Here is a 113,926-nt window from a genome sequence, read left to right on the forward strand (position 1 = left end):
GTCGAGGTGCCCGGTCTTGCTGGTCGAGGTGTCCGGTCTTGCTGGTCGACGGGCCCAGTCTTGCTGGTCGAGGTGCCCGGTGTTACCGGTAGTACGGGCGCCCCATCGCAAGTAGGGGCACCTCGAAACGCAATTCCGGGCACCTCGGCGGGACTAGGGTCGGGGCATGGGCATCCCGGTGGTCCTCGACTGCGACACCGGCACCGACGACGCGGTCGCCATCATGCTCGCCGCGCTGCACCCCGACCTCGACCTGCTCGGCGTCACCACGGTCTGGGGCAACCACGACGTCCGTCACACCACGGACAACACCCTGCGGGTGCTCGGCCTGCTCGGGCGGTACGACGTGCCGGTGCACCCCGGCGCGGACCGGCCGTTCCGCCCCCGGCTGGAGCCGCTGCCGAGCGGGCGCGCGGACCTCGCGCCGGAGCTCGACCTGCCTGCGACGCACCGCCACCCCGCGAAGGAGCCGGCCGCGTCCTGGCTGGTGCGCCTTCTGCACGCCGCGGACCGCCCGGTGACCCTGGTGCTGACCGGCCCCCTGACCAACCTCGCCACCGCGGTCGCCGCGCACCCCGAGGTCGTGGACAGCGTCGACCGGCTGGTGGTCCTCGGCGGCACCCACCGCGAGCCCGGCGTCACGGCGTACGCCGAGCGGAACGTGTGGTGCGACCCCGAGGCCGCCGCGACCGTGCTCGCGGCCGGCTTCCGCCGGGTGACCATGGTCGGGATGGACGCCACGTTCTCGGCCCCGCTGACCCGCGCCGACGCGGACCGGATCGCCGCCTCCGACACCCCGGCCGCGCACGCCGCGGCGTCGTTCGTGCGCGAGCGGATCCGGTGGTACCAGCGCGACGCCGCGATGGCCGCTGCCGGGGCCGCCCCGCTGCACGACCCGCTCGCGGTGGCGTGCCTGGTCGACCCCGACGTGGTCGCTACGGTGCCGGCGTCGGTGGTGGTGGAGACCAGCGACCCCGCGACGTACGGCGCCACCGCCTACGACCTGGCCGCCGCCGCGCCGACCGTGGAGCTGGCCCTGGCCGCCGACCACGGACGGTTCCTCGACCTGCTGTGCGCGACCCTGTGACGCTCGATTTCCGCAGGTCGGCGGCCGGTTGGTAGTCTTTCCCGGTTGCCCGGAACGGGCGACATCCACGCAACGACCGCCGTGAAACGGCCGCGGATCGAGAGTGCCCGGGTGAACAGGCCCCGGCGCGCCGCGCAACGGAAGAATCGGAAGGAGCCCGCATGTCCATCGGTACTGATGCGGAGACCAAGAAGAAGATCATCGCCGAGTACGGCAAGGGTGAGGGCGACACCGGTTCGCCGGAGGTGCAGGTCGCGCTGCTCAGCCACCGGATCTCGCACCTGACCGAGCACCTCAAGCAGCACAAGCACGACCACCACAGCCGTCGTGGCCTGCTGCTGCTGGTCGGCCAGCGCCGCCGGCTGCTCAACTACCTGCAGAAGGTCGACATCGACCGCTACCGCTCGATCGTCGAGCGCCTCGGCCTGCGTCGTTGACGCACGCACCGTGACCGCGGAGCGGCCACCGACTCCGGTGGCCGCTCCCGGTGCATTTGGAGCAGGCGTCCGGTCTGACTTTCCGGCCTCCCGGCGCTAGGCTCGCCAACTGAACGACAACGCACAACACCAACACCAGGAGCGACCCGCAATCGTCTGGCCCGGTCCTCGGTAGTGGCTCTCAGAACCGGTACGCCGGCTCTGCGGGCCTCGATCGAAGACCGGCCCCTCTCCGAGACGGGCGGGAACTTCGAGTCACCGTCCTCGGTCCCGGATCCGGGCTCATGCTGAGGCGGGCGAGCGGATCGCTCCGTGAGCAGAAAGGGAAACCCTTGAACGAGGGACCCGTCATCTCCGCCGTCGAGACCGTGATCGACAACGGCAAGTTCGGCACCCGCACCGTCAAGTTCGAGACCGGGCTGCTGGCCCGGCAGGCCGCCGGTTCGGTGACCGCCTACCTCGACGACGAGACCATGCTGCTGTCGGCCACCACGGCCGGCAAGCACCCGAAGGACCACTTCGACTTCTTCCCGCTCACCATCGACGTGGAGGAGCGGATGTACGCCGCGGGCCGCATCCCCGGCTCGTTCTTCCGTCGTGAGGGCCGCCCGTCCGAGGACGCGATCCTCACCTGCCGCCTGATCGACCGCCCGCTGCGCCCGACCTTCAAGAAGGGCCTGCGCAACGAGGTCCAGGTCGTCATCACCGTCATGGCGCTCGACCCCGACACGCCGTACGACGTGCTTGCGATCAACGCCGCCTCGATGTCCACCCAGCTCTCCGGCCTGCCGTTCTCCGGCCCGGTCGGCGGCGTCCGCGTGGCCCTGATCGACGGCCAGTGGGTGGGCTTCCCGACCCACAGCCAGCTCGAGGACGCGGTCTTCGACATGGTCGTGGCCGGCCGGGTCACCGACACCGGCGACGTCGCGATCATGATGGTCGAGGCGGAGTCCACCGAGTCCACCTGGCACCTCGTCCAGTCCGGCACCCAGGCGCCGACCGAGGAGATCGTGGCTGGCGGCCTCGACGCCTCCAAGGTCTTCATCAAGCAGCTCGTCGAGGCGCAGGTGGAGCTGGCCAAGCAGGCCGCGAAGCCCGTCCAGGAGTTCCCGATCTTCCTCGACTACGAGGACGACGTGTACGCCGCCGTCGAGTCCGCCGTGCGCACCGAGACCGCCGAGGCGCTCGCGATCGCCGGCAAGCAGGAGCGCGAGGAGAGGCTCGACTCCATCAAGGAGGGCCTTCTCGAGAAGCTCGCCGACCAGTTCGAGGGCCGCGAGAAGGAGATCGGCGCCGCCTACCGCTCGCTGAACAAGCAGCTGGTCCGCGAGCGCGTGCTGCGCGACAAGATCCGCATCGACGGACGCGGCCTGGCCGACATCCGCCCGCTGCACGCCGAGGTCGGCGTGATCCCGCGGGTGCACGGCTCGGCGCTGTTCGAGCGCGGCGAGACCCAGATCCTGGGCGTCACCACCCTGAACATGCTGACCATGGAGCAGAAGCTCGACACGCTCTCCCCGGAGACGAGCCGCCGCTACCTGCACAACTACAACTTCCCGCCGTACTCCACCGGTGAGACCGGCCGGGTGGGCTCGCCCAAGCGTCGCGAGATCGGCCACGGCGCGCTGGCCGGCCGGGCGCTGATGCCGGTCCTGCCGACCCGCGAGGAGTTCCCCTACGCGATCCGCCAGGTCTCCGAGGCGATGGGCTCCAACGGCTCCACCTCGATGGGCTCGGTGTGCGCCTCGACCCTGTCGCTGCTCCAGGCCGGTGTCCCGCTGCGAGCGCCCGTCGCCGGTATCGCGATGGGCCTGATCTCCGGTGAGATCGACGGCAGGACCGAGTACGTCGCGCTGACCGACATCCTCGGCGCCGAGGACGCCTTCGGCGACATGGACTTCAAGGTCGCCGGCACCCGCGAGTTCGTCACCGCCCTCCAGCTCGACACCAAGCTGGACGGCATCCCGGCCGAGGTGCTCGCCCAAGCGCTGCAGCAGGCCCGGGACGCCCGCATGACGATCCTGGACGTGATGGCCGAGGCCATCGACACCCCGGAGGAGATGTCGGTCCACGCGCCGCGCATCATCAGCATCCGGGTCCCGGTCGACAAGATCGGCGAGGTCATCGGCCCCAAGGGCAAGGTGATCAACCAGATCCAGGACGACACCGGCGCCACGCTGTCCATCGAGGACGACGGGACCGTCTACATCGGTGCCACGAACGGCGAGGCCGCCGAGGCCGCCCGCGCCGCGGTCAACGCGATCGCCAACCCGACCATGCCGGAGGTCGGCGAGCGCTACCTCGGCACGGTCGTGAAGACGACCAACTTCGGTGCCTTCGTCTCGCTGCTCCCCGGCAAGGACGGCCTGCTGCACATCAGCAAGCTGCGCGCCCTCGCCGGCGGCAAGCGGGTCGACGCCGTCGAGGACGTCGTCTCCGTGGGCCAGAAGGTCCAGGTGCAGATCGCCGAGATCGACGACCGCGGCAAGTTGTCGCTGGTCCCCGTGGTCGAGGACGCCGAGGCCTCCGAGGACTCCTCCGAGAACTGACGTGATCCCTTCCTCGTCATCGGCAACCGGCCAGCAGGTTCCTGCTGGCCGGTTGCCGCATTCCCCCAAGGAGCGGCGCAAGGGGCGACGGCAGGCCGAGCCGCAGCGCACCGGCAGCACCCGCACGCTGCTCACCGAGCGCGACCCGGACGGTCAGGTCGTCTCGCGCGTACGCCGCACGGTCCTGCCCGGCGGCCTGCGCGTGGTCACCGAGCAGATGGCCGGCGTCCGCTCGGCCAGCGTCGGCGTCTGGGTCGGGGTCGGCTCCCGGCACGAGACCCCGGCGCTGCACGGCTGCTCGCACTTCCTCGAGCACCTGCTCTTCAAGGGCACCCGTGAGCGCACCGCGATGGACATCAGCGTGGCGCTCGACGAGGTCGGCGGTGAGTTCAACGCCTTCACCGCCAAGGAGTACACCTGCTTCCACGCGCGAGTCCTCGACGTGGACCTGCCGATGGCGGTCGACGTGCTCGGCGACATGGTGACCAGCTCGCTGATCGCCGACGTCGACGTCGAGGCCGAGCGCGACGTGATCCTCGACGAGATCGCCATGCACGACGACGACCCCGACGACGTGGTCCACAACCTCTTCGCCGAGGCGGCCTTCGGCGACACCCCACTGGGCCGTCCGATCGCCGGCACCACCGAGTCGATCAGCGCGATGACCCGTGACCAGATCGCCCGGTTCTACCGCAGCCACTACCGCCCGCACTCGATGGTCGTGGCGGTGGCCGGCAACGTCGACCACGCGGCCGTCGTACGCCAGGTCCGGAAGGCGTTCGGCCGCAACGGCTTCCTGGCGGGCACCGACGCCCCGCGCCGAGCCGTGGTGACCGACCGGGCCCGCCGCGTGCCCGGCGCCGCGGCACACACGACCCGCCCGCTCGAGCAGGTCAACCTGGTCCTCGGCGTCCGGGGGATGACCCGCACCGATCCGCGTCGGTTCGCGCTCGGCGTGCTCAACGCCGCGCTCGGCGGCGGCACCTCCTCGCGGCTGTTCCAGGAGGTCCGCGAGGTCCGCGGCCTGGCCTACTCGGTGTTCTCGTTCGCCAGCCACTACGCCGACGCCGGGGTGGTCGGCGTGTCGGTGGGCTGCCTGCCGGCCAAGCTGGACGAGGTCCTGGCGGTGGTCCGCGAGGAGCTGCGCAAGATCGCGGTCGACGGGCTCGCCGAGGACGAGCTGGCCCGGGGCAAGGGGCAGGTCCGCGGCGGTCTCGTGCTGGGCCTCGAGGACTCCGGCTCCCGCATGTCACGGATCGGCAAGGCCGAGCTCGTCCAGGACGAGCTGCTCAGCATCGACGAGGTGCTGCGCCGCGTCGACGCGGTTACCGTGGCGGACGTGCGCGAGCTCGCGCACGAGCTGTTCTCCCAGCCGCAGGTGCTGGCGATCGTCGGGCCCGACGAGGACGAGTGACGCTCAGGTCATCGTGATCGCGGCGCCGGCACAGGCGACCGCCCAGAGCACGCTGGTGAAGGTGCCGATGATGAAGCGCTCGGCGGCGCCGTCGGTCTCCGTGCGCAGCTCGGGGTAGCGGCCGAGCCCCTTGAGCGCCAGCGTCACCGCGAGCCCCTCGGGCCAGCCGCTGACCAAGGTCACGAAGACCGCGCAGCGCTCGAGGGCGCCGATCCAGGCGCCGCCCCGGAGCACCTCGCCCGCCTTGCGGACCGATCCGTTGCCGGGGGAGGCGTTGTCGACGAGACCGAAGACGGCTGAGGTCACCACCCCTCCGCCCAGGATCGCGAGCGTCCCGGCGAGGACCAGCCCGACGTTGTCGGAGTCGTCGGCATGGAGCTCGGTCAGCGCCAGCACGGCGGCGAAGCCCAGCAGCAGGCCGATCGCCGCGGCCACGAGGACCTGGCCCCGGGTGGGCAGCCGCCAGCCCAGCAGGGCGAGCGCCACCGCGGTGGCCAGCACCACCGGTGCGACGAGTTCCATCAGTCCTCCTCGAGCAGGGCGGCCAGGAGCTCGGTGGCCAGGGTGCGGGCGCGATCGGCCTCGACCAGCCCCGCTGCCCGGGCGCGCTGGGTCACCGCCGACTGGGTGATGCCCAGCCGGTCGGCCACCTGCTGGTGGGTCAAGCCGGTCGCGACCAGGTCGGCTACCTCCCAGCCCTTGGCGGTGCGTCGGTGCAGCACGCCCGCCCAGAGCCAGAGCACGGTCTCGACCTGCCGGGAACGATAGTCGGGGCCACCCACCGCGAGGTGCGCCGGAGCGTTCTTGGCCCGGGTGACCGCCTCGCGGGCGAGCACGTAGGCCTCGCCCCGGCCGGCCCGGACGTGGTCGGGGAGCGGGGTCTCGACGGCGCCGGCGCCGACGCCGACGTACCACGCGTCCTCGCGGAGCATCCCCTCGACGGTGGCGACCGCGGCGGCGGGGTCGGTGTAGAGCGCCTGCATCTCGTCGCCCGCCGTGCGCTCGAACGCCAGCAGCGCGCCCGCGGCGTACCGCTCGGCTGCCCGCTCGACGAGGTCGGGGGCGGTGCGGCTGCCCCGCTGGTCGACGGTCAGGATCAGCGCGCGCATGGCTGCCTCCCCGGATGGTCCGGAAGGTCCGGGCCTTGTCCCACCGTAGATTAGGTTATTCCCTAATGCAAGAGATCATAAGATGGAAACCTTCTGTCAGCGCTTGCCGACCAGTCCGACGACGGCGGGCTTCTTGCTCTCCACCACCGACACCCGGAAGCCGGCCTTCATCAGGGCGGCGGAGGCGTTCTCGAGGATCAGGGGTACGTCGGTCACCGGCGTCACCTCGTAGAAGAGGTAGAGCGCGCCGCCGGGGGAGATGCGCTCGTGCAGCAGCGCCACCTCGGCCTCGCAGTCGCGGACCCAGAACAGGTTCACGTTGAACGCGAACGCCCGGTCCAGCCGCTTGACCGGCACCCGCAGCGTGGCCAGGTCGATGTGCCGGACGGTCAGCCTGCCGGCCGCGATCGCGTCCGCGCAGCGCCGCTTCGTGCGGTCGACGCCCGACTCGGAGCGGTCGATCGCCAGCAGCCGGCCCTTGTCCAGCCGCTCGCAGACGAGCTCCGCGGCGTACCCGGGCCCGCACCCGATCTCGAGGATCTGGTCGCCGGGTTGCGGGTCGAGGACGTCGACCGCCCACCGGATCCGGGCCGGGATCGTCTGCGGAACCATGGGGAAAGAGTGCCATCCCCGCGCCCGTTCGTCAGTCACCCCCACGCCCCCGACGTCGCGGGCCGGTAGGTTTGAGGCCGTGACGAGCGAGCGGTTGAAGGTCGGCGTGCTGGGTGCGCGGGGCAAGGTCGGCAGCGAGATCTGCCGTGCCGTCGAGGCCGCCGACGACGTGGACCTGGTGGCGCAGATCGATGCCGGTGACGACCTCGCGACCCTGGTGGAGTCCGGGGTCGAGGCGGTCGTCGACTTCACCCACCCCGACGTGGTGATGGACAACCTGGAGTTCTGCGTGCGGCACGGCATCCACGCCGTCGTCGGCACCACCGGCTTCGACGACGAGCGGCTCGAGCGGCTGCGCGGGTGGCTCGCCGACAGCCCCGGCACCGGTGTCCTGGTCGCCCCGAACTTCTCGATCGGCGCGATCCTCATGATGCGGTTCGCCGCGGTCGCGGCGCCGTTCTACGAGTCGGTCGAGGTGGTCGAGCTGCACCACCCCGACAAGGCCGACGCGCCCTCCGGCACCGCCCGCCGTACGGCGCAGCTCATCGCCGCCGCCCGCCGCGAGGCCGGCTCCGCGCCCATGCCCGACGCCACCTCCTCCGCGCTGGACGGAGCCCGCGGTGCCGACGTCGACGGCGTCCGGGTACACGGCCTGCGGATCCGCGGCATGGTCGCCCACCAGGAGGTGGTGCTCGGCGGGCCGGGGGAGACGCTCACCATCCGCCACGACTCGATGGACCGCGCGTCGTTCGCGCCCGGTGTGCTCACCGGGCTGCGCCAGATCACCGCCCGCCCCGGGCTCACCGTCGGCCTCGAGGAGCTGCTCGACCTCGGCTGACATCGGAGATCTGCAGGTTTGCGCATTGCACGAACCTGCAGTCGGCGGTCCCTTCCCATCGATCGTCGGTCCTGACAGGTTCATGCAGGTTCCATCCCGGTTCCACGTGAGTGAGGACACCCCTTCCATGCGTTCATCTCGGGCCATCGCCGCGCTCGTCGTCGCCGCGGCCTCGACCACCGGTCTCACCCTCGGCGCCTCCGCCCGGGCGCAGTCCGCCGACCGGGCCACCGCCCTCGAGGCCCTGGCCGCCCACCCCGTCGCTGCCCGCGCCACGCCGGGTCAGGCCTTCACGAAGACCGCCACCGTCGTCGACCGCGACGGCGGCACCCACGTGCGGATGAACCGCACGTACCACGGTCTCCCGGTCGTCGGCGGCGACCTCGTGGTGCACCAGAGCGCCGGCGGCGCCCTCGACGGCGTCTCCCAGACGCTGGAGGCCCCGCTCGACCTGTCCGTGGTGCCGACGGTCGCCGGCCGGGCTGCCGCGGTGGAGGCGCTGGCCCCGAGCCCGGTCAACCGTGCGATCGACGCGCAGAAGACCTCCGGCTCGGCGGTCCTGGTCGTCGACGCGACTCGCGCCATCCCACGGCTGGCCTGGAAGGTGCTCAGCGGTGGCGTGCAGGAGGACGGCACCCCGTCGCGCCTCGCGACGTACGTCGACGCGCGCACCGGCGAGGTCCTCCGCACCGAGCAGGAGATCCAGAACGTCGACGGCTCCGGCCAGTCGCTGTACGGCGGCACCGTGCCCCTGCAGCTCACGCTCAGCGGGTCGACGTACCAGCTCAAGGACCCGACCCGCGGCAACACCTACACCACGGACCTCGGGAACAAGGAGGACCCGATCACCTGCCAGATCTTCGGCACCGGCTGCCCGACCGGCACCCTGTTCACCAGCCCGGACAACTCCTTCGGCAACGGCTCCACCAGCAGCCGCGAGTCGGCCGGCGTGGACGCCCAGTACGGCACCAACGTCACCTGGGACTACTACAAGAACGTCCACGGCCGGAACGGCATCTTCGGCAACGGCACCGGCTCGTTCAACCGCGTCCACTACGGCAACGGCTACGTGAACGCGTTCTGGGACGGCACCAAGATGACCTATGGCGACGGTGACGGCACCAACTACGGCCCGCTCACCTCCCTCGACGTGGCCGGCCACGAGATGTCGCACGGCGTCACCGAGAACACCGCCGACCTCACCTACTCCGGGGAGTCCGGCGGCCTCAACGAGTCCACCTCCGACATCTTCGGCACGATGGTGGAGTTCTACGCCGCCAACGCCAACGACCCGGGTGACTACCTGATCGGCGAGGAGTTCGACCTCGAGAACCACGAGGGCTTCCGCCGGATGGACAAGCCGAGCAGCGACGGCGCGTCCTACGACTGCTGGTCGGTGCTGGTCGGCCAGGACGACGTGCACTACTCCTCGGGCGTCGGCAACCACTTCTTCTACCTGCTGTCGGAGGGCTCGGGCGCCACGACCCTGAACGGCGTGTCCTACAACAGCCCCACCTGCAACGGCTCGACGGTGACCGGCATCGGCCGCGACGCTGCCGCGAAGATCTGGTACCGCGCGCTGACGGTCTACATGACCTCGAGCACCGACCACGCCGGGGCGCGCACCGCCACCCTCAACGCAGCCCGAGACCTCTACGGCGCCGGAAGCACGCAGTACCACACCGTCGCCGCCGCCTGGAGCGCCGTCTCCGTCGGCTGAGAGGGCGCTGGTCTCACACGTGAACTGGTGATTCGTCAGGCCAGCGCGGTGTGCAACCGCACCTGCTTGACCTGCACGGTGCCGTCACCGTGCAGGTCGAGCTCCCGGTGGGCGCCGTCAGGGGCCCAGCCGGCGCCGGTGAGGAACTCCCGGAGCGCGTCGTCGGTGCTGCTCAGCCAGGCGACCGCCCGGCTGAACCGGTCGGCGGCCAGCGTGTCGGCGCAGGCCTGGACCAGGCGCGAGCCGTGGCCCTTCCGCTGCTCGCCAGGGTCGACCCGGAACTCCCCGACCTCGCCGTCAGAGACCGGGTCGCAGTCGGGGTCGCCCGCCGGGCCGGTGACCGCGAAGCCGACCACCCGGTTGCGCTCCAGTGCCACGAGGACCCGGTTGCGGGCGTCCTGGGGCTTCGCCAGGGCGTCGCGCCAGGCGGCGGCCACGTGCTCCACGTCGAGGCCGGCCAGCGCCTCGGCCGGGAGCACGTCGGCGTACGCCTCGCGCCAGGCGCGCACCTGGACGCCCGCGATCCCGGGGGCGTCGTCGGCCCAGGCGACCCGGACGGACACGTCGGCGGAGGGCTGGCTCATGATCGCCATCCTGTCAGGCGCGGTCGTCGGCCCCGGCGGCGCCCGGCACGGCCGCGGAGACCGCCGCCGCGCTGCTCAGCGCGACCGCCCCGGCGACGCTGAGCACCAGCCCGGCCAGCACCGCGCCCGCCCAGCCGGTCCGCACCTCGTCGCCGAGCAGGGCGATCCCGACCAGCGCCGGGACGAAGGTCTGGGTGACGATCAGCGCGCCGGTGGCCGGGGCGACCGTGGTCCGGGCCAGCGCGATCGAGTAGAGCCAGAACGCCACCAGTCCGAGGGCCGGCACCGTGAGAGCGGACACCACGACCGGTCCGGACAGCTCGGCCCCGACGCCGCGCACGGCCAGCGCGGAGCCGGCGTACCCGCAGCCGGCGACGGCGCCGAGCAGCACCGGACGACGGCGTACGGCGGCGCCCGCGGCGAGGACCGCGGCCAGGACGCCGACCATGGCCAGCGCGAACGGCCAGTGCGTGACCACCTCACCGGGCTCCCCGGCGCCGAGGGCGAGCAGCACGATGCCGCCGGTCACCGCCGCGACGGCCACCCAGCGGGCGACACCGAGCGGCTCGTGCAGCCGGTGCGCCGACAGCACGGCCGTGCACGGCATCGAGAGCGAGATCGCGGCCTGCGCGAGGTAGAGCGGGAGCAGCCAGATCGCGACCGCGTGCAGCACGAACCCGCCGAGGTACGCCGCCACGACGAGCAGGAGCAACGGGTCACGCACCCCTGCGGCCACGAACGAGCCGAGCCGGTTCTCGTGGCCCGGCATGGCCCGCACGGCGCGGGCCTGGTCGACCGCGGCCCAGCCGAAGAGCAGGGCGGCCACCAGGGCGGCGACCAGCCCGACCAGCACCGCGGGGACCGCCGGCTCAGCGGTAGGTGTCGGGGAGCGACTCGCCGATCTTGCGCTGCGGCTTGGGCATGCGCAGGAAGCGCATGTTGATCGCCCGCATCACGCCGTAGAACGTGACCCCCTTGAGGGACTCGTCGGGGAACCGCTCGCGCACCGCGCGGCGCAGCCGGAACCGCAGCCAGAGGACGTCGGCGATGACCAGGAGCATCGTGGTCTGCATCAGGAAGCCCGACATGGTCACGCCCGCGCTGCCGGCGGCGCCGTACCCGAGGACCATGATCAGGATCAGCAGCGGCGCCAGCAGCTCGGAGAACCCGAGCCGGCTGTCGACGAAGTCGCGGATGAACCGCTTGACCGGACCCCGGTCGCGCGCCGGGAGGTGCTTCTCCTCGCCGGTGCGCATCGCCTCCCGCGTCTGGCGGCTCGACTGCATGCGCTGGTCACGCTGCTGCCTGGCGAGCTCCTTGCGGCTGCGCGGGACCTTGGCCCGCTCGCGCGCGGCGGCCTCGGCCTCCTTGCGGGTCGGGGTCGGGCGGCCCTTGCCGCCGGGCTTGGCGACGGCGGCGGACTCGTCGACGACGGGGGACTTGGAACGACGGAACAACACGGGCCTCACGAGCGGGGAGCGACGGGACGGATCAGGGGCCCAGCCTACCGCCCGCCCTTCCTCGCTCCGGCTTGTGTTTGGGCCTAGGGTGAAGGCAGGGAAACACCGGACACCACGTCGCTACGACGGCACGACCCGAGGGGGCCGCACCACATGGGACTCTGGCAGCGCTTTGTGATGATCTTCCGCTCGAAGGCCAACAAGGCCCTCGACCGCGCCGAGGACCCCCGCGAGACCCTCGACTACAGCTACCAGCGCCAGGTGGAGCTGCTCTCGAAGGTACGCCGCGGCGTGGCCGACGTGGCGACCAGCCGCAAGCGCGTGGAGCTGCAGATCAACCAGCTTGAGCAGCAGTCGGCCAAGCTCCAGGGCCAGGCCCAGAAGGCCATCGACATGGACCGCGAGGACCTCGCCCGCGAGGCGCTCACCCGCAAGTCCGGCCTGCAGTCCCAGGTCAACGACCTCAAGGTGCAGCACGCCCAGCTGCAGGGCGAGGAGGAGAAGCTCACCCTCGCCCAGCAGCGGCTGCAGACCAAGGTGGAGGCCTTCCGCACCAAGAAGGAGACCATCAAGGCCACCTACACCGCGGCCGAGGCGCAGACCCGCATCAACGAGGCCCTGTCCGGGATCGGTGACGAGATGGGCGACGTCGGCCAGGCCATCCAGCGGGCGGAGGACAAGACCGCCCAGATGCAGGCCCGGGCCGGCGCCATCGACGAGCTGATCGCCTCCGGCGCGCTCGACGACGTCACCTCGCCCGGTGGTGGCGACGACATCGCCCGCGAGCTCGACGCGATGAGCTCCCAGTCCGACGTCGAGGCAGAGCTGGCCCGGCTCAAGGGCGCCTCGCAGCCCGAGGCGATCGAGGCAGCGGCCGACGGCGGCGACATCCTGCGCGCCGAGCCCGAGTCCGTGGAGGCCCAGACCGGCGACGCCGAGGCCCAGAACCCCGACGGCAAGAGCTGACCATGACCGCCTGCCGGCGCCTGGCTCGGGACTGAGCCATGGCGCACTCCCGCTTCCTCAAGGACCGTGGCCTCACCGCCCGCATGACCCTGGTCATGTTCCTGCTCGGCGCCCTGTTCGTCGCGCTGGTCGTGACCCTCATGTACACGTTCCAGAACATTGCGTTCTTCATCGGGATCGCCGGCATCGGCATCGCCTTCTACCAGTGGTGGTCCTCGGACAAGGTCGCCATGCGCGCGATGCGGGCTCGCGAGGTGACCCCGGAGGAGGCCCCCGAGCTGCACGGCATGATCGACCGGCTCTGCGCGCTGGCCGACATGCCCAAGCCGCGGGTCGGGATCGCCGACAGCGACATCCCCAACGCGTTCGCGACCGGCCGGTCCCCGAACCGTTCGGTGGTCTGCGTGACCACCGGCATCCTCCAGCGGCTCGACGCCGAGGAGCTGGAGGGCGTGCTGGCGCACGAGCTGTCGCACGTGGCGCACCGCGACGTGCTGGTGATGACCGTCGCTTCGTCGGCGGGAATCATCGCGGCGATGCTCACCCGGAGCGCCCAGTTCGGCGGCCTCGGGCTCGGCCGGCGGAACAACAACAACGGCTTCCCGGCGTACCTCGTGGCGCTGGCGATCAGCCTGGTGGTCTATGCCATCAGCTTCTTCCTGACCCGGTTGCTCTCGCGCTACCGCGAGCTGTGCGCCGACCGGTCCGGCGCGTTCCTGACCCAGAAGCCAGGTGCCCTCGCCTCGGCGCTGCAGAAGATCAGCGGGCAGATGGCGGCGATACCCACCCGCGACCTGCGTGCGGCCAGCGCCATGAACGCGTTCTTCATCGCCCCGGCCGTCAAGGGCGTCGACTTCAAGACGCTGACCTCGACCCACCCGTCGCTCGAGCAGCGGCTGGAGCAGCTGGCGCGGATCGCCGCCGAGCTCGGCCGCCCGATGGACTGAGCCGTGGGCTTCTGGGACGCCCTGCGTGGTCGTGCGCCCGCGAAGGCGGCGAACCTCGACTCGCTGTTCATGATCCCGAGCGCCGCGATCACGCTGGAGACCGCGGCCGGGCTGAAGCCGACCGGTGTCGGTGCGGTGTGCTTCCGGGCCGCCGAGGGGGCGGCGTTCTCCGACACGCAGGCCGAGATCGTGGCCCTGCTCGACGCCGACGACGACGGGCCGGACGTCGAGTCGACCGTCGACGACTTCGGGTTCACCTGGCTGGTCGCCCGGCAGGACGACATGTCCGTGCTCTGCACCGACCTGCACACGGTCAACACGTCGCTGGAGGAGCAGGGCTTCGGGTCCGGCCTGCTGTGCTCGATCGTGACGTTCCAGGACAGCGCGGGACGAAAGGTGGGCCTGGTCTACCTCTACAAGCAGGGCACGTTCTATCCTTTCGCTCCGTCCGGCACCCGCCGCGACAACCTTCTCGAGCTCCAGGTCCGCGACCACCTCTCGGGTGAGCTGCCGATGGAGCCCGACCTCAACCGATGGCTGGCCGTATGGGGGGCTCCGGGACTGTGAACGCCGTCGACTCGAGAAGCCGGGTCGCCACGCTGGAGCGCTACCAGGTCCTGGACCAGCCGCCGCGTCGCGAGCTGGTCGCCCTGGTCGAGCTGGCCGCCCGGGTGTCCGGCGTGCCCATGGCCACCATCAACCTGATCACCGACGTCGAGCAGCACCAGGTGGCGACGGTGGGGTTCGACGGCGCGGTCTGCTCGTACGACGACGCGATGTGCACAGTCGTCGTCGAGGGCGGCGAGGCGGTGGCCACCGACGACGCCCGCTCCGACGACCGGTTCCGGGCGAACCCCTTCGTGACCGGCCCGCTCGGCAACGTCCGGTTCTACGCCTCCCACCCGCTGACCACGCCCGACGGTGTCACGGTCGGCACCCTGTGCGTCTTCGACGACGAACCGCGGCACCTCGGGGCCGAGGACGCCGGCATGCTCTCGACCCTGGCCGGGCGGGTCATGGACGTCCTCGAGCTCGAGCTGCGCACCCGGCAGCTCGAGACCGCGCTGGACCAGCTCCAGGAGGCGAACCACCAGCTGGAGACCTCCAACGATCGGCTGGCGGCCTTCGCCGGACAGGTCAGCCACGACCTGAAGAACCCCCTGACCGCGCTGGGCATGTCCCTGGGGCTGCTGGAGGAGGAGCTCGAGGACAGCGGCGCGCTCGACGACGCCCTGGCCCTGCTCCTCAAGCGGGCCGCGAGCGGCGCGACCCGGATGGAGACGATGATCGGGGACCTGCTCGAGTTCGCGCGGATCGGCGGGAGCCCGAACCTCCAGCCCGTCGACCTGGCGATCGTGGTCGCCGACGCGATGGCCGACCTCGACGGCGAGGTGGTCCCGGCCATGGTCACGGTGAAGAAGGACCTGCCGGTCGTGCTCGGGGACCAGACCCAGCTCCGGCTGGTCCTGCAGAACCTCCTCGGCAACGCAGTGAAGTTCGTGGTCCCGGGTGTGGGCCCCGAGATCATCGTCGCCGCCTCCGAGACCGCGGACGGGTGGCGGGTCGAGGTGGCGGACCGGGGTCGGGGCGTCGCCGAGGTGGACCGGGAGCGGGTCTTCGAGCCGCTGGCCCGGCTGGACAAGCGGGTGCCGGGCAACGGGATCGGGCTCGCGACCTGCCGGCGCATCGTCAGCGCCCATGGCGGCACCATCGGGCTCGACCCTCGCCCGGGTGGCGGCACCGTCGCCTGGTTCGAGCTGCCCGGCCGGGTCTGACCGGGACCGGGGCCCGCCCCGACCGGTTGCCGTACGCCGACCGGTCGCCGTACGCCTCGGCCGGGGAGACGGGTCAGTCGCGGTGCGACCTGCCCGGCAGCTCCAGCATCCGCTGCAGCGCCACCTGGGCGTGGTGCTCGGTGTCGGGGTCGACCCGGATCACGTTGACCTCGTGCCCGGCCACCAGCGACTCCAGCGCCCACACGAGGTGCGGCAGGTCGATCCGGTTCATGGTCGAGCAGTAGCAGACCGTCCTGTCGAGGAACGTGATCCGCTTGTCGGGGTGCTGCGCGGCCAGCCGCTTGACCAGGTTGAGCTCGGTGCCGATCGCCCAGCTGGTGCCGGCCGGGGCGGCCTCGACGGTCTTGATGATGAACTCCGTCGACCCGACCAGGTCGGCCTTCAGCACCACGTCGTGGGTGCACTCGGGGTGGACCAGGATCGTGACCCCGGGGATCGTGGCCCGCAGCTCGTCGACCACGTCGGCACGGAACCGGCCGTGCACGGAGCAGTGGCCCTTCCAGAGGATCATCCGCGCGTCGCGGAGCTCGTCGGTGGTGAGCCCGCCGTTCGGCTGCCGCGGGTCCCAGACCACGCAGTCTGCCAGGGACATCCCCATCTTGAGCACCGCCGTGTTGCGGCCGAGGTGCTGGTCGGGGAGGAACAGGACCTTGGCGTCCGGCTTCTGGTCGAACGCCCACTCCAGCGCCACCTCGGCGTTGCTGGACGTGCACACGGCGCCGCCGTTGCGGCCGCAGAACGCCTTGATGTCGGCGCTGGAGTTCATGTAGGTCACCGGCACCACCACGTCCGCGATGCCGGCGTCGGCGAGCGCGTCCCACGCGTCCTCGACCTGAGCCAGCCGGGCCATGTCGGCCATCGAGCAGCCGGCGGCGAGGTCCGGCAGGACCACCTTCTGGTGCGGCGAGGTGAGGATGTCGGCCGACTCGGCCATGAAGTGCACGCCGCAGAAGACGATGTACTCCGCCTCCGGTCGCGCGGCCGCGTCGCGGGCGAGCTTGAAGGAGTCACCGGTCACGTCGGCGAACTGGATCACCTCGTCGCGCTGGTAGTGGTGGCCGAGCACGAACAGCTTCTCGCCGAGCGCCGCCTTCGCCGCCGCCGCCCGGGCCACCAGGGTCGGGTCGGAGGCGGGAGGCAGGTCGCCAGGGCACTCGACGCCACGCTCGGCGGTCAGGTCGCGGCCCCGTCCGAGGGGAAGGAGGGGCAGGTCGACGGTTGTCATGCGCTCAATCCTAGGGACGGCCCTCAGAGCAGCGACCCGTGGTGCAGGTACGGCGCCGGCGGCTTCATCCCGCGCAGCGCGAGGTAGCCCGCGGTGTGCAGGTCCAGCCGGGCCGCCACCCCGACGTCCACGGCCCAGGGGTTCGCCGCAGTGACATGGGCGATGTCGACGTTCACCAGCGGGTCGCTGGCCGCGAGCGCCTCCCACAGCAGCGCCGCCGCCGTACGACGGTTGGTGGCGGCCAGCAGCTGAGGCGAGCCGAACGCGTCGTGGTAGACGTAGCCCGACCCGGTGTGCGCGTCGGCGACCACCAGGGCGTACTGCCGCAGCAGCACCTCGTGGTCGGACAGGTGCGCGGCGCCGCGGGTCTGCCGGTCCACGGAGTTCATCAGGTCGATGTCGCCGGCCGAGCCCTCCCGGGTCTTCTCCACCACCGGCAGCAGGGCGCGGTCGACGGTGCCGGTGAGGTACATCTGCGGGTGCATCCGGAACCCCGCGAGGAGGTAGCGGCGGACGGCGCGCGGGTCCTGCGATGCGGACAGCATCATCCGCAGGCAGCCGCGGCCGTGCTGCATCGCGGCGTCGAGCAGCTGCCGCCCGATGCCCCGGCCCTGCGCGTCCGGCAGCACGCCGTAGCTGGCCAGGATCCACATCAGCTCGCGCTCCAGCGAGGTCGCGTAGCCGACCATCCTGTCGTCGACCTCGGCCACCCAGCACCCGCCGGGATCCGTGCGCAGCAGGCTCAGCGTGCGCTCGACCCACTTCTCGGCACGGCCGGGAGGTCGCTCGACCGGGTCCGGCCAGGACCGGGGGAGGGTGCGCTGGTCGAGCTCGAGGAAGGAGGCGGCGCTGAGCCGCTCGGCGAACGGGACGTCCTCGGGGCGCATCGGCCGCACGACCACCTCGCTCACGGCCGCCATCCTGCCACGCGGTCCAGTCCGGCCAGTCCGTCCGGCCGTTCCGTTCGGCCGTCCCGTCCGGTCAGGCGGGCCGCTCCCGGCGGCGCCAGCCGGTGGGCGCGACCCCGTGGTGCCGCTTGAACGCGGTGCTGAACGTGAACGGGCTGTCGTAGCCGACCTCGCGAGCGATCCGGGCCACGGTCCAGTCCTCGCCGTCGAGCAGGTCGGCGGCGCGCGACATCCGCCAGGCCGCCAGATGGCCCATCGGGGGCTCCCCGGTCTCCGCGGTGAACCGCCGGGCCAGGGCGGCACGCGAGACCCCCGTCGCCCGTGCCAGCGCCCCGACCGTCCACGGGTCGGCCGGGCGGTCCTGCAGCAGCCGAAGCGCCTCGGCGACCACCGGGTCGCGGGTGCCGCGCAGCCACGCCGGAGCGCCGTCCTCGTCGTCTGCCCAGTGCTGCACGACCGCGACCACGAGCGCGTCGAGCAGCCGATCGAGCAGGCTGGCCTGACCGATCCCGGTGCCGTGCACCTCGTCGGCCAGCACCCGGACCAGCGGCGAGTGCCACGCGGCGGCGCGGGTCACGACGTACGGCGGCAGCGCGGCGAGCAACCGGCCGCCCACCGCCCCGGCCGTCTCGTAGGTCCCGATCAGCAAAGTGTCGGGCCCGTCGCCGTCGTTGCCCCAGCTCCGCACGCCCTGCCACATGGGCAGGTCGAGGCTGCGGCCGTCGGGGGTCTCGCAGCGCTGGCCCGGGTGGATGACGGCGTCGGGGGCACGGTCGGGCGCGTCGGCGACGAGGTACGGCGCGGGGCCCCGCACCAGCAGCAGGTCGCCGGCCTCGAGCTGCACCGGCTCGCCGCCCTCCGGCACGAACCAGGCGGTGCCGGCGGTGACCGCGACGAGCGTCAGCGGCGCCCGGTCCCGCACCTCGACCGCCCACGGCGGCGCCATGGTCACCCGCAGCAGGAACGCGTCGCGGGCACGTGGAGCGTCCAGCAGGTCGGTGAGCGGGTCCATGTGTCGAGCGTAGACGAATTCACATGGATCTGCGTCCATCACTCATGGAACGTCTCGCCGTTTGGCGGTGGAATCTCGGCATGACCCTCACCCAGACGCTCACCCTCACCGCAGCCGCCGGCGCCGGCGTCGTCGGCGGTGTCCTCTATGGCTTCTCCGCCTTCGTGATGCGCGGGCTCGACGCGAGCTCGCCGGCCACCGCGATCGCCGCGATGCAGCAGATCAACCGGTTCGCGCCCCGCGGGCCCCTGCTGGTCCCGCTGGTCGGCACCGCGCTGCTCTGCCTGCTGCTCGCGCTCCGCGCCGTCGTCGACCTCCGCGACGGCGACCGCACCGCCTGGTGGATGTTGGCGGGCGCCGCGCTGTACCTGGTCGCGTTCCTGGTCACCGCGGCGTACCACGTTCCCCGCAACGACGCCCTGATGGCCGTCGACCCGACGAGCGCGGGTGCCTCCGGTGCCTGGCGGGAGTACGCCGCCGGGTGGACCCGGATGAACCACGTCCGCACCGCCGCCGCCCTCGGGGCCGCCGCCGCGTTCGTCGGCTCGGCCGTGCGCTGAAGCCCGGGCGGTGCCCCGCCGCACAGGTGCACGCGACCGGTCGGACAGGATGGCCCCATGCGCGTGCTCGTGGCCCCGGACAAGTTCGCCGGCACCCTCACCGCGGTGCAGGCCGCCGAGGCGATCGCGACCGGCTGGCGGCGTCGGGTGCCGGACGCCGAGCTCGACCTCGCCCCGATGTCCGACGGCGGCCCTGGCTTCGTCGACGTGCTGCACGCCGGGCTCGGCGGCGACCTGCTCGGGGTCACCGTCCGCGGCCCGCTCGGCGACCCGGTGCCGGCGTCGGTGCTCCGCGTGGGAGAGGCGGCGTACGTCGAGACCGCGCAGGCCTGCGGCCGTCACCTGCTGGGCGACGGCGACGTCGAGGCTGCGTCGACGTACGGAGCGGGAGAGCTGCTGCTGGCCGCGGTCGACGCCGGCGCCACCCACATCGTGGTCGGGCTCGGGGGGAGTGGCACCAACGACGGCGGTACGGGCCTGCTCGCCGCGCTCGGAGCGACCGGCGACGCCGCCCTCGACGCCGGCCCGGCGGCCCTGTCCGGGCTGACCACGCTCGACCTCGGGCGAGCCCGCGACCGGGTCGCGGGCGTCCGGATCACCGCGGCCTCCGACGTCGACAACCCGCTGACCGGGCTGTTCGGCGCCACCAGGACCTACGGCCCGCAGAAGGGGCTGGCCGAGGACCGACTGGTGGCCGTCGACGCCGCCCTGGAGCACCTCGCCGGGCTCGCCGACCGGCGGCTGTCCCTGGAGAAGGGAGCGGGTGCCGCCGGCGGCCTCGGCTACGCACTCCTGCTGCTCGGCGCCGATCGGGTGCCCGGCATCGGCCTGGTCGCCGATGCCGTCGGGCTGCCCGGACGCGCCGCTCGGGCGGACGTCGTGGTCACCGGTGAGGGTGCCTTCGACTTCTCCAGCCGCTCCGGCAAGGTGCCGTACGGCGTCGCCGAGATCGCCGCGGCCGCCCTCCGGCCGTGCGTGGCCCTGGCTGGGCAGGTCCTGGTCGGGTCCCGCGAGATGCGCGCCCTCGGCGTGGAGTCGGCGTACTCCCTGGTCGAGCTGGTGGGGGAGGAGCGTGCGTGGGGCGACCCGGCCGGCGCCCTCGCCGACCTCGCCGAGCGGGTCGCCCGCACCTGGGGCCGCTGACGCACCGGGTGCGGCGTCGGCGCGGGGGAATAACCTCCGATGTGCGACCATTGGAACCGGTACACACCCGTTCGACGAGCACCGTGGGAGTCACAACATGACCGAGCAGGCCTTCGAGACCCGCACCGACCAGATCAACCTCAGCCCGGTCGCTGCCGCCAAGGTGAAGAGCCTCCTCGACCAGGAGGGCCGCGACGACCTGTCGCTGCGCATCTCGGTGCAGCCCGGTGGCTGCAGCGGCCTGCGCTACCAGCTCTTCTTCGACGAGCGCAGCCTCGACGGGGACGTGGTCACCGACTTCGACGGCGTGGCCGTCGTCGTCGACCGGATGAGCGTGCCCTACCTCAACGGCGCGGTCATCGACTTCGTCGACACCATCGAGAAGCAGGGCTTCACCATCGACAACCCCAACGCGACCGGCTCCTGCGCCTGCGGCGACTCGTTCCACTGAGCCGCCCGCGCACGCTGCATGGAGAAGGCCCCCGCCGTCCGGCGGGGGCCTTCTCCATGTCCCGAGATCAGTCGCCCGAGATCAATCCAGGTGAAGGTGGAGGCTGCCGGCCATCGTGGCCGCCTCCACGGACACCTCGATCGCCGGCCCCTCGGTGCGGGGAGCCGGACGCCCACGGGCAGCGTCGAGCGGGTGCACCAGCGCGAGGTTCGCGCCGACCGCCCGGCAGTCGCCGAACATCTCCCGCGGCGACGACGGGTCGTCGTACGCGAGGCGGGGGGAGACGGGTGCGCTCATGTGAGCGACGCTAGTCGTTACCGCGTGGTATCCCCAGAGCCGTCGGACCCGGGTGACGACGGGTAGGGTTCGGCAACATGTCGCTGCTCATCGCGGGCTCCATCGCCACAGATCACCTGATGTCCTTCCCGGGCAAGTTCTCCGACTCCCTGGTCGTCGACCAGCTGGACAAGCTGTCGGTGTCGTTCCTGGTCGAGGAGCTCGAAGTACGCCGCGGCGGGTGCGCCGCGAACATCTGCTTCGGCCTCGGCAACCTCGGCCTCCGCCCGATCCTGGTCGGGGCCGTGGGGGAGGACTTCGCCGAGTACCGCTCGTGGCTGGAGCGGCACAACGTCGACTGCGAGCACGTGCACGTCTCCGAGACCCGGCACACCGCGCGCTTCGTGTGCACCAACGACTCGTCGATGGCCCAGATCGCGTCGTTCTACGCCGGCGCCATGAGCGAGGCCCGCGACATCGAGCTGAAGCCGATCGTCGACGCCGTGGGGGAGCCGTCGTACGTCCTCGTCGGGCCCGACGACCCCGAAGGGATGCTGCGGCACACCGACGAGTGCCGTCAGCGCGGCTACCGCTTCGTCGCCGACCCGTCGCAGCAGCTCGCGTTCGGGGACGGCGACCTGATCCGGCAGCTCATCGACGGCGCCGAGATCCTGTTCTCCAACGAGTACGAAGCCGCGCTGATCACCCAGAAGACCGGCTGGTCCCGCGAGGAGGTGCTCTCCCGGGTCGGCACCTGGGTGGTCACCCTCGGGCCGGACGGCGTGCGCATCGACCGTGAGGGCGAGGAGTCCATCACGGTCCCGGCCGTGCCGGAGATCCGCAAGGTCGAGCCCACCGGCGTCGGCGACGCCTTCCGGGCCGGCTTCCTGGCCGCGCTCTCGTGGGACCTCGAGCCCGAGCGCGCCGCCCAGCTCGGCTGCCTTCTCGCGGTCTACGTGGTCGAGCAGGTGGGCACCCAGGAGTACACCCTCGGCCGCGCGGCCTTCGTGCGCCGCATGCGCGAGACGTACGGCGACGACGCGGTGGCGGACATCGAGCCGCACCTGCGGATGCCGCGCCCCTGAGACGCGGCGCCAGGCCGGACTCGGGCCCGGTCCGCCCGCCGGACACGACGACGGCCCCCTGACCGTTCGCTGGTCAGGGGGCCGTCGTGATGCGTCGGTCGGACGGTGATGGCTCAGCCGTCCGGATGCCTCCGGTCAGGGAATCGCCGGAGCCTTGGGGATGGCCTTGGCCGGGATGGCGGGTCCCTTGGGGATGGCCTTCGCGGGGATGGCGGGTCCCTTGGGGATGGCCTTCGCGGGGATGGCGGGTCCCTTGGGGATGGCCTTCGCGGGGATGGCGGGTCCCTTGGGGATNGTCCCTTGGGGATCGCCTTGGCCGGGATGGCGGGTCCCTTGGGGATCGCCTTGGCCGCCTCTGCAGAGGTGCCGGATCCGATGGCCAGGGCGAAGGCGACACCCGCGATCAGCGACTTGGCGTAGATGCGCATCGGGGGGGTGCTCCTCATTTCTCGGGGGGTGGAGAAAGCGTTTGCGAAATGATGAAAGCACCTGCGGACAGTCCCATGTGCACAATTCGGCAAATTGGCATCTAGCGGTCGTCAAATAGCGGGCCGATGTCCCAGACGGACAAGAAAGCGCTGCACACCACGTCCGGTCATTTCCGAACCGAGGAATTCGTGCCCGCGCATCCGGCACCAGGCCGGGATGTCGGTCGCCGCGGCCGGGTCCGTGGCCAGCACCGCGAGCACCGTCCCGTCCGCCAGGCCTCCGGAGACCCGGGCCAGCTCGATGACCGGCTGTGGGCAGCGCAGGTCGCGGCAGTCCACCTCCACGGTCTCCTCGGGCTCCCCGCGTCCCGGCTGGTCGCTCACGGCAGCGGTCCCAGCTCGGCCCGGATCCCGGCCACCACGCCCGGCAGCGCGTCGAGGAACGCCTCCACCTGGGCGACCGTGGTGGTGCGGTCCAGCGAGACGCGCACGTTCCCGTGGGTGAGCACGCCCATCGCCTCGAGCACGTGGCTGGGGGAGAGGGTCGACGCGGTGCACGCCGAGCCCGACGCGACGCCGTACCCGAGCCGGTCGAGGCCGGTCACCAGCGCCTCGCCGTCGACGTACAGGCAGGAGAAGGTGACCAGGTGGGGGAGCCGGTCGTCCGGATCACCCACCACCTCCACGTCGGCGACCTCGCCGGCCACCCGCTCGCGGATCCGGGCCACCAGCGCGTGCTGCGCCGGCGCCACCGTCGCACGCTCCTCGCTGACCGCCTGCAGCGCCGCCGCGGCGGCGAGCGCCGCCGGCACGTTCTCGAAGCCGGTCGCACGCTCGTCGGTCCGGTCGTCGACCGGGAACGGCGGCCGCCAGCGCACGCCCTTGCGGACGAGGAGCAGGCCGACGCCGGCCGGGCCGCCCCACTTGTGGGCCGAGCCGGCCGCGGTCGCCCACCCGGACGGCAGGGGGAGGTGGCCGAGGGACGCACAGGCGTCCACGAACAGGGGTAGGTCGCCCAGCCGGGCAGCGATGTCGGCGACCGGCTGCACGGTGCCGACCTCGTGGTTGGCCGACTGCACCGCGACGGCGGCGACCGGCTCCCCGACCGAGGCGACCGCGGCCTCCACCGCCTCCGGCGACACCCGCCCCAGCCGGTCGGCGGCGGCGCCGGCGACCGGGGCGCCGGTCCAGTCCGCGGCGTGCCGCACCGCTGCGTGCTCGACGTCGGAGACGACCAGCGCGGGACCCGCGCGTGAGCGACCGGCGGCGAGGCCGAGCAGGCCGAGGTGGACGGCGTGCGTGCCGCTGGGGGTGAACGTCACCTCGTCGGGCCGGACCTCCAGGCACGCGGCCACGACCTCGCGCGCGTTGTCCAGCAGCATCCGGGCGGTCCGGCCGGGTCCGTGCAGGCGTCGCGGATCGGCGTACCCGGCGTCCATGGCGGCCAGCAGCGCCTCCCGCGCGGCCGGGTGCAACGGGGTGGAGGAAGCTGCGTCGAGGTCGGTCGGACCGGCCCCGTCGGCGCGTGTCTCCGGGACCGTCCCGACCCCTTTGTCCGGGTCTTCCCCGGGGCGCTCCGAGGTGTATCTCACACGCCGAACCTACCGACCCACCTGTCGCCCACTACGGGGAAGGGTTCCGATAGTGTGCGGACTATCCGTGACGACTGAGAGAGAGGCTCGTTCGTGGGTCTGCAACTCCCCCCGCGCGTCCGTCGCGCGTCGTGGGCGACGATGGTCGCTGTCGGCCTTCTGACGCTCGGGGCCTGTTCCTCCGAGACCGAGGCCCAGTTCCACCGGTGGGCGATGCCGGCGAACTCGCCCGGCACCGAGCAGGCCGTCTTCATCGCCGACCTGTGGCAGTGGGCCTGGGTGGCCGCACTGATCACGGGTGCCGTGGTCTGGGGCCTCATCTTCTGGGTGATCTTCGCCTACCACCGTCGCAGCGATGACGAGATCCCCGTGCAGACGCGCTACAACCTGCCGCTCGAGATCTTCTACACGATCGCGCCGATCATGATGATCGTCGTGCTCTTCCACGCCACGGTCACCACCCAGAACAAGGTGCTCGACCAGGTCGACAACCCCGACCGCACCATCGAGGTCGTGGGCCAGCAGTGGTCCTGGACGTTCAACTACTCCAGCGACCGGGACGTGACCGGCGGCCAGGTCGCCTACACCGCCGGCACCGCCTCGCACATCCCGACCCTGGTCCTCCCCGTCAACGAGACGATCGAGTTCAAGCTCTCGTCGCCCGACGTCATCCACTCCTTCTGGATCCCGGGCTTCCTCATGAAGATGGACGTGATCCCGGGCCAGCACGGCGAGGACCGCAACAGCTTCCAGGTGACCCCCACCAAGGAGGGCACCTTCAAGGGCAAGTGCGCCGAGCTGTGCGGTGTCTACCACTCACGGATGCTGTTCGACGTCCAGGTGGTCAGCGCGAGCGCGTACGAGTCCTACCTGAAGGAGCTCGAGGCCAAGGGCTACGTGGCCGACGAGCCGCTGCTCGGCGGCTCCGACGCCTACACCCAGGCCGGCCTCGAGGAAGCCGAGAACGAGACCCACGGAGGCACCGAGTGACTGCCACAGCCCCGCACACCGGCCAGGCCGTGGCCGGACGCAAGCCGCTGGGCCAGCAGGTGGTGCGGATCCTCACCACCACCGACCACAAGCTGATCGGCAAGCTCTACCTCGGGACGTCGTTCGCCTGGTTCATGATCGGCGGCCTCATGGCCATGCTGATCCGCTCCGAGCTCGCGTTCCCCGGCCAGCAGGTCGTGTCCGACGAGCTCTACAACCAGCTGTTCACCATGCACGGCACGATCATGCTGCTGCTGTTCGCGACGCCGCTGTTCTTCGGCTTCGGCAACGTGATCATGCCGCTGCAGATCGGGTCGCCCGACGTCGCGTTCCCGCGCCTCAACATGTTCAGCTACTGGCTGTTCCTCTGGGGCGGCCTGATCGCCGCCTCCGGCTTCCTCACCCCCGAGGGCGCCGCCGACTTCGGCTGGTTCGCCTACACCCCGCTGTCCAACTCGGTCCGCTCGCCCGGCATCGGCGGCGACCTGTGGATCATGGGCCTCTGGATGGCCGGTCTGGGCACGATCCTGGGTGCGGTCAACTTCATCACCACGATCATCTGCATGCGTGCGCCCGGCATGACCATGTTCCGGATGCCGATCTTCGTGTGGAACACCCTGATCACCAGCCTGCTGGTGCTGATCGCGTTCCCGATCCTCGCCGGCGCGCTGCTCTCGCTCGAGGCCGATCGCATGCTCGGGGCCCATGTCTTCGACGCCGAGCACGGAGGAGCGATCCTCTGGCAACACCTGTTCTGGTTCTTCGGCCACCCCGAGGTCTACATCATCGCGCTGCCGTTCTTCGGCATCGTGACCGAGATCCTCCCGGTGTTCAGCCGCAAGCCGATCTTCGGGTACGTCGGCCTGGTCGGCGCGACGCTCGGCATCGCGATCCTGTCGGTCGCGGTGTGGGCGCACCACATGTTCGTCACGGGTGCGGTCAACCTGCCGTTCTTCTCCGGCATGACCTTCCTCATCGCCGTACCAACAGGGGTGAAGTTCTTCAACTGGATCGGCACGATGTGGGGCGGATCCCTATCCTTCGACACCCCCATGCTCTGGTCGCTGGGCTTCCTCACGACCTTCCTGTTCGGTGGCCTGACCGGCATCATCCTGGCCAGCCCGCCGCTGGACTTCCACGTGTCCGACTCCTACTTCGTGGTGGCGCACTTCCACTACGTCGTGTTCGGCACCGTCGTGTTCGCCATGTTCGCGGGCTTCTACTTCTGGTGGCCCAAGATGACCGGCCGGATGCTCGACGAGCGCCTCGGCAAGCTGCACTTCTGGCTGCTGTTCGTCGGCTTCCACACCACGTTCCTGGTCCAGCACTGGCTGGGCGTCGAGGGCATGCCGCGGCGCTACGCCGACTACCTGCCCGGCGACGGCTTCACCACGCTCAACCAGGTCTCGACCGTGGGTGCCTTCCTGCTCGGCGCGTCGACGCTGCCGTTCCTCTACAACGTCTACATCTCGCGGAAGGCGCCCCTGGTCGAGGTCGACGACCCGTGGGGCTGGGGCCGCTCGCTCGAGTGGGCCACCAGCTGCCCGCCGCCGCGGCACAACTTCCACTCGATCCCGCGGATCCGGTCGGAGTCCCCGGCGTTCGACCTGCACCACCCGGAGATCGCCGCGCTCGAGCTCGCGCACAACGACGCCGAGCGTGAGGGCCGCGTCGCCGACGCCCCGACCGTCGAGGGTCGCGAGGAGATGTTGCGCGACGGCGGCACCACGATGACCGAGACCAGGCCCGACACCGGCACGGACAGCGACGAGAGGGACACCGACCGATGAAGGCCGAGACCTGGATCTTCGTCACCACGACGATCTTCTTCGTGCTGGTCACCCCGGCGTACTGGCTGATCACCGGTGACTGGACGGGCACCTCCGCGCTCACCATGGCGGCGCTGCTGGTGGCGATGGTGTCCCTCTACCTCGGGTTCCACGCGGCCCGGATGGACCCGCGCCCCGAGGACCGCAAGGACGGCGAGATCGCCGACGGCGCGGGCGAGCTGGGTTTCTTCCCGCCGTACTCCTGGTGGCCGATGTGGTGCGGCCTGGCCCTCGGCGTCTGCGTGCTGGGCGTCGTCATGGGCTGGTGGCTGTTCATCATCGGCTGCTTCCTCGGCGTGCTGGCCCTGCAGGGCTGGATCTTCGAGTACTACCGGGGCGAGCACGCGCACTGAAGCGCGCACGCTCCAGACCTGCGTCGGACCTGCCTCTGACCTGCACGGACGCCGTACGCGCGGCGCCGGTGGCCCGCGACGCGTGAGGACCACCACGTGTCGGCGATGTGGCCGTGGGCGTCGCAGCAGGTACCGTGGAGGGGAACGCCTGCTCTGACGTCCTTCTGGGAGATCGCCCTCATGTCACCACACCGCACGGGACTCCTGCGCGCCGTGACCGCGACCACCGCCCTGCTCGTGCTCGGGGCGGGACTGGCCGCGTGCTCCTCCGACGACCCGTCCGAGCAGGCCCGGGGAGGCACCGGCCAGGCGACCGCCTCGCAGGCCGCGCAGGAGGACCCGGTCGAGATCACCTCGAACGTCGACGGCAAGCAGGCCGTGCCGGTCGACACGCACCTCCGGCTCACCGCGCACAACGGCACCCTGCAGAAGGTCCGCGTGCTGTCCCGCAAGGGCGTCGAGCTGCCGGGCGGCATCACCCCCGACGACACCGGCTGGGAGGCCGACGGGCGCCTCGAGCCGGGCACGACGTACGTCGTCAAGGGCGTCACGAAGTCGCCCTCCGGCACCACCGGCCGCACCAGGACGTCGTTCCAGACCGAGGACCTGCCGCTGGACCGGCAGACCTACGCCTCGGTGGCTCCGCTGGACGGCGAGACCGTCGGCGTGGGCATGCCGGTGATCGTGACCTTCGACGTGCCGGTGACCGACAAGACGTCGATCGAGAAGCACATGACGGTCACCAGCTCCTCGAAGCAGCCGGGTGCCTGGCACTGGCTGAGCGACACCGAGGTGCACTGGCGGCCCAAGCAGTACTGGAAGGCCGGCACCGACGTCACCGTCGACGTGGACGTCAACAGCGTGCCCGCGGGCAACGGCGTCTACGGCCAGGAGTCGCGCACCGTGAAGTTCCACGTCGGTGACGCGGTCGTCAGCAAGGTCAACGCGCAGACCCACCAGATGCAGACCTTCATCAACGGCAAGCTCGCGAAGACCACGCCGATCACCACCGGCAAGGCGGGCTTCACCACCCGCAGCGGCGTCAAGGTGATCATCGAGAAGTTCCGCAGCAAGCGGATGCGCTCGGAGACCGTCGGCATCAGCGACCGCAACAGCGAGGACTACTACGACCTCGACGACGTCGAGTACGCCATGCGGGTCACCTACAGCGGCGAGTTCCTGCACGCCGCCCCCTGGTCGGTCGCCTCGCAGGGTCACGACAACGTCTCGCACGGCTGCACCGGCATGAGCACCGCGGACGCCCGCTGGATCTACAACATCTCCAAGCGCGGCGACGTCGTCGAGTACACCGGCACCGACCGCCCGATGACCCTCACCAACGGGTACGGCGACTGGAACGAGTCGTTCGCGACCTGGAAGCAGGGCTCCGCCCTCTCCTGACCGGGGACGTCTGCAGGATTCCCCGGTTGACCGGGGAATCCTGCACATGACAGGCAGAACTTCGGCCGACAAGCGCAGGAGCTGCCTGTCCAGTCCGCCGGAATCCCCGGGTACCCGGGGAATCCTGCACCTACCGGGGCAATCCGCACCCCGGATCTGCGGGTTTGCCCCGGGGAGTGGGGTGTACCCCGGCGCTTCGCACGGCGTGGTCGCTCAGGGGTCTCGAGACGACCAGAACGTGCGACAGGCGCGACCCGGGGCTGGCGCGCGCCCCCGCGCGCACGGATGGGCGGTCAGCGGGGCAGCTGGTCCTCGATGTACGCCGGGCGGGCGACGTAGCGACCGAGGGCGATCTGGGGGACGCACAGCGCCATCAGCAGGAGCAGGGACGCGGTCCAGCCGTCGGTGGCCTCGTGCAGGACGCCGACGGCGAACGGGCCGGCGGCGGCGAGCAGGTAGCCCAGTGACTGGGTGAACCCGGAGAGCGCCGCAGTGCCGGCGGGGGTGCGGGAGCGCAGCCCGATCAGAACGAGGATCAGCGGGAACGTGCAGGCGCCGATCCCGACCAGGATGGCGGCGGGGACGGCGAGCGCCTGCGGGGCGACGAGGAGGGCGGCGTACCCGATCGGGTAGCAGACCATGACCACGGTCAGCAGCAGCCGCTGGTCGTCGCGGCGGGCGGCCGCAGCGGGCAGCCACAGCGAGAGCGGGATGCTCACGCCGGCGACCAGCCCGACCAGCAGGCCGGCGGTGGTGGGGGAGAAGCCGTTGTCGCGCCACAGGGTCGCGAACCAGCCGAACACGGCGTACGCCTGCAGCGACTGCAGGCCGAAGAAGACCGCCATCGCGATGCCGAGGCGGGTCCGCCCCACGTCGCGCAGGCGTACGGCGCCTCCGGTGCGGGGCGTGTGCTGGTCGTGGGCCACCAGGCGCAGCCAGGGGAGTGCGGCCACCAGCGCAAGCGCGGCCCAGGTGCCCAGGCCCCAACGCCAGCCGTCGGAGCCGCCGGCGGCCTCGGAGATCGGCACCGTGAGCGTGAGGGCCGAGGTCAGTCCGATCGCCAGCGCGGTCGTGTAGAGGGCGGTCACCTGCCCGACCCGGTCGGGGAAGTGCAGCTTGACCAGCGAGGGGAGCAGCACGTTCGCGGTCGCCATGCCGGCCAGGGCCAGCATCGACAGCGCCAGGAACGGCAGCGAGGAGTCCACCAACGCGCGGCCCCCGAGGCCGACAACGACGCACAGCAGCGCGCCCAGGGTGACCCGGTGGACGCCGACGACCGTCGCCAGCCAGGGCGCCAGCGCCCCGAAGAGGGCGAACGCGAGGACCGGGAGCGAGGTCAGCAGGCCCGCGGTGGCCGGGGCCATGTGCAGCCCGTCCCGGACCTCGTCGAGCACCGGCCCGACGCTGACCGCGGCCGGGCGCAGGTTGAACGACAGCAAAATGAGCCCGGCCAGGACGCCCCATCGGGCGCCCCGGCCGAGCTTCGACTGGTGCGGAGCGGGGCTGCTCAGTGGTTGCGCAGCTCTTCGCCGTCGACCGGGTGACGGCCGTCGAACTGGTGGCCGTCCGCGGAGTGGCCCTCCATGGCGTGCTCCAGCTCGTGGACCTCGTCGGCGTGGTGGTGCGCGTCCTCGATCTCGGCCGCGGTCGGCTTCTGCACGTTGTTCTCGAACATGCCCCGGGACAGGCGGGCACGGATCCGGGCGATCCGGGAGCCGTCCCGCGAGACACCGTTGGCGTCGGCGTCCGCGCCGGCGTCGTACACCTGGTCACGCTGGCGGGCGGTGAGGGTGTACGCCGAGGCCTCGCTGACCGGCAGGTGCCGCTCGGTGTAGCCGCCCTCGGGGGAGCGCATGATGATGCCGGTCTCGTAGCCGTGCAGGAGGCGCGCCTCGTCGGACCGCTGGAGCGAGATGCACCAGCGACGGGTCAGGATGAAGACCAGCACCGGGACCACGAACACGGCCACCCGCATGAAGTAGGTGATGTGGTTGAGGTTCAGGTGGAAGATCACCGCGAGGATGTCGTTGCCACCAGCCGCCCAGAGCAGGCCGTAGATGCTCATCATGGCCGCCAGGAACGCGGTGCGCGTCGGGGCATTGCGCGGACGCTGGAGCAGGTGATGCTCCCGCTTGTCCCCGGTCACCCAAGCCTCCAGGAACGGCCAGGACAGGACGATCATGAGCAGCACGATCGGCATCAGCTGGCCCGGGATGAAGACGTTCCACGACAGGGTGTGGCCCCACAGGTGCGTCTCGATGCCCGGCATGATGCGCAGCAGGCCCTCGGCGATGCCCATGTACCAGTCGGGCTGGGAGCCTGCGGTGACCTTGGACGGGTCGTAGGGGCCGTACTTCCACACCGGGTTGATCGACAGCAGGCCACCCATGAGGGCGGTGACGCCGAACACGATGAAGAAGAAGCCACCGGCCTTGGCGGCGTACACGGGGAGCATCGGGTAGCCCACGACGTTCTTCTCGGTGCGACCGGGGCCGGGCCACTGGGTGTGCTTGTGGAAGACGAGCAGCAGCATGTGCGCACCGATCAGCGCCAGCAGCAGGCCGGGGATCAGCAGCACGTGGACGATGTAGAGCCGCGGGATGATGTCGTCGCCCGGGAACTCGCCGCCGAACATGAAGAACGACATGTACGTGCCGAGCACCGGGGTTGCCTTCACCAGGCCGTCCGCGATGCGGAGGCCGGTGCCGGAGAGCAGGTCGTCGGGGAGGGAGTAGCCGGCGAAGCCCTCGAGGATGCCGAGCAGGATGAGCAGGCCGCCGATCACCCAGTTGAGCTCGCGGGGCTTGCGGAACGCGCCGGTCAGGAAGACGCGCATCATGTGCACGAGCATCGCGGCGATGAACAGCATGGCTGACCAGTGGTGCATCTGGCGCATGAGGAGGCCGCCGCGCACGTCGAACGAGATGTCCAGGGTCGAGGCGTAGGCCTCGGACATCGGTACGCCGCGCAGCTGGTCGTAGGAGCCCATGTACTCGACCTCGGCCATGGACGGCTTGAACCACAGGCTCAGGAAGACGCCGGTGAGCAGCAGGACCACGAAGCTCCACAGCGCGATCTCGCCGAGCATGAACGACCAGTGGTCGGGGAAGACCTTGCGCAGGTTCTTCTTCGCCAGCGTGGCCAGGCCCAGGCGTTCGTCGGCCCAGTTGGCGACCTTGCCGGCGGGGTTCCCCTTCTTGGCCGCGGCAGGCTCGCCGGCGTTGGTGTCGGCGACGGACGACGTCAGGTTCTCGGAACTCATTCGGAGTCACGCTCCCAGTAGCTCGGGCCCACGGGTTCGTTGAAGTCGCTCTGGGCCACGAGGTATCCCTCATCATCCACCGTGATCGGCAGCTGGGGAAGCGGTCGGGCGGCCGGCCCGAAGACCACACGCCCGCCGTCGGCGAGGTCGAAGGTGGACTGGTGGCACGGGCAGAGCAGGTGGTGGGTCTGCTGCTCCCACAGGGAGATCGGGCAGCCCACGTGGGTGCAGATCTTGGAGTAGACGAGGATGCCGGCGACCGACCAGTTCTCGGGACTGCGCCTCGAGAACGTGATCTCGTCGGGCTGCATCCGCACCGCGATCACGGCGGACTTGGTCTTCTCGATCTGGAGCGCGGCGCCCTCGAGGTAGGTGACGCCCTCGCGGTGCTCGGGCACGTGCACCAGGCCCTCGGGCTCGCCGTTGACCAGCTGGCCGATCTCGAGGTCGTCGGCCTTGATCGGGAGCCCGGTCACGTCGTTGACGACCCTGGTGCCCGACCTCCAGAAGGTGGTCTCGAGCGTGCGCTTGCGGACCGACTTGGTCGCCACGGGACCGAGGTCGGCCAGGGCCACGACCGCGGGGATGCCGAGCAGCGCCACCGAGCCGAGCAGGGTGTTGCGGACCAGCGGGCGTCGACCGATGCCGGACTCCTCGAGGCCCTGGGACAGCGCCGCCAGGGTGGCCTCACGGTCCTCCTGGGAGGAGGTGGCGGGGTGGCGGTACTCGACGATCTCGACGTCGGCCATCAGCTTGCGGGCCCACTGGATCACGCCGATGCCGATCAGCAGCAGGGCGAAGCCCAGGGACAGGCCCAGCGCCACGTTCGACGCGCCGAGCCCGCCGATGGTGTCGGGGTCGTCCTTGATGTCGAGCGCGAAGTAGGCGACGACGAACAGGATGGTGCAGATCATCGACAGGCCGAAGAAGGTCGCGACCTGGCGCTCGGCGCGCTTCTCGGCCTTCTTGTCGACGTCGGTTGGCCGCGGCGTGTGCGGCTCGATCCCGGGGTTCGGGAGGGGCTCCTCGGCCGCCATGGCGGCCCTCTCGTCCGCCGGGACCTCCGGCAGGTTGTCGTCGTGGCTCACGCTTCGGTCCCCTCGGTGGGAGCAGTCTTCTTCTTCGAACGGACGGTGTGGGAGGCGATCCAGAAGGCGAAGCCCACCAGGCTGCCGATCCCGACCAGCCACGCGAACATGCCTTCGCTGACCGGGCCCAGCCCGCCCATGCCGAAGCCGCCGTACTCGGGGGTGTCCTCGGTGGACTTGAGGTAGGCGATGATCGCGGCCTTGTCCTCGGGGTGGAGGACGTCGTTGGAGAAGACCGGCATCTGCTGCGGTCCGGTCAGCATCGCCTCGAAGATGTGCCGCTTCTCGACGCCCTTGAGGCTGGGCGCGAACTTGCCGTTGGGCATGGCTCCGCCGGAGCCGTCGAAGTTGTGGCAGGCCGTGCAGTTCGTGAGGAACAGCTGGCCACCCTTGGTGATCGCCTCGCGCTGCTCCTCCTCCGAGAGACCCTCGAGGGAGTACTCGGACTCGTCCGGGATCGCCGGGCCCGGGCCGAGCGAAGCGACGTACGCCGCCAGCGCCTGGATCTCCTCGTCCGTGTAGACCTTCTTCTTCGCCAGCGCCTGCTGGCCGGGCTGCTGCATCGGCATGCGGCCGGTGCCGACCTGGAAGTCGACCGCGGCGGCGCCGACGCCCACCAGCGAGGGGCCGTACTGGCCCTTGGAGCTCTTGACGCCCTCGCCGTTCTGGCCGTGGCAGAAGGCGCAGCCGACCAGGAAGAGCTCACGGCCCTGCTGGATCAGCTCCTCGTCGCTCTTGCCCGCCTTGGTGGCACTCGCCGGCGAGAACGCGGCGTAGACGGTGCCCGTCAGGATCAGGCCGAGCAGCAGGACCAGCAGGCCGGCGAGCGGTCCGCGACGGTGGCGCGAGAGCCGTCCGGCGGAGCGGTTCAGGAGACGCACGAATTCAGTCCTCGATCTCGTTCTTATCGGATCAGATAGATGGTCGCGAAGAGCCCGATCCACACCACGTCGACGAAGTGCCAGTAGTAGGACACGACGATGGCGCTGACCGCCTGCTCGTGGGTGAAGCGACGGGCCATGAACGTGCGGCCGAGCACGAACAGGAAGGCGATCAGGCCGCCGGTCACGTGGAGGCCGTGGAAGCCGGTGGTGAGGTAGAAGACGGTGCCGTAGGCGTTGGCGGGGATGGTCAGGCCCTCGTGGACCAGCTCGACGTACTCGATCGCCTGGCCGGCGATGAAGACCGAGCCCATCACGTAGGTGAGCACGAACCACTCGCGCAGGCCCCAGCCGGGCACGTTGAAGACCGAGCCGGTGCGGCCGACCTGGCCGCGCTCGGCGGCGAACACGCCGAGCTGGCAGGTGACCGAGGACAGCACCAGGATCGTGGTGTTGACCGATGCGAACTTGATGTTGAGGAGCTGTGTCTCGGCCGCCCACAGGTCCTGGCTCTGGGCCCGGATGGTGAAGTAGCAGGCGAACAGCGCCGCGAAGAACATCAGCTCGCTCGCGAGCCAGATGATCGTGCCCACGCTGACCATGCTGGGACGGTCGTGATGCCCGTGAAGACGGGAAGCCGGAATCGCTGTTGCTGTCGCCACGGGCCCCATCATGTCAGTTGGTTCGCCCGAGGGCACCCCGACCCCCGGCTGAGTCGCGTCATAAAGTTCACACCGTGGACTTCCCCCGCGTGCTGGCCGCTTCGGACGCCGTCCAGGACCTCCCGCGCTTCACCTGGGGGCGGGTGTGGACCGACTGGTCGCTGGACCCGTTCCTGTTCGTGGTGACCGTCTGGGTGGCCGGCCTGTACGTCGTCGGCGTGCTCGTGCTGCGCAACCGCGGCGTGCACTGGCCGGTGGGTCGCACCCTGGCGTTCCTGGTGGCCGGGATGGGTGGTTTTCTCTTCGCCACCGCCTCCGGCCTCTCGACGTACGACACGACGCTGATCAGCGTGCACATGGTCCAGCACATGATCCTGTCGATGTGGGTGCCGGTGTTCCTGGCGCTCGGCGCCCCGGTCACGCTGGCACTGCGCACGCTGCCCCGGAAACCGCGCGGCGTGCTCCTGGCGGTGCTGCACTCGCGGGTGGCGAAGGTGCTCAGCTTCCCGCCGCTGACGTTCGCGCTCTACGTCATCTCGCCGTGGGCGCTCTACTTCTCCGGGTGGTACGACGCGTCGCTGGACTCGGCGTACGTCCACGAGATGATGCATGTCCACCTGGTGCTGGTCGGCTGCCTCTTCTTCTGGCCGATCGTGGGCATCGACCCGGTGCCGGGGCGGGTGTCCTACCCGTTCCGGATGGCCCTGGTGTTCCTGAGCCTGCCGTTCCACGCGTTCCTCGGGGTCACGATCATGAGCCAGGACTCGCTGATCGGTGGCGACCACTACCGGGCGCTGCGCGAGGGACCGATGGGGGCGTGGCTGCCGGACGCGGCCGCCGACCAGAACCTCGCCGGCGGCATCCTGTGGGCCACCGGCGACCTGGTCGGGCTGCTCTTCTTCGGGGTGCTGTTCGCCCAGTGGGTGCGCGCGTCGATGCGGGAGGCGGCGCGCGAGGACCGGCGCCTGGACCTGCTCGAGCAGCGCTCGAACGGTGGTTGAGGAGGTCGTCCTGCGACCGTCTCGAAACCACCGCGGCCGCGGCCGATAGGATCGCCGCGTGACCGACACCACGCCGCTCCGCGTCCTCGTCTACAGCGACGACGTGAACACCCGCCAGCAGGTGATCCTCGCCCTGGGCCGCCGGCCGCACCCGGACCTGCCCGAGCTGCAGTACGTCGAGGTGGCCACCGAGCCGGTCGTCCTCCAGCAGATGGACGCCGGCGGCATCGCGCTGGCGATCCTCGACGGCGAGGCCGTTCCCGCCGGCGGGATGGGGATCGCCAAGCAGCTCAAGGACGAGATCTACGAGTGCCCGCCGGTGCTGGTGCTGACCGGCCGCCCCCAGGACGCCTGGCTGGCCACCTGGTCGCGTGCCGAGGCCGCCGTACCCCACCCGCTCGACCCGGTGCAGCTCGCCGAGGCCGTGATCGGGCTGCTCCGCTCGCGCGTCCCGGCCTGAGATGTCGCACACCTGGCCCGACGTCCTCTCCACGCTGGTCGCCGGCGCCGACCTGACGGGGGAGCAGGCCGCCTGGGCGATGGGCCAGATCCTCGGCGGCGACGCCACCCCGTCGCAGGTGGCGGGCTTCGCGGTCGCGCTGCGGGCCAAGGGCGAGACGGTCACCGAGCTGGCCGGGCTGATCGAGGCGATGTACGCGCAGGCCGCACCCCTCTCCGTCCCCGGCCGCACCCTCGACGTGGTCGGCACCGGCGGTGACCGCTCCATGTCGGTCAACATCTCGAGCATGGCCGCCATCGTGGCCGCGGGCGCCGGTGCCACCGTGGTCAAGCACGGCAACCGGTCGGCGTCCTCCGCCGCCGGGTCCGCGGACGTGCTCGAGGCGCTCGGCGTACGCCTCGACCTCGAGCCGGCGCAGGTCGCCGAGGTGGCCGGCAAGGCCGGGATCACCTTCTGCTTCGCGCCGCGCTTCCACCCGGCGCTGCGGCACGCGGCGGTGACCCGTCGCGAGCTCGGCATCGGCACGACGTTCAACCTGCTGGGCCCGCTGGCCAACCCGGCGAAGCCCGCCGCCCAGGCGATCGGCTGCGCCGACGCCCGGATGGCTCCGGTGCTGGCCGGTGTCTTCGCCGCCCGCGGCGTCGACGCCCTGGTGTTCCGTGGCGACGACGGTCTCGACGAGCTGACCACGACCACCACCTCGACCGTGTGGTCGGTCCACGACGGCGCCACCGAGCAGACCACGCTCGACCCCGGCGCCCTCGGGATCGCCCCGGCCACCGCCGACGACCTGCGCGGCGGCGACGTCCAGCACAACGCGGACGTCGTACGCCGGCTGCTCGACGGCGAGCCGGGCCCGGTCCGCGACGCGGTCGTCCTCAACGCCGGCGCCGCGCTCGCCGTCCACGCCGGGGGAGTGCGCGACGTCGAGGCGGCCGTCGCCGACGGCATCACGCGGGCCTCCGCCGCGATCGAGTCCGGCGCCGCCAAGGACGCGCTCACCCGCTGGGTGGCCGCCTGCGCGGCGGTCTGACCCTCCGGGCTCAGCGCGACGCGCCGACCGCCTCCTCGTGGGCGGCGGGCGCGAGTGTCTCCGGCCCCGACCGCCAGCGCTCCCACGCCGAGCACAGCGCCAGCACGGCGACCGCGCACCCGGCCCCGACCAGCACGTCGACCACGTAGTGCTCCCCGAGGTAGACCAGGGCGAACGACATCAGCACCGGGTAGGCGAGCGCGGCCCAGCGCCAGGCCGAGCGGAGCCGCTGGATCGCGTAGATCGCGACCAGGAACGCCACCCCCGCGTGCAGCGACGGCATCGCCGCCACCGCGTTGCCGGCCCAGCTGTGGGGGTCCTCCACCCCCGACGGCCGGGGGCCGATCCAGCCCCGCGCCGTCAGCCGCTGCACGTCGTGGGGCAGGGCGCCGTCGAGCGAGGCCATCCACGGGGGCGCCATCGGGTAGGTGACGTACCCGACGAGCGCCACGAAGCAGAGGCCGAAGTAGCGCCGCATCCACCCCAGCCACGCGGTGCGGTTGCGGACCCACAGCACGACGGCGAGGGTCATGCCGACGAAGAAGTGGGAGAACCAGACGGCCCAGAGCAGGTGGTCGTACCACTGTGGCGGGCCGGTGGGGTTGCACGGGTCGCCGCACATCCAGTCCTGGAGGCGTGAGCTCGGGATGTCCCCGCCCCCGAGCAGCCTGTCGGCGACCACCGGCTCGTGCACGTGGATCGTCGTCCCGAGGTTGTCGGCCAGCTGGCGGCTGTAGGTGTAGAGAACGAGCAGTGCGAGCGGGACCGACCAGTCGCGGAGGAACTCGAGGTGCCGCCGCGGGTGTTCGGCGATGTTCCAGCACACCGACGCCAGCCACAGCCACAGCAGCACCTTGAGGTAGCCGTTCTGCGGCCCGTCGACGACCGAGACCGCGGCGAAGACCAGGGCCAGGACGCAGAAGGCGACCACGCGCGGTGCCCATGCCCCCGACCAGGTGCCGCTGGACCAGCGCGTCCGTGCGGTCACCTCGCCGGTCGCCATGCGGCGATTCTAGGGAATGCGACCGACAGGTCAGAGCTCCAGCACGTACGCGTCGCCGGTCCGGCTGAATCCGACCCGGTCGTAGTACGCGCCGACCATCCGAGGGGAGGTCTCGACCCGACGGAAGCCCCGGTCGCGCAGCAGGTGGCTGCGGCGCCACACGAACTCGCCGGGGGAGAAGTCCCGGAATCGCGGAGTCACGTAGTCAAGCCGGACCCGGGCGGTCTCGCCGTCGGGCTCGATGACCACCACGCCGACGGTCTCGTCGCCCTTCTGCACGACGTACGCCGCGTCCCCGGGGCGGGCGCCGAGCCCGGCCGCGTCGAAGTCCGGCTGGAACGTCGCGATGTCGGCCGCGTTGCGGCGCAGGACGTAGTTCAGGTAGGCGTCGTCCGGGCGCACCTCGAGCACTTCGAAGGCGGCCTCGTCGTGGCGGTCGCGGAGCAGCTTCACCAGGAACCACACGTTGATGGCGCTGAGCACCGCGTTCATCGCGACCATCGGCCAGATGCCGAGGATCGCGTTGAACACGATGAGGATCAGGCAGGCCAGCAGGTTCAGCGCACGGAAGCGCAGCACCCGCGCCTGCATGAGGGAGAAGACGAGCAGGGCGCTGCCGCCCCAGCCCAGAGCGTCGAGCCAGGTCACGCGCGGAGACTACCGGCTCCTCGCGCGACCTGGCCGAGCGTGGGCTACTTGACCCGCACCTTCCACGTCTTCGCGACGACCAGGTTGCCCTTCGCGTCCTTGATCGCACCCGAGACCTTCATCGTGTAGGTCTTCCCGCGCTTGAGGTAGCTCGACGGGTTCAGCGTGGCCCTCTGCTTCGACGAGCTGTAGGTCACCCTGGCCCGCACCTTGGTCCTGCCGAGGTAGAGCCGCACCGTCGTGCCGCTGACGCCCCGCACCGGCTCGCTGAACGTGGCGGTCAGGTTCTGCCCCCGCGTCATCGAGGTCCGCGGCGAGTACGCCGACACGAAGGGACGCGTGCCGTCGACGGTGAACTGACGCCACGAGCTCACGCCGAGGACGTTCTTGTTGGAGTCCTTGGCGGTCACGCGCCAGCTGTAGGTGGAGTCGCGCAGCGCAAGGTTCGGCGCGTACGCGGTAGCCGCCGTGGTCACGGTGGTGGTCGACGTGCCCCGGCGGTACTCGAGCGTGTACGACGACGCGCCCGGGACATCGGTCCAGCTGAACAGCGGTCCGTTCGAGGGCTGGAACGAGTCGTCGGCCGGCGCCAGCAGGGACGGGCTCGCGCCTTGTGACAGGAACGACCGCGGGGACGACCACTGGGCGAGGTTCCCACTGGGGTCGACGCGACGCACGCGCCACCAGTACGCCTTGGCAGACGGCGGGATCGGCAGGTTCCACGAGTACGCGGTCTGCTTCACGCCGGTCACCAGGAACAGGCGGTTGACACTCGAGAAGTTCTTGTCGTCGTTCTTGGCGACCTCGATCTGGTAGCTGCCGGCGAACGCCTGGGGCTCCCACTCGAAGGCACGGCTTCCCGCGCCGACCGAGCCGTTGACGGGCGACCGGAGGGTCACCGCCGGGCTGGCCTTCACGAACGTGCGGACGTCGGACCACGAGAGGCCGTTGCCCTCCGCGTCGATCGCCTGCACCCGCCAGTAGAGCTGGCCTTCGGGGTACATCTTCGTGAAGGCCGTGTACGTCGTCTGGTCCACGAGGATGTCGTCGAGGTTCTGACTCGCGGTCATGCTGAACGTCGGCGTCTTGCTGACCTGGATGCGGTACTGCATCGCCGCCTGCGGGCTCTTCTCCCCGGTGGCCGACCAGGTGGTGGACTGGTTGGTGTCGAAGTAGTCGTCCCAGCTGAAGGTGATCTCCGCGGAGCTCACCTCGGGAACGCTGGTCGGCGCCGGCTGGGTCGGCACGCCGGGGGACTTCGAGGCCACACCGGGCGAACGCTTCCGGAACTTGTTCGTCGCCTTGCCCACCTGGGAGACCGGGCTGGCCGCGCAGGTCTGGATCGATCGGCACGGACGGACGAACCAGTAGTACGCGTCACCCGCCTGGCTCTCGGGAAGGGCTGCGCGGAGGGAGCTGAGCGTGGGCGCCCAGCGGGTGTTCGTCGTCGCCGGTACCGCGCTGAGGGGCTCGACGAGGTTCGTGAAGTTCGCGTCCTCGGAGACGTAGAGCATGTAGAGCGACGCACCCGGGACCGGGCTCCAGTCGAACACCGGCGTCGTCGGTGCGTCCGAGCAGATGTCCGGCGTCTGCCCGATCCGGGCGCTACAGGTCGTGCCGGAGTCCAAGGTCAGACCGTCGATCGCCAAGCGTGTGTTCTGGGCGCTGGCGATCGGTGAGATGGTCATCGTCGCAAGGGGTGACACACCGATGATCTCGTTGGCGGCGCTGTAGGCCTGGACCCGCCAGTCGTAGGAGCCGGGCGCGAGGAACCACGACCAGGTGTCCGTGACGTGCGGGAAGTACAGCTTCTTCTCGAGCGCATCGCCGCCCACCGGGCTGAACCGGGTGCCGGTGCCAGCGGGTCCGGCGAAGAGCATGTAGTACTCGGCGCCCGGCATCGGCTCCCAGGACAGGTCAGGCGGCAGGGCGTAGGCGCCGTCGACCGCTCGCCCGGAGAGCGGTGTGAGGGCGGGCTGGCCCGACGCGGGAGGCGTGCCGCCGAGGTTGAAGGTGTTCTCGAACGACAGGGTCATGGGGTTCTTCCGGGCGTCCAGACCCGTCAGGAACCAGTGGAACGGGCCCTTCGCCGGGTCCATCTTGGCGTTCACCGGGGTGTAGCTGGTGGCACTGGTCGTCGCCTTGTTGACGACTACCGTGCCGAACCGGTCGAGGATCCGGACCTCATAGCTCACCGCTCCCTGGATCTGGTCCCAACTGAGGGTCGGGTAAGCCACTGTGGCGCCGTTGATCGGGCTGAACGTGAGGCCGGCGGCCGAGTTGTAGCGGAACGACTGCGTCTCGGAGAACAGGCCGAGGATCCAGGCCGGAGTGCCGGACTGCGGCCGATCGACCGGACGGACCCGCCAGTACGTGATACCGCCGGGCATCGGCAGGCAGTCCTCGTCCTGCCGGAACGAGAAGAAGGCACTCCCGCTCTCGGGCACGACACCGGCGTACGGCGTGTACGTGGTGCCGGCGACCATGCAGGTCTCGTAGGTGTCCGGCGAGAAGTTCGCGTCCGAACCGACCTGGAGCTCGTACTGGCTGGCGTGCTGGACCGGCGACCACTGGAAGTAGGGATCACCCGTGATGGTCTCGAGCCCCGGGTCGGCCGGGTACAGCGCCTGCGGCGTGTCCGGCCACACCCGACTGAAGTTCGCCCGAACCTGTGACCAGTCGGTCGGGTTGCCGCTGAGGTCGATCGCGCGCACCTGCCAGAAGTACTGGTTGTTCTTGTAGGTCACCGGCGGGGAGTAGCGGGTGCCGTAGATCTTGGTGCGGGTCTCGACGATGTTGGTGAAGTCGTCGTTGGTCGCCACCCGCAGCTCGTAGTACTGAGCCCCGGGGACCGGATTCCAGTCGAGGACGACGTCCTCGATCTCGTTGTCGGGGCTGTCGTCGGGGCTGACGATGCCGACCTGGTCCAGGGGCATGACCGTGAACGTCGCCTCGTCCGACCAGGAGGACTCGACGCCGGTTCCCTTTTTCGCCTTCACCCGCCAGTGGTACGTGGTCCCGGTGCTCAGTGCCGCCTCGAGGGGGTCCTTGACCACGACGGAGGTGGTCTGGGTCTTGTACTCGAAGGAGCCGATCCAGTCGCCCTCCTTGTCGACCTGGACGGTGTACTCGGTCGCCCCCTGGATGCCGTCCCAGGTGAGGAGCGGCGGGTCCTGCGGCTGCTCCAGGGTGTCGCCGGCCACGGGGGAGATCGGCGTCGGAGCGGCGAAGCCGCTGATGGTGAAGCTGGTGCTCGACCAGGAGGAGGCGGCCCCCGACGACGAGAACGCACGGACCCGGAGGTACTGGTCTCCGGTGCCGAGCAGCGTTGTCGGGACGGCACGGGTGTTCACGGTCGTCACCGAGTAGCCCGGCGACGCGAAGCTGTCGTCGTTGTCGACCTGGACCTCGAACTTCACCGCCCCACTGGGACGGCTCCACGACAGGGTCGGTGTGTTGGACGACACCTCGCCGCCGGGCGACAGGTTGGAGGGTGCCGCCTGGGCGGCACCCGCGGGCACGGTCACGGCGACGGTGGCGAGTACCAGCCCGATCAGGGCCGAGCCACCTCCGAGACGACGGGACAGGTTGCTGAACACCGGCGTTCCCCCTTGTTGGACAGCGAGCAACGGAGCCACGCTAGGGACGAATTGGCGACCATGCCTGTCCAACCGGACAAAGTAGTCCGAACGGGCTAGGCAGGTCGGACCGATCGGCCCGCACGAGACTCAGCGCACGACGGTCATGGACACCTTCGACGACTTCGGCAGCAGCCACGACGAGCCGGCGTAGGTCACCTTGAGCGTGTGCTTCCCGAGCGACCGTGCGGGCACGCTGGTCTTCAGCACGCCCCGGTTGGCGGGCTTGAGCGTCAGGGTGCGGACCAGGCGGCGCCCGTCGTACACCCGCACGGTGCCGGTGGGCGCCGGGAAGCCGGCAGCCCGCACGGTCACCTTGATCGGGGCGGAACGGCGGAGCCGTACCTTCTGCGTGCGCGGCCCGACCGTGACCGTCGACGCCACCCTGGCCACCGTTGCCTGCGCGGACGTCGCGATGCCTGGTGTGTGGCCGGTGCGGGTCGCCGTGACCCGGACCGAGATCCGCTGGCCGGCGTCCTTGGGCACCAGGCCGTACGCCGACGACGTGGCCCCGGCGATGACGACGCCGTTGCGCAGCCACGCGTAGGCGTATCCCGGTGTGCGGGACCAGGTTCCGGGGTCGGCGGTCAGGACCGAGCCCACGCGGAGCACGCCGGTGACGGCGGGAGCTCGTGTCGCGACAGGAGCGTCCCCGACCACCGCGGTGACCGGGTTGCTCAGCACCGTGCCCGGCTGCCGTCCGGCGACGCGGCCGGTCACCCGAACGGTCAGCTCGGCGCCGAGGTCGGCAGGGAGCACGGTGTGCGTGCGCGCGGTCTCGCCGGCGATCGGTGAGCCGTCGCGCAGCCACTGGAAGGTCTCGGAGACCCCGGTCATGCTCCAGGACACGGTCGGCAGCGTGAGGACCGTGCCGACCTTGCGGTCGCCGGACGGGGTGGGGCGCGCGGCGGCGACCGGTGCGTCACCGAGCAACCCGGTGACCGGGGCGCTCGTCACGGTGGCCGGTGCGCGGCCCGGGGCCGTTCCGGCGTACCGCACGCTCAGCTGGTGGCCGACGTCGGCGGCCGTCACCGCGTACGAGGCGCCGGTACCGCCCGCGACCGCACTGCCGTCGCGCAGCCACTGGGCGGACGTGGACACCCCGCTGATGCTCCAGGTCGGGGGAGTCGCGGTGAGCGTCGTGCCCGCCTTGCCGCTGCCGCTGACCGAGGGGGCCACGGTCGCCGTCGGGGCGTCGCCGGTCACACCGGAGATGCCGTTGCTCACGCTGACGCCGTCGGCGTGGCCGGGCTGGGTGCCGGTCACCCGCAGGGTGATGAGCGCGCCGAGGTCCGCCGCCACCACGGTATAGGTGGCGCCCTCCGCGCCGGAGATGGCGGATCCGTTCCGCAGCCACTGGCGCGTCGAGGTCACGCCGGTGGACGGGTTCCAGGTCGGGAGGGTTGAGGTGAGCGTGCTGCCCACCTTGCCGGTGCCGCTGATCGTGGCGGGCGTGCTGGCGGTCGGCGCCAACGCAGGGCTGGCCTTGATGGCGTTGCTGGTCGTGACGGTCGGCTCGAAGCCGCTCGCGGTGCCGGTGACCCGCAGCGAGAGCTGCTGGCCGAGGTCGGCCGCGGTGACCGAGTAGGACCGGGTCGTGGCTCCGGGGATGGCGGTCGCGCCGCGCAGCCACTGGTAGGTGTGGGTCACCCCCGCCACGTTCCAGGTCGGGTCGACAGAGACGAGGGTGGTGTCGTAGGTACCGGACCCCGAGATGACGGGGGCCGTGGTCGCGGCCGGGTTGGCGGCGACGCTCACCGGGCGCCAGTCGCTGGTGCCGAGCACCGCTCCTTCGACGTCGATGGCCGAGACCCGCCACTGGTAGTCACCAGCGAGGAGCGTCGACGTGACCGCGAACGCCTGGGCAGGGGTGGTGACGCTGGTGGAGCTCGTGGATCCGGCCTTGCGGTACTCGAGCTTGTACTTCACCGCCTCGTCCACGGCTGACCAGCGGAAGAGTCCCGCCTTCGGAGCCATGAGGCTCGCGCTGGTCGGTGCCAGCTGCTGGGGAGCGTCACCGAGCGAGTAGAACGAGGCAGGAGCGGACCACGGGCCGGCATTGCCGAGCGGGTCGATGCGCCGCACGCGCCACACGTACGGTGTCGGCGAGGCGGGGAGGACCTTCGCCGCGGTCACGCCGGTGGTGAAGGCGGGCTGCACCGTCGACTTCGTCGCGACGACGAGGTTCCCGGACGAGAAGTTGGCGTCCCCGTCCTTGGCAACCTGGATCTCGTACTTCCCGGCGAAGGGCTGGGCCTCCCAGCGGAACGGCACGCTGCCCGGGTAGGACTCCGCCGCTGACGAGCTCACCGGTGAGGTCAACGTCGGCCGTTCGCTGCGCTTCACCACGGTCCGGGTCTCGGACCAGCCGAGCGCGTTGCCCGCCCCGTCTATCGGCTGGACCCGCCAGTAGAGCGGTCCCTCGGGGTAGAGCCGGTCTGCGGCGGTGTACGTCGGCTGGTCGACGAGGACCGGGGAGGTGTCGAGCGGGCTGGCGAACGTCGGCTGGTCGTCGATCTGGAACTGGTAGCGCATGCCGGATTGAGGGCTGGTCTCCCCGGTGGCGTCGTAGTGCGTGGCCTGGTTGCGGTCGAAGTAGTCCTGCCAGGTGAAGGTGATCTCGGTTCCTGTCGCGTCGTCGGCCTCGGTGGTCGGGTCGTCGGTGGCGGGCGAGATCAGCTGCAGCCTCGGCGAGACCTTCTTGAACGCGTGCCTGGCCGGGTCGATCGACGAACGCGGGTCCGGGCCGCACAGCGTCGTGCTCTTGCACGGCTGGACGAACCAGTAGTACGCGGTCTGCGCTGTGCTGTCCTGGAGGGCCGGCCACGGATAGCGGAACGTGGGCACCCACCGGGTGTTCGTCGTGAAGGGCGGCGTGTCGTCCAGGGAACCGGTGGTGAAGTTCCCGTCCCGGGAGATGTGGATCCGGTACAACGAGGCGCCGGGGACCGGGTCCCAGTCGAGCACGGGCGTGCCCGGCACACCCGTGCACATCTGGTCGGGGCCGTCGGCCAGCGTCAGGGCGCACGCGTTGCCTGCGTCAAGCGCTGACCCCGTCAGCGCCAGCCGTTCACCCTGGGTGGCGGTGAGCGGCTTGATGCGGAAGGTTCCGACCCGGCCGAGGTCGTAGCCGTCGGCGATCTGCACGCCCGTGTCGGTGTGCGCGGTGACGTACCAGTCGTACTCTCCCGGCGCGAGGAACGTCGGCGAGAAGTCGGTGACCGCGGGGTAGGGCAGCTTCGAGCCGAGCACGGTGTCGGACGTGGCCTCCAGCCAGGTGCCGCTGGCGTTGTCCCGGACGTGCAGCCGGTAGTGGTCGGCGCCCGCCAGTGGCTGCCAGCTCAGCGCGGGTGCCCGCAGCGTCGCCGGGTCGGTGTCGATCCCGGTGATGGGCGCGAGGGCATCACCGGTCGCGGTCACGGTGCCGGAGACCTGGAACCGTCGGGAGATCGTGGTGGTGAGACGCCCATCGGCATCCAGCGCCGTGATCCGCCAGGTGAACGGACCGTCCTCCGGCTGGAGGGCCTTGACCCCGAACGGCGTGATCGAGGTGGCGTGCGTCTTCCTGGAGAACACCTGGGACCCGGTGTTCTTCAGCAGCGAGACGTCGTACTCCTCGGTGTGCGGGACCGGCTGCCACGACAACGTCGGAACGTCCACCGTCTGGTCCTGGGAGGGGGTGAGGCCCGTGATCCACTGCTCGTCCTTGTAGACGAAGGACTGACGCGCCGAGAAGATGCCGGGCACACCGACGTTGTCGAACGGCCGGTCCATCGGCCGGACCTTCCAGTAGAAGACCGTTCCCTCGGACCACGGCATGCACAGGTCGCCCAGCTCGCCCGGGGTGTACGTCGTGCCGACCACCGGGCACACCTTGGTCTGCGGGGCGGGATAGGTGAAGTTCGGGTCCGTGCTCAGCCAGAGCTCGTAGTTCGAGGCATGACGGACGGGGGTCCACTCGAAGTACAGGTCGTCACCCACGAACTGCGGGTCGGTGCCGGCCGGATGGACCGGCACGGGCGTGTCCTCCCACACCCGGTCGAAGTGGTAGAAGTTCTCCTCGCTGAGCTCGACCCACTCGGTGGGGTGGCCGCTCAGGTCGACGGCGCGGACCCGCCAGTAGTACTGGTCGTTGGCGAACGTCGTCTTCGGGGAGAACCGCGTGCCGTAGATCTTGGCCGGGACCTGCGAGCTGTCCGGGCTGCTGAAGTCGAAGTCGTCGTCGACCTCGAGCTCGTAGTAGCGGGCGCCGTCCACTGGGTCCCAGTCGAGGACCACGTCGGTGATGTCCTGGTCCGCGGCCGGTCCGGTGATGTCCGGGATGTCGATCGGCGCGATGCGGTACTCGAATGGCGGCGAGTAGTCGGTGACGACTCCGTCGGGCAGGGTCGCCTTGACCCGCCACCAGTAGTCGACCTCCGGAGCCTGGTTGACGGGGACGACGAACGAGCTGGCCTTGGTCGTGTAGGAGGAGGGCGAGACGAACTCGGTCTCCGTGTCCACCTCCACGGTGTAGCTGGCCGCACCGGGCACCGGCTCCCAACGCAGCAGCGGCGGATCGGCTGGCTGGGACAGCTGTGCGCCGTCCGCAGGCGCCATCGGCACTGGAGCGTCGACGGGGGTCACGTCCATCGTCGCGTTCGACCAGGCGCTGAAGATGCCGGAGGCGTCCTTGGCGCGCACCCGCCAGCTCAAGGAACCGGGCGGGAGCACCTTGGTGGCGACGGAGAACGCATTCACCGTGGACGACTGCCACTCGGGGCTCGTGAAGTCCGCGCTGTTGTCGACCTGGACCTCGTAGCCGACCGCACCTTCGACGCGCTCCCAGGTGAGCTCCGGGAACGGGGTCGTGGCTCCGGTGGGTCCGACGATCACCGGTTCGGTGACTGTCGCGTGCGCCGGGCCGGTCAGGGCCAGGCCGCTGGCCACGACGGCCCCGACGACCGATCCACGAACGACGTTCCTGCGGGTCGACGACAACACCACGAGATCCCCCTGGTCCAGACAATGCAGACAGGCGGAACCTAGGGGCCACCTGGAGAGTGGGTGACTCCATTGCGGCAACATGGCCCGATCGGGCCATCAGGTAGGACCGACCGGCTACGCGCTCAGTCCAGGCCGAGGGAGAACGCCGACTCGAGGTCGTGCTGGGAGTAGGCGCGGAACGCGATGTGGGTCTCGGTCGAGGTGACCCCGGGGACCTTGTTGAGCCGGTCGGCGACGACGTTGGCGACGTCCTCGTGGTTGGTGACGCGCACCATCGCGATCAGGTCGATCTGGCCGGTGACCGAGTAGACCTCGCTCACGCCGTCCAGCGCCGCGATCTGCTCGGCGACCTCGGGGATGCGGTCGACGTCGGCCTTGACGAACACGATGGCGGTGATCACGGACCACAGGTTAGCGGCACGACCTCCTGGATGACCCGCTCGAGCTGGCGCTCGTGGTCGGCGAGCGGCCAGACGTAGAGCGTGTCGACCCCGGCGTCGGCGTACGACGTCAGGAGGGCGGCGCACTCCTCGGCCGGGCCGACCATGACCCGACCGGCCAGGTCCGACTCGGATCGGCCGAGCATCGCGGCCAGTCGACCCAGCTGCTCGGCGCGCACCCGCTCGTCGTCGGTCACGTAGGTCCACATCGTCGCGACCGAGCAGGCCAGCCCGTGCTCACGACGGCCGGCCGCGACCACCTCCGGGGAGGTGTTGTACGCCGACGCGAGCCAGCCGTCGCCCAGCCGGGCGGCGCGCCGGAGCCCGGCCGCAGATCCCCAGCTGCCGATCCAGATCGGCGGGCCCTCGGGCCGCGACCGGGGCTCGAGCGCCGGCACGTCCGGGCCGCCCCGCAGGTGCCCGCGCAGCTCCACGACGGAGGCGTCGAACCGCGGCCAGCGCTCCTCGAAGGGGACGCCGGCCAAGGCGTAGTCCTCCGGCGAGGATCCGGGCCCCACGCCCAGCACCACCCGACCGCCGGACAGGAGGTCGAGGGCCGCGGCCGCCTTGGCGAGGGCGGCCGGGCCGCGCACGACCGGCAGCGCGACGGTGGTGGCGAGGGTGAGGTCGCCGCTCGCCTCGACCACGCTCGCCAGCGCCACGATCCCGTCCAGCCACGGACGGCGGAAGACCAGGTGGTCGTTCGCGCTCAGCGCCCGGAACCCGAGCTCCCGCGCGGTCCGGGCGTACGACGTGAGGCCGCCCGGGTCCCACCCGCGGCCGTCGAGGTCGACCTGCGGCAGGTGCGCGCCGTACTCCATCTGCCGACGGTACTCGCGAGAGGCGTTAGCGGGCCGGCTGGTGGACCGGCGCCAGACTACGGCGGTCGTCGAAGGGGACCAGGCTGAGCCGGGACTGGTTCACAGCGTCGTGCAGGGCCAGGTGGCGGCTGGCGCCGCCGACCGGGCAGGTCCACTCTCCCTCGATGTCGACCAGCCGGACACCCTCGGACTCCAGCCAGCGGAGCACCTTCTCGGTCTCCTCCGCCGTGGCCGCCGGCACCGGGCCGGGGGAGGGCACCACGGACTCGGCGGAGGCACGCAGGGTCTCGACATAGGTATGCGCGTTGGTGCCCGCGGGGATCACCCCGGCGGCGGCCAGCCGGCCGAAGCGGACCACGTGCACCGCCCACCTGCCGTCGTCCTCGCGGCGGGCGGCGACCACCTCGGGGCAGCGGGTCAGCGCGGTGAGGCGCTGGGTCCGCGCCGCGGCCCTGATGAACGCCGAGAGCCGGTCGCGGTGCACGCCGGCCTCCTCGAACCGCTCGTCACCGGCCAGCCCGCCCATCCGCCGGTTGATCGTGTCGACCACCTCGTCGGGGTTGCGCAGGATGGCGTCGCGCAGCTGCCGCACCACCGCGGCGTACGTCGTGGGGTCGGCGCTGCCGTCGCAGGGGGAGAGGCACCGCCCCATCTCGGCGAGCACGCAGGGCGACCGGCTGGGCTCGCGGGCCAGCCGGTCGGAGCACTGGCGCACCGGGAAGGTGTCGTGCAGCGCGTGCAGGCAGCGCTCGGCGGACTTCTTGGACGAGAACGGGCCGAGGTAGTCGGCGTCGTCGTCGAGAACCCTTCGCACCAGCGAGAGCCGCGGCCACGGCTCACGGGTGAGCTTGATGAAGTGGACCCGCTCCGGGAACCGGGAGCGGCGGTTGTACTTCGGCTTGTGCTCGGCGATCAGCCGCAGCTCGCGCACCTGCGCCTCGAGCGGGGTCGCGCACTCGATGCCGAGCACGGACTCCGCCAGCCGCACCATCTCGCCCATCCGGGAGCGGGTCTCGGAGGCGGTGAAGTAGCTGCGGACGCGGGTGCGCAGGTCGCGCGAGGTGCCGACGTAGAGCACCCGGGACCGGTCGTCGCGGAAGAGGTAGACACCGGGGGCGTGGGGGAGCCGCTCGGCGAGGTGGCGCTTGCGCCGCTGGGCGGAGCTGACCCGGGCCGAGAAGGTGCCGAGCTCCTCCAGCGTCTGCACGCCGAGGCCGCCGAGCCGCTCCATCAGCCCGTGCAGCACGTCGACGGTGGCGCGGGCATCGGACAGCGCGCGGTGGTTGGGGGTGGTGCCGGAGTTGAACAGCCGGGCCAGTGACGACAGCTTGCAGTTGGGCGCGTCGTCCCGGGTCACCACCCGTCGGGCCAGCTTGGCGGTGTCGACCACCTCGAACGCCGGCCACGGCCGCCCCTGCTTCGCCGCGAAGTGCTGGAGGAAGCCGACGTCGAACGGCGCGTTGTGGGCGACCAGCACGCAGCCCTGCGCGAACTCGAGGAACGCCGGGAGCGCGGAGTCGATCGACGGCGCGTCGGCGACCATCGTGTTGGTGATGCCGGTGAGCACCGCGATGAAGGCCGGGATCTCGGCGTGCGGGTTGACCAGGGTCTGGAACTCGCCGAGGACCTCGCCGCCGCGCACCTTCACCGCACCGATCTCGGTGATCATCGACCCGCCCTCGGCGGAGCCGCCGGTGGTCTCGAGGTCGACGACGCAGAAGGTGATGTCGCGCAGCGGGCGCCCCAGCTCGTCGAAACTGCGTTGCGCCTCCCATCGGGAGGGCGCACCCTGAACCGCACTGCTCACGTCGACGACGCTAGATGTGGGCACCGACATTTTCCGGGTACGCCGCGCGCATACGCTGGTCTCGACCCCGCCCGAGCGAGCAAGGAGCCCGACCCGTGACCGTCCCGATCCCCGACGCGACCACCCGCTGGCGCTGCGCCGGATGCGGCAATCTGACCCGGTTCGACGTGGCCCGCACGCGCCGGACCCAGGAGTACTGGCACTTCGACCTCGCCGGCGAGCACGCCGTCGAGGAGACCGAGGTGAAGGCCGAGTCGGTCGAGTCCGTCACGTGCCGCTGGTGCGGCCGCTCCGACGCGATCGAGCTGGTCGACCGCAACGAGGCGGCGGTCGACCCCACTGCCGACCCCACTGGCGACCCCGCTGGCGACCCCGCTGCCCACGGGGCGGGCTGAGCCCGGAGGCGACGGTGTCCGGGGCGCGCGACGAGGAGGTGGCCGGCCGGGAGCTCCCCGGGCCGGTCCGCACGCGCGCGCTCTCCCTCGCCGCCGACGCGCTGCCGCTGCTGGGTGAGCTCCCTGCGCCACTGCGCAAGGTCGCCGGCTTCGCGCCCCAGCGGCGGGCGCGTCTGGGCGGCTCGCAGATCGCGGCCGCGCTCGAGACCGACGACGACTTCCGCCGACGGGTCGCCGACCAGGTGGCCGCCGCCGAGCCCGCGCTCGCCACGGCGCTCGCCGAGGGCGTGGTGCCGGCCGCGGCCGACCCGGTCGAGGTGGCCGCGCTGGCCTGGCTGGCGCGGCCCGAGGGCTGGGAGACCGCCTTCGACGACGCCGTACGCCGGGTGTCCGAGGCGGCCGCCCCCCGCGACGCCGCGGAGCTCGAGCGAGCCCGGGCCCGGGTCGAGGTGGCCGAGCGCGCGCTGCGCGACGCCCGGCAGGACCACAAGACGCAGCTCGAGGAGCTGAAGTCCGAGAACACCACGCTGCGCCGCAAGCTGGGGGAGGAGCGGGCCGCCCGCCGCACCGCCGGCGACTCGCTGAGCGACGAGCTCGTCGCTGAGCAGGAGGCCCGCCAGAAGGCCGAGACCGCCCTGGCCGCAGCCGAGGCCGACGTACGCCGGCTCCGGGGGCAGGTCGAGGAGCTGCGGGCGGCAGCGGCGTCCGTGCGCCGGGAGCAGCGCTCCGACCGCGACGACGCGACGCTGCGCACCCGGATGCTGCTGGACACCCTGATCGAGGCCGGCCAGGGGCTGCGTCGCGAGCTCGGCCTGCCCGCGACGCCAGGCACGCCCGCCGACCGGATCGAGGCGGCGATCAGCGAGGCCGCCGGCTCGCCCGGAGCCGCGAAGCCCGGGCCGGCCGACGCCGTGCTGCTGGAGCGCTACCTCGGGATGCCACGGGCCCGGCTGATCGTCGACGGCTACAACGTCAGCAAGACCGCCTGGCCCGACGCGACCCTGGAGACGCAGCGCACCCGGCTGCTGACCGCGCTCGCGCAGCTGGTGTCGCGCACCGGGGCCGAGACCACGGTGGTCTTCGACGCCGCCTCGTCACTGACCCGTCCGCCGGTCGCGCCGCCCCGCGGCGTGAAGGTGCTGTTCAGCCCGCAGGGCGTGATCGCCGACGACGTGATCCGGGAGCTGGTCGCGGTCGAGCCGGCCGGCCGGGTGGTGGTCGTGGTGACCTCCGACGCCGAGGTGGTGCGCGACGTCGGCAAGGCGGGGGCCAGGCCGATCTCCTCGTCGGCCTTGCTGACGGTGCTCGGGACCTGACCGGCGCGTCCGCCGAACCTGCCGACACGCCGTACGCCGCGCCACCCGGGCCGGCCTGTCGGTGGTCCCTGCCATGGTGCGCGACGTGCCGGTGATTCCCCCTCCGGCCCGACGAGACGAGGTGCTGGATGAGTGTGCGGATCGACTGCGACACCTGCGTGGTGCGCGGGCTGGCGTGCCACGACTGCGTGGTGACCGTGCTGCTCGGGCCGCCGCCCGAGATGGCGTTCGACGAGGAGGAGTGCCGGGCGCTCGACGTGCTCGCCGACTCCGGCCTGGTGCCACCGCTGCGGATGGTCACCCCGGTGACCGGCCCGGACATCGAGTCGGCCTGAGCCGACTGGACCACCCGGGACCGGGCGTGTGGCACGTGTGACGGAAGTGACGAAACTCGCCGATCTGGGCTGCACTCGTGGCAGGAAACACCTCGAGACATGGGGATGGTGGCTTGGAGAGGTGGACAAGTGGGCACTACAGTCCTCGTTTCAGGTGCCCGTACCAGTTGATCAGACCGGATCGACTCGGGCACCGCGCCGAGTTCGGAACCGTGGACGGGGAAGTCCGTCGGAACTGGAGCCGGGGAACCACCAAACCCCTGGGGTGAATCACACGCAAGGCGGTCTCGGGACCGAGGAGCGTGCGTAGGGCTGCTGCGCCCGAACCCGTCAGCTAACCCGGTAGGCGTCCAGAAACAGAGGGAGACCTCCGCTCGTGCTCCACGGCCGGAAGCGACTCGTGACCGGGCTGCTCGGAATCGCTGCCATCGTCAGCGTCAGCCTCGTCCCCACCACCCCCACCTACGCGGACCCCGACATCGACGAGGTCAAGGCACGCGTCGACACGCTCTACCACCAGGCCGAGCAGGCCCAGGAGCGCTACAACGACGCCAAGCTGGCGCTCGACGACCTCGAGGCCGACCTGGCGACCCTCAAGAAGGACGAGAAGGCGCAGCAGGCCCGCGTCGAGAAGATGTCGGGCGCCGTGACCGAGGGGATGGCCGCGCAGTACGAGGGCCAGAGCATCTCGACCACCGGCCAGCTCGTCCTCGCCGACGACCCGGACCAGTTCCTCTCCGAGCTGACCACGCTGGACAGCTTCAACGACGCGCAGGCCGAGGCCGTCGCTGACTTCTCCCGCGAGGCCGACAAGCTCGACGCCCGTCGCGCGGCCACCAAGGCCAGCGCCACCGAGCTCGCCGCGACCGAGAAGACCCTCCTCAAGGAGAAGAAGAAGGTCGACGCGAAGCTCGCCGAGGCCAAGGACGTGCTCGGCAAGCTCGAGGAGAAGGAGCGGGAGCGCCTCGACAGCGCGAGCCGCAGCGACACGCGCCTGCCCAACGTCCCGGTCTCCGGGCGGGCCTCCGCCGCGGTCAACTACGCGCTCGCCCAGGTCGGCGACGCCTACGTCTACGGCGCCGCCGGTCCGGACGCCTTCGACTGCTCCGGCCTGACCATGATGGCCTGGGCCCAGGCCGGCGTCAGCCTGCCGCACTCCTCGAGCGCGCAGCAGGGCTCCGGCACCCCGGTCTCCTCGGGGAACCTGCAGCCCGGCGACCTGGTGTTCTACTACCAGCCCGTCAGCCACGTCGGCATCTACATCGGCGGCGGCCGCATCGTCCACGCCGCGAACCCGAGCACCGGCGTGACCGTGGCCGGCGTGTTCTCCATGCCGTACTCCGGCGCGGTCCGGCCCGGCTGACCGAGGGCACCCTGAACGAACGCACGTCGCGCAGGGCCGGTCACCCACGATGGTGGGTGGCCGGCCTTTCGCTCGTCCTCGTCGCCGCGCTGGCCGCGGTCTGGCTGGTCCAGCGCGGGGGCGAGGGGGACACCCCGACCGTCGCGCTCAGCCGGCCCCGGCCCGACCTCGCGACGGAAACGCTGGATCGGCTGACCGACGCCGTGGCGGAGGGGAGGACCGATCCGTCCGGGCTGGTCGACGTGGACGACCCGGCCACCGAGGACTGGATGACCGGCGTGCTCGGCAACGTCGGGCCGCTGCGGGTCGCCGACTTCTCCGCGCGGTACGTCGACGACGACCCCAGCCTCACCGCCACGCTCCCGCGGGGCCAGTGGGCGGCCGCCGTCGACATGTCCTGGCGGTACGCCGGCTTCGACCGGCACCCGGCCCACGGCGAGGTGACGATGGTCTTCACCGTCCGCGACGGCCAGGCGGTGCTCGTGTCCGCCGGCGGCGGCGAGCGCCGTACCCCGCTGTGGCTCACCGGGCCGCTCGAGGTGCGCCGAGACGCCGACTCGCTGGTGGCGGCCGCGACCCCGGGCGGGGTGGCGGCGTACGCCCGATACGCGCGGAACGCGGTCCGGGTCGTGCACCGGGTGCTCCCGCGCTGGCCCGGCCGGCTGGTCGTCGAGGTGCCCAGGGACGCCGGCGCGCTCGACGAGCTGCTCGCCGCCCACCCGGGGGAGTACGCCAACATCGCAGCCGTGACCACCACCGTGGACGGGTCGACCTCGGACACCTCGCCGGTCCACGTGTTCGTCAACCCGGTGGTCTTCGCCGGGCTCCGGCCACGGGGCGCCCAGGTGGTGATGAGCCACGAGGCCACCCACGTCGCCACCGAGGCAGCCACGTCACGGACCCCGCTGTGGCTGCTCGAGGGGTTCGCGGACTACGTTGCGCTACGTGACGTGCCGATCCCGCTCTCGGTCAGTGCCGGGCAGATCACCCGTCAGGTACGCCGCGACGGCGCACCGAAGCAGCTGCCCGGCAGCGCCGAGTTCGACACGAGGACCACACACCTGGGCGCGGCGTACGAGTCGGCCTGGCTGGCCTGCCGCCTGCTGGCCGAGGTCGGGGGAGAGGGAAGCCTGGTGAGCCTCTACCGGCGCGTCTCCGGCGGGCAGCCCCTCGAGGCGCCGCTGCGGGCGATCTACGGCTTCGGGACCGCCGAGCTGACCCGGCGCTGGCGCGCGGACCTCGAGGCGCTCGGGTGAGGCTCCCCGGCCCACCGCAGGCCCGGCTGGCCTGGGTGGTGACGCTGGTCGGCGCCGTCGGCTTCGGCGTGGTCGCGGCGCTGCTGGTGCCGTGGCAGCCCGTCCCGGGGGGCATGCCCGACCCGGTCCCGGCCCGCGAGGTGTTCACCGCCGCCCAGATCGCCCGGGCGGAGGACTTCGCGCGCCTGGCCCGGGCGCTGAGCTGGACCGCGCTGGTGATCTCCCTGCTGGTCGCGGCGCTGCTGGGCTTCACGCCCCGTGGCGCCCGGCTCCTGGACCTCGCTCCGGGCGCCGTACGCCGTCGCTGGCCGCTGGCGGTCGTCTTCCTGGTCGCCGTCGTGCTGCTCATCGGGCGCCTGGCCACGCTGGTCCCGGGGGTGCTGCTGCAGCGGCAGCGGCTGGCCAACGACCTCAGCAACCAGGCGTGGGGCGACTGGGCCCTCGACCAGCTCCGGGGGTACGGCGTCGCGGTGGTCGCCACCTCGATCGCACTGCTGGTCCTGGTCGGCTGCGCCCGGCGCTGGCCCCGATGGTGGCCGGTCATCGCGGCCGGGTTGTCGGCCCTGCTGGTGCTGGCCGGGTCGTTCCTCTACCCGCTGCTGGTCGAGCCGGTGTTCAACAACTTCCACCGGATGCCCGACGGGCAGCTGCGCACCGAGATCCTCCGCCTCGCCGACCAGGAGGGGGTGACGGTCGACGACGTGCTGGTGGCCGACGCCTCCCGCCGTACCACCACGCTGAACGCGTACGTCTCGGGGTTCGGCAGCACCCGCCGCGTGGTCGTCTACGACACGCTCCTGGACTCCCAGCCCGAGGGGGAGGTGCTCTCGGTGGTGGCGCACGAGCTGGCCCACGCCCGGCACGACGACGTCGTGGTGGGCACGGTGCTCGGTGCCTTCGGGGCGGTGGTCGGCGTCGGCGTGCTCGGCGTGCTCCTGGCCTCACCGGGGCTCCGGCGACGGGCCGGGGTGACCGGCCTGGGCGACCCGCGGTCGGTGGCGCTGGTGCTCGCCCTGCTGGCGGTGGGAACGCTGCTCTCGAGCCCCGTGCAGAACGGGATCAGCCGGCGGATCGAGACCCGCGCCGACGTGGATGCCCTGGAGACGACTCAGGACCCGGAGAGCTTCATCGCTCTGCAACGGGCCCTGGCTCTGCGTTCGCTGGCGGATCCGAGTCCACCCGCGTGGTCGCAGTTCTGGTTCGGCAGCCATCCGACTGCGCTGGAACGGATCGCCGTGGCGCGGTCCCTTCCGATCAGGTAAGGCGGCTCAGCACCCGCCGAACATCTGGTTGCAGCTGTCCTGGAAGCTGGCCGACAACGTGTTACCGAAGATGCCGACGGTGATGACGATCGCCAGAAAGATCATGGCAAGCATCAAGGCGTACTCGACGGCGGTCGCTCCGCTCTCCTCACGTCGCCCGTTGATGTTGTGGTCCACGATGACTTCCTTTTCTGTGGCGGTAACGGTGCGGCCGGGACCAACGCATGGTCCCGGCCGCCTCGACAGGAACGGACTGGATTACCGCTCCTGTCCTGACTCGTAGGAGATCACTGCAGCGCGGTCGTGACACCCTGGAAGAGCGTGTCGAGCTGGTCGCCCAGCAGGCCGACGGTCACGATGATCGCGACGGCGATCAGGGCCACCATGAGGCCGTACTCGACCGCGGTCGCGCCCTTCTCGTCGCGCTTGCCCTCGAGCATGATCTTCAGGAACTCAATCATTTCAATACCTCCGTTTTGCCCCCGTGCCGGGGAAGTGTCTGTCGTGCACATCCAGGTGCGATGTGCACCTGACGACAAGTCTGCGGGATGGACAGTGACACTCGCTATCGGGTGATCAGGTCGACCGCGTTAGCCCGTTGTGACTACCCCGGGGAGCGTCAGTGGGGCTGTACCGCCGAGAGCATGCCTAGCCTCATCGCGGTGACCAGCGCCTGGGCCCGGTTGGTGGCGCCGAGCTTCTGGTAGATCCGGGCGATGTGGGTCTTCGCCGTCGACTCGCTCATGTAGAGCTTGCCCGCGATCGCACCGGTGCCCAGACCGTCCGCAAGCAGCTCGAGGACCTCCTGCTCACGCTCCGACAGCCGTGGGCGGTCGTCGGAGGCGCGCCGAAGCATCGCGGCTGCCAGGCCGGTGCACATGAACGTGCGTGGCGAGACATGGGCGTGCCGAGCGGCGCCGACCACGTCTCCCGAGGGCGCGTCCTTGCCGACGAACGCCGAGGCGCCGGCCTCCATGGCGGTGAAGATCTGCTCGTCGCCCGAGTGCATGGTCAGCATCACCAGGCCTGTGGTCTCGCTCTGCTGCCGGACCGCTCGGATGATGTCGAAGCCGGTCCCGTCCGGGAGCTGGAGGTCGGTCACCACGACGTCCGGACGGTGCTCCTCCCAGGCCGCGAGCGCCTGCACGACGCTGCCGGCCTGGGCGACGATCTCCATGACCGGCTCCCGCTCGAACGCCCGGGCCAGGCCGTGACGGATCAGCTCGTGGTCGTCGACGAGCATGACCCGAATGATGGTCGTGTTGTCGGTGCCGGTCATGTACGGCTTCCTTCCAGGGAGGTGGCGGAGGTCGAGGAGGGGATGTGAGGGGCAGAGAGTGCTCCGCCCTCCAAGGGGCCGAGTGTCACCATGACGAGGGTCCCGGGGTTGGAGTCGCCGACCTCGATGTCGGCTCCGATGCGCCGTGCCCGCTCGCGCATGATGCGCAGTCCGTGCGAGTCGTCGCGACTCGGGCGGAGACCGACGCCGTCGTCCTGGACCGTCACCCGGGCCTGAGGGGCTCGTACTGTGCAGGTCACCCGGATCCAGCTGCCATGCGCATGCTTCACGGAGTTGTTCATCGCTTCCTGCGCGATCCGCAGCAGCTCGCTCTCGACCTCGGGCCGGAGCCGGCTGCGACTCTCATCGCGCAGGACCTCGACCACGATGCCGGTGCGGGCCTCGATGTGCCGGGCCAGGTCGGTGATGCTCTCGCCGAGGCCGCGACCGTTCTCGTTGCGCAGCGAGAAGACCGACCGGCGCAGCTCGGTGACCACCGAGCTCAGCTCCGTCCGGAGCTCGCGCAGCCTGGTCGCTTGGGCGGGCGACTCGGCCGAAGCAAGGGCGTCGTCGATGAGGTAGCCGAACGACGCGAGGTCCTGGGCCACACCGTCATGCATCTCGCGGGCCAACCGCTGTCGCTCTTCGGTGGTCGCGGACTGGCGCACCGCTGCGAAGACCAGCGCGGTGTCGAGCTTGAGAGATTCGGTGGCGAGGCTCTGGACGAGCGATCGCGCGGTCTCGTCCACGCGGAGGGCGCCGGGGTCGACGCCGGGCGCGAGTCCGGCCGTGAGAACCGCCACGATGCCGGCATCGGTCATGAGAGGCAGGGCTACGGCGTGCCGCTCAACCACCGGCTCCCCTGTCGAGAAGACCTGGTCGACGAGCGTCTCTCGGTCCGCCAGCTCCGGCGCTGACCCGTCGCCCCCGATGCCGGTGACGGTCCCATCCGGGTGTCTGCCGTGCAGCATTGCTCCGGAGAGCGGGATCTCCTCGCGGGCCAGGTCGACGATGTGGTTCGCAATGCTGACGGGGTCCAGACCGCCGATGAGTCCATCGGAGAGCTGGAGCAGCTGGGTCAGCAGGGCCCGGGCGTCTCGGTACGACGAGCGCGTGGAGTCGCCGAGCTCGAGCCTCGCGGATCGAACTACGGCTCCGATGAGGCCGAACCCGAGTCCGGCCATGAGCCACGTGAAGAGCAGCGCCAGGAGGTCGGGGGCCAGCCGGACGGCCGGGTCGGCACTTACGACGACGAGAAGCACCAGGCACTCGAGTCCGAGCACCCGCGCCAAACCCCTTGCGCCTTGGTAGGTGCCTGCGATGAACGGAGGAATGACGAGAGCCGGGATCAGGACTCCCGTCGACTCCAAGGACATCCCGACCAGGAGAGACACGAGCCCGGCCTCCACGAGGACTGCCGGCCCCGGTTGTATTCGCGGGAGTCCACCGGCAAAGGTCGCGCCCGTCCAGACGGCCGCCATCAGGATCGCGCTCAAGATCGTGGGGTAGTCGCGGGTGAACGCGATCAGCGGAGCGAGCACGATCAGCGCGAACAGCCGGGCCCCTGCCGTGATGGTCAGGAGAGAGTTGGCTGGTGCCCTGAGGGTCATCTGCTCTTGAACGTCTGGACGATGTCGATTGCGGCCGGACCCAGCACGACGACGAACAGGCACGGGAGGATGAAGAGGACCACAGGCACCATGATCTTGACAGGCACCTGTGCGGCCTTCTCCTCCGCCCGCTGACGACGCTTCACCCGGATCTCCGCTGACTGGACGCGCAGGACCTGACCGATCGGGATGCCGAACGAGTCGGCCTGGACCATGGCGCCGACGAACGACTTCAGATCCTGCAGCGACGTCCGGTCTGCCAGTGCGCGGAGCGCCTCACCTCGTCCGCGTCCGATCTGCATCTCCTGGAGCACGCGACTGAACTCGTCGGCGAGAGGCCCCTCGGTGTTCTTCGCGACCTGCTGGACCGCGGCGTCGAACCCCAACCCGGCCTCGACCGAGATGGTGAGGAGATCGATGGCGTCGGCCATCGCCTTCTGCATGTCGGACTCGCGTTTCGTCGCGATGTTGTAGAGCCAGATGTTCGGAAGGTAGAAGCCGAGCGCAGTCGCTCCGACGATGACCAGGATGGCGATCGGCAGGGACAGGTCCAGGCTGACGAAGCTGAGGAAGGTTGCGAGGCCGAGGAACGCAAAGAGGCCCAGCATCTTGCCCGAGGCCACGCGGTCGACGGTCCAACCCGGCGGGTTGCCGGCGCGATCGAGCTGGGCCCGGATGCGCTCCTCCTGGTCCGCACCCGAGATCCGTCGTCCCAGCTTCTGGAACCGCTGAAGCAGCGGGTCGAGAACCCGCTCGGCGAACGGTTGGTCGATCTCCGCCGTCAGCTCGGGAGAAGCCCCACCCAGGGACTCGATCATGTCGAGCGATCGCTGGACGCCCTGGTTGTGGCTGGACATCGATCCGAACGCTGCGAAGGTCAGGAAGAGCGCCCCGAAGAGCAGCAAGCACCCGAAGAGGAGAACCATCACTTACACCTCGACCTTCACGATGCGGCTCATCAGGAACCCGGCCATTCCGAGAAGCACCGCGGCTCCAGCGAGCAGGACGAATCCCATTCCGGTGGTGAAGAGTGGTGCGATGTACTCGTACCGCGTCATCAGGAGGAACACGGCGATGCCGGGCGGCAGTGCCGCAAGTATGTATGCCGAGAGTCGACCTTCGGCCGCCAGTGATCGGATCTGCCGTCGCAGGTAGTCACGCTCCCGGAGAGTGCCGGCCACGGTCGTGAGCAGCTCGGCCAGGTTGCCGCCGACCTGACGCTGGATGCGGATCGCCATGACCACCCAGGCGAAGTCGGCACTCTCGAGCCGCTGGGCGATCCCCTCGAGGGCGTCGTCGATGCTGACACCCAGCCGGGTCTCGACGAGAACTCGCTTGAACTCCCCGGAGACGGGCTCCTGTCCCTCGCGCACCACGGTGTCGATGGACTGGGCGAGCGACATGCCCGCGGACAGGCTGCCGGCAATGAGCTGGAGGGTGTCGGACAGCTGGGAGTTGAAGGCCTTGAGCCGCCGCTTGCGCTTGCGAGCCAGCCAGAGCTTGGGCAGGAGCCAGCCGACGGCGGCTCCGGCCAGCAGCAGCAGGAAGTTCCCGCCGCCGAGAAGCATCCCCACGAGGCCACCGACCACGGTCACGGCGCTGTGGATGAGGAGCCACTCCGCCGGCTTCAGGGCCGAGCCCGCGGCTTCCAGCCGCTGGTTGATCTTCTGCTCCAGGCCCGTGTTGCGCTTGAGGACCTTGGCAGCGGCGTCCTTGGCCTGGTCGAGGGCCTGCGGAGCCTCCGAACGGTGCGTCGCTGAACCGTCGCCGCCCCCGGCAGCACCGTAGGCGAGGATCCGCTGCTCAGCGGTGGATGCGCTCCGCTTGGGCACGAGGAGAGCCGTGACGAGGACGAGGAGTCCCAGGCCCATGGCCAGCAGCCCGCCGAACATCATCGGGCGAGTGATCGTGAGAGCTGCGCCGTCGCTGCTCGAGGCAACCGTGGCGCCCGCTCCGTCGTCCGGGTTGCGGATCACGGCATAGCTGCTCGCGGTCGTCGGCCGGCCGTCGACCGTGGCTGCCACCGTGACTGTTGCTTCGTTTCCTGTCACCTCACTGGGCAGGGTCGCCGTGACGAGCACCTGGCGTGCCAGTGCGTCAGCCTCGGCCGCGAAGGCCGACTCGAGGGCGTCGGCGTCGGCGGCGATGACGGAGCCGCTTCCTGCGTCGGACATGGCGCGCAGCGGCGCGAGAGAGGAACCCGACTGGTCGAGTGCGACCACGTCCACGGCTACGTCCGCATCCTTGATGGCGGCAGTCACATCCGATTCCGGGGTCTTGCTGGTGTCCCTGCCGTCCGAGAGGACGAGGATCCGCCGCTGTCCCTCGGTGCCCGCCTGCGCAACCGCTTCGATGACGCCGTCGTTCAGACGGGTCTGCGAGGCCAGCTCCAGCCCGTCCACCACTTCTTGAGCGGCGTCACGGTCGGTGGTCGGCGCCAGCACGGTCTCCACCTCGCGGTCGAAGGTGACGATGCCGACGTAGACGTCCTTGGGCGCGGACGCGAGGAAGGTCGTGGCGGCAGCACGGGCGGCGTCGATGCGCCCGTTCTTGGACATGCTGTCGCTCGTGTCGAAGGCGATGACCGTGGTTCGCCGCACGTTGTTCGAGGTGGTGCCGGCCCTCTCGGCAGACGAGTCCAGCACTGCGTCACCGATCGACACCGTGATGTCGGAGGGGTCGACGTCGGCATCGGCCGGCACCGACACCAGGACCTGGATCGTGTTGTCGTCACCGGGCTCGACGTGGCCGATCGAGAGCCCAGTACCGTCGTCGGCGTACGCCGACTGCCCGCCGTACGAGAGCACGGCGAGCGCGGCGACGAGGGCGATGGCGATCCGACGCATCAGATGGAGTCCATCGCGAACAGCATCGGGTCGACGGTCACGTTGGCGTGGGCCATCTTCTCGAGGAACTTCGGTCGCAGTCCGGTGGACTTGAGGCGGCCCCGGGCGCGGCCCTCGTCGTCGAACCCGGCGGCGTGGTCGTAGACGAACACGTCCTGGAGGGTGATCACGTCGCCCTCCATCCGCTCCACCTCGGTCACGTGCGTGATGTGGCGGGACCCGTCCTTGAAGCGGGTCTGGTGGACGATCAGGTCGACCGCGGAGGCCACCTGCTCGCGGATCGCCCGCATCGGGAGATCCATGCCGGCCATCAGCACCATGGTCTCGAGACGGGCCAGGGTGTCGCGCGGGCCGTTCGAGTGGAGGGTGCAGATGGAGCCGTCGTGACCGGTGTTCATCGCCTGCAACATGTCGAGCGCGGAGGCGTCGCGGACCTCGCCGACGATGATGCGGTCGGGGCGCATGCGCAGGCAGTTCTTGACCAGGTCACGGATGGTCACCGCGCCCTTGCCCTCGATGTTGGCCGGGCGGGACTCGAGCCTGACCACGTGCTCCTGCTTGAGCTGGAGCTCCGCAGCGTCCTCGATGGTCACGATCCGCTCGTCGCCGGGGATGAACGACGACAGCACGTTGAGCGTGGTCGTCTTGCCGGCGCCGGTGGACCCGGAGACGATGATGTTGAGCCGCCCCCGGACGCAGGCGTCGAGGAAGTCGCTGGTGCGCTGCGACATGGACCCGAAGCCGACCAGGTCGGCGGCGGTGAGCGGGTCGGCCGCGAACTTGCGGATGGTCAGGGCAGAGCCGTCCAGCGCCAGCGGCGGGATCACCGCGTTGACGCGGGAGCCGTCGGGCAGGCGGGCGTCCACCATCGGGCTGGACTCGTCCACACGGCGGCCGATGCGGGACACGATCTTGTCGATGGTCCGACGCAGGTGTGGCTCGTCGCTGAAGAACGCCTCGACCTGCGTGAGCTTCCCCCGGCGCTCCAGGTAGATCTGCCGGGGACCGTTGACCATGACCTCGGTGACGTCGGGGTCGCGCAGGAACGGCTCGATCGGCCCGTAGCCGAGGATGTCGTCGGTGATCTCGAGCGTGACCTGCTGGCGGTCCGCGCTCGAGAGGGGCCGCTCCTGGGAGCTGATGACCTCCTTGAGCACCTGGCGCACACGGGCGGCGAGGTCCTCCTGGTCCAGGTTGGCGTCGTACAGCTGCGGCCCGAGCTGCTTGAGCAGCTCGGCGTGCACGGTCGCCTTGAGGTCCTCGAGCCGCGACTGCGCCTGAGTGGCAGCCAGCGCCCGCCGCCTGCCGACGGACTCGTCGGCGGTGGCCGTCGATGCCGGAGCAGCCGCAGCTGCACGCTTGCCGGCCGGGTGGTCCCCGTTGAGGGCCTCGGGCGTTGCCTCGCCGGCGGCGTGGGACCCGTTGTGCCCTGGCGCTGCTGGAGCGACGGCGGGTTCGACGTGGGAGGTGACGGCGCTCGTTCCGTTGCCGTTGGCTCCCTCGTTCGCGTGGGAGCCACCGCCGTTCTCGGACGGGTCCGGGTTGGCTCGCGCCAGTCGGTCGCGCAGGCTGCTCATGCGCGGTTCACCTCCTCAGTCGGAGACGGCGTCCCCGGTTGCGGCTGTCGTCCTCGGTCGGCTCGACCAGCTCTGCCAGATGCGAGTCGCCCACCTCGGACGACAGGCGCTGCGCCAGCTCCTTGAAGGCTCGGCTGGCAGCGTGGTTGGGCTGGCTGACGATGATCGGCGTGCCGGCGTTCGTCGCAGCCGCGATGTCGGTGGACGTCGGGATCGGGACGCTCACCGGCATCGACAGGATCTGCTCGACCTTGGCGTCGTCGAGCCCGACCGCGTCGTCGGCCCGGTTGAGCACCAGGTGACGGTGGTCGACGGCGATGTTGAGCAGGTCGAGCGTCTCGAGGGCGACCTTGACGTTCTTCAGCGTCGGGACGTCCAGGGTCGCGAGGATGATGCACTCGTCGGTCTCGTCGAGCGCCTGGAGGGTCAGCTCGTCGAAGCTGGGGCAGGTGTCGACGACCACGTAGTCGAACTCCTGTCCCAATGTCCGGAGCACTCGCGCGATGAGGGTGGCCGAGACCCGGTCCCGGGCGTCCGGCCCGGCCGGCGCCGCCAGGATCATCAGGGAGTCCTCGTGGCGTGTCAGCAGGCCCTCGACCATCGAGTAGTCGAGCAGGTCCTCGGCGCCGATCATCTCCTCGATGGTGTGCGCCGGGAACAGCTGCATCGTGATCGCGACGTCGCCGAACGCGAGGTCGAGGTCGACCAGGCAGACCTTGCGTGATCCGCCGTCGCCGAGGGCGAGGGCGAGGTTGACAGCCGTCGTGGTCTTGCCGACCCCACCCTTGGGGGAGAAGACCGTGACCACGTGCCCGGTCTTGCCGGTGCCCGACCCACCGTGCAGCGCCAGCCACAGCTGGTGGGCGCGCTGGACCGCATCGCGGATGCCCTCCTCGTCCTCGAGGCGCACGACGTCCCGGCAGCCGGCCTGCATCGCCCGGTAGAGCACGTCGGTGTCGAAGCCGTCGCGGACCAGGATCACGCTGGTGGAGGGCCGCGTGTAGCGCAGACCCTCGGAGATCGTGATGGCTTCATCGAGCGACACGTTCGGGCCGATCACGACGGCGTACTCGTCCGTTCGGTGGGCTAGCCACGAGTCCAGCTTGTCGGCGCTGTTGATGCCGTGGCTCCCTGCGGGGAGGAAGGGCGCAAGCGCCTCGATGCTCCCGGGGTCAGGCTCGATGATGACGGGCATGGGTGTCCCTCACTGGAAGAGGTTCTGCTCGAGGGTCGGCGGCGACTTCTTCACCGTCGTCTTGTTGGTGAGCAGGCCCACCGAGAGCTCGCCGTTGGCCACGGCGTAGAAGACCTTCTGAGCGTCAGCGGAGTTCACCGCCAGCGTCATGAGCGTCTGGGGCACCTCCTCGGTCGTCTGCTCGCCGTCCTTCGTCGTCTTGGTCGACGTGATGGTCGAGGTGTCACCGATGCCGATGACCTTGACCCGCTCGAGCAGCAGCTGAGCGAGGGGCACCTGGTCGGCGACCCGGTTCAGCGTCACGTACACCGCGACGTCGGAGCCGGGCGTGACGAAGCCGGACACCCGGCCCGGGTCGGTGAGGTTGACGGAGATCGCCATCATGTCCTCGGGGATCGCGAGCGCTGTGGACGCGACCGCCTGGTCGCCCCAGTTGCTCGTCGTGACCTGCTCCCCTGTGAAGATGGTCTGGGTGGCGACCCGGCCGGAGAGCCCGCTCAGGTCGGTCTGATACCCCTCGATCAGCGAGCTCTTGGCCACAGGCTGGAGCTCGAACTTTCCGGCCGTGACGGCGTCGTTGAACTTCTCACCCGCCTCGACCTGCTTGACCGCCGTCAGCACCTTCACGGTGTCGTACTCGTCGGCGGCACGACCGTCGGCGTTCTGTGCGTACAGGAACACCATGAGGGTGCCCAGGGCAGCAATCAGCGCGGCGACGGGGAGAAGGAACTTGCGGCGACCCATGGCACCTACTTATGGCCGGACAGGCGGTCCCCGGGCAGCGCCGAGGGTCGTACCTGTTGGAGAGAGATGGTTGCGAAGAGAACCCTGCCGGAGATTGTCACTCGGAACTCACTGTTTCCCACAGATGACCGGTTCTTACTAGTCATGCTGCAGAAAATTGGCCACCACCAGTGCCCGTTCGGACTATCAGGATCGGCCGATCGGCCGGAACCGGGGCAATTCGGACACGGAATGCCCGGAACGGGTGCGCGGGCGCGCCGGTCGGTCTAGCGCGTGTAGAGCGCGGCCACCTCGTCGCGGAACTCGCGCATGACGACCGACCGCTTGAGCTTGAGGCTCGGCGTGAGCTGTCCGCCCTCCTCGGTCCAGTCGTCGGGGAGGATCACGAACTTCCGGATCGCCTCGGCCTGGGACACCGCCTTGTTGGCGTCCTCGACCGCGGTCTCGATCGCCGCTCGGAGGTCGGCGTCGTCGACGTGGTCGGCCACGCTGCCGCTCTTGCCGTGCTCGGCGGCCCAGGCGGGGAAGGACTCGGGATCGATCGTGACCAGCGCCGCGATGAACGGCTGGCCGTCGCCGACCACCATGCACTGGCTCACCAGCAGGTGGGCGCGCAGCCGGTCCTCGAGCACGGCGGGAGCGACGTTCTTGCCGCCGGCGGTCACGAGGATCTCCTTCTTGCGTCCGGTGATCCGCACGAACCCCTCGTCGTCGACCTCGCCCACGTCGCCGGTGTGGAACCAGCCGTCGCGGTCCAGCGCCTCGCCAGTGGCCGTCTCGTTGCCCCTGTAGCCGGCGAACACCTGGCCGCCGCGGACCAGCAGCTCGCCGTCGTCGGCGATCCGGACGGCGGTGCCGGGCAACGGACGTCCGACTGTGCCGACCTTGTTCGCGTCGGGGAGGTTCACGGTCACCGCGGCCGTGGTCTCGGTGAGGCCGTAGCCCTCGAGGACGGTCAGCCCGATCCCGCGGTAGAAGTGGCCGAGCCGCTCGCCGAGCGGGGCGCCGCCGGAGACGGCGTACGTGCAGCGCCCGCCGAGCGTGGCGCGCAGCTTCGCGTACACGAGCCGGTCGAACAGGGCGTGCTCCGCACGGACCCGCAGCGGGACCTTGCCGGTGTCCTTGCCACGGCTCCAGGCGATCGCGGCGTCGGCGGCGCGGTCGAAGATCCGGCCCTTGCCGTCGGCGGCGGCGCGCTGTGATGCGGTGTTGAAGACCTTCTCGAACACCCGCGGCACGGCCAGGATGAAGGTCGGCCGGAACGCGCCGAGGTCGGCGACGAGGTTCTTGATGTCGGCCGAGTGCCCGAGGCGGACCCGCGCCTTGATCGCCCCGATCTGGATGATCCGCGCGAACACGTGCGCCAGCGGCAGGAACAGCAGCGTCGACGGCTCCTCGCCGCCCTCGGTGGAGAACAGCTCGTCGAGCTCGGGCACCGCCACCCCCAGCTCGAACATGAAGTTGGCATGGGTGAGCATGCAGCCCTTGGGCCGGCCGGTGGTGCCCGAGGTGTAGATCAGCGTGGCGAGGTCGAGCGGCGTGGTGGTGGTGCGGCGCTTCTCGAGGTCGTCGTCCGGCACGTCGGCACCCAGCCGGGTGAGCACGTCGATGGCGCCGTCGTCGATGGTCCACACGTGGTGGAGGTCGGGGAGGTCGCCGCGCAGGCCGCTGACCCGGGCCAGGTGGTCGGCGCCCTCGGCGACCACGGCCCTGGCGCCGGAGTCCGAGAGGATCCAGCCGATCTGCTCGGCCGACGAGGTCTCGTAGACGGGGACGGTCACCGCCCCGGCGAACCAGATCGCGTAGTCGATCAGGGTCCACTCGTAGCGGGTCTTGGAGATCAGGGCCACGCGGTCGCCGGGCTCGACGCCGGCCGCCACGAGGCCCTTCGCGACGGCGACCACCTCCTCGCGGAACCGCTCGGCGGTCACGTCCACCCAGCCGTCGCGGGTGTTGCGGCTGAACACGACCGCATCGGGGTGGTCCGTGGCATTGCGGACGACGTCGTCGGTGAGGTTGCCGGTGGCGGGGATCTCCACCGACAGGGGGGTCGAGAACTCGCGCACGCGTTGCTCCTTGCTACGAACCGGTTCACCAGCAGGCTACCGGCGCCGGACGGCGGTCCGGTATCCGGTACGCTCGCTGCTCTCGGGCGCCCGGGCTCCGGTGCCCGATCGGCACGCTGCACGGACCAAAGCCGCACGGACCACTCCAGGGGACACGATGGCCGAACAGACCACCTCGTCGATCGTCGTCGACGCCGAGCCGTCGGCCGTGATGGCGGTGATCGGTGACTTCCCGGCGTACCCCCAGTGGGCCAAGGGCGTGAAGACCGCCGACGTGCGCAGGACCAATCCCGACGGTTCCGCGGACCAGGTGTTCTTCGAGCTCGACGTGTCGCCGATCAAGGACGAGTACACCCTCGTCTACGACTGGGACGGTGACCGCCAGGTCACCTGGAAGCTGGTCGAGGGCAAGATGCTGCGCGCCCTGGACGGCGCCTATGTCCTGCGCGACCTGGGCAACGGCGCGACCGAGGTGACCTACCGACTCTCCCTCGACGTCTCGATCCCGCTGATCGGCATGCTCAAGCGCAAGGGCGAGAAGATCCTGATCGACACCGCGCTCAAGGGGCTCAAGAAGCGCGTCGAGTCGCTCGCCTGACGGGGTCCTGGCCCGAGACCGTGCGCATCATCCTGTTCACCGGCAAGGGCGGCGTCGGCAAGTCCACCGTCGCCGCCAGTACGTCGGCGCTCGCGGCGTCCCGTGGTCAGCGGACGCTGGTCCTCTCCACGGACGCGGCCCACTCGCTCGCCGACGCGTTCGGCGCCCGCGTCGGGTCCGAGCCCACCGAGGTGGCGCCCCGGCTCTTCGTCCAGCAGGTCGACGCCCAGCAGCGCTTCGAGCAGTCGTGGGCGGACATCCAGCGCTACCTCCTCTCGGTCCTCGACGTCGCCGGCGTGGACCCGGTCGCGGCCGAGGAGCTGACCGTGATCCCTGGTGCCGAGGAGGTGCTGGCCCTGCTCGAGCTGCGGCTGCACGCGCTCTCCGGTGACTGGGACCTGGTGGTCGTCGACTGTGCCCCGACCGCCGAGACGCTGCGGCTGCTGGCCCTCCCGGAGGCGCTCGGGTGGTACATGCAGCGCGTGTTCCCGGTCGAGCGGCGGGTGGTCAAGGCGCTCAAGCCGGTGCTGACCAGGGCGGCCGGGGTGCCGATGCCCGGCGACTCCGTGTTCGACGCGATCCAGCGGCTGCACGACGAGCTGGACGAGGTGCGCGACCTGCTGGCGGGCCCCGACTCCAGCGTCCGGCTGGTGCTGACGCCCGAGAGCGTCGTGCTGGCCGAGGCCCGGCGCTCCTTCACGACCCTGTCCCTGTTCGGCTACCGCGTCGACGGGGTCGTCGCCAACCGCGTGTTCCCCGAGGCGGAGGGCGACAGCTGGCGCGCCGGCTGGGTGGCGGCGCAGTCGCATGTCCTCGAGGAGGTCGAGCAGTCGTTCCCGGGCCTGCCGCTGTGGCGCTCGGTCTACCGCGCGGGTGAGCCGGTGGGGGTCGACGCGCTGCGGCAGCTCGCCACCGAGGTCTATGACGGCACCGACCCCTTGGCCGCGCCGGCCGGCGACGGGCCGCTGCGGATCACCCGCAACAGCGCGGGCGCGGTGCTGCGGCTGGACCTTCCGTTCGTCACTCGGGGTGAGGTGGATCTCGCCAGGCACGGCGACGAGCTGGTGGTGACCGTGGGGTCGTATCGTCGGCTGCTGTCCCTGCCGCCGGGCCTGGCCCGGCACCGGGTGACCGGGGCCCGGGTGGACGAGGGGGCCCTGCAGGTGCGGTTCGAGGAGAGGAACGGATGAGCGAGACCGGTGGCGGCGGGGACGGGCGGCCGCAGGACCCCGTGGGATCGGTGACAGAGGAGGCCGCCAAGTTGCTCGGCGCTCTGTCGGGATGGGCCCGCACCCACGGCAGCGAGGCCGGGCAGAACCTCGGGCACGGCCTGGCCGACGCGTTCCACGAGCTGGACCAGCACATCGCGACCGGGAGCCCCGAGTGCCGCTACTGTCCGGTGTGCCGGGTGGTGCACGTCGTACGCGAGGGCAGCCCGGAGGTGCGCGCCCACCTGGCGCTCGCCGGGGCCAACCTGATGCAGGCCGCGGCGGCGCTGATGGCGGCGGCCGTGCCGGAGGAGAAGCGCCGGCAGGGTGGCGTCGAGCGCATCGACCTCGACGACGCGGGTGACGACACGGACTGGGACGGGGACGACGAGTGGCCGGAGGGCGAATGACCCACACCATCGGTGTCGACGTCGGTGGCACGAAGATCGCCGCCGGTGTCGTGGACCAGGACGGCCGGGTGGTCGCGAAGACCAAGGTCACCTCGCCGGCCAAGGACCCGGCGGCCATCGAGACCAGCATCGAGAAGATGGTGGCCGAGCTCCGCGAGAAGCACGAGGTGGCAGCGGTCGGTGTGTCTGCCGCAGGCTTCGTGGACGCCGCCCGCGCCAAGGTCTACTTCGCGCCCAACATCGCCTGGCGCGACGTCGCGCTCAAGGAGGACCTCGAGGAGCGGGTCGGGCTCCCGGTGGTCGTCGAGAACGACGGCAACGCGGCTGCCTGGGGCGAGTTCACGTTCGGGGCCGCCCAGGAGCTCTCCGACGACCTCCTGCTGGTGACCATCGGCACCGGCGTCGGCGGCGGCGTCGTGATGGACGGGCAGCTCTACCGCGGAACCTTCGGCATCGCCGGCGAGGTCGGACACATCCGGATCGAGCGCGAGGGTCGGCTGTGTGGCTGCGGGCTGCACGGTTGCCTCGAGCAGTACGCCAGCGGCTCCGCCCTGGTGGCCGACACCCACGACGCCGTACGCCGCGGAGCCGAGGGCGCCGGGCCGCTGCTGGAGCAGGCCGGGGGAGACGTGGAGCGGATCACCGGCCCGATGATCACGCTCGCCGCGCAGGCCGGCGACCCATTCGCCCAGGAGCGCCTCGCGGTGCTCGGCGGCTGGCTGGGTGAGGGCGTGGCCACGCTGGTCGCCGTGCTCGACCCCGGCGTGGTCGTCATTGGCGGCGGCGTGAGCGAGGCCGGCGACCTGCTGCTCGACCCGGTGCGGCGTTCCCTGGAGGCCCATCTCACCGGCGCCGGGCACCGTCCGGTGCCCGAGGTCCGCGCCGCCACCCTGGGCAACGACGCGGGCATGATCGGGGCGGCGCACCTCGCGCTGCCCTGAGCCCGTTGACGACGGTCAGTCGATCATGCGGACGATGCGAGGCCCCACGCCGAAGTAGGTGGTGAGTGCACCGCCCGTGCGGCTGGGCAGGGCGTTCGAGTTGAAGAAGATCACCTTCATCGTCTTGATCTGGTTCTGCTCGATCACGATGCCATTGCCGGGCGAGTTCCCGACCGGGGCGGTGGCCGTGTTCGAACCCTTGACCGACGACGACGCGACGTCCTCGTCGGTCAGGAACGCCGGGCGGAAGTCGATGATGGAGTACTTGTTGCTGCCGCCATTTGCCGGCTGGACATGAAGGACCGGCACGAAGAAGAACCGCGGGGAGTCGTAGATCGACTCGTCGAGCACCGCGTCCCCGCTGTAGTTCTTGTCCGCGACGGTGGCCAGGGAGGCCCCGTCGGTGAGGAAGCAGCTGAGCACGTCGTTGTTGATCGAGTAGTTCGTGTTCTGGATCCGGGCAGTGGCGTTGGACGACGAGCCCCCGGGCCCACAGCCGGGTGTGGTGCTCTCGGTCGTCAGGCGTCCCGGCGTGCTCCCGACCCCGGTGATCATTCCCGCGGTGGCAGCGAGTGCCGGCAGCCCGGTGTCGGTGTCCACACAGTTGGTGCCGGGCTTCAACCCGGGGTTGGGCAGCCCGCTGGTCACGGCACCGTTGACACCGTTGGAGCAGGTGCCGCTGGATGTCCACGATGAGTGGACAGTCAGCGTCATCGGCTCCTGCAGGTTGGTGGCCATGTTCATCGCGAGCTGGTCGTTCTGGGAGCTCACGTCGGTCCGTGGGAACTTGAGCGTGCCGAAGTTTCCGTCGTTAGACCCCGCATCGCACTCGAGGACCGGCTCGCCGACGCGCAGGGGGATCGACTGGTTCTTGTCTGACCACAGACCGGTGCTCGAGGTGGCGGTGTCCCGGTTCCAGACCCGGATGTACCAGACCTGCTCGCTGGTCGCCACGGACTGGGGGACGACGAATCTGATCGTGTGTGCGCTGTTCCCGCTCGTCGTGTAGTTCACCATGGGAGACAGCGTGTGCGTCGAACCGGTGTCGTCGATGAAGCTCGCGGCCTCGACGGGCGCGGCCCCCGAGGCTGGGAAGAAGCCGACCTTGGTGGTGCGAGTCCACGCCTTGCCCGTGAGCATGATCGTGGCGCCAGTCGTGTTCAACGGGATCTGCGCAGTGTCCGACCCCGTGAGCTCGGTGCCGTTCACTTCCGAGTTGTTCGCGAGCGGCGGGACGGCCACCGGACTGACCTGACCGTTGGCCGGGTCGGTGATCGTCTGTCGACCGTAGTCACAGGGTGTGACGGCGTAGACGGGGAGCGCCCCCAAGGGGGAGAACACCGCCACCGTGGCACGACCCTGGACGTCGGTGTTCTCGTTCTCGCAGGGGCCGTCGTCGCCCACGCTGAAGATGCAGGCGAATCCGTTCTCGACCCGCTCCAGGGGCGTGATGACCTGCAGCCCTCCATTTGCCCACCTGACCTCTCCGTCGGTCAGGTCGCCGTTCGTCAGCTGGGTGTTGCTCGTCACGCAGGCTGTCACCGTGTCCGAGACGCAGGCCCCGTTCCGGTTGAGCGGTTGGTTCTCGTTCATCGAGAGCCGGACCGCGTCGAGCACCACGCTCGGGATGGTGCCGCTGGTCTGCCCGGTCAGCTGGCCGCCGGCCGACAATGCTGCAAAGTCAGCCTGTCCCTGGACGTCGGACTTCCTGGCCATGGCGTTGCCCAGGTCGACAGCGAAAGCTGACAAGCCGATCAGTACGACCGCCAGGAAGGCGAAGAGGATCGAGTACGCCCCGCGCTCGTCGCGCCGCTTCGATGCCATCTCAGGGCGCCAGACATGCGTCGTCGGCGGCGTCGGACTGCTCGTCCACCTCCATGTGGGCGGTGTACGCGCGGGTGACGGTCGCCGGCACACCGGGGATCAGGCTCAGGAGCTCGGCGTCGGACGTGACCGTGACGGTGATGTTGTCGCCGACCGAGAGACCTGAGGGGGCCGTGCTGAGGCCGACGCTGCCGGTCATCTGCGGCGCGAAGTCCGTGGCGAGGTCGTCTTGGCCACCCCAGCAGTCGCCCACCACGACCCGCCGGGCCACCTCGCGGGCAGCCGTGTTCGTCGACTCGGCGGTGAAGAAGTACCAGCCGAACTGGATGATGCCCATGACGATGGCCGCGAAGATCGGGAAGATCAGTGCGAACTCGATGACGGCAGAGCCGTCCTCGTCCCTGTGCCGTCTACGCATCCTGAGCCCCTCCTCCGCAGAGGTATCCGTCCCCCGTTGCTTGCCACGAATGGCGAGACGAGTCTAGGTATCGGCGAGCGCCAATAAACCCCTCCGGACAAGAATCATCCGATTGGTGAGCGGTGGTAGTCATATAGGGTCATCGGTCACCCGTGTACCCCGATGCGCCAGAATGTGGCGCGTGGGTGAACAGGTCTGGATCGGTGTGGACGTCGGCGGCACCAAGGTGCTGGCCGGTGTCGTCGACGACGAGGGGCGGGTGCGCCGCACGGCCCTCCGCCGTACTCCGGGCCGCCGCGTCGACGTACGCATGGTCGAGGACGCGCTGACCGAAGCCGTCGAGGAGGCGGCAGGAGACGCCGAGGTGCTCGGCGTCGGTGTCGCCGCGGCGGGATTCGTCGACGCCGACGGTGAGCGGGTGATGTTCGCGCCGCACCTGCCCTGGGAGGACTCGCCACTGCGCGAGGTGCTGGCTGACCGCTGGGGCGTGCCTGTGGTCCTCGAGAACGATGCGACCGCAGCTACGCACGCTGAGGCGACGTACGGCGCGGCTCGCGGCGCTCGGGACGTCGTCGTCGTCACGCTTGGGACGGGGATCGGAGGCGGCCTGCTGCTCGACGGTTGTTTGCACCGAGGTCGCAACGGCATGGCTGGCGAGTTCGGCCACATGCAGGTCGTGCCCGGCGGGCTGGCCTGCGAGTGCGGCGGCTATGGATGCTGGGAGCAGTACTCGTCGGGCAGCGCACTGGTGCGCTTCGTCCGTGAGCGCCTCGGGATCCGGCCCACGGTCCTGGAGGACATGTGCCAGGGGAACCCGGCGCTGCTCACCGGCCCGATGGTGACCGACGCCGCGGGTGACGGCGACCTCCTGGCACACGAGGCGTTCCAGCACGTGGGTGACTGGTTGGGCGTCGGCGTCGCGAACCTGGTCGCCGCGTTCGACCCTGACTGTGTGGTTATCGGCGGCGGGGTCTCGGCGGCGGGTGACCGGCTGCTGGACCCGGCCCGCACCGCCCTCGAGCGCACGCTGGTCGGGGCCGCGAGGAGGGAGATCCCGCCCGTGCTGCCGGCAACCCTCGGCCCCGGGGCCGGGCTGGTCGGCGCCGCCGACCTCGCGCGTCAGACCCGGCGGTAGTCCGGCACCAGCTCCACGGCGAGCTGCTCGAGGAACAGGCCGACGTCGGTGACGATACCGCGCGCCTGCGAGGAGCCGCGGTCGGCCAGCTTGGTGACGGTGGCGGGGTTGATGTCCACGCAGACCAGCGGGATGGAGGCGGGGAGGATGTTGCCGGTGGCGACCGAGTGCAGCATGGTCGCCACCATCAGGCAGAAGCCGACGTCCGACAGTGCGCGGCGCATCGCGCGCTGGCCGTCGATCACGTCGGTGTAGACGTCCGGGAGCGGGCCGTCGTCGCGGACCGAGCCCACGAGCACGAACTCCTTGTCATGGGTCACCAGTGCGTGCATGATCCCGCCGGTCAGCACGCCGTTCTCCACGGCTGCGCGGATCGAGCCCTCCTTGCGGATCGTGTTCAGCGCACGGATGTGGTGCTCGTGGCCGTGCTCGACGCCTCGGCCCATGGCGAGGTCGACGCCGAGCGAGGTGCCGTACAGCGCGGACTCGATGTCGTGGGTGGCCAGCGCGTTGCCGGCGAAGAGGATGTCGACGAAGCCGGCGTGCACCAGCGCCATCATCGCGGGAGCCGCGCCGGTGTGGACGACGCCGGGGCCACCGACCCACAAGACCTTCTTGCCGGCGGTCTTCGCCTCCCGCATCCCGTCGGCGACCTGGCGCACCAGCACCGCCTGCGGCTTCTCCGACGACACGTCGGACTCCATGAAGCCGAAGCCGCCCTCGGGGCGGTCGTCGACCGGCGTGGTGACCTTGACGCCCGACGCTCCGCACACGACGTTCATGCCGGCCTGGACGTCGGCCATCGGCAGCGTGTAGACCCGGGTGCCGTCGACGATCAGGCCGCAGTCCATCTCGGGGTTCTCCACCTCGATCCAGCGGCCGCCGAGGCGGACCCGGGTGGGGAGGTTGGTGGTGGAGTAGAAGCCGTCGGGGAACACGCCGTCCATCTCGGCCTCGGCGTACTCCGCCTCGCCGGGGTCGACCATGTTGACGCCGCGGGTCTGCAGCCGCATCAGCAGCCGTTGGAGGTCCTCGTCGTCGTCCGCGGTCACGGTGATCGTCGCGGTGGACATGTCCGCGGCCTCGTGGCCGACGTCGATGTGGTCGATGACCCAGTCGGCGCCGTACTCGCGGATGTCGTCGAGGACGCGCGACAGGATGCCGCTGTCCATCAGGTGGCCGGTGATCTCGACGTTCTCGCTCACAGTCACGGTCGGCAGCCTAGCCACTTCCCGGTGCCGTGCGCGGGCGGGTCCGGTCAGACGACGGCGCCGTCGTCACCGGGGTCGCGGGGGTCCTTCGACATGGTCGAGACCAGGTAGACGAACCCCCCGATGAACCCGCCGACGAGGATCGCGCTCACCCACCCCGGGAGGTAGATCCCGAACACCAGCGCGACCAGCAGCACGATGGGTGCGCCGAACAGACCGACCCAGGCCAGCGCCCGCCGCGGCTCGGGGCGGGGGACCGGCGGCGGGGGCGGCGGGACGTAACGACCCTCGTCCTCCCACGGGAACGGGGAGTACGACGCGTCCTCGCCCTGCGCGCCGTCTCCCGGTCGCTCGGGGTCGCCCGGTAGCCGCTCGGCCGACGGCTCGTCGATCCGGTGCTCCTCGACGTGCTCGTCGAGGCGGGGGAGGTCGTCGACCGACGGCTGCTCGCCGTAGTTGGCGACGATCTGCCGCCAGGCCTCGTCCTCGTCACGCTTGCTCACCCTGCGAGCCTACGTCGCGACGTACCCCTCCCGTCGAGGTGGTTCGCGCCCCGCCTTCGAGTCCCTGCTGGGGAGTTCCGCTGTCCGTCCGGATAGTCCCAAACGTTCGAGGGTCCGACACGCCGACGGCGACCCCTCAAACGTTTGGGACTATCCGGAGAGGGGGCCGGTCACTCGGGGTGCTGGGCGTGGGTGGTGGCGTGCACGAACGCGACGGACTCCTCGAAGATCGTCGGGGCGTCGTTGTCGAGGGTCGCCACGTGGTAGCTGTCGGGGAGCACCTTCTCGATCACGTCGATCGAGGACACGGACTCGAGCACCGCGCGGTGCGAGCCGGGATCGGCGACGTGGTCCTCGCTGGAGCAGAGGATCAGCAGCGGCTGGGTCACCTGCGGGAGCAGCGGCTGGAGCGCGCGGTAGAAGTCCAGCAGCGAGGCCGAGGCGTCGAGCGGGAGCCGGTCGTAGCCGAGCTCGGTCTGGCCGGGCTTCTTGATGTCGTCGACGATCCCGGGGAACGACTTCGTGACCCGGCGCAGCACCGGCAGCAGGTGCCGGCGCCAGTCGCGGTTGTCGACGGAGACGTTCACGCTGATCACGCCGGCGACGTCGGGTCCTCGCTTGGCGGCCAGCATCAGCGCCAGCGCGGCCCCCATGGAGAGGCCGCCGACGACCACGCGGTGGTTGTCGACCAGCAGCCGGTCCAGCCCGCGCTCGGCCTCGTCGTACCACTCCCGCCAGGTGGTGCGGTTCAGGTCCTGCCAGCGGGTGCCGTGACCCGGCAGCAGCGGGACGTCGACGGCGTACCCACGCGTGGCGAGGAACTCGGCCCACGGCCGGATCGAGGCCGGGGAGCCGGTGAACCCGTGCAGGAGCAGGACTCCGACGGGACGCTCGGACTGGGTGAGCTCGGGGTGGGCCGCGGCGGACCACGCCGCGGTCGGTGACGATGTCGGCACGTGAGAATGATGGCACCGCCCCACCCCCCGTGCGGGTGACCACACGGGGTGGTTTTGGGGCTAGTGTTCACTCGGCGGGTCGGCGATCGGGGGCCGACCGGGAGACAGCGTGAGGAGGCCGCCGGTGTTCTACTGGTTCCTGAAGTGGATCGCCATCGGTCCGTTGCTGCGGCTCATCTTCCGACCCCAGGCGTATGGCGTGGAGAACGTCCCCGACGAGGGCCCGGTGATCCTCGCCAGCAACCACCTGTCGTACGCCGACTGGCTGTTCATGCCGCTCACGCTGAGCCGCCGGGTCAGCTTCGTGGCGAAGGCGGAGTACTTCACCACACCCGGCCTCAAGGGCTGGATCCAGAAGCACTTCTTCCGCGGGTCCGGGCAGATCCCGATCGACCGCTCTGGCGCCAGCGCCGCCGAGGGTGCGCTCACCTCGGCCAAGGGGATCCTGTCGAAGGGCGAGATCTTCGGGATCTACCCCGAGGGCACCCGCTCCCACGACGGCAAGCTCTACCGCGGCAAGACCGGCGTCGCCCGGCTGGCGCTCGAGACCGGCGTCCCGGTGATCCCGGTGGCGGTGGTCGGCACCGACGTGGTGGCCCCGCCCGGCAAGACCTTCGGCTCGTTCACCCGCCCGATCGTGCGCTTCGGCAAGCCGCTCGACTTCAGCCGTTACGAGGGCCTCGAGAACGACCGCTACATCCTGCGCTCGATCACCGACGAGATCATGTACGAGATCATGAACCTCTCCGGCCAGGAGTACGTCGACATGTACGCCACCCGCGCCAAGGAGGAGTCCAAGCGGCTCGAGCGCGAGGCCGCGGCCGAGGACGCGAGCGAGAAGAAGAAGGCGTCCTGACGGCGCTCGACGGGCGCCCGTGGTGGCGCGAGGCCGCCGGGGTGGCCGTCCAGGACGGCATGTTCCGAGCGGTCGCGGTGCTCCGGGTGCTGCTCCTCGCGAACGCCGTCGCGCTCAACGTCTACCGCCGCGACAACTTCGTCCACCCGACCGCGGGCCTCGTGCTGGTGCTGGTCATGGTCGCGTGGACCTTCGTCGCGAACTGGGCGTACGCCGACCGGCGGAGGCGGCGGCCCCCGCTGCTGGTGGCGGACCTGCTGGTCGCGGTGGCCCTGATCGCCGCGACCCCCTGGGTGAAGGGCGCCGGCTTCAACGCGACCCTGCCCGGCTACTGGGTGATGGGTGCCCTCCTCGCGTGGGCCATCCACTGGCGCCTGGTCGGCGGCACGGTCGCCGCCTGCGCCCTGGTCGCAGCGGACCTGCTGTCCCGGCAGGAGATGAACCAGACCAACTACGGCAACGTGTTCCTGCTGCTGCTCGGCGGGGTCGTGGTCGGCTACCTCGTCGACCTGCTCCAGCGGATGGCGGTGGCCCGCGACGTCGCCGAGCGCGAGGCCGCGGTCGCCGGCGAGCGGGCCCGGCTGGCCCGGGCGGTCCACGACGGGGTGCTGCAGGTGCTCGCGCTCGTGCAGCGTCGGGGCGGCGAGCCCGGCGGCGACGCCGAGCTCGGCCGGCTCGCCGGTGAGCAGGAGCAGGCGCTGCGCGCGCTGATCCGGCAGCAGGACGCGCTGCAGGTGCCGACCGACGAGGACGGCGAGGTCGACCTCGGGCCGGTGCTCGAGGCGCTCGGGCTGCTCCGGTCGCCGCGGGTGAGTGTGGCCACCCCGGGGACGCCGGTCCCGCTGCCGGCGCAGTCCGCCGGCGAGGTCGAGGCCGTGGTCCGCGCCTGCCTGCACAACGTCGAGGTCCACGTCGGCGACGACGCCCCGGCGTGGGTGCTGCTGGAGGACCTGGGCGACCGGGTGGTGGTGAGCGTCCGCGACGAGGGGCCGGGCATCGCGGACGGCCGGCTCGCCGCTGCGGAGGCCGAGGGACGGTTGGGGGTCAGCGGCTCGATCCGCGGCCGGGTCGCCGACCTGGGCGGCACCGCGGAGCTGATCACCGGGGCCTTCGGGACCGAGTGGGAGCTCACCTTCCCCCGGGACCCAGAGCGGTAGTCCTAGGCTCGGCCGCGTGACCATCCACGACACCCACCCGTTCCTCGACCCCGAGTCCGAGCGCGACCCGGTGCGTCGGTTCCGGGGCCGGCTCGGGGGAGCGGTGTCCCTCTGGACCACCGGGACCGGTCGCGAGCGGGCCGGGCTCACGGTCTCGTCGCTGATGGTGGCCGGCGGCGAGCCGGCGCGGGTGCTGGCGCTGGTGGACCCCGACTCCGACCTCGCCGACGCCCTGCCCACCACCGGCCGAGCCGTCGTACAGCTGCTCCGCTGGGGGCACCGCGCCCTGGCCGACGCCTTCGCCGGCACCGCGCCCGCGCCCGGTGGCGCGTTCGCCCAGGCGGCCTGGGAGGAGACCTCCTGGGGTCCCCGGCTGGCCGACGCCGCCACCTGGGCCGGGGTGGCCCTCGAGTCGACGACCGAGGTCGGGTGGTCGCTGCTGCTGACCGCGACCGTCGAGCACGTCGAGATCGGCTCCGAGGACGACGCGCTGGTGCACCGGCGGGGGCGCTACGTGCGGCCCTGAGCGGCCTTCTCTGACTAGGGTGACCGTCATGAGCGACGGGGACGCGCAGCAGCCGGTGCGGGTGATGGTGGTCGACGACCACCCGATGTGGCGGGACGCGGTGGAGCGCGACCTCGCCGCGGCTGGTTTCGACGTGGTCGCGGTCGCGGCCAACGGCACCGAGGCGCTGGCCCGGTTCCCCGCCGCGCGGCCCGGCGTGGTCGTGCTGGACCTGCAGATCCCGGCGCCGAACGGCGTCGAGGTGACCGCGGAGGTGGTCCGTCTGGACCCCTCGGCCCGGGTGCTGATCCTCTCGGCCAGCGGCGAGCAGGACGACGTGCTCGACGCGGTGAAGGCCGGCGCCACCGGGTACCTGGTGAAGTCGGCGTCCAGCGCCGAGCTCCTCGACGCCGTACGCCGTGTGTCCCGCGGCGACACCGTGTTCACCCCCGGCCTGGCCGGCCTGGTGCTGGGCGAGTTCCGCCGCATGCTCGACGCCCCGCCGTCCGACGACGGCTCCTCGCGCCTCACCGAGCGCGAGACCGAGGTGCTGCGCCTGGTCGCGAAGGGCCTGTCCTACAAGCAGATCGCCGAGCGGCTGGTGCTCTCGCACCGCACCGTCCAGAACCACGTCCAGAACACCCTGCGCAAGCTGCAGCTGCACAACCGCGTCCAGCTGACCCGCTACGCGATCGAGCAGGGCCTCGACGACGAGGACGAGTGACCGCCTTCCGCGCGGCCAGCCCCGCCGATGCGGTGGCCCTGCGCGACCTCGAGCGGGACGCGGGCCTGGCGGCGCTGGGCCACATCTTCCCGCCGGACCGGTACCCGTACCCGGAGACGGCCGTGCTGGCGCGCTGGGCGCTGGTGCTGGACGACCCGGACGTGCGGGTGGAGGTCGTCGAGGGCGAGGCGGGGCTCGACTGCGTCGTGGCGTGGGACGTCGGCAGCGTGCGCCACCTCGCGGTGCGGCCGGACGCGTGGGGGAGCGGGCTGGCGCGGCAGGCGATGAACCGGGCGCTCGCCGGGATCGCGGCCGGTGGTCTCGGCCGGGCGGTGCTCTGGTGCCTGGCGGACAACGGACGGGCACGCGGGTTCTACGAGCACCTGGGTTGGCGGACCACCGGGCGCGAGCAGGAGGCGGGGTGGCCGCCGTACCCGACCGAGGTGGAGTACGCCGCCCCGACCGGCGCGGCTGTGTAGATTCGCAGCGTGACCGACCCGCTGCTCGAGGCCGCAGACCGGCTCTACGGCCTCACGCTGCCGGAGTTCACCCCGGCCCGGGACGCGCTGGTCAAGGAGCACAAGGCCGACAAGGAGCTCGCGGCCCGGCTGAAGGTACTCAAGAAGCCCTCGCTCGCGGCGTACGTCGTCAACCTGCTCGTACGACGTGACGCCGCGCAGGTCGGCCAGGTGCTGGTGGTCGGCGAGGCGTTGCGGCAGGCACAGGAGAACCTCGACGGCGCGGAGCTGCGCAACCTGACCCGGCAGCGGCGACAGCTCACCGCCGCGGTCACCCAGCAGGCCCGGTCGCTCGCCGGCGAGCACGGCCAGCGGGTCACCCAGGCGGTGGCCGACCAGGTCGAGGCGACTCTGACGGCCGCGATGCTCGACCCCGGGGCCGCGGCAGCGGTCCGCACCGGGCTGCTGGTCAACGCGATCACCAGCACCGGGGTCGGCGAGACCGACCCCGCGGCGTACGTCGCCGTGCCCGACGCCGCGGGCTTCACCCCGACCGAGCTGGCCGAGCCGGCACCGCCCCCGCCGCCGGAGCTGCACGTCGTACCCGATCCGGACGCCGAGGCCAAGAAGGTGGCCGCCGCGCAGGAGAAGGTGGAGGCGGCGCAGGCCAAGGTCGACGAGGCCACCGAGGCGCTGGCCGCGGCGGACGCGGAGGTCGCCGAGCTCGAGGCGCGCAGCCTGCAGCTCCAGGCGGAGATCGACGAACTGCGGCGCCGGGTCGAGGAGCTGGCGTCCGACCAGGACGAGGTGGACGACGAGCTCGGCGACGCGCGCGAGGTCGCATCGTCGGCGCGGCAGGACGTGGCCTCCGCCGACGCCGCCCGGCAGCGGGCCGAGGCCGCGCTCGCCAAGCTCCAGTCGTGACGGGTCGTCCGCCCCAGGAGGGGCCCTGACACCCCGTCAGGCGGACGACCCTCAGGCCCAGCCCTTGGACCGCTCCACGGCGTCGGTCCACTTCGTGTGCAGCGCGTCGGCCCGGCTCCGGTCGCCGGCCGGCTCGAACCGCCGGTCCAGCTGCCAGGTCTCGCGCAGCTCGTCTGTCGACGACCACACGCCGGTGCCGAGCCCGGCGAGGAACGCGGCGCCGAGGGCGGTGGTCTCGACGATCCGCGGCCGCTCCACCGGTACGCCGACCTGGTCGGCCTGGATCTGGCACAGCAGGTCGTTGGCCGCGGCGCCGCCGTCGACCCGCAGGGACGCCAGCTCCGGCATGGTCTCGAGGACGTCGCGCACCTCGAACGCGATCGCCTCCAAAGTCGCCCGCACGATGTGGGCGCGGGTGGTGCCGCGGGTGATCCCGATGATCAGGCCGCGCGCGTGCGGGTCCCAGTGCGGGGCGCCGAGCCCGGTGAGCGCGGGCACGAACATCACGCCCTCGCTGTCGTCCACGGTCGAGGCGATCGCGTCGGTCTCGGCCGCCGACCCGACGATCTGGATCCCGTCGCGCAGCCACTGCACGGCCGCGCCGGTCACGAAGATCGCGCCCTCCAGGGCGTGGGTGAGCACGCCGTCGGGGGAGCGCCAGGCCGCCGTGGTGAGCAGCCCGGCGTCGCTGCGTACCAGCTCGGTGCCGGTGTTGGTGAGGATGAACGACCCGGTGCCGTAGGTGCACTTGGAGTCGCCCTCGTCGAAGCAGGTCTGCCCGAACAGCGCGGACTGCTGGTCGCCGGCGATGCCCGCGATCGGCAGCTCCAGCCCGAGGAACACCTTCGGGTCCGTGGTCGCGACCTCGCCCCAGTTGGGCACCAGGTCGGGCAGCGCGTCGCGGGGTACGCCGAACAGGCCGCACAGCTCGTCGGACCAGTCGCCGGTGGTGAGGTCGAAGAGCAGGGTCCGGCTGGCGTTGGAGACGTCGGTGACGTGCCAGGTGCCGCGGGTCAGGCGGGCGATGAGGTAGGAGTCGACCGTCCCGACGGCGTACCGCCCGGACTCGACCAGGGCCCACGTGTTCGGCTCGTGCTCGGCCAGCCAGGCCAGCTTGGTGCCGGAGAAGTACGGGTCCAGCCGCAGCCCGGTCAGCTCCGTGACCCGGTCCTCGTGGCCGTCGTCCTTGAGGCGTGTGCAGATGTCGGCGGTACGGCGGTCCTGCCACACGATGGCCCGCCGCGGCGACCCGAGGGTCTCCCGGTCCCAGAGCACGATCGTCTCGCGCTGGTTGGTGATCCCGACCGCGGTGACGTCGTCGCCGGCGTAGGTCTTGAGCGCGGCGCGGACCGCCTCGAGCGTCGCCTGCCAGATCTCCTCCGGCGCGTGCTCGACCCACCCGGGCTGCGGGAAGTGCTGGGCGAACTCCTGGTAGCCGCGGGCCGCGATCGCGCCGTCGGTCGTGACCACGACCGCGGTGACGCCGGTGGTGCCGGCGTCGATCGCGAGCACGCTCACGCGTCGTCCTCCGGGGTCTCGTCACCGGTCGAGGACTCGCCGCGCACGATCGCCAGGATCCGCCGGTCGATCCACTCGAGCCCGGGGTCCACGCGCATCTCGTAGTTCTCGGTGCCGACCCAGGCATGGAAGTCGCGGTGGCCCTGCGCGGTGGCGAACTCGTCGAGCTCCCGCTCCAGCGCCGCGTCCACCGGCACCTTCTCCTCCTCGGTGGAGGCGGTGAGGTAGAGCTCGTTGAGGTCCAGCAGCCGGGCCAGCTCGGTGACCGGGTCCGCGTGGTCGTCGACCCGCAGGTCGACCGCGATGTCGTCGAGGCCGCCGTACCCGGCGGCGTCGCGGACCACCAGCATCGCCGCCGACTGGCGACCGCGCCGGTCGCCGCCTGCCTCGTCGCCGGCGCGGAGGGAGGCCAGCAGTCGCTCCGCGAACGGTGTCTCGGGATCGGCGCCGGTCCACGCCTCCTCGATCGCCTCCACGACCTCCTCGCCGGCGAGGATGTTCCCCTGGATGGCATAGCCGTCGCCGGTGCGGCTGCCGGCCCAGTCGAGGCACGCGTGGCCGGTGTGGCTCGCGGCCCCGCCGTCCTTGTCGACCACCCCGACCTGTCGGTGGTCGCGGCCCTCGTCCTGCTCGATGAGCGTCTGCACCACCTCGGAGGCGGTGCCGCCGTCGTCGAGATGGGCCAGCGCGAGCCCCTTCCAGGCCACGTTGGCCTCGGCCTGGGTGGCCACCGCCCCCACCCCGGCGACCGCGGCCGGCACTGCCGACCCCACCGCCAGAAACTTCGAGGCGACCGCCACCCCCCAGGTCTCGCCGTCGTCCGACCGGGCCACGATGGAGAACGTCATGGGCCGAGGCTAGCGGCCCTCCGCCGAGTCGGATATCCGCCGGCGCGGCCATCTCGATCGCCTCCGCGGCGTCGATCCCGGCCGGCTCGGTCGTCGGCGGCATCGTCGACCGGGTCGGCGCCCAGCGGGTGCTGCAGGTCGCGAACCTCGCGCAGGGCGTCGGCTTCGCGGCGTACCTCGTCGTCGACAGCTTCACCGGCGTGCTGCTGTCGACGGTGCTCGTCAGCGTCGGCCGGACGGCGTTCTGGGGCTCGTTCGGCGCCACCGTCGCCGTGATCTCGCGACCGGGGGAGCGGGGGCTGTGGTTCGGGTTCCTGGGCGCCCTGCGCAACGTCGGCTTCGCGCTCGGCGGCCTGGTGTCCGGGCTCGCGATCAGCATCGGCACGGAGACGGCGTACGCCGCGATCGTGGTCGCCAACGCCGTGTCCTACGCGCTCGCCTACCTGCTGCTGCGGGCGGTGCCCAACACGGTCGTCCACTCGACGTACGACGCGGGGGAGCGGCGGGAGGGCTGGGGCGTGGTTCTCCGCGACCGCCGCTACGGACTGCTGGTGCTCACCCAGGCCGCGTTCTCGATGTCGATGATGGCGCTGAACTTCGCGATGCCGATCTACGCCACCGAGACGCTCGGGCTGCCCGGCTGGGTGGCCGGCGCGCTGTTCACGATCAACACGGTGATGGTCGGGTGCGGGCAGGGACTGCTCGTGCGGTCGCTGACCGGCCGGGTCCGCAACCGGGTGCTGCTGGTCGCGAACCTCGCCTTCGCCGCGTCGTACGTCGTGCTGCTGGGCGCCACCCGGGCCTCGGTCGTGGCGGCCACGCTGCTGGTCCTCGGCGGGGTCGCGATCTACAGCCCTGGCGAGATGCTCGGCGGGCCGGTGCTCGCCGACACGGGCGCCTCCTCACCAGACCTGGTCTGACGGCGGCGAGACGCCTCTGGCCGCGAGGTCGACTGCTGGCTAGAGTCGATGGCTCCGCCGTTGAACGATCCAAGGAGGGCTCATGCGCGTCGGCGTACTCACTGGTGGGGGCGACTGTCCCGGGCTGAACGCGGTGATCCGTGCCGTGGTCCGCAAGGGCGTGAAGACGCACGGGTTCGAGTTCGTCGGCTACCGCGACGGCTGGAAGGGCCCGCTCGAGGGCATCACCATGGAGCTCGGCATCGAGCAGTGCCGCGGCATCCTGCCCCGCGGCGGCACCATCCTGGGCTCTTCCCGCACGAACCCGTTCAAGATCGACGGCGGCGTGGAGCGGATCCAGGAGAACCTCGCGAAGGACGGCGTCGACGCGCTGGTCGCGATCGGCGGCGAGGACACCCTCGGCGTGGCCACGAAGCTCGCCGACCTCGGCGTCGACGTGGTCGGGGTGCCCAAGACCATCGACAACGACCTCTCCGGCACCGACTTCACCTTCGGCTTCGACACCGCCGTCAACATCGCGACCGAGGCCATCGACCGGCTGCACACCACCGCCGAGTCCCACCACCGGGTGCTCGTCGTCGAGGTGATGGGCCGGCACGCCGGCTGGATCGCGCTGCACTCCGGGCTGGCCGGCGGCGCGAACATCGTGCTGATCCCGGAGCAGCCCTTCGACATCGAGGAGGTCTGCTCGCTGGTGGAGAGCCGGTTCGAGTCGAGGTACTCCCCGATCCTGGTGGTCTCCGAGGGCGCGATCCCCAAGGAGGGCGGCGACATGACGCTGGTCTCCCAGGAGCTCGACGCGTTCGGGCACGTCCGCCTCGGCGGCATCGGCGACCGGATCGCCAAGGAGATCGAGGACCGCACCGGCAAGGAGGCCCGGGCCGTGGTGCTCGGCCACATCCAGCGCGGCGGCACCCCGACCGCCTTCGACCGCTGGCTGGCCACCAGGTTCGGCCTGGCCGCCATCGACGCGGTGGCCACCAAGAACTTCGGCACGATGATGGCGCTGCGCGGCACGAAGATCGAGCAGGTGCCGCTGATCGAGGGCACCGGCGAGCTCAAGCTGGTCAGCCCGGAGGAGTACGCCGAAGCGCAGGTCTTCTTCGGGTAGGGGACACTCCCCGCCCCACGACCGACCGGACCGGCCGTGTAGCCGCACGCGGGAACGGGTAAGGACACAGTGGTCTGGACGGCCGTCCGGCCAGGGTCGAGCAGAGGAGCCCCGCGATGTCCCAGACCGCCGAGACCGTCACGGCAGCAGAACCGGAGCCGACCGAGCTGAAGCGGGTGATGGGGCCGGGGCTCCTGCTCCTGTTCATCGTCGGCGACATCCTCGGTGCCGGCATCTACGCGGTCACCGGCCAGATGGCCGGGATCGTCGGTGGGCTGGTCTGGCTGCCCTTCCTGCTGGCCTTCGTGGTCGCGGCGCTCACCGCGATGTCCTACCTCGAGCTGGTCACGAAGTACCCGCAGTGCGCCGGAGCCGCGCTCTACACCCACAAGGCGTTCGGCATCCACTTCGTGACGTTCCTGATCGCCTTCGCGGTGATCTGCTCGGGCATCACCTCGGCGTCGACGTCGGCGACCGTGCTCGCCCAGAACTTCACCGGCGGTCTCGAGATCAACGGCTGGATCGACGCCACCCCGAGCGCGGGCGTGATCACCGCCATCGCGATGGGCTTCATGGTGCTGCTCGCGCTGATCAACCTGCGCGGCGTCGGCGAGAGCGTGAAGTTCAACGTGGTGCTCACCATCGTCGAGCTGGCCGCGCTGACGATAGTGATCGGGGTCGGCTTCTACGCGATGACCCAGGGCAAGGGCGACGCGGGCGAGCTGACCACCTTCCACGACTACCAGGACAAGGGGATGTTCCTCGCGGTCACCGCCGCCACCTCGATCGCCTTCTTCGCCATGGTCGGCTTCGAGGACTCGGTGAACATGGTCGAGGAGACCAAGGACCCGGAGCGGATCTTCCCCCGCACCATGCTGACCGGGCTCGGGATAGCGGTGATCCTCTACATGCTGGTGGCCGTGTCGGTGGTGACCGTGCTGACCTCCGACGAGCTCAAGGGCATCGCCGACTCCGAGGGCGCGGCCCTGCTCGAGGTGGTGTCCAAGGGCGCTCCGGACTTCCCGATCGACAAGGTCTTCCCGTTCCTGGCCGTGTTCGCGGTGGCGAACACCGCCCTGATCAACATGCTGATGGCCAGCCGGCTGCTCTACGGCATGGCCAAGCAGGACGTCTTGCCGCGGGCCCTCGGCCGGGTGCTGCCGTCCCGCCGCACGCCGTGGGCCGGGATCGCGTTCTCGACGCTGATCGCGCTCGGCCTCATCTACTTCGTGGCCAACGACCCGGAGAGCAACGTGGTGCTCAACCTGAGCAACGTCACCGCGTTCCTCCTGCTCTGCGTGTTCGCGGTGGTCAACGTGGCGTGCATGATCCTGCGACGCGACCCCGTCAGCGACCGCTCGTTCAGGTCGCCGGGCCCGATCCCGCTGGTCGCCGCGGCGCTCTGCCTCTACCTCGCCGGCCCGTGGGTCGACCGCGACGCGGTGGTCTACGAGATCGCCGGATGGCTGATGCTGCTCGGCGTGGTGCTCTGGGCGATCACCTTCGTCGCCAACCGGGTCAGCGGCACGGGCGACAGCGACTTCGAGGACGTCTCCCGGCTCGGGGACTGAGGCCCCGTCCCACGGCCGGCCGGCGAATCGCCGGCCGGTCCGGCTCACCCGTACGATTGAGCGGTGATTCCCGACCTCGCCGCCCTCCACGCGCGCGGAGCCGCGCAGCAGCCGTCGTACCCCGACGCTGGTGCCGTCGATGCCGCGGTGGCCCGGCTGCGCACCGCCCCGCCGCTCGTGTTCGCGGGGGAGTGCGACGAGCTGAAGGCCAAGATCGCCGCCGTCTCGCGCGGTGAGGCGTTCCTCCTCCAGGGCGGCGACTGCGCCGAGACCTTCGCCGGCGTGACCGCCGACAACGTCCGCAACAAGCTGCGGGTGCTGCTGCAGATGGCGGTCGTGCTGACGTACGCCGCGTCCGTCCCGGTGGTCAAGGTCGGCCGGCTGGCCGGGCAGTACGCCAAGCCCCGCTCGTCGGACACCGAGACCCGCGACGGCGTGACCCTGCCGGCGTACCGCGGCGACGCCGTCAACGGCTTCGAGTTCACCCCCGAGGCGCGTGCCCACGACCCGCAGCGGCTGGTCGACGTCTACAACTCCTCGGCGGCCACGCTCAACCTGGTCCGGGCGTTCGTGACCGGTGGCTACGCCGACCTGCGCCAGGTGCACGCGTGGAACACCGACTTCGTGCGCGAGTCCCCGGTGGGTCAGCGCTACGAGCAGATGGCCTCCGAGATCGAGCGGGCGCTCACGTTCATGAAGGCGATCGGCGCCGACCCCGACGAGTTCCACCGGGTCGACTTCCACTCCAGCCACGAGGCTCTGGTGCTGGAGTACGAGCACGCGATGACCCGCATCGACTCGCGGACCCAGACGCCGTACGACGTGTCCGGGCACTTCGTCTGGATCGGCGAGCGCACCCGCCAGCTCGACGGCGCTCACGTGGAGCTGCTCAGCCACATCAAGAACCCGATCGGCGTGAAGCTCGGCCCCAGCACGACCCCCGACGACGCCCTGGAGCTGGCCGGGCGGCTCAACCCCGACAACGAGCCGGGCCGGCTGACCTTCATCACCCGCTTCGGCGCCGGCCGGATCCGCGACGGCCTGCCGCACCTGGTGGAGAAGGTGACCGCGGCCGGGCTCAACGTGGCCTGGGTGTGCGACCCGATGCACGGCAACACCTTCGAGGCGTCCTCCGGCTACAAGACCCGCCGCTTCGACGACGTGATCGACGAGGTGCAGGGCTTCTTCGACGTGCACCGCGCGCTCGGCACCTGGCCGGGCGGCGTCCACGTCGAGCTGACCGGCGACGACGTCACCGAGTGCGTCGGCGGCGGCGAGGAGCTCGCCGAGATGGACCTCGGGCACCGCTACGAGTCGGTCTGCGACCCGCGCCTGAACCGCGTGCAGAGCCTGGAGCTGGCGTTCCTCGTCGCCGAGATGCTCAGGAAGGCCTGAGGCCGGCCGTCCTCCACCACCGGTCCCCGGTGGTCGAGGAGCGAGCGCCAGCGAGCGTCTCGAAACCACTGCGCCGGAGTCGGCCGTCCTCCACCCCGATCCCCGGCTGACAGGATGGGCCGGTGACCTCCGTGATCGACCTGCGCAGCGACACCCTCACCCGACCGACGCCCGCGATGCGGCGGGCGATGGCGGAGGCCGAGGTCGGCGACGACGTGTACGGCGAGGACCCGACCGTCCGCGCGCTCGAGGAGCGGCTGGCCGCGCTGTTCGGCAAGGAGGCGGCGCTGTTCACGCCGACCGGGTCGATGGCCAACGTGCTCGCGGTCCGCACCCTGGTCGGGCCGGGGCAGGAGGTCCTCTGCGAGGCCCGCGCCCACATCGCGCGGGCCGAGCTCGGCGCCCACGCGGCGTACACGGGGCTCACCATGCGCACCTGGCGCGACCCGCGTGGCGGCGTCGACCTGCCGGTGGTGCGCGAGATGTTCGCGCCGGACATGGGGCCGTTCTTCGTGCCCACGACCGCGATCTCCGTCGAGAACACCCACAACTTCGCCGGGGGAGCAGTGACCCCGCTGGCCCACCTGCAGGCGCTCAAGGAGTACGCCGGGTCGGTCGGCGCCGGCGTCCACCTCGACGGCGCCCGTATCTGGAACGCGCACGTCGCGACCGGCGTACCGCTGGCGGACTGGGGTGCCTGCGCCGACGTGCTCGCGGTCTGCCTCTCGAAGGGGCTCGGGGCACCCGTCGGGTCCGCGGTCGTCGGGACCGCCGATGCCGTCGCGGAGTCGCGGATCTGGCGGAAGCGCATGGGCGGCGGCATGCGCCAGGTCGGCATCCTCGCCGCCGCCGGACTGCACGCCCTCGAGCACCACGTCGACCGGTTGGCCGACGACCACGCGCACGCCCGGCTGCTCGCCGAGGCGGCCGGCGGCGACCCCGACACCGTGGACACCAACATCGTGGTGGTCGAGCGCGAGGACGCCGCGGCGTACGTCGCCGCAGCGCGTGAGCAGGGCGTCCTCATCGCCCCGGTCGGCCCGACCACGGTCCGGTTGGTCACCCACCTTGACGTCGACCGGGCCGGCGCCGAGCGGGCCGCAGCGGTGCTCGCGAGGCTCTGACAGAGGACAGCCCCGCTCCGGTGTCATCACCTGACACCGGAGCGGGGCCGTCACCCGCGACTACGGCTGCTGGTCGCCCTGCTGCGGGGGCTGCTGCCGCCAACCGCCCTGCTGCCCGCCCTGGGGCTGCTGGCCGTACTGCTGCCCGTGCTGGCCGCCGTACTGCTGACCGCCCTGCTGGGGCTGCTGCCACTGCTGGCCGGGCTGCTGCTGTCCGTACCCCTGCTGGGGCTGCTGCCACGGCTGGTCGTAGCCCTGGTGCTGTCCGTAGCCCTGGTGCTGTCCGTAGCCCTGCTGCTGGCCGGGCTGCTGCTGTCCGTACCCCTGCTGGGGCGGCTCCCACTGCTGGTCGCCCCACTGCGGCTGGCCCGGCTGGGCGTGCTTGTTGGTCTGGAACGCCGCCGCCCGGGACCTGATCGCGGACAGGTCGAGGTTGCCGGTCACCACCAGGTAGACCGCGGCCACCACGACGGAGAGCAGCAGGAAGAGCAGCGTGGTCTGGAAGCCGGCGACGCCGACCCAGGTGGAGGAGTCGAAGGTGTCGTCGCCGAGCTCGACGTTCGTGTCGACGTGCACGTTCGCCAGGCGGACCAGGAGCGGCACCACGACGACGAGGCTGGCCAGGTAGATCCCGACGTTGCGGAGCACCTCGGACTTGTCCTGCGAACGGCGCACGACCATCCGGGTGGCGAGCACGGCCAGGCCGATCGCCACGACCGGGGCGATCCAGAACAGCGCGCCGTTGTCGTCGGCGAAGTCCCAGAGCCGGTCGAAGCTGCTGCTGTCGTTGTCGTCGCCCGTGGTCTTGTCGCCGATCTTCGACAGCGAGCCCAGGCCGAGCATGAAGACACCCATCGAGGGCAGCGCGGCGAGCGCGCGGACGATCTCGCCGAACCCGCGAGCATCCTTCTCGCCGACGACCTGGCAGACCAGGAACAGCAGTCCGGCGCCGACCAGGCCGACCACGAGAGCGGCCAGGCCCCACAGAGGGGCGGACGCCCAGCGCTGGACGGTGACCAGCTTCGCGTGCATCCACTCCGAGCGCACGAAGCAGGACAGCACGAGCACCAGCGTCAGCAGCAGGAACGGCAGGAAGATCGCGCCGGCGATCGACAGCCTGGTCGGGCCGTCCATGATGATCAGCTGGAACGAGTCGCCGACCGGGTCGTCGCCCGTCACGTCGGCGTACCCCGTGATCTCGGGGGTGGCGATGCGCACCACGATCGCGACCAGGGTCACCAGCACGCTGAGGACGAGGCCGGCCCGGACCGCGTCGAGCAGCGCCGGGACCACCTCGCTGTAGCGGGCTGTGGTGCGGCGGAAGAGGTGGGTGCCGACCCCGAGCGCCAGGAAGGTCGCGAGGAGGGGGTACTGGCCGAGGTCCAGCGTCGCCTCGTCGGTGCCGAACGCGTCGGCCAGGTCGAGGATGCTGTTCGGGCCGAATGCGTTGGCGGCCTGGACGAGCCCGGACCACAGGGCGCTCACCACGTCGAGGTCCTCGGCGCCGACGACGGCGACGACCAGGCCCACCACGAGCGCGGTGACGAAGGCGCCGCCCGCGGCCACCGCGGCACCGGCCCAGTTGCCGACCAGCAACCGCTTGAGGTCGGGGCCGGACCTGGCCGGCGCGGCGTACGGGCCCTGCTGCCAGCCCTGCGGCGGGTGGCCGCCGGCGTACTGCTGCTGGCCCTGCCACTGCTGACCCTGCCACTGCGGGGCGTGCGGGTCGTACGGCAGCTGCCCGTACCCCTGCTGCCCGTACCCCTGCTGCCCGTACCCCTGCTGCCCGTACCCCTGCTGCCCGTACCCCTGCTGCCCGTACCCCTGCTGCCCGTACCCCTGCTGCCCGTACCCCTGCTGCCCGTACCCCTGCTGCCCGTACCCCTGCTGCCCGTACCCCTGCTGCCCGTACCCCTGCTGCCCGTACCCCTGCTGCCCGTACCCCTGCTGCCCGTACCCCTGCTGCCCGTACCCCTGCTGCCCGTACCCCTGCTGCCCGTACCCCTGCTGCCCGTACCCCTGCTGCCCGTACCCCTGCTGCCCGTACCCCTGCTGCCCGTACCCCTGCTGCCCGTACCCCTGCTGCCCGTACCCCTGCTGCCCGTACCCCTGCTGCCCGTACCCCTGCTGCCCGTACCCCTGCTGCCCGTACCCCTGCTGCCCGTACCCCTGCTGCCCGTACCCCTGCTGCCCGTACCCCTGCTGCCCGTACCCCTGCTGCCCGTACCCCTGCTGCCCGTACCCCTGCTGCCCGTACCCCTGCTGCCCGTACCCCTGCTGCCCGTACCCCTGCTGCCCGTACCCCTGCTGCCCGTACCCCTGCTGCCCGTACCCCTGCTGCCCGTACCCCTGCTGCCCGTACCCCTGCTGCCCGTACCCCTGCTGCCCGTACCCCTGCTGCCCGTACCCCTGCTGCCCGTACCCCTGCTGCCCGTACCCCTGCTGCCACTGGCCGTGCTGGGGCTGGCCGTGCTGGGGCTGCTGGGCGTACTGCTGCTGGGCCGGCTCCTGCGGCTGCTGCCAGCCCTGCTGGGCCTGGCCGTGGCCGGCCGGCCGCTGCCACTGCTGGCCCGGGTCGACGGCCGGGAGCTGCGCGGTCGGGTCGGGTTCGCCGGACGCCCGTTGACCGCCTGTCGGCTCCCCGGGAGCCTGCTGCTCGGAAGCCGGCGCCTGGCGACGGTGGCTCGCGATCTGCGTGGGTGCGTCACCCTCGCGCTGGGGCTGAGCCGCCGGCGCGAGCGAGGCTCCGCACGCTCCGCAGTACGGCTGGCCCACGGATGTCTGCGCACCGCACTGCGGGCACTGGCTCATGACGAGACTCCGATCTGGTTGCGTCGTCGGGCCGCGGCGCGACGACGGACATCGTGCTGAGTGGGTGGCCGCGCGCGGCCCCGCGTGGGCGTTACCCGCGCCGGAGCCGGGTCAAACCTGCGGTCAGGAGTCGCCCCGCAGCAGCACGTCGCTGATCGCTGTCACGTTCTTGCGCAGGCGTCCGGCACCCGGCTCGGAGACCTCGTTGATCCGCAGCTGGATGCTGCGCGTGCGGACCTTGTCGACCACGATGGTCTGCAGGACCGGCTCAGTGCGCATGCGCTGCACGATCGACGTACCGTCGTCGAAGACCCACTCCACCTGGAGGATCTTGCGGTTGAAGCGGTACCAGTCGACGGTGCGGCCGCCGGTGGAGTCCTTCTTGGCGTAGCCGTTGACCATCCCGACCTCGCTGATCACCGACTCGCGAGGGAGCGTGAACGTGATGGTCGCTCCGCTGGCGTCGCCCGGCATGCGGTACGCCGTGGCGAGGTCGTCGTCGAGCATGTTCTCCGGCGGGTAGGCCACCCGGTTGCCGTTGAGGTCGGTCCCCGGCGCCAGCGGCTTCGGGCCCTGCACGGTCGACTCCGGTGCGAGGTCGTCCGGGCTGCCGATGGGCTGCTCGGGTGTCGTCGGGTCCTTCTTCGGGGAGCCCGTGCCGTCCGGCCCGGACGAGGTGCGGTCACCGCTCGCGTTCTGCGGCTCGTCGTCGCCACCACCGAGCAGCCACACGCTGAGGGCGACGACCACGACGAGGGCGAGCACGGCGAGCACGGCGGCGAGGGGTACGGCGCGACGCGGGCCACCCTCGCGGTGCGGCGTCGGGTCGGCGGGCGGGCCCGGCGGCACCGGGGTGACCTGACGGGTGGCGTCCACCTCGTCGGCGAAGAGCGGGTAGCGGCTGGCCTCGCCGGTCTGAGCGGTCGGCGGGGTGACCGGGGCCCGCGGAACCTGGCGCGTGGGGGAGGCGGCGGCCGGGCGCGGGCTGCCCGCGGGGCGCTCGGCGGTGTCCTGGACCGGGTCGTGCGGGGCGGTGTCCCGGCCGTCCGGGGTCGTCTCAGCGCCCGTCGGTGCTCCGCAGTGGGTGCAGAACCGGCCGACGACGAGCTGCTGTCCGCAGTTGGTGCAGAAGTTCATCGGTCTCCTCGGGGTGCCGCGCGGGCCAGCGTATGCGAGCCTTCGGCCCTGCGGGAAACCGCCGAACCGGTCAGCCCCGCTGCGCGAGGACGCCGGCCGGCGCCCGACCGACCACCTCGGGGAGGCGCCGTACGGCCTGGGCCAGCTCGCGGAGCTCGGCCCCGAGGAGCGCCTGCGGGCCGTCGCAGAGCGCGGTCTCGGGGTCCGGGTGGACGTCGACGATGACGCCGTCGGCACCGACCGCGATCGCCGCGCGGGAGAGCGGGACGACCAGATCCTTGCGGCCCGAGGCGTGCGACGGGTCCACGATCACCGGCAGGTGGCTGGCCGCCTGGACGACCGGCACGGCGGAGATGTCGAGGGTGTTGCGGGTGGCCGGCTCGAAGGTGCGGATCCCGCGCTCGCAGAGGACGACGTCGAGGTTGCCGCGCTGGGCGATGTACTCCGCGGCCATCAGCCACTCCTCGATGGTCGCGGTCATCCCGCGCTTGAGGAGCACCGGCTTGCCCGCCTCGCCGACCGCCTGGAGCAGCCCGAAGTTGGCCATGTTGCGGGTGCCGACCTGGAGCATGTCCACGTGCTCGGCGACCATGGGTACGTCGCGCGGGTCGACCACCTCGGTGACCACCGGCAGCCCGGTGGCCTCGCGGATCCCGGCCAGGATCTCGAGGCCGGCCAGGCCCAGCCCCTGGAAGGCGTACGGCGAGGTGCGCGGCTTGAAGGCGCCGCCGCGGATGATCGTGGCTCCCGCGGACTGGGCCATGCGCGACGCCTCGGCGGTCTGCTCCTTCGACTCCACCGCGCACGGCCCGGCGATGAACGTGAACGTGTCCGGCCCGATGGGCACCTGGTGCCCGGCCGGGCCGACCCAGACCGTGGACCGGTCCGGGTGGTGCTGCCGGCTGACCAGCTTGTAGGGGTCGGAGATCCGGTGCACGTCCGCGACCCCGGCCAGGGTGCGCAGGTTGAGGTGGTGGAAGGAGTCGATGTCGCCGACCAGGCCGATGATCGTGCGGACCACGCCCTTGCTGACGAACGCCTCACCACCGACGCTCTCGACCCGCTCGACGACGTGCGCGATCTGCTCGTCGGTGGCATCCGGCGACATGACCACGACCATGGGCTGCTCCCTGCTGTTCCTCCTCCGCCCGGCCCACTCGTCTTCCTCGACGCGGCGGCCGGCGGCCCGGCAGGTCCCACGCTAGTGGGGTCGCTCACACCGCCTGCCGACCGCCCACATCCCGAACCCGCCGAGGTGCCCGGAATTGCTGGCCGAGGTGCCCCGTCTTGCGGTGGCCACCGCAAGACGGGGCACCTCGGAGCGCAAGACGGGGCACCTCGGCGTCAGACGGCGATATGGGTGACCTCGGCCTCGATCCGGCGGCGGGGGAGCAGCTCGACGATGAGCATGGCGGAGAGGACCAGGAGGCCGCCGACGACCAGGCGGAGGGTGAGCTCCTCACCGCCGGCGAGCACCGCGAAGAACGCCGCGAAGACCGGCTCCATGCTCATGATGATCGCGCTGCGGGTCGGGGTCAGGTGCGCCTGCGCCCAGGTCTGGAAGGCCATCGCGAGCGCGCCCGCGAACACGGCCATGTACACCACGCTGAGCCAGTCGCGGCCGGTCTCCGGCAGCACGATCCCGCCGGGGGCGGCGCCGACCAGGCAGATCACCGAGATCACCGCCAGCTGCACGACCGACATCCCCATCGCCTCGTGCGGGCGCGACCAGGCCCCGAGTCCGACGATGTGCAGCGCGTAGATCACCGCCGCGACCAGGGTCAGCGTCTCGCCGTACCCGAAGGCCAGCCCGCCGGGCTGCAGGGTCAGCAGCCCGACGCCGGCCATCGCGAGCGCCACCGCGAACCAGGTCACCGACCCGATCCGGTTGCCCAGCAGCAGGGCGGCCAGCAGCGGCGTGCACACGACGTACAGGCCGGTGATGAAGCCGGAGACCGAGGCCGCGGTGTGCGCGAGACCGATCGTCTGCAGCACCTGGGCGACGGCGTAGAGCGCGCCGAGCACGGCCGCCTGCCGGCGCGACTCGGGCGACAGCGAGCGCAGCGCGCGGGGAAAGATCAGGAACAGGGCGACCGTCGCGATCGGGAACCGGATGGCGAGGAAGTCGATCGCCGGGATCCGGTCGGAGAGGTCCTTGATCAGGAAGAACGTCGACCCCCACGTCGCGGTGGTCACCAGCAGTGCGAGCGTCGCCAGCCGCCCGGCGGTCACCTGCCTCACGGATGGGCCTCCTCGCGCAGCCGCTTGAGCAGCGGGATCCCGGCGTCGCCGACGTCGCGGGACCCCGGCGTCTCGAGCACGAACGGCACGCGGTCGGTGGCCGGGTGTGCCAGTAGCTCGCGGAACGCGTTCGTGCCGATGTGTCCATCGCCGAGCTTCTGGTGCCGGTCCTTGAACGCACCGCGGACGTCCATCGAGTCGTTGGCGTGCACCAGCCGTAGCCGACCGGGGCCGCCGATCGCCACGATCCGGTCCAGGGTCGCGGCCGGGCCGCCGGGCTCGTCCAGCGGCGCGCCCGCGGCGAACACGTGGCAGGTGTCGAGGCAGATGCCGGCCTTGGGATGGTGGTCCAGCGCGTCGAGGTACGGCGCCAAGTCGTCGACGCCGGCGCACAGCGAGCGCCCCTGGCCCGCGGTCGGCTCCAGCAGCAGCCACGGGGCGGCGTCGTCCGCGACCGCGTCGAGCAGCGGCAGCAGCCCCTCGCGCACCTGCCGCATCGCGGCGGCATACCGCTCCTCGGAACCGCTCGCGTCGACGTACGACCCGGTGTGCACGACCACGCCCTCCGCGCCGATCTCGGCGGCCCGGCGGAGGTTGTGGGCGATCGACGCCACGGACTTCTCGTACGTCGCGCGCGTCGGGCTCCCGAGGTTCACGAGGTACGGCGCGTGGACGAACACCCGCAGGCCGGCCTCGGCGCAGGCCTCCCGGAAGCGCGCGTCCGCCCGCGGGTCGCCGGCCGAGAGCGCCCAGCCCCGCGGGTTGCCCACGAACACCTGGAACGCCTCGCAGCCGAGCTCGCGGGCCGCGCCGAGCGCCCCCGTCACCAGTCCCTTGCCGACCGGGACGTGGGTGCCGACCGGGTTGCGGCGCGCGGCAGCGACGGGAGAGGTGGGGGACACCAGCAGAGGCTATCCGTGGTGAGTCGGCACAAGCTGTGCCGGGTCGGCAGTCAGACGACGGTGATGACGACGGTGCTGCCGGCGGGCGCCTTGTCCCCGCTGCCGGGCGACTGCTGCAGCACCCAGCCGAGGCCGATGTAGTCGGCGTGGTGGCGCACCTCGACCTCGAACCCCGCGTCCTCGAGCTCGGTGGTCGCGGACTCGACGCCCTGGCCCCGGACCAGGGGCACGTCGACCAGCTCGGGTCCCTTGGAGACCGTCAGCTTCACCTCGTCGCCCTTGAAGACGGTGCCGGTGCTGGGCACCTGGGCGATCACGTCGCCCTCGTCGACGGAGTCGCTGAAGTCCTCGCTGCGGGTGACCACGAGCCCCTGCTTCTCGAGCGCCGCCTGCGCCTTGTCGGCCTCCTTGCCGGTCCAGTCGGTGACCTTGATCGGCTTCGGGCCCCGGCTCAGCAGGATGTCGACGGTCGCGCCCGGCTTGACGGAGGTGCCGGGCTCGGGATTGGTGGTGATCACCCGGCCCTCGGGGACCTTCTCGCTGTACGTCGGGATCGAGCGGCCGAACTCCAGGTGGGTGTCCTGGATCGCCTGCTGCGCCTCGTCCTCGGTCTTGCCGCGGAGCTTGGGCACGTCGTACCGCTCGAGACCGAGCGAGACCACGCCGGTGACCGTGCCGCCGTCGAGCACCCGGTCACCCGGGTCGGGGTCGGTGCTGATGATCCGGCCGGCGGGGACGGTCTCGGAGTACGCCTCGTCGCCCACCTCGAAGCCGAGCCCGGCCCTCTCCAGCCGGGTCTCGGCCTGGGCCGAGGTGAGCCCGAGCACGCCGGGCGTGGAGGTGTAGCGGGCGAAGCCGAAGTACCACGCGCCGACGCCGGCGCCGACGGCCAGGAGCAGCGCCACGAGCAGCATCACCAGGCCGCGTCGGGACCGGCGCGGCGGCTCGTCCCAAGCGGCGTACGACGCAGGCTCGGTCGGGGCCGGCGGTCGCGGCGCCCGGACCAGGCCGGGGTCGATCGTGCTCGTGTCGTCGATGCGGTGCCCAGCGGTCACCGGTGTCGCGCCCGCCGGGGCAGCCGCCGCCGGGCGGATCGGGTCGGTGTCCTCGGGCGGGTCGACCTCACGGAGCCGCTCGGCGACCTCCTCGGCGTCGTAGGCCTCCTCGACGTCGGGATCCATCGTCACCACCGCCAGCGGCGGGGCGAGGTCGGAGACCAGCTCGGGGTCCTCGACGACGCCCTCGTCGAGCGCCTGCTTCACCCGGTGCACCTGGTGCAGCAGCACCCGGGCGTCGGCGGGGCGGTGGCTGCGGTCGCGGGCGGTGGCGCGGGCCACCAGCGCGTCGACGTACGCCGGGAGGCCGGGGACCAGCGTCGACGGGGCGGGGACGTCCTCGTGCACGTGCTTGTAGGCGACCTGGATCGGTGACTCGCCCTCGTGCGGCTTGCGGCCGGTGAGCAGCTCGTAGAGCACCACGCCGGCGGCGTAGACGTCGGCGCGCGCGTCGGCGCGGCCGTCGACGACGAGCTCGGGCGCGAGGTAGGAGACGGTGCCGATGAGGATCCCGCCGGTCGCGGTGTGCTGGGTGTCGGCGCTGACCGCCTTCGCCAGCCCGAAGTCGGCGACCTTGACCCTGCCGTCGCCGGAGATGAGGACGTTCTCCGGCTTGATGTCGCGGTGGATCAGCCCGGCCCGGTGCGCGGCGGCGAGCGCCGAGAGCACCGGCTCGACCAGCGCCAGCGCCTTGCCGGGCGGCATCGGGGACTCCTTGCGGATCACGTCGCGCAGGGTGTGGCCAGGGACGTACTCCATCGCGAGGTAGACGGTGCCGTCCTCCTCGCCCTGGTCGAAGACGCCGACCACGTTCGGGTGGGAGAGCCGCGCGGCGTGCCGGGCCTCGCGCACGAAGCGGGCCGCGAACTCCTCGTCGTCGCCCATGCCGGGGTGCATGACCTTGATCGCGACGGTGCGGTCGAGCCTGACGTCGATGGCCTCGTAGACCGAGGCCATCCCGCCCCGGGCGATGCGCGGGCCGATCCGGTAGCGACGGTCGAGCAGGCGACCCACCATGGGGTCGCTCAGGTCACGCTCGACTGTTCGCTCCACTGCCTGGTCCTCCGTGCGCGGTCGGATGGGGAAGGATCCGCCGCGGTCCATGGTACGGACGCCCGCGGCGGCGCCCCGCATCGTCGGCGGTGCGGCGTGGCGCACCTCACCGCGCGTTCGGGCAGGTCAGGCCGTGGATCGGACCTCCGGGGAGCCTCAGGCCGGCGGCAGCCCGCGCTCGAGCCGGTGCTGGATGGCCCGGACGTTGCGGACGTAGCGCTTCGTGTCGTCGTACAGGCCGTGCTCGCGGACCGCGCCGAGGCCCTGGTAGTACGCCGCGACCTGGTGCCGGGTGCTGCGGGTCAGGTCGTCGAGCACGTCGAGCAGGAGCACCCCGGCGAGCACGTTGTCCCGCGTGTTGCGCAGCTTGAGCGGCCGGCCGGCGTACAGCGACATCCAGGTGCCGGTGGTCGGCAGCACCTGCATGGCGCCGATGGCGTGGGCGTGCGAGACGTGGTGCATCTGCCAGCCGGCCTCCTGCCACGAGACGGCGAGGGCGAGCTGCGGGTCGACACCGTGCCGACGGGCGGTGGCGACGATGGTCCGGCGGACCGTGGCCCGGCTCGGGTTGCCGTGGTGACGGCGTGGGGTGGCGTGCTTCCGGTGCGCCTTCCGGTGCGGCTTCTCGTGGACGGCCCTGCGCTTGGCCCGGTGGGCCTTGCGGTGCTGCCGGTCCTTGCGCACCGCGGAGCGCACGACGGGGATCGCGATGCGCTCGCCGACCCGGAGCGTGGCCGACGGGCCGAGGTGGTTGTGGGAGATCAGCTCGGCGGTCCAGGCGTGGAAGCGGACGGCCAGGCCGGTGGCCGTGTCGCCCGGCTTCACGACGTACGACGTGAGCTTGCGGCCGGCGGGGAGCGGGCGGTCGTCGGCGCCCGCGGTGGGCGGGGTGACCGTGGTCAGGCCGGTGAGGAGGAGCCCGCCGGCGGCGACGCTGCCGAGGGCGGCGCGGAGACCGGTCCGGGGACGTCGGGGGGAGCGGGATCGGGAGGGCGGGGAAGTCATGACGAGGGGTCCCTTCGTCGGACCGCCGGACGCCCGGGATCCCGTGCAGGCCCCGTGGGTGGCGTTCCGGCAGTCGTCCGACGGTAACGCGAGTGACGGAAGTGACTCAAGTGACGATGAGCGAAACCGGTTTCCCGGGCTGCGGCCACGGGTGGGAGAGTGACCGCATGAGTGAGGCAGCAGACGGGCGGGACCTGGCCGCCCTGGTCGACGAGTGGCTCGACTGGTCCGAGGTCGCCGAGCGGCTCGGGGTGAGCGTCAACAAGGTCCGCACGATGATCCGCGAGCACCACCTCGCCGCGGCGGTCCCCGCCGGCCGACGCGGCCAGCAGGTGCCGGCCGCGATGATCCAGGACGGGCAGGTGGTCAAGGGGCTGCCCGGACTGCTCACGATCTTCCACGACGCCGGGTGGGACGACCGCGAGGCGATCGAGTGGATCTTCACCGACGCCGACCTCCCCGGTCGCCCGATCGACGCGTTGCGCGAGAACCGAGGTTCCGAGGTGAAGCGGCGGGCCCAGGCGCTGGCGTTCTGAGCGTTGCTCTGGGCGGCGTTCAGGGCGGCCTTCTGGGGCGGCGTTCTGGGCCGCTTCGGGGCGGACCGCGCCGGAACGTCTCGGCCGAACGGTGGCCGATCGACAGTTTGGTCCGGCTGAGGGGTCGTCAGCGGGCGCTCGGACGCGTTACTAATGGAACCCAGACCACAACCGTCGTTCGAGAGGAACTGCCGATGAGCGGACTTGCCGCCGTCCTGGCCGGACGGCATGCTCCCGGTGTCTACCGGTGGCACGCCCACCTCGACGAGGCCGACGTACGTCGCGCCGTCGAGCACGCGGGCTGGACCTACGGTCACCTGGACGGGTGGCAGGTGGAGGACAAGGCGGAGTTCCTGTCTGCGGTCGGGAAGGCATTGAGCTTCCCCGACAGCTACGGGCAGAACTTCGACGCCCTCTCCGACTGCCTGGCCGATCTCGGCCCGGCAGCGTTGTTGTGGGACGGGTGGTCCTGCTTCGACCGCGCCGACGAGAGTGCGTTCCAGACCGCCGTCGACGTGCTCGAGAGCCATGCGATGGACGAGCGCACCGCGCCGTTCGTCGTGCTCCTGCGCGGTGACGGCCCCGACGTCGAGGGCCTCGAGTCCCTCGACTGACGCTCTCCCCGCCCGCCTCCCGGGTCGTTGAGTCGCGCTTCCCTGCTTGTTGAGTTGCGCTTCGCTGGCAGTTGAATCGCGTCACGCCGCCTTGCGGGGCTGTCTCTGGCGCACCGGTCGACCCACGCTCGCGCCATCCGCAACCCAACGCTCAGCTGGGCGCGACTGAACCCGCAGCGCAGCGCGATTCAACAACTAGCGCGGCGCGACTGAACCCGCAGCGCGGCGCGACTCAACAACCAGCGAGGCGCGACTCAACGGGTCAGAGCACGCGGGCGGTGGCGGCGGAGGCCAGGGCGCGCAGGGCGTGGCGGGCGTCGTCGCGCACGGCGGACCTGTCCAGCGCCACCAGGGCCAGCCGGGCCAGCTCGTCGATGACGCCTTCGACCTGGGCGTCGGCACCGGAGCCGCGGATCACCGCACGCAGCTCCTCGACCTGGTCGGGGGAGAGGTCGGTGCCCAGCGAGCGCTGCAGCAGAGCGGCCTGCTCCTCGGGGACGGCGTCCAGCGCGAGGGCGACCAGCACGGTGCGCTTGCCCTCCGCCAGGTCGTCGCCGGCCGGCTTGCCCGTGACGTCCGGATCGCCGAAGACCCCGAGCTGGTCGTCGCGGAGCTGGAACGCCTCGCCGAGGGGCAACCCGAACGCCGACAGCTCCTCGAGCACCCCGTTGTGCGCCCCGGCGAGCGAGGCGCCGACGTGCAGGGGCCGCTCGATCGAGTACTTCGCCGACTTGTAGCGCAGCACGGTCATCGCGGTCTCGACGTCCGCCCGGCCCCGGGCCTGCACGGACACGTCGAGGAACTGCCCGGCCACCACCTCGGAGCGGCACAGGTCGAAGACGTCGAGCGCCGGACCGACCCGGTCCCAGCCGAAGCCGCAGCGACGCAACAGCTCGTCGGCCCAGGTGAGCAGCAGGTCCCCGAGCAGGATCGCGGCCGCGGCGCCGTACTGCGTCGGGCTGCCGCGCCAGCCTGCCTCCCGGTGCGCCGCCTCGAACGCGCGGTGCGTCGCCGGCCGCCCGCGGCGGGTGTCGGAGGCGTCCATGTAGTCGTCGTGGACCAGCGCGCTCGCGTGCAGCAGCTCCAGGGCCGCGCAGGCGCGCAGCAGCGCGGTCTCCTCCTCGGGCCCGACGGGCGCGACCGCGCGGAAGCCCCAGTAGCAGAACGCCGCGCGGAACCGCTTGCCGCCGGACACGGACCGGTGCGCCTCCGCGACCAGGGCCGCGGCATCCGGGCCGAGCGGGGTCAGTCGCAGCGCCTGCTCGTCGACGAAGTCGTCGAGCACGCGCTGGATCCGCTCGCGGAAGAGCGCGCTGTCGAACGGCTCGTCGATGGTCTCCGAAGTCACGAGGCGAGCGTAGTCACCCGTGGTCCCTCCCCAGACACCACGTGGAATGCCGGACGCCGCCGGGGAACGGCCACCTATCCTGTTGCGCATGGCGCACACGACCCAGCGCGGCATCGGCCGCCTCATCCGGGAGGGCGAGCGCTCGTTCTCGTTCGAGTTCTTCCCGCCCAAGGACGACGCCGGCGAAGCCCAGCTGTGGCAGGCGATCCGTGATCTCGAGCCGTACCACCCGACGTTCGTCTCGGTGACGTACGGCGCCGGCGGCACGACCCGCGACACCACGGTCGAGATCACCGGCCGGATCGCGCGTGAGACCTCCATGGTCCCGATGGCGCACCTGACCTGCGTCGGCCACACCCGGGCCGAGCTCGAGGCCATCCTCGACGCCTACGAGGGCGCCGGGGTCGCCAACGTGCTCGCGCTGCGGGGCGACCCCCGCGAGGGACCGCGCGCCGCGTGGGTGCCGACCGAGGGCGGCCTCACCTACGCCCGTGAGCTGGTCGAGCTCGCCGCCGGCCGGTTCTCCGTCGGCGTCGCCGCGCACCCGGGTGGACACCCGGCCGCCGAGTCGCTGCAGCGCGACGTCGAGGTGCTGCGCGAGAAGCAGGCCGCGGGCGCCGAGTTCGCGATCACCGACATGGTGTTCCGGGCCGAGGACTACTTCTCGCTGGTGGAGCGGGCGACCGCGGTCGGCGTCGACATCCCGATCCTCCCGGGCATCATGCCGATCCTGAACCTCGGCCAGGTCAAGCGCATGGCCGAGCTCTCCGGGCACCCGGTGCCGGCGGAGGTGGTCGCCCGCCTCGAGCAGTACGACGGCGACCCGGCCGCGGTGCGTGCCGAGGGCATCGCGATGGCCGCCGAGCTCTGTGACGCGCTGCTCGACGGCGGTGCGCCGGGGCTGCACTTCTACACGCTCAACCGCTCCAAGGCGACCCGCGAGATCTTCGCGGCGCTGCGGATCACGGTCTGAGGAACCCGACCCAGGTCGCGGGCTCGTCGGGTTGGGCGAGTTCCGCCCGACGCGGTTGTCGTAGCCCTACAGTGCGGACATGTCCGGGCCTCTTCTCCTCCCCGCCGTCCCGGAGCCCGGCCATGGACGGCCCGGGGTTCGGCGGTGGCTTCGCCGCGCTGTTCGTGCTGGTGCTGCTGGTCGGCATCGGGTCCGCCGTCTGGCGGGCCACGACGGCGCGCCGCATCGCCCGGCGGGCCGGGCTCGACGAGCGTGACGCCGCCACGATGGCGGTGGCGACCGACGACGGCCTCGAGGCGACGTACCTCGCCGCCAGCCTGCGCGCCCGGCCGCCGCAGCCCGTCGAGCCGCGGCCGACCGCGTCCAGCGCTGACCGGCTGCGCGAGCTGCAGCGGCTGCTCGACGAGGACCTGGTGACGCAGGAGGAGTACGACGAGCGGCGCCGCGCGATCATCGACGGGATCTGACCGGCTGTGCCCGGCCTCCACGACCGCCTCCGTGCCGACCTGAGTGCCGCCCTCCGTCACCGCGACCGCGACGCGGTCCGCGTCCTGCGCACGGTCCTTGCGGCGGTCGCGAACGCCGAGGCGCAGCCGTACTCCGACGAGACGCCGACCCGCCTGCGCGCGGACGGCCCGATCGCGGGCTCCACGGGCGGGCTGGGTGCGGCAGAGGTGGCCCGACGGGACCTCGACCCCGACACCATCCTGGCGATCGTGGCAGGGGAGCGGGACGAGCGTCTGGCCGCCGCGGACGACCTCGCGGGCCGAGGGGCCTACGACGCGGCCGGAGCGCTGCTGGCGGAGGCGACCCTCCTCGAGCGCTACCTCGGCTGACCAGTCCTCGGAGATTCGCACGTGCTGGCTGCTCCCGGGCCCGTTCCCCGACGACGGCGTGCGACACGCCGGGCATCGGGCGAGCGTGCGGATCCGGTCGTGGATCGTCCGGAACGGGTCCTAGGGTTCCCGGCATGGCAATCGCACGATTCCCGAGCCTGGTCATCGACTGTCCCGACCCGGCCGCCCTCGCGACCTTCTACGGCTCGATGCTCGACTGGAAGGTCGACATCTCCGACGGCTGGGCCGAGGTCCGCGCCGACTACGGCCAGTGCATCTGCTTCCAGCAGGTCGCCGACTACACCGCCCCGGCGTGGCCCGGCCAGGCGCTGCCCCAGCAGATGCACCTCGACGTGGTCGTCGACGACCTGGACGCCGCCGAGGAGGCGGTGGTCCGCCTCGGCGGGACGAAGCACGACCACCAGCCGGGCACGAGGTTCCGGGTCTTCCTCGACCCGGCCGGGCACCCGTTCTGCCTCTGCGTGGACTGAACCCGGCGCGGGCTCAGGCGCCCGACATCACGTGCCCGTCGACCCAGGTCTCGAGCGTCGGCACGAGCAGCAGGACCAGGACCCCGGTCGCGCCCACGACGTGGATCAGGACGTTGAACCCGGGCGTGGTCTCGCCCGCCCGGTCCGCTGCGATCCAGTACGGCACGAGCACCGCGATCCCGGCGACTGCGGAACCGACGGCGACCGCCTCCCACCACGAGGCCTGCCGGAACAGGCCCCAAGTGGCGACCGTGAAGCCAGCCAGGACGATCCAGCTCCCGATGGCCGACACCGTCCAGAGGGCGCCCTTCGTCGAGACGTCCTTGCCGGCGAACATCGGGGTCAACCAGAGGTACGTCGTCCCGAACAGGAACAGCGCCACCCCGCCGAGGTTCCGGATGGTGAACATGACCGCCTCCTCACGGGTTGCTCCACCTCCAGCCTCCCGGGACGCCCGTCCCGGGGGCAGGGCCGAGGGTCGGGCGCCGTACCGGCCGATGGTCCCGGGAGGCCAGCGGTCAGGAGAAGGACGGCGGTCAGGAGAAGGACAGCAGGCCGTTGATCAGGCGGGCCCCGACGTAGCCCACCAGGAGGCCGATCAGGACGGCGACCGCGAGCTTCGAGGTGCCGCGGAGCCAGCGGTTCTCAATCCCCTCGAACAGCCGGTCGAACCAGCCGGTGCTCCTGGGCTTCTTTCCCTCGGACGCCATGCCTCCCCCTCGTGCCTCCTCCGATTCTTGCCGCCCGCGGGCGCCAAGACCAGCGCCGGCCTCAGGCTCCCGGGAAGCCGTTCAGCAGGAGGAAGAGCAGCGCCACCCCGACGAGCGCGGCCGCGAGGCCGAGCAGGACGCCGATCCCGACCGCCCGGCGTGGTGTCGAGCCGGTCCCGGTGAGCTCCGGGAGCGCGAAACCGACCAGCGCACCCACCCCCGCCATCAGCACGAGCTGGGCGGGGAGGACGAGGTTCTCGGTGGTCGGTCCGTCGAGGGCGTAGGCCACCGCGGGGAGGCTGACGATGCCGGTGGCCAGCAGGACGACCACGGCGATGCCGCGCTGCAGCCAGGCAGGGGGCCGAGCGCCGGTCATGCACGCCTCCTCGGTGGTCGACCGCCGACGACGGAGTCGACGTCGCAGCGAAAACTACCGCCGGATCACCCGTTCCGGGTGGGTGGAGCGCCGCGACGCGCGCCGTACGCTCCGCGCATGCTCATCCTGGCGCTGATCCTGTTCGGCATGCTGGTCGGCGGGGCCGCCCAGCTGATCCTGGGGCGAGAGGACGGCAAGGTGAACTGGGGCCTGGCCCTGTCCGCCGGACTCATCGGGTCCTTCGTCGGCGGACTCCTCTTCAGCCTGCTCGCCGGCGACGGGATCGCCCTGCGGCCGAGCGGCATCATCGGGTCGCTCATCGGCGCGATCCTGGTGACGTGGGGATGGCGACGCTGGTCGAGCAGGACCGCGACCAGCGGGTGACCGGGACGCGGGCCCTCAGGCGGGCCCGACCTCCTGGGCGACCAGAGCGGCCGACAGGCCGACGAACGGGAGGCCCGAGCCCGGGGTGGCGTGAGCTCCGCAGGCGTAGACGTTGGGCAGCGGCGTGCGTGGCCCCAGTCGCCGGGTGAGGGTGTTCCGGCCCTGCCAGAGCACGCCGAGCGGGGAGCCGTTCCAGTGCTCGACCTGGTCGCGGGGGGAGCGGTCGACACGGACCTCGACCTGGCGGCGTACGTCGACCCCGCGGCGCGCCAGCGCGGTCACCACGTCCTCGGCGAGCAGGCCCCGGCCGAGCAGGGTCCAGGCATGGCCGCCGTCCGGGGCGCGGCCGCCGGTGCGCAGCACCAGGGTCGGGTCGCCGTGGAAGACGGTCTCGGGCGGCAGGTCGGGCACGTCGCCCGCGAGGCCGAGGTGGCACACGACCGGTGGGATCGCAGGCGTCGTACGGCGGACGTACGGCGACAGGGCCGGCAGCAGGCGGGGGTCGACCGCGCACACCACCAGGTCGGCGTCGACGTCACCGGCGGACGTGCGGACCGCGACGGCGCGCCCGTCGCGGAGCACCAGGTCGGTGACCGCGGTGCCCGTCGACACCGCCACCCTCCGCGTGGCCAGCCGCTCGGTGAGCGCCCCGGACAGCCGGGCCATCCCGCCGGGGACGGTCCAGGCGCCGAAGTTCTGCTCGAGGTACGCCGTGGTGCCCAGCCAGGCCGGCACGTCGCGGGCGGCGTGCCCGTCGAGCGTGAACGGGTGCGTCGCGACCTGGCGCAGCCGATCGTCGCCGAGTCCCTTCCTCACCCGCCTCGCCAGGGACTCGCGGGTGAAGAGCGTCGCGGTGACCGCCTTGTCGGTGAGGCCGGGTCGCCACGGCCGCTCGAGGTAGTGCCGGCGGACCGTGTCCCACTCGTCGGCGAAGCCGGACACGTAGGCGCACCACTGCTCGCCGAGTCCCTCGCCGAGCACGTCGACCGCGGCCAGCTGGGCGGCACGTGACCCGCCGGGCAGGTCGATCGCGGTGCCGTCCGCGAACCGGTGGCCCCGCACGACCTCCTGCGGGACCAGCTCGAGCTCCCGCTCCAGGGGACGGCCGGACTTGCGGAAGAGGTCGCGCAGCACGGCCGGCAGCAGGGTCCAGGTCGGGCCGGCGTCCCAGGCGAAGCCGTCCCGCTCTACGCTCGACACCGCGCCGCCGAGGGTGTCGAGCCGCTCCAGCAGCCGCACGTCGTGGCCGAGCTTGGCCAGCCGTGCCGCGGCGGCCAGCCCGCCGAACCCGCCGCCGACCACCACCACCCGCGCCATGCGCGGAACCCTAGGTCACCCGGTCCTCAGTGGCGCACCGAGGGCGCGGGGGAGACCGGCCCGAAGCCCGCGTCGTACTCCACGTCGAGGAAGGCGTACAGCGCCGCGTTGAGCGGGGCCAGCCGCTCGCCCGGGTGCAGGGCTGCGCACGGGTCGACCTTGGCGAAGAACCCGGTCGGGGTGTCACCGATCGCCAGCACGTTGCCGGTCTCCTCGTCGGTGCGGGTGAATCGCTGCCCGTCCCAGGCCAGGGGGTAGCTGTCGGTGACGTGCAGGCTGCGGCCCTCGGAGACCGCGACCGGGCGGCCGGTGCGGACCCGGTCCATCACCGGCAGCGCGGTCTCGAGCTCCGCGACCGTGACCCCGGGATCCCGGCCGGCGATGAGGTTCGCCTGGACGAGGGTGAAGAGGTCGCGGTCGACAGCGGCGGCCACGGACGCGAGCCCCGCCGAGATCCGGGCGTTGAGCTCGGTGGGCCGGAACCCGTCGGCGGTGAGCACGCCGTCGATGCCGAACGCACCGGCATAGCCGTACGCCGCCCGCAGGTGCTCGCCCACGCGGCGTACGGCGTCCCGCATCGCCGCACGGTCTACCTCCGGCGGGTCCCAGTACGACGACAGCCCGCCGTAGGTGAACGCCCGCTCGCCCGCGTTGCGCAGGATCGCGATCTCGACCGGCCGGAACGCCGCCGTGCCGTCGGGCAGGACCATCCCATGGACCGAGCAGGGCACGCCCTCGAGGAAGGGCAGCACCCGGACCCGGTCGCAGTGGGCGGCGAAGAAGTCGTACGCCGCCGCGCGTTCGGCCGCCGTGGCCACCCAGCGGACGTAGTTGCCGCCGCCGTTGAAGCCCTCGCGGGTGTCGCCGGACCACACCACGTCGCCGCCCAGCTCGTCGCTTGCCTCGTCGAGGGCCGCCAGGTCGGCGGGGACCACTCGGCTCGGAGCGTGCTCCACCTCCGCTGCGCACCAGATCTCCTCGGCGAGGAGCTTGTCCTCGACCGCCTCGAACCGGGCCGGCCGTCCGCCGGTGACCGGACGACCCAGGACCGGCTCGTCGGTGCTGATGAACGGCGTCGTGCACCAGACGCCGCGCCGCTCCGGGTCGAACGCCTCGATCCGCTCGACCACCGACATCGGCAGCGCGCGCAGGAGCCGGTCGTGGTCGCGGAGCTCCTCGGTCACGGTGGCCCGGGCGGGTGCCTCCACGGAGACCCACTCCTCGTCCGGGACCGGTCCGGCGCCGCGGGTGGTGGCCAGGATCAGCACGGCGCTGGCGTCCGCCTCCCGCACCATGCGTGCGGCCGAGGCGAAGCCGGCCAGCACGCCGGGTCCGATCAGCACCGGCCGCCCGGCGTACAGCCCGCCGAGGTGCGCGCGGAGCTCGCGGCGGTCCGTCTCGTGGGACAGGTCCATGAGGAGACGCTACGGCCCGCGCGGCTACGCCTGCATCCGCGTTGCCGACAGGTCCGGCCGGGCCCCGATGGCCCTACAGTGAGCCCATGACGGTGCGCGTCGTCTTCGCCGACGACAACTACCTCGTCCGCGAGGGGGTCGCGGGCCTGCTGACCGAGACCGCCGAGATCGACCTGCTCGAGACGGTGGCCGACCCCGAGGCGCTGCACCGCGCCGTCGCGCTGCACAAGCCGGACGCCGTGCTCACCGACATCCGGATGCCGCCGACCTTCACCACCGAGGGGATCGACGCCGCCAAGCGGATCCGCGTGGACTTCCCGGACACGGGCGTGGTGGTGCTCTCGCAGTACGTCGAGGAGGAGTACGCCTTCGACCTCCTCTCCGAGGGCGTCGAGGGGCTGGGGTACCTGCTCAAGGAGCGGGTCACCCAGGTCGACGACCTGGTCCGGGCCCTGCACGACGTCGCCCGCGGTGGGTCGGCGCTGGACCCCAAGGTGGTCGAGGGGTTGTTGGCCCGGAAGAACAAGGAGAGCAGCTCCGCCCTGCACGGGCTGACCGAGCGCGAGCTCGAGGTGCTCCGCGAGCTGGCCACCGGCCGCAGCAACGCGGCCACGGCGAAGGCGCTGTACATGAGCGAGCGGGCGGTGGAGAAGCACGTCGGCTCGGTGTTCCAGAAGCTCGGGCTGGTCAGCGAGTCCGACACGAACCGGCGCGTGATGGCGGTCCTCGCCTACCTCGACGCGACCGGTGGTGCGGCGGCCCGGTGAGCGGGCAGCACCCCCCAGCCGTGTGGACAGCACCACTGTCCGGGAGCCCCCGGGCAAGGGACGATGACGGTCGAGGAGGTGTGCCGTGAACGAGGTGCGCGTGCTGATCGTCGACGACCAGGAGCCCTTCCGTCGGGCCATGGCTGCCGTCGTCGACGCGACCGACGGCTTCGTTGTCGTCGGCTCCGCGACCACCGGCGAGGAGTCCCTGACCGCGGTGGCCGAGCTCGCCCCCGACCTGGTGCTGATGGACGTCAACCTGCCCGGCATCGACGGCATCGAGGCGACCCGTCGGCTCGGGGCCGGCCGGGGCGGACCCGTGGTGGTCCTGCTCTCGACGTACGACGAGGACCAGGTCGACGCGGCCGGGTGCGGCGCGACGTCGTACATCCCGAAGGCGGCGTTCGGCCCGGACCGGCTAGCCGACGCCTGGGCGGACGCCCTCGGCACCCGCACCGCCGACCAGGGCTGACTCCGGCCCGGCGTCGCCGCCCCGCCCCGCGTCCCCGACCGGGACGGTCAGCACCAGCAGCTGCGCCCCGACCGAGAGCGAGCCGCCGACCGCCTCCACCCGGTCGGTGACCGCCTGCAGGTCGATGTCCGCGAGCGGCCCGGTGATCCGGAGGACCAGGTCGTCGCCCGCGTCGGCCAGGTCGACCGCCACCGGTCCGGCGCCGCCGTGCACCGCCTCGGCGCAGCAGAAGTAGACCGCCGCCTCGACCCGGGGCGGGTGCCGCCGGCCGCCGGCGCCGTCCACGTTGAACTCGGTGGCGTTCGCGGAGCGGGCCAGGAGCGAGCGCAGTGCCGGCTCCAGCCCGGATCGCGCCAGCTGGGACGGGAACACGCCGCGGGTGAGCTCCCGCAGCTGCTCCAGCGCCTCGTTGGTCCCGTCCACGAGCCGGTCCAGCCCCGGGTCGGCGCCGTCCGCGACCGCCTGCCGGGCCCGGCCGATCTCCGCCGGCAGTGCCACCAGGAAGGGCAGCACGTCCCGGGCGATCGCCGCCTCGAGCGTCCGGCGGGCGGCGTCGTCGGCCTCGATCAGTCGCAGCCGCGAGCCGGCCAGGTCGCGGGTGGTCCCGGCCAGCTCGGTCACCCGGTCCGCGAGCGCGCTGGCCAGGGAGGTGTTCCGGAACGCGACCGCGGTCTGGTCGGCCAGGGCGCCCAGCAGCCGGAGGTCCGAGGGCCGGAGGCTGCGGCCGCGGGGGAGTGCGACCGCGATCCGGCCCAGCTCGCGCCCCTCGGTGCGGACCGGGACCACGTGGTCCGGTTCCTCCTCGTGGTCCTGCCCCCACCAGCCCCAGGTGCCGGTGGCCGGTGCGCTGCCGGGCACGTCGAGGGTGGCCCGCGCGCCCCGGGCGGAGACGGCCCGCGCGGCGGCCTCGGCGACCGCGGGCAGCAGGTCGTCGGGATCGGGCGCCTCCGAGAGCCGTCGGCTGAAGTCCGCGAGCGCCTCGTAGGGCTGCGCCCGGTCGCCGTACGCCGCGCGGTCGGCCAGCCGGACCACGCTGCGCCGCAGCGGCTGGAACGCGAGCGCCACCAGCGCGGTCGCCAGCAGGGAGAGCCAGAACCCACCGGTCCGTCCCTCGACCTGGAGCCCGGTGACCACGACCAGGGTGGTGTAGCCGACGGCCGCGAACGCCGTCCCGACCACGACGACCACCGTGCGGTTGATGATCACGTCGAGGTCGTAGAGCCGGTAGCGCAGCACCGCGACCGCGAACAGGATCGGCATCAGGAAGAACGCGACGTACAGCGGCACCCCCGTGTACCACGTCTGGTGGCCCCCGTTGAGCGCCTGCCCGACGAACAGGTTGACCAGCCCGGCCGCGGCGAGGGCGGCGGACAGGGCGATCAGCCGCAGCTGCTGCCGCTCCTCGCCGGCACTGCCGCGCAGCCGGCGGACCATCGACACCAGGGAGAGCACGACGCCGATGCTGATCAGCATGAAGCCGATGCTGGCCACGACCACCCGTACCGGCCCGACCCGGTCGTCGGCGTTGACCAGGTCGAAGTCGGTGGGGTTCACGGTCAGCAGCGTGCCCAGGCAGAGCACCGCACCGACCCCCGGCACCAGCGCGACGTGCCGCCAGCGGCGGGAGAGGAACCGGCCGTCCGGGGAGAGGAGGTACATGAAGGCGAGCAGGGCGATCGAGATCTGCCCACCGACCAGCTGGGAGACCCAGGCCGAGGCGCTGCCGAGCGCGTGCGAGCCGGGCCCGTCCTCCTCGAGGACCCAGTAGGCCCAGGCCTCGGTGAGCACGGAGACCGAGGTGAGGAAGCCGATCGCCGCGAGCAGCCAGCCGATCGGGTGCCGCTCGTAGCGGGAGACGATCAACGCACCCATGAGGGAGGAGCCGAGGCAGGCTCCGTGGACGAACGGGAACCCGTGGATGGCGACGCCGGTCTCCGAGAGCAGCGGGACGGCCTGGGCGGCCACCACGACGTCGATCCCGACCAGCACGGCCGCGACGACGGCACCGGCCCACGCGATGCGCACCAGCACGTCAGCCACCACCCTCGGCGGCGACCAGGGACCGGGCCGGGATGACCGCGCGCACCCGGGCCCCGCCGCCCGGCACCGCCTCGAACGCCAGGCTCCCGCCCACCGAGTCCACCCGGTCCCGCATGTTCGCCAGCCCGGAGCCGGCGGTGACCGAGGCGGGGTCGAAGCCGGACCCGTCGTCCTCGACGGTCACCACGAGCGACTCGGGACCGCCGTCGACCTCCACCCGGACCAGGGAGGGGCCGGCGTGCTTGGCGGCGTTCTGGATCGCCTCCAGGCAGCAGAAGTACGCCGCCGCCTCGACGCCGGGCGGGTACCTCCCGGCGCCACGCTCCACGACCTCGACCGGACCGCCGCCGGCGACGGCCCGCAACGCCGCCGCCACCCCGCGCTCCTCGAGCAGCGGCGGGTAGATCCCCCGGGAGAGCTGCACCAGCGTCGCGACCGCGTCCGCCGCGGCGTCCTCCTGCGCGGCCAGCAGGGGCTCCGCCCGCTCCGGCGCGGTCGCGGCCAGGCTCGCGGACAGCCGCAGGTTCACTGCCAGGGCGACGAGGTGCTGCTGGGCGCCGTCGTGGATGTCCCGCTCCAGGCGCCGTCGGGCCGCGTCCTGCGCGTCGACCAGCCGCTCCCGGGAGACCCGGAGCTCGGCCTCGCGGGCCGAGAGGTCCGCCAGCCGCTGCTCGAGCGCCGCGCGGAGCCGGGCCCCGCGCAGCACCAGCCCGGCCTGGCTGGCCAGGCCCGTGAAGAGCCGCATCTCGACGGGGGTGAGCGGGATGCCCGGCCGCTCGCGGAGGACCAGCTCGCCGAGCTGCTCGTCGCCGTGGCGCACCGCGAGGCGCCGGACCGGCGCCGTGGGGTCCGAGCCCTCTTGACCGGCAGCATCGGTCGCGTCGGGAGGCCAGGTCGCAGCGGGCACGGAGCGGTCGCCCACGACCACCCGGACCTGGGCCCAGGCGGCGCCGGTGCCGTCGGCGAGGAGCCGCGCCATCCGCAGCGTCAGGTCCTCGGCCGGGCGGCTGTCCGCGACCACGCCCGCGAACCGGCGCAGTGCGTCGTAGGGCTGGAGCCGATTGCCGGCCACCACCCATGACGCGAACCGCTGGACCCGGGTCAGCACCGGGTCGAACCCCAGCGCCACCACGGCGGTCGCCAGCACCGACAGACCGACGTTCGGCGTCTGCGTGTCCCCGAGCAGCAGCCCGCCGCCGACCACCACGACCACGTAGGCCAGCACCACGAAGCCGACCAGCCCGGCGCACACGAGGGCGAACCAGATCCGCTCGCGTCGGGTGCGGCGCACCGCCGGGAGCAACCTCATCCCAGCAGTGTGCTCGCACCCGGGCCCGCCCGGGGAGGGTGCTGACCCCACCCCGGGGGTGGGGCTGCCCGTA

Annotated in this window: 108 protein-coding genes and 1 riboswitch; of the genes, 52 read left to right on the top strand and 56 right to left on the bottom strand. The window is 71.6% G+C overall.

Going from position 1 to position 113,926, the window contains the following annotated elements:
• Positions 1-166: 166 nt before the first annotated feature.
• From EKO23_RS11465 to EKO23_RS11480, 4 genes are all read left to right on the top strand, one after another.
• Positions 167-1,087, top strand: a complete 921-nt coding sequence (locus tag EKO23_RS11465; protein ID WP_134717351.1) for a nucleoside hydrolase — start codon at positions 167-169, stop codon at positions 1,085-1,087.
• 161 nt (positions 1,088-1,248) lie between these two features.
• Positions 1,249-1,524 (top strand): 30S ribosomal protein S15, encoded by a 276-nt coding sequence (gene rpsO, locus EKO23_RS11470; RefSeq protein WP_134717353.1) that lies wholly within the window; start codon positions 1,249-1,251, stop codon positions 1,522-1,524.
• A 332-nt stretch (positions 1,525-1,856) separates the two neighbouring features.
• Positions 1,857-4,073: a polyribonucleotide nucleotidyltransferase gene (locus EKO23_RS11475; protein WP_246051036.1), complete on the top strand. Its 2,217-nt coding sequence runs from the start codon at positions 1,857-1,859 to the stop codon at positions 4,071-4,073.
• A 52-nt stretch (positions 4,074-4,125) separates the two neighbouring features.
• The gene (locus tag EKO23_RS11480) at positions 4,126-5,487 is read left to right on the top strand and encodes a M16 family metallopeptidase (protein WP_134717357.1); all 1,362 of its coding nucleotides are present in this window, start codon (positions 4,126-4,128) and stop codon (positions 5,485-5,487) included.
• 3 nt (positions 5,488-5,490) lie between these two features.
• Here the strand turns inward: EKO23_RS11480 and EKO23_RS11485 are convergent, their stop codons facing one another.
• The 3 genes from EKO23_RS11485 to EKO23_RS11495 all read right to left on the bottom strand — a co-directional run bounded on the left by EKO23_RS11485 (position 5,491) and on the right by EKO23_RS11495 (position 7,208).
• Positions 5,491-6,009, bottom strand: a complete 519-nt coding sequence (locus EKO23_RS11485; RefSeq protein WP_134717359.1) for a hypothetical protein — start codon at positions 6,007-6,009, stop codon at positions 5,491-5,493.
• Positions 6,009-6,596, bottom strand: coding sequence for a transposase (locus EKO23_RS11490; RefSeq protein WP_134717361.1), 588 nt, complete (start codon positions 6,594-6,596; stop codon positions 6,009-6,011). Before EKO23_RS11490 ends, EKO23_RS11485 begins: the two co-directional genes overlap by 1 nt.
• Before the next feature lie 96 nt (positions 6,597-6,692).
• Positions 6,693-7,208 (bottom strand): class I SAM-dependent methyltransferase, encoded by a 516-nt coding sequence (locus EKO23_RS11495; RefSeq protein WP_134717362.1) that lies wholly within the window; start codon positions 7,206-7,208, stop codon positions 6,693-6,695.
• Positions 7,209-7,302: 94 nt separating this feature from the next.
• Between EKO23_RS11495 and dapB the strand changes: the two genes are divergently transcribed.
• Together dapB and EKO23_RS11505 are read left to right on the top strand one after the other, a co-directional pair.
• Positions 7,303-8,046 (top strand): 4-hydroxy-tetrahydrodipicolinate reductase, encoded by a 744-nt coding sequence (dapB, locus tag EKO23_RS11500; protein ID WP_246051049.1) that lies wholly within the window; start codon positions 7,303-7,305, stop codon positions 8,044-8,046.
• A 127-nt stretch (positions 8,047-8,173) separates the two neighbouring features.
• Positions 8,174-9,766: a M4 family metallopeptidase gene (locus EKO23_RS11505; protein ID WP_134717366.1), complete on the top strand. Its 1,593-nt coding sequence runs from the start codon at positions 8,174-8,176 to the stop codon at positions 9,764-9,766.
• A 35-nt stretch (positions 9,767-9,801) separates the two neighbouring features.
• Here the strand turns inward: EKO23_RS11505 and EKO23_RS11510 are convergent, their stop codons facing one another.
• From EKO23_RS11510 to EKO23_RS11520, 3 genes are read right to left on the bottom strand one after another with little or no spacing between them, the layout of a single operon-like run.
• A complete protein-coding gene (locus EKO23_RS11510) occupies positions 9,802-10,350 on the bottom strand; it encodes a GNAT family N-acetyltransferase (RefSeq protein ID WP_134717368.1) in 549 nt (182 codons plus the stop codon).
• A gap of 13 nt (positions 10,351-10,363) precedes the next feature.
• Positions 10,364-11,203, bottom strand: coding sequence for a hypothetical protein (locus EKO23_RS11515; RefSeq protein WP_134717370.1), 840 nt, complete (start codon positions 11,201-11,203; stop codon positions 10,364-10,366).
• A 16-nt stretch (positions 11,204-11,219) separates the two neighbouring features.
• The gene (locus tag EKO23_RS11520; protein ID WP_246051037.1) at positions 11,220-11,810 is read right to left on the bottom strand and encodes a DUF3043 domain-containing protein; all 591 of its coding nucleotides are present in this window, start codon (positions 11,808-11,810) and stop codon (positions 11,220-11,222) included.
• A 153-nt stretch (positions 11,811-11,963) separates the two neighbouring features.
• Between EKO23_RS11520 and EKO23_RS11525 the strand changes: the two genes are divergently transcribed.
• From EKO23_RS11525 to EKO23_RS11540, 4 genes are read left to right on the top strand one after another with little or no spacing between them, the layout of a single operon-like run.
• The gene (locus EKO23_RS11525; protein ID WP_134717372.1) at positions 11,964-12,776 is read left to right on the top strand and encodes a PspA/IM30 family protein; all 813 of its coding nucleotides are present in this window, start codon (positions 11,964-11,966) and stop codon (positions 12,774-12,776) included.
• 38 nt (positions 12,777-12,814) lie between these two features.
• Positions 12,815-13,723 (top strand): zinc metalloprotease HtpX, encoded by a 909-nt coding sequence (gene htpX, locus EKO23_RS11530; protein ID WP_134717374.1) that lies wholly within the window; start codon positions 12,815-12,817, stop codon positions 13,721-13,723.
• A gap of 3 nt (positions 13,724-13,726) precedes the next feature.
• A complete protein-coding gene (pspAB, locus tag EKO23_RS11535; protein WP_134717376.1) occupies positions 13,727-14,290 on the top strand; it encodes a PspA-associated protein PspAB in 564 nt (187 codons plus the stop codon).
• Entirely contained in the window at positions 14,287-15,498 is a 1,212-nt protein-coding gene (locus EKO23_RS11540) for a sensor histidine kinase (RefSeq protein ID WP_217702584.1), read from the top strand. The genes pspAB and EKO23_RS11540 overlap by 4 nt, the downstream gene beginning before the upstream one ends.
• 73 nt (positions 15,499-15,571) lie before the next feature.
• Here EKO23_RS11540 and nadA read toward each other — a convergent pair whose 3' ends face one another.
• The 3 genes from nadA to EKO23_RS11555 all read right to left on the bottom strand — a co-directional run bounded on the left by nadA (position 15,572) and on the right by EKO23_RS11555 (position 18,664).
• The gene (gene nadA / locus EKO23_RS11545; protein WP_134717380.1) at positions 15,572-16,744 is read right to left on the bottom strand and encodes a quinolinate synthase NadA; all 1,173 of its coding nucleotides are present in this window, start codon (positions 16,742-16,744) and stop codon (positions 15,572-15,574) included.
• Positions 16,745-16,767: 23 nt separating this feature from the next.
• A complete protein-coding gene (locus tag EKO23_RS11550; RefSeq protein ID WP_217702585.1) occupies positions 16,768-17,655 on the bottom strand; it encodes a GNAT family N-acetyltransferase in 888 nt (295 codons plus the stop codon).
• Between the two features lie 70 nt (positions 17,656-17,725).
• Positions 17,726-18,664, bottom strand: coding sequence for an AraC family transcriptional regulator (locus EKO23_RS11555; protein ID WP_134717382.1), 939 nt, complete (start codon positions 18,662-18,664; stop codon positions 17,726-17,728).
• An 80-nt stretch (positions 18,665-18,744) separates the two neighbouring features.
• Here EKO23_RS11555 and EKO23_RS11560 point away from each other — a divergent pair, with 80 nt between their 5' ends.
• The 3 genes from EKO23_RS11560 (at position 18,745) to erpA (ending at position 20,818) form a co-directional block, all read left to right on the top strand.
• On the top strand, positions 18,745-19,224 hold the full coding sequence (locus EKO23_RS11560) for an anthrone oxygenase family protein (protein ID WP_134717384.1): 480 nt from the start codon (positions 18,745-18,747) through the stop codon (positions 19,222-19,224).
• A gap of 57 nt (positions 19,225-19,281) precedes the next feature.
• Positions 19,282-20,367: a glycerate kinase family protein gene (locus tag EKO23_RS11565; protein WP_134717386.1), complete on the top strand. Its 1,086-nt coding sequence runs from the start codon at positions 19,282-19,284 to the stop codon at positions 20,365-20,367.
• Between the two features lie 97 nt (positions 20,368-20,464).
• The gene (gene erpA, locus EKO23_RS11570; RefSeq protein ID WP_134717388.1) at positions 20,465-20,818 is read left to right on the top strand and encodes an iron-sulfur cluster insertion protein ErpA; all 354 of its coding nucleotides are present in this window, start codon (positions 20,465-20,467) and stop codon (positions 20,816-20,818) included.
• Between the two features lie 81 nt (positions 20,819-20,899).
• Here erpA and EKO23_RS11575 read toward each other — a convergent pair whose 3' ends face one another.
• Entirely contained in the window at positions 20,900-21,115 is a 216-nt protein-coding gene (locus tag EKO23_RS11575; RefSeq protein ID WP_134717389.1) for a hypothetical protein, read from the bottom strand.
• A gap of 77 nt (positions 21,116-21,192) precedes the next feature.
• Here EKO23_RS11575 and EKO23_RS11580 point away from each other — a divergent pair, with 77 nt between their 5' ends.
• Complete coding sequence (locus tag EKO23_RS11580; RefSeq protein ID WP_134717391.1) at positions 21,193-22,179, top strand: carbohydrate kinase family protein; 987 nt, start codon at positions 21,193-21,195, stop codon at positions 22,177-22,179.
• Positions 22,180-22,718: 539 nt separating this feature from the next.
• Here the strand turns inward: EKO23_RS11580 and EKO23_RS11585 are convergent.
• Together EKO23_RS11585 and EKO23_RS11590 are read right to left on the bottom strand one after the other, a co-directional pair.
• Entirely contained in the window at positions 22,719-22,991 is a 273-nt protein-coding gene (locus EKO23_RS11585) for a sulfurtransferase TusA family protein (protein WP_134717393.1), read from the bottom strand.
• A complete protein-coding gene (locus EKO23_RS11590; RefSeq protein ID WP_134717395.1) occupies positions 22,988-24,199 on the bottom strand; it encodes a cysteine desulfurase family protein in 1,212 nt (403 codons plus the stop codon). The genes EKO23_RS11585 and EKO23_RS11590 overlap by 4 nt, the downstream gene beginning before the upstream one ends.
• A 93-nt stretch (positions 24,200-24,292) precedes the next feature.
• On the opposite strand from EKO23_RS11590, the gene ctaC reads away from it, so the two are divergent.
• From ctaC to EKO23_RS11610, 4 genes are all read left to right on the top strand, one after another.
• Positions 24,293-25,189, top strand: coding sequence for an aa3-type cytochrome oxidase subunit II (ctaC, locus tag EKO23_RS11595; protein WP_246051038.1), 897 nt, complete (start codon positions 24,293-24,295; stop codon positions 25,187-25,189).
• Positions 25,186-26,979 carry an aa3-type cytochrome oxidase subunit I gene (gene ctaD / locus EKO23_RS11600; protein ID WP_134717397.1) on the top strand — a complete coding sequence of 598 codons (1,794 nt, stop codon included), beginning with the start codon at positions 25,186-25,188 and terminating at the stop codon, positions 26,977-26,979. The genes ctaC and ctaD overlap by 4 nt, the downstream gene beginning before the upstream one ends.
• Complete coding sequence (locus tag EKO23_RS11605) at positions 26,976-27,371, top strand: cytochrome c oxidase subunit 4 (protein ID WP_134717399.1); 396 nt, start codon at positions 26,976-26,978, stop codon at positions 27,369-27,371. Before ctaD ends, EKO23_RS11605 begins: the two co-directional genes overlap by 4 nt.
• Before the next feature lie 213 nt (positions 27,372-27,584).
• Positions 27,585-28,772 (top strand): L,D-transpeptidase, encoded by a 1,188-nt coding sequence (locus EKO23_RS11610; protein WP_246051039.1) that lies wholly within the window; start codon positions 27,585-27,587, stop codon positions 28,770-28,772.
• A 293-nt stretch (positions 28,773-29,065) separates the two neighbouring features.
• On the opposite strand, the gene EKO23_RS11615 is transcribed toward EKO23_RS11610, so the two are convergent.
• The 5 genes from EKO23_RS11615 to ctaE all read right to left on the bottom strand — a co-directional run bounded on the left by EKO23_RS11615 (position 29,066) and on the right by ctaE (position 34,677).
• A complete protein-coding gene (locus EKO23_RS11615) occupies positions 29,066-30,211 on the bottom strand; it encodes an MFS transporter (protein WP_246051040.1) in 1,146 nt (381 codons plus the stop codon).
• Between the two features lie 68 nt (positions 30,212-30,279).
• A complete protein-coding gene (gene qcrB / locus EKO23_RS11620; RefSeq protein ID WP_134717403.1) occupies positions 30,280-32,034 on the bottom strand; it encodes a cytochrome bc1 complex cytochrome b subunit in 1,755 nt (584 codons plus the stop codon).
• A complete protein-coding gene (qcrA, locus tag EKO23_RS11625) occupies positions 32,031-33,122 on the bottom strand; it encodes a cytochrome bc1 complex Rieske iron-sulfur subunit (protein WP_425464394.1) in 1,092 nt (363 codons plus the stop codon). Before qcrA ends, qcrB begins: the two co-directional genes overlap by 4 nt.
• Positions 33,119-34,003 carry a cytochrome bc1 complex diheme cytochrome c subunit gene (gene qcrC / locus EKO23_RS11630; RefSeq protein ID WP_134717405.1) on the bottom strand — a complete coding sequence of 295 codons (885 nt, stop codon included), beginning with the start codon at positions 34,001-34,003 and terminating at the stop codon, positions 33,119-33,121. Before qcrC ends, qcrA begins: the two co-directional genes overlap by 4 nt.
• Positions 34,004-34,026: 23 nt before the next feature.
• Positions 34,027-34,677, bottom strand: a complete 651-nt coding sequence (ctaE, locus tag EKO23_RS11635; protein ID WP_484213838.1) for an aa3-type cytochrome oxidase subunit III — start codon at positions 34,675-34,677, stop codon at positions 34,027-34,029.
• Between the two features lie 62 nt (positions 34,678-34,739).
• Here ctaE and EKO23_RS11640 point away from each other — a divergent pair, with 62 nt between their 5' ends.
• From EKO23_RS11640 to trpD, 3 genes are read left to right on the top strand one after another with little or no spacing between them, the layout of a single operon-like run.
• Positions 34,740-35,666, top strand: a complete 927-nt coding sequence (locus EKO23_RS11640) for a cytochrome c oxidase assembly protein (protein WP_134717407.1) — start codon at positions 34,740-34,742, stop codon at positions 35,664-35,666.
• Between the two features lie 58 nt (positions 35,667-35,724).
• Complete coding sequence (locus tag EKO23_RS11645) at positions 35,725-36,126, top strand: Rv3143 family two-component system response regulator (RefSeq protein ID WP_134717409.1); 402 nt, start codon at positions 35,725-35,727, stop codon at positions 36,124-36,126.
• Between the two features lies 1 nt (position 36,127).
• Complete coding sequence (gene trpD, locus EKO23_RS11650; RefSeq protein WP_134717411.1) at positions 36,128-37,159, top strand: anthranilate phosphoribosyltransferase; 1,032 nt, start codon at positions 36,128-36,130, stop codon at positions 37,157-37,159.
• A gap of 10 nt (positions 37,160-37,169) precedes the next feature.
• Here trpD and EKO23_RS11655 read toward each other — a convergent pair whose 3' ends face one another.
• The 7 genes from EKO23_RS11655 to EKO23_RS11685 all read right to left on the bottom strand — a co-directional run bounded on the left by EKO23_RS11655 (position 37,170) and on the right by EKO23_RS11685 (position 50,532).
• Complete coding sequence (locus EKO23_RS11655) at positions 37,170-38,162, bottom strand: phosphatase PAP2 family protein (protein ID WP_134717413.1); 993 nt, start codon at positions 38,160-38,162, stop codon at positions 37,170-37,172.
• Positions 38,163-38,192: 30 nt separating this feature from the next.
• Positions 38,193-38,810, bottom strand: a complete 618-nt coding sequence (locus tag EKO23_RS11660) for a hypothetical protein (RefSeq protein ID WP_134717415.1) — start codon at positions 38,808-38,810, stop codon at positions 38,193-38,195.
• A gap of 44 nt (positions 38,811-38,854) precedes the next feature.
• Entirely contained in the window at positions 38,855-42,409 is a 3,555-nt protein-coding gene (locus EKO23_RS11665; RefSeq protein WP_134717417.1) for an Ig-like domain-containing domain, read from the bottom strand.
• Between the two features lie 129 nt (positions 42,410-42,538).
• Positions 42,539-47,431: an Ig-like domain repeat protein gene (locus EKO23_RS11670; protein WP_134717419.1), complete on the bottom strand. Its 4,893-nt coding sequence runs from the start codon at positions 47,429-47,431 to the stop codon at positions 42,539-42,541.
• 125 nt (positions 47,432-47,556) lie between these two features.
• The gene (locus EKO23_RS11675; RefSeq protein WP_134717421.1) at positions 47,557-47,835 is read right to left on the bottom strand and encodes an Lrp/AsnC family transcriptional regulator; all 279 of its coding nucleotides are present in this window, start codon (positions 47,833-47,835) and stop codon (positions 47,557-47,559) included.
• The gene (locus EKO23_RS11680; protein ID WP_134717423.1) at positions 47,832-48,695 is read right to left on the bottom strand and encodes an LLM class flavin-dependent oxidoreductase; all 864 of its coding nucleotides are present in this window, start codon (positions 48,693-48,695) and stop codon (positions 47,832-47,834) included. Before EKO23_RS11680 ends, EKO23_RS11675 begins: the two co-directional genes overlap by 4 nt.
• A 25-nt stretch (positions 48,696-48,720) precedes the next feature.
• A complete protein-coding gene (locus EKO23_RS11685; RefSeq protein WP_134717425.1) occupies positions 48,721-50,532 on the bottom strand; it encodes a DEDD exonuclease domain-containing protein in 1,812 nt (603 codons plus the stop codon).
• Positions 50,533-50,597: 65 nt separating this feature from the next.
• On the opposite strand from EKO23_RS11685, the gene EKO23_RS11690 reads away from it, so the two are divergent.
• The 6 genes from EKO23_RS11690 to EKO23_RS11715 all read left to right on the top strand — a co-directional run bounded on the left by EKO23_RS11690 (position 50,598) and on the right by EKO23_RS11715 (position 56,429).
• Positions 50,598-50,897, top strand: coding sequence for a hypothetical protein (locus EKO23_RS11690; protein ID WP_217702586.1), 300 nt, complete (start codon positions 50,598-50,600; stop codon positions 50,895-50,897).
• A 14-nt stretch (positions 50,898-50,911) separates the two neighbouring features.
• Positions 50,912-52,213, top strand: coding sequence for an NYN domain-containing protein (locus EKO23_RS11695; protein WP_134717427.1), 1,302 nt, complete (start codon positions 50,912-50,914; stop codon positions 52,211-52,213).
• 128 nt (positions 52,214-52,341) lie between these two features.
• Positions 52,342-52,548: a hypothetical protein gene (locus EKO23_RS11700; RefSeq protein ID WP_134717429.1), complete on the top strand. Its 207-nt coding sequence runs from the start codon at positions 52,342-52,344 to the stop codon at positions 52,546-52,548.
• A 186-nt stretch (positions 52,549-52,734) separates the two neighbouring features.
• A riboswitch (cyclic di-AMP (ydaO/yuaA leader) is annotated at positions 52,735-52,913 on the top strand.
• Between the two features lie 35 nt (positions 52,914-52,948).
• Positions 52,949-53,911 (top strand): C40 family peptidase, encoded by a 963-nt coding sequence (locus tag EKO23_RS11705; protein ID WP_246051043.1) that lies wholly within the window; start codon positions 52,949-52,951, stop codon positions 53,909-53,911.
• A gap of 56 nt (positions 53,912-53,967) precedes the next feature.
• Entirely contained in the window at positions 53,968-55,167 is a 1,200-nt protein-coding gene (locus EKO23_RS11710; RefSeq protein ID WP_134717433.1) for a hypothetical protein, read from the top strand.
• The gene (locus EKO23_RS11715; RefSeq protein WP_134717435.1) at positions 55,164-56,429 is read left to right on the top strand and encodes a M48 family metallopeptidase; all 1,266 of its coding nucleotides are present in this window, start codon (positions 55,164-55,166) and stop codon (positions 56,427-56,429) included. Before EKO23_RS11710 ends, EKO23_RS11715 begins: the two co-directional genes overlap by 4 nt.
• Positions 56,430-56,435: 6 nt before the next feature.
• On the opposite strand, the gene EKO23_RS11720 is transcribed toward EKO23_RS11715, so the two are convergent.
• The 10 genes from EKO23_RS11720 to EKO23_RS11765 all read right to left on the bottom strand — a co-directional run bounded on the left by EKO23_RS11720 (position 56,436) and on the right by EKO23_RS11765 (position 67,746).
• Positions 56,436-56,606 (bottom strand): Flp family type IVb pilin, encoded by a 171-nt coding sequence (locus EKO23_RS11720; RefSeq protein ID WP_134717436.1) that lies wholly within the window; start codon positions 56,604-56,606, stop codon positions 56,436-56,438.
• A gap of 110 nt (positions 56,607-56,716) precedes the next feature.
• Positions 56,717-56,890 (bottom strand): Flp family type IVb pilin, encoded by a 174-nt coding sequence (locus EKO23_RS11725; protein ID WP_134717438.1) that lies wholly within the window; start codon positions 56,888-56,890, stop codon positions 56,717-56,719.
• A gap of 158 nt (positions 56,891-57,048) precedes the next feature.
• Positions 57,049-57,708 carry a response regulator transcription factor gene (locus EKO23_RS11730; RefSeq protein ID WP_134717440.1) on the bottom strand — a complete coding sequence of 220 codons (660 nt, stop codon included), beginning with the start codon at positions 57,706-57,708 and terminating at the stop codon, positions 57,049-57,051.
• Entirely contained in the window at positions 57,705-59,318 is a 1,614-nt protein-coding gene (locus EKO23_RS11735) for a sensor histidine kinase (protein ID WP_134717442.1), read from the bottom strand. Before EKO23_RS11735 ends, EKO23_RS11730 begins: the two co-directional genes overlap by 4 nt.
• Positions 59,315-60,244, bottom strand: coding sequence for a type II secretion system F family protein (locus EKO23_RS11740; RefSeq protein ID WP_134717444.1), 930 nt, complete (start codon positions 60,242-60,244; stop codon positions 59,315-59,317). Before EKO23_RS11740 ends, EKO23_RS11735 begins: the two co-directional genes overlap by 4 nt.
• Positions 60,245-60,247: 3 nt before the next feature.
• The gene (locus EKO23_RS11745) at positions 60,248-62,164 is read right to left on the bottom strand and encodes a type II secretion system F family protein (protein ID WP_134717446.1); all 1,917 of its coding nucleotides are present in this window, start codon (positions 62,162-62,164) and stop codon (positions 60,248-60,250) included.
• Positions 62,164-63,741, bottom strand: a complete 1,578-nt coding sequence (locus EKO23_RS11750; RefSeq protein WP_134717449.1) for a TadA family conjugal transfer-associated ATPase — start codon at positions 63,739-63,741, stop codon at positions 62,164-62,166. Before EKO23_RS11750 ends, EKO23_RS11745 begins: the two co-directional genes overlap by 1 nt.
• Positions 63,742-63,748: 7 nt before the next feature.
• Entirely contained in the window at positions 63,749-64,936 is a 1,188-nt protein-coding gene (locus EKO23_RS11755) for a CpaE/TadZ family protein (RefSeq protein ID WP_134717451.1), read from the bottom strand.
• Positions 64,937-64,945: 9 nt separating this feature from the next.
• The gene (gene cpaB / locus EKO23_RS11760; RefSeq protein WP_134717453.1) at positions 64,946-65,680 is read right to left on the bottom strand and encodes a Flp pilus assembly protein CpaB; all 735 of its coding nucleotides are present in this window, start codon (positions 65,678-65,680) and stop codon (positions 64,946-64,948) included.
• Positions 65,681-65,946: 266 nt separating this feature from the next.
• On the bottom strand, positions 65,947-67,746 hold the full coding sequence (locus EKO23_RS11765) for an AMP-dependent synthetase/ligase (protein WP_134717455.1): 1,800 nt from the start codon (positions 67,744-67,746) through the stop codon (positions 65,947-65,949).
• Between the two features lie 157 nt (positions 67,747-67,903).
• Here EKO23_RS11765 and EKO23_RS11770 point away from each other — a divergent pair, with 157 nt between their 5' ends.
• The 4 genes from EKO23_RS11770 to EKO23_RS11785 are packed head-to-tail and all read left to right on the top strand — an operon-like array spanning position 67,904 to position 70,903.
• Positions 67,904-68,344, top strand: coding sequence for an SRPBCC family protein (locus EKO23_RS11770; protein ID WP_134717457.1), 441 nt, complete (start codon positions 67,904-67,906; stop codon positions 68,342-68,344).
• Positions 68,345-68,364: 20 nt separating this feature from the next.
• Positions 68,365-69,534 carry an ArsA family ATPase gene (locus EKO23_RS11775; RefSeq protein ID WP_134717458.1) on the top strand — a complete coding sequence of 390 codons (1,170 nt, stop codon included), beginning with the start codon at positions 68,365-68,367 and terminating at the stop codon, positions 69,532-69,534.
• The gene (locus EKO23_RS11780) at positions 69,531-69,962 is read left to right on the top strand and encodes a hypothetical protein (protein ID WP_134717460.1); all 432 of its coding nucleotides are present in this window, start codon (positions 69,531-69,533) and stop codon (positions 69,960-69,962) included. Before EKO23_RS11775 ends, EKO23_RS11780 begins: the two co-directional genes overlap by 4 nt.
• Positions 69,959-70,903, top strand: coding sequence for an ROK family glucokinase (locus EKO23_RS11785; RefSeq protein WP_134717462.1), 945 nt, complete (start codon positions 69,959-69,961; stop codon positions 70,901-70,903). The genes EKO23_RS11780 and EKO23_RS11785 overlap by 4 nt, the downstream gene beginning before the upstream one ends.
• 15 nt (positions 70,904-70,918) lie before the next feature.
• On the opposite strand, the gene EKO23_RS11790 is transcribed toward EKO23_RS11785, so the two are convergent.
• On the bottom strand, positions 70,919-72,727 hold the full coding sequence (locus EKO23_RS11790) for a TadE/TadG family type IV pilus assembly protein (protein ID WP_134717464.1): 1,809 nt from the start codon (positions 72,725-72,727) through the stop codon (positions 70,919-70,921).
• 1 nt (position 72,728) lies between these two features.
• Positions 72,729-73,145, bottom strand: coding sequence for a TadE/TadG family type IV pilus assembly protein (locus EKO23_RS11795; RefSeq protein WP_134717466.1), 417 nt, complete (start codon positions 73,143-73,145; stop codon positions 72,729-72,731).
• A 181-nt stretch (positions 73,146-73,326) separates the two neighbouring features.
• On the opposite strand from EKO23_RS11795, the gene EKO23_RS11800 reads away from it, so the two are divergent.
• Positions 73,327-74,280, top strand: coding sequence for an ROK family protein (locus EKO23_RS11800; RefSeq protein ID WP_246051044.1), 954 nt, complete (start codon positions 73,327-73,329; stop codon positions 74,278-74,280).
• Here EKO23_RS11800 and EKO23_RS11805 read toward each other — a convergent pair.
• From EKO23_RS11805 to EKO23_RS11815, 3 genes are all read right to left on the bottom strand, one after another.
• Positions 74,265-75,491 (bottom strand): ornithine cyclodeaminase, nickel-pincer nucleotide-dependent, encoded by a 1,227-nt coding sequence (locus tag EKO23_RS11805; protein WP_134717470.1) that lies wholly within the window; start codon positions 75,489-75,491, stop codon positions 74,265-74,267. The two genes, EKO23_RS11800 and EKO23_RS11805, sit on opposite strands and share 16 nt — an antisense overlap.
• Before the next feature lie 47 nt (positions 75,492-75,538).
• Positions 75,539-75,994 (bottom strand): hypothetical protein, encoded by a 456-nt coding sequence (locus EKO23_RS11810; RefSeq protein ID WP_134717472.1) that lies wholly within the window; start codon positions 75,992-75,994, stop codon positions 75,539-75,541.
• Positions 75,995-76,164: 170 nt separating this feature from the next.
• A complete protein-coding gene (locus EKO23_RS11815) occupies positions 76,165-76,950 on the bottom strand; it encodes an alpha/beta hydrolase (protein ID WP_134717474.1) in 786 nt (261 codons plus the stop codon).
• A 124-nt stretch (positions 76,951-77,074) separates the two neighbouring features.
• Here EKO23_RS11815 and EKO23_RS11820 point away from each other — a divergent pair, with 124 nt between their 5' ends.
• From EKO23_RS11820 to EKO23_RS11845, 6 genes are read left to right on the top strand one after another with little or no spacing between them, the layout of a single operon-like run.
• The gene (locus tag EKO23_RS11820; RefSeq protein ID WP_134717560.1) at positions 77,075-77,806 is read left to right on the top strand and encodes a lysophospholipid acyltransferase family protein; all 732 of its coding nucleotides are present in this window, start codon (positions 77,075-77,077) and stop codon (positions 77,804-77,806) included.
• A gap of 41 nt (positions 77,807-77,847) precedes the next feature.
• Positions 77,848-78,963, top strand: a complete 1,116-nt coding sequence (macS, locus tag EKO23_RS11825; RefSeq protein WP_134717476.1) for a MacS family sensor histidine kinase — start codon at positions 77,848-77,850, stop codon at positions 78,961-78,963.
• A gap of 16 nt (positions 78,964-78,979) precedes the next feature.
• The gene (locus EKO23_RS11830) at positions 78,980-79,489 is read left to right on the top strand and encodes a flavin reductase family protein (protein ID WP_134717478.1); all 510 of its coding nucleotides are present in this window, start codon (positions 78,980-78,982) and stop codon (positions 79,487-79,489) included.
• Between the two features lie 28 nt (positions 79,490-79,517).
• The gene (locus tag EKO23_RS11835; protein WP_134717480.1) at positions 79,518-80,192 is read left to right on the top strand and encodes a response regulator; all 675 of its coding nucleotides are present in this window, start codon (positions 79,518-79,520) and stop codon (positions 80,190-80,192) included.
• On the top strand, positions 80,189-80,671 hold the full coding sequence (locus EKO23_RS11840; protein ID WP_134717482.1) for a GNAT family N-acetyltransferase: 483 nt from the start codon (positions 80,189-80,191) through the stop codon (positions 80,669-80,671). The genes EKO23_RS11835 and EKO23_RS11840 overlap by 4 nt, the downstream gene beginning before the upstream one ends.
• Positions 80,672-80,680: 9 nt before the next feature.
• Positions 80,681-81,574 (top strand): hypothetical protein, encoded by an 894-nt coding sequence (locus tag EKO23_RS11845; protein WP_246051045.1) that lies wholly within the window; start codon positions 80,681-80,683, stop codon positions 81,572-81,574.
• 51 nt (positions 81,575-81,625) lie between these two features.
• On the opposite strand, the gene glpK is transcribed toward EKO23_RS11845, so the two are convergent.
• Both glpK and EKO23_RS11855 read right to left on the bottom strand, forming a co-directional pair.
• Positions 81,626-83,092 carry a glycerol kinase GlpK gene (gene glpK / locus EKO23_RS11850; RefSeq protein WP_134717486.1) on the bottom strand — a complete coding sequence of 489 codons (1,467 nt, stop codon included), beginning with the start codon at positions 83,090-83,092 and terminating at the stop codon, positions 81,626-81,628.
• A complete protein-coding gene (locus tag EKO23_RS11855; RefSeq protein ID WP_134717488.1) occupies positions 83,089-83,940 on the bottom strand; it encodes a DUF1028 domain-containing protein in 852 nt (283 codons plus the stop codon). Before EKO23_RS11855 ends, glpK begins: the two co-directional genes overlap by 4 nt.
• 32 nt (positions 83,941-83,972) lie before the next feature.
• Here EKO23_RS11855 and EKO23_RS11860 point away from each other — a divergent pair, with 32 nt between their 5' ends.
• From EKO23_RS11860 to EKO23_RS11880, 5 genes are all read left to right on the top strand, one after another.
• Positions 83,973-84,860, top strand: a complete 888-nt coding sequence (locus tag EKO23_RS11860) for an MFS transporter (protein ID WP_281280911.1) — start codon at positions 83,973-83,975, stop codon at positions 84,858-84,860.
• A gap of 82 nt (positions 84,861-84,942) precedes the next feature.
• On the top strand, positions 84,943-85,971 hold the full coding sequence (locus EKO23_RS11865; RefSeq protein ID WP_134717492.1) for a 6-phosphofructokinase: 1,029 nt from the start codon (positions 84,943-84,945) through the stop codon (positions 85,969-85,971).
• A gap of 116 nt (positions 85,972-86,087) precedes the next feature.
• Positions 86,088-87,542 (top strand): APC family permease, encoded by a 1,455-nt coding sequence (locus tag EKO23_RS11870; RefSeq protein WP_134717494.1) that lies wholly within the window; start codon positions 86,088-86,090, stop codon positions 87,540-87,542.
• Positions 87,543-87,605: 63 nt separating this feature from the next.
• Positions 87,606-88,937: a class II 3-deoxy-7-phosphoheptulonate synthase gene (locus EKO23_RS11875; protein WP_134717496.1), complete on the top strand. Its 1,332-nt coding sequence runs from the start codon at positions 87,606-87,608 to the stop codon at positions 88,935-88,937.
• Positions 88,938-89,059: 122 nt separating this feature from the next.
• A complete protein-coding gene (locus EKO23_RS11880; protein ID WP_342773589.1) occupies positions 89,060-90,061 on the top strand; it encodes a threonine aldolase family protein in 1,002 nt (333 codons plus the stop codon).
• Between the two features lie 60 nt (positions 90,062-90,121).
• Here EKO23_RS11880 and EKO23_RS25685 read toward each other — a convergent pair whose 3' ends face one another.
• The 7 genes from EKO23_RS25685 to EKO23_RS11915 all read right to left on the bottom strand — a co-directional run bounded on the left by EKO23_RS25685 (position 90,122) and on the right by EKO23_RS11915 (position 100,265).
• Positions 90,122-92,872: a zinc ribbon domain-containing protein gene (locus tag EKO23_RS25685; RefSeq protein ID WP_175582689.1), complete on the bottom strand. Its 2,751-nt coding sequence runs from the start codon at positions 92,870-92,872 to the stop codon at positions 90,122-90,124.
• Positions 92,873-92,995: 123 nt separating this feature from the next.
• Positions 92,996-94,009 (bottom strand): NADase-type glycan-binding domain-containing protein, encoded by a 1,014-nt coding sequence (locus EKO23_RS11890; protein WP_134717498.1) that lies wholly within the window; start codon positions 94,007-94,009, stop codon positions 92,996-92,998.
• Positions 94,010-94,079: 70 nt separating this feature from the next.
• Positions 94,080-95,129, bottom strand: a complete 1,050-nt coding sequence (gene aroF, locus EKO23_RS11895; RefSeq protein ID WP_134717500.1) for a 3-deoxy-7-phosphoheptulonate synthase — start codon at positions 95,127-95,129, stop codon at positions 94,080-94,082.
• A 224-nt stretch (positions 95,130-95,353) separates the two neighbouring features.
• Positions 95,354-96,250: a DMT family transporter gene (locus tag EKO23_RS11900; RefSeq protein ID WP_134717502.1), complete on the bottom strand. Its 897-nt coding sequence runs from the start codon at positions 96,248-96,250 to the stop codon at positions 95,354-95,356.
• Positions 96,247-97,152: a deoxyribonuclease IV gene (locus EKO23_RS11905; protein WP_217702587.1), complete on the bottom strand. Its 906-nt coding sequence runs from the start codon at positions 97,150-97,152 to the stop codon at positions 96,247-96,249. Before EKO23_RS11905 ends, EKO23_RS11900 begins: the two co-directional genes overlap by 4 nt.
• A 50-nt stretch (positions 97,153-97,202) precedes the next feature.
• Positions 97,203-99,260 (bottom strand): Stk1 family PASTA domain-containing Ser/Thr kinase, encoded by a 2,058-nt coding sequence (gene pknB / locus EKO23_RS11910; protein ID WP_246051046.1) that lies wholly within the window; start codon positions 99,258-99,260, stop codon positions 97,203-97,205.
• 156 nt (positions 99,261-99,416) lie between these two features.
• On the bottom strand, positions 99,417-100,265 hold the full coding sequence (locus EKO23_RS11915; protein WP_134717508.1) for a transglycosylase SLT domain-containing protein: 849 nt from the start codon (positions 100,263-100,265) through the stop codon (positions 99,417-99,419).
• A gap of 167 nt (positions 100,266-100,432) precedes the next feature.
• Here EKO23_RS11915 and EKO23_RS11920 point away from each other — a divergent pair, with 167 nt between their 5' ends.
• Together EKO23_RS11920 and EKO23_RS26460 are read left to right on the top strand one after the other, a co-directional pair.
• A complete protein-coding gene (locus tag EKO23_RS11920) occupies positions 100,433-100,801 on the top strand; it encodes an Rv2175c family DNA-binding protein (protein WP_134717510.1) in 369 nt (122 codons plus the stop codon).
• 194 nt (positions 100,802-100,995) lie between these two features.
• A complete protein-coding gene (locus EKO23_RS26460; RefSeq protein WP_134717512.1) occupies positions 100,996-101,415 on the top strand; it encodes a barstar family protein in 420 nt (139 codons plus the stop codon).
• Positions 101,416-101,677: 262 nt separating this feature from the next.
• Here the strand turns inward: EKO23_RS26460 and EKO23_RS11930 are convergent, their stop codons facing one another.
• Positions 101,678-102,763 carry a polyprenyl synthetase family protein gene (locus EKO23_RS11930; protein WP_246051047.1) on the bottom strand — a complete coding sequence of 362 codons (1,086 nt, stop codon included), beginning with the start codon at positions 102,761-102,763 and terminating at the stop codon, positions 101,678-101,680.
• 88 nt (positions 102,764-102,851) lie between these two features.
• Between EKO23_RS11930 and metF the strand changes: the two genes are divergently transcribed.
• The 4 genes from metF to EKO23_RS11950 all read left to right on the top strand — a co-directional run bounded on the left by metF (position 102,852) and on the right by EKO23_RS11950 (position 105,063).
• Positions 102,852-103,736, top strand: coding sequence for a methylenetetrahydrofolate reductase [NAD(P)H] (gene metF, locus EKO23_RS11935; protein WP_134717514.1), 885 nt, complete (start codon positions 102,852-102,854; stop codon positions 103,734-103,736).
• A gap of 122 nt (positions 103,737-103,858) precedes the next feature.
• Complete coding sequence (locus EKO23_RS11940; protein WP_134717516.1) at positions 103,859-104,203, top strand: SHOCT domain-containing protein; 345 nt, start codon at positions 103,859-103,861, stop codon at positions 104,201-104,203.
• Positions 104,204-104,209: 6 nt separating this feature from the next.
• Positions 104,210-104,572 (top strand): GatB/YqeY domain-containing protein, encoded by a 363-nt coding sequence (locus EKO23_RS11945; RefSeq protein ID WP_217702588.1) that lies wholly within the window; start codon positions 104,210-104,212, stop codon positions 104,570-104,572.
• 134 nt (positions 104,573-104,706) lie between these two features.
• Positions 104,707-105,063 (top strand): VOC family protein, encoded by a 357-nt coding sequence (locus tag EKO23_RS11950; protein ID WP_134717518.1) that lies wholly within the window; start codon positions 104,707-104,709, stop codon positions 105,061-105,063.
• Positions 105,064-105,076: 13 nt separating this feature from the next.
• Here EKO23_RS11950 and EKO23_RS11955 read toward each other — a convergent pair whose 3' ends face one another.
• The 3 genes from EKO23_RS11955 to EKO23_RS11960 all read right to left on the bottom strand — a co-directional run bounded on the left by EKO23_RS11955 (position 105,077) and on the right by EKO23_RS11960 (position 106,149).
• Positions 105,077-105,472, bottom strand: a complete 396-nt coding sequence (locus tag EKO23_RS11955) for a hypothetical protein (protein WP_134717520.1) — start codon at positions 105,470-105,472, stop codon at positions 105,077-105,079.
• Positions 105,473-105,599: 127 nt separating this feature from the next.
• Positions 105,600-105,773, bottom strand: coding sequence for a hypothetical protein (locus EKO23_RS25255; protein WP_167880432.1), 174 nt, complete (start codon positions 105,771-105,773; stop codon positions 105,600-105,602).
• 61 nt (positions 105,774-105,834) lie between these two features.
• Positions 105,835-106,149, bottom strand: a complete 315-nt coding sequence (locus EKO23_RS11960) for a hypothetical protein (RefSeq protein ID WP_134717522.1) — start codon at positions 106,147-106,149, stop codon at positions 105,835-105,837.
• 117 nt (positions 106,150-106,266) lie between these two features.
• On the opposite strand from EKO23_RS11960, the gene EKO23_RS11965 reads away from it, so the two are divergent.
• Positions 106,267-106,533 (top strand): GlsB/YeaQ/YmgE family stress response membrane protein, encoded by a 267-nt coding sequence (locus EKO23_RS11965; protein ID WP_134717524.1) that lies wholly within the window; start codon positions 106,267-106,269, stop codon positions 106,531-106,533.
• 15 nt (positions 106,534-106,548) lie between these two features.
• Here EKO23_RS11965 and EKO23_RS11970 read toward each other — a convergent pair whose 3' ends face one another.
• Both EKO23_RS11970 and EKO23_RS11975 read right to left on the bottom strand, forming a co-directional pair.
• Positions 106,549-107,850, bottom strand: a complete 1,302-nt coding sequence (locus EKO23_RS11970; RefSeq protein WP_134717526.1) for a phytoene desaturase family protein — start codon at positions 107,848-107,850, stop codon at positions 106,549-106,551.
• Positions 107,851-107,876: 26 nt separating this feature from the next.
• Complete coding sequence (locus tag EKO23_RS11975) at positions 107,877-109,265, bottom strand: hypothetical protein (protein WP_134717528.1); 1,389 nt, start codon at positions 109,263-109,265, stop codon at positions 107,877-107,879.
• Between the two features lie 86 nt (positions 109,266-109,351).
• Here EKO23_RS11975 and EKO23_RS11980 point away from each other — a divergent pair, with 86 nt between their 5' ends.
• The gene (locus EKO23_RS11980) at positions 109,352-110,032 is read left to right on the top strand and encodes a response regulator transcription factor (protein ID WP_134717530.1); all 681 of its coding nucleotides are present in this window, start codon (positions 109,352-109,354) and stop codon (positions 110,030-110,032) included.
• Between the two features lie 85 nt (positions 110,033-110,117).
• A complete protein-coding gene (locus EKO23_RS11985; protein ID WP_217702589.1) occupies positions 110,118-110,504 on the top strand; it encodes a response regulator in 387 nt (128 codons plus the stop codon).
• On the opposite strand, the gene EKO23_RS11990 is transcribed toward EKO23_RS11985, so the two are convergent.
• Positions 110,451-112,535, bottom strand: coding sequence for a GAF domain-containing sensor histidine kinase (locus tag EKO23_RS11990; RefSeq protein WP_134717532.1), 2,085 nt, complete (start codon positions 112,533-112,535; stop codon positions 110,451-110,453). The two genes, EKO23_RS11985 and EKO23_RS11990, sit on opposite strands and share 54 nt — an antisense overlap.
• 1 nt (position 112,536) lies before the next feature.
• Positions 112,537-113,853, bottom strand: coding sequence for a sensor histidine kinase (locus EKO23_RS11995; RefSeq protein ID WP_134717534.1), 1,317 nt, complete (start codon positions 113,851-113,853; stop codon positions 112,537-112,539).
• Between the last annotated feature and the right edge of the window lie 73 nt (positions 113,854-113,926).

This window comes from Nocardioides guangzhouensis, from assembly GCF_004519545.1.
Classification (GTDB): Bacteria; Actinomycetota; Actinomycetes; order Propionibacteriales; family Nocardioidaceae; genus Nocardioides; species Nocardioides guangzhouensis.

What these genes read in the sequence shown, in the direction of transcription:
- aroF (WP_134717500.1), bottom strand. Translation starts at nt 95,129, where the DNA reads ATGGTCGTGGTCATGTCGCCGGATGCCACCGACGAGCAGATCGCGCAC.
- EKO23_RS11870 (WP_134717494.1), top strand. Translation starts at nt 86,088, where the DNA reads ATGTCCCAGACCGCCGAGACCGTCACGGCAGCAGAACCGGAGCCGACC.
- EKO23_RS11490 (WP_134717361.1), bottom strand. Translation starts at nt 6,596, where the DNA reads ATGCGCGCGCTGATCCTGACCGTCGACCAGCGGGGCAGCCGCACCGCC.
- EKO23_RS11790 (WP_134717464.1), bottom strand. Translation starts at nt 72,727, where the DNA reads ATGGCATCGAAGCGGCGCGACGAGCGCGGGGCGTACTCGATCCTCTTC.
- EKO23_RS11755 (WP_134717451.1), bottom strand. Translation starts at nt 64,936, where the DNA reads ATGCCCGTCATCATCGAGCCTGACCCCGGGAGCATCGAGGCGCTTGCG.
- rpsO (WP_134717353.1), top strand. Translation starts at nt 1,249, where the DNA reads ATGTCCATCGGTACTGATGCGGAGACCAAGAAGAAGATCATCGCCGAG.
- EKO23_RS11955 (WP_134717520.1), bottom strand. Translation starts at nt 105,472, where the DNA reads ATGTTCACCATCCGGAACCTCGGCGGGGTGGCGCTGTTCCTGTTCGGG.
- EKO23_RS11915 (WP_134717508.1), bottom strand. Translation starts at nt 100,265, where the DNA reads ATGACTTCCCCGCCCTCCCGATCCCGCTCCCCCCGACGTCCCCGGACC.
- EKO23_RS11725 (WP_134717438.1), bottom strand. Translation starts at nt 56,890, where the DNA reads ATGATTGAGTTCCTGAAGATCATGCTCGAGGGCAAGCGCGACGAGAAG.
- EKO23_RS11745 (WP_134717446.1), bottom strand. Translation starts at nt 62,164, where the DNA reads ATGCGTCGGATCGCCATCGCCCTCGTCGCCGCGCTCGCCGTGCTCTCG.
- EKO23_RS11505 (WP_134717366.1), top strand. Translation starts at nt 8,174, where the DNA reads ATGCGTTCATCTCGGGCCATCGCCGCGCTCGTCGTCGCCGCGGCCTCG.
- EKO23_RS11580 (WP_134717391.1), top strand. Translation starts at nt 21,193, where the DNA reads ATGTCGCTGCTCATCGCGGGCTCCATCGCCACAGATCACCTGATGTCC.
- EKO23_RS11605 (WP_134717399.1), top strand. Translation starts at nt 26,976, where the DNA reads ATGAAGGCCGAGACCTGGATCTTCGTCACCACGACGATCTTCTTCGTG.
- trpD (WP_134717411.1), top strand. Translation starts at nt 36,128, where the DNA reads ATGTCGCACACCTGGCCCGACGTCCTCTCCACGCTGGTCGCCGGCGCC.
- EKO23_RS11975 (WP_134717528.1), bottom strand. Translation starts at nt 109,265, where the DNA reads ATGGACCTGTCCCACGAGACGGACCGCCGCGAGCTCCGCGCGCACCTC.
- EKO23_RS11770 (WP_134717457.1), top strand. Translation starts at nt 67,904, where the DNA reads ATGGCCGAACAGACCACCTCGTCGATCGTCGTCGACGCCGAGCCGTCG.
- EKO23_RS11560 (WP_134717384.1), top strand. Translation starts at nt 18,745, where the DNA reads ATGACCCTCACCCAGACGCTCACCCTCACCGCAGCCGCCGGCGCCGGC.
- EKO23_RS11750 (WP_134717449.1), bottom strand. Translation starts at nt 63,741, where the DNA reads ATGAGCAGCCTGCGCGACCGACTGGCGCGAGCCAACCCGGACCCGTCC.
- EKO23_RS11855 (WP_134717488.1), bottom strand. Translation starts at nt 83,940, where the DNA reads ATGACGTTCTCCATCGTGGCCCGGTCGGACGACGGCGAGACCTGGGGG.
- EKO23_RS11785 (WP_134717462.1), top strand. Translation starts at nt 69,959, where the DNA reads ATGACCCACACCATCGGTGTCGACGTCGGTGGCACGAAGATCGCCGCC.
- EKO23_RS11685 (WP_134717425.1), bottom strand. Translation starts at nt 50,532, where the DNA reads ATGTCGGTGCCCACATCTAGCGTCGTCGACGTGAGCAGTGCGGTTCAG.
- EKO23_RS11680 (WP_134717423.1), bottom strand. Translation starts at nt 48,695, where the DNA reads ATGGAGTACGGCGCGCACCTGCCGCAGGTCGACCTCGACGGCCGCGGG.
- EKO23_RS11950 (WP_134717518.1), top strand. Translation starts at nt 104,707, where the DNA reads ATGGCAATCGCACGATTCCCGAGCCTGGTCATCGACTGTCCCGACCCG.
- EKO23_RS11995 (WP_134717534.1), bottom strand. Translation starts at nt 113,853, where the DNA reads ATGAGGTTGCTCCCGGCGGTGCGCCGCACCCGACGCGAGCGGATCTGG.
- EKO23_RS11565 (WP_134717386.1), top strand. Translation starts at nt 19,282, where the DNA reads ATGCGCGTGCTCGTGGCCCCGGACAAGTTCGCCGGCACCCTCACCGCG.
- EKO23_RS11920 (WP_134717510.1), top strand. Translation starts at nt 100,433, where the DNA reads ATGAGTGAGGCAGCAGACGGGCGGGACCTGGCCGCCCTGGTCGACGAG.
- htpX (WP_134717374.1), top strand. Translation starts at nt 12,815, where the DNA reads ATGGCGCACTCCCGCTTCCTCAAGGACCGTGGCCTCACCGCCCGCATG.
- EKO23_RS11970 (WP_134717526.1), bottom strand. Translation starts at nt 107,850, where the DNA reads ATGGCGCGGGTGGTGGTGGTCGGCGGCGGGTTCGGCGGGCTGGCCGCC.
- EKO23_RS11465 (WP_134717351.1), top strand. Translation starts at nt 167, where the DNA reads ATGGGCATCCCGGTGGTCCTCGACTGCGACACCGGCACCGACGACGCG.
- EKO23_RS11525 (WP_134717372.1), top strand. Translation starts at nt 11,964, where the DNA reads ATGGGACTCTGGCAGCGCTTTGTGATGATCTTCCGCTCGAAGGCCAAC.
- EKO23_RS11980 (WP_134717530.1), top strand. Translation starts at nt 109,352, where the DNA reads ATGACGGTGCGCGTCGTCTTCGCCGACGACAACTACCTCGTCCGCGAG.
- EKO23_RS11835 (WP_134717480.1), top strand. Translation starts at nt 79,518, where the DNA reads ATGAGCGACGGGGACGCGCAGCAGCCGGTGCGGGTGATGGTGGTCGAC.
- metF (WP_134717514.1), top strand. Translation starts at nt 102,852, where the DNA reads ATGGCGCACACGACCCAGCGCGGCATCGGCCGCCTCATCCGGGAGGGC.
- EKO23_RS11740 (WP_134717444.1), bottom strand. Translation starts at nt 60,244, where the DNA reads ATGGTTCTCCTCTTCGGGTGCTTGCTGCTCTTCGGGGCGCTCTTCCTG.
- EKO23_RS11730 (WP_134717440.1), bottom strand. Translation starts at nt 57,708, where the DNA reads ATGACCGGCACCGACAACACGACCATCATTCGGGTCATGCTCGTCGAC.
- EKO23_RS11960 (WP_134717522.1), bottom strand. Translation starts at nt 106,149, where the DNA reads ATGACCGGCGCTCGGCCCCCTGCCTGGCTGCAGCGCGGCATCGCCGTG.
- EKO23_RS11655 (WP_134717413.1), bottom strand. Translation starts at nt 38,162, where the DNA reads ATGGCGACCGGCGAGGTGACCGCACGGACGCGCTGGTCCAGCGGCACC.
- EKO23_RS11555 (WP_134717382.1), bottom strand. Translation starts at nt 18,664, where the DNA reads ATGGACCCGCTCACCGACCTGCTGGACGCTCCACGTGCCCGCGACGCG.
- cpaB (WP_134717453.1), bottom strand. Translation starts at nt 65,680, where the DNA reads ATGGGTCGCCGCAAGTTCCTTCTCCCCGTCGCCGCGCTGATTGCTGCC.
- EKO23_RS11780 (WP_134717460.1), top strand. Translation starts at nt 69,531, where the DNA reads ATGAGCGAGACCGGTGGCGGCGGGGACGGGCGGCCGCAGGACCCCGTG.
- qcrB (WP_134717403.1), bottom strand. Translation starts at nt 32,034, where the DNA reads ATGAGTTCCGAGAACCTGACGTCGTCCGTCGCCGACACCAACGCCGGC.
- EKO23_RS11495 (WP_134717362.1), bottom strand. Translation starts at nt 7,208, where the DNA reads ATGGTTCCGCAGACGATCCCGGCCCGGATCCGGTGGGCGGTCGACGTC.
- erpA (WP_134717388.1), top strand. Translation starts at nt 20,465, where the DNA reads ATGACCGAGCAGGCCTTCGAGACCCGCACCGACCAGATCAACCTCAGC.
- EKO23_RS26460 (WP_134717512.1), top strand. Translation starts at nt 100,996, where the DNA reads ATGAGCGGACTTGCCGCCGTCCTGGCCGGACGGCATGCTCCCGGTGTC.
- EKO23_RS11965 (WP_134717524.1), top strand. Translation starts at nt 106,267, where the DNA reads ATGCTCATCCTGGCGCTGATCCTGTTCGGCATGCTGGTCGGCGGGGCC.
- EKO23_RS25685 (WP_175582689.1), bottom strand. Translation starts at nt 92,872, where the DNA reads ATGAGCCAGTGCCCGCAGTGCGGTGCGCAGACATCCGTGGGCCAGCCG.
- EKO23_RS11795 (WP_134717466.1), bottom strand. Translation starts at nt 73,145, where the DNA reads ATGCGTAGACGGCACAGGGACGAGGACGGCTCTGCCGTCATCGAGTTC.
- EKO23_RS11940 (WP_134717516.1), top strand. Translation starts at nt 103,859, where the DNA reads ATGGACGGCCCGGGGTTCGGCGGTGGCTTCGCCGCGCTGTTCGTGCTG.
- EKO23_RS11575 (WP_134717389.1), bottom strand. Translation starts at nt 21,115, where the DNA reads ATGAGCGCACCCGTCTCCCCCCGCCTCGCGTACGACGACCCGTCGTCG.
- EKO23_RS11485 (WP_134717359.1), bottom strand. Translation starts at nt 6,009, where the DNA reads ATGGAACTCGTCGCACCGGTGGTGCTGGCCACCGCGGTGGCGCTCGCC.
- EKO23_RS11510 (WP_134717368.1), bottom strand. Translation starts at nt 10,350, where the DNA reads ATGAGCCAGCCCTCCGCCGACGTGTCCGTCCGGGTCGCCTGGGCCGAC.
- EKO23_RS11735 (WP_134717442.1), bottom strand. Translation starts at nt 59,318, where the DNA reads ATGACCCTCAGGGCACCAGCCAACTCTCTCCTGACCATCACGGCAGGG.
- EKO23_RS11700 (WP_134717429.1), top strand. Translation starts at nt 52,342, where the DNA reads ATGAGTGTGCGGATCGACTGCGACACCTGCGTGGTGCGCGGGCTGGCG.
- EKO23_RS11865 (WP_134717492.1), top strand. Translation starts at nt 84,943, where the DNA reads ATGCGCGTCGGCGTACTCACTGGTGGGGGCGACTGTCCCGGGCTGAAC.
- ctaE (WP_484213838.1), bottom strand. Translation starts at nt 34,677, where the DNA reads ATGATGGGGCCCGTGGCGACAGCAACAGCGATTCCGGCTTCCCGTCTT.
- EKO23_RS25255 (WP_167880432.1), bottom strand. Translation starts at nt 105,773, where the DNA reads ATGGCGTCCGAGGGAAAGAAGCCCAGGAGCACCGGCTGGTTCGACCGG.
- EKO23_RS11890 (WP_134717498.1), bottom strand. Translation starts at nt 94,009, where the DNA reads ATGAACTTCTGCACCAACTGCGGACAGCAGCTCGTCGTCGGCCGGTTC.
- nadA (WP_134717380.1), bottom strand. Translation starts at nt 16,744, where the DNA reads ATGACAACCGTCGACCTGCCCCTCCTTCCCCTCGGACGGGGCCGCGAC.